This window comes from Nonomuraea sp. NPDC049480 (assembly GCF_044465905.1).
In the GTDB taxonomy this organism is placed as follows: Bacteria; Actinomycetota; Actinomycetes; order Streptosporangiales; family Streptosporangiaceae; genus Nonomuraea.
Genome location: NZ_JBITMD010000002.1, coordinates 679,048 through 793,389 on the forward strand (window position 1 = coordinate 679,048; position 114,342 = coordinate 793,389).

A 114,342-nucleotide genomic window follows, 5' to 3' on the forward strand; every position below is an offset into this window, starting at 1 on the left:
GCTCCACCTTCTCGCCGAGCTGGTCGGCGAACTCGGCGTACGCGTTCCACACCATCTCGGGGCCCGTCAGCCCCAGGCGCACCGTTCCCGCGCGGCGCGAGGCGCCGGGGTCGGACACCTTGAGCACCACCGGCCAGCCGAGGCGCTCTGCGGCGGCCACGGCCTCGTCAGGGGAACGCACCACCTCGGCGGGCCACACCGTCAGGCCGTAACAGGACAGCAGCTCGGTGGCGTCGATCTCAACCGGCGGCCCGGGCTCGGCGAAGCCACTCGCCCCCGTCCGGCCGGGCCCGGCCGGCTCGCCATGCCTCTCATGGGCCGGTCCTGCCGCCGCTCCGGCCCCCGCGCCCGCCCCTTCACCAGGCGACGCCTCACCAGACGACGGCACCTGATCAGAGGACGGCACCTGATCAGAGGGCGACGCCGGCGAAGGGGGCGTGGATGGCGCGGGCGTCGTGCCGGTCGACGGGCTCGGGGTGCTCGGCAGCCCCGCCTCGGCGCCGGACGCGGCAGGCTCGGCGCCGGACGCGGCAGGCTCGGCGGGGTCGGTGCGGGCGGTCGTGAGGGCGGTGCGGACCAGGGTGCGGGCGCGGCCGGTGTCGATGTCCGCGAGCTCCGGCGGCGGCACCGAGGGTTGCGCGCGCCACGTGGCGTACCGGACCACGTGGGCCAGCGCCCGCACCGCCTCCTCAGGAGCCGCGTACGAGGGGATGGACCCGCGCGTGGGCGTCGGCTGGGAGCGGGACGGCGCGGAGCCAGCCACGCGCAGCGCCGGGTACATGCCCAGATGACCGTTGAACGTCGTCAGCACCGGCTTGGGGACGTCCTTCGAGACCCGCAGCAGCTCGGCCGCCACCGCCTCCGTGTCGCCGGGTATGGGCGGCATGTAGATCACCACGGCGGCGTCCACACCGGGCGAGGACAGCTCGCCGGCGAGCGCCGTGCCGAACTCCGAGGCCCCGGCGGCGGGCCCCAGGTTGACCGGCGGGCGGGGTTCGAGCCCGGCGGCGAGGCAGGAGTCGGCGGCGAGCAGCCCGAGCGCGTCGGAGTTGGTCACGAGCGCGACCCTGGGACCGGCCGGCAGCGGCTGGTACGCCAGCAGCTGCCCCACGTCGAACAGCTGGATGAGGTCGTCGACCCTGATCAGCCCGGCCTGCGCGAACAGGGAGCTGATCGCGGAGTCCGGCAGCCCGAGCTCCTCCGCCGAGTGCCCCGACGGGGTGCCGCCGCTCTTGACCACCACGATGGGCTTGCAACGCGCGATGCGCCTGGCCAGGCGGGTGAACTTGCGCGGGTTGCCCAGCGACTCCAGGTAGAGCAGGATCACCTCGGTCGAGTCGTCCTCCTCCCAGTACTGAAGCAGGTCGTTGCCCGACACGTCGGCCCTGTTCCCCGCGGACACGAACGACGAGATGCCCATGCCGCGCTGCGCCACGCGCTGCAGCAGCGCGGTGCCGAGCGCGCCCGACTGGCTGAAGAAGCCGACCTTGCCGCAGCCGGGGACGGTTGCGGCGAGGGTGGCGTTGAGGCGTACGGAGGGGTCGGTGTTGGCGATGCCGAGGCAGTTGGGCCCGACCACGCGCAGGCCGTAGGCGCGGGCGATGCGGGCCAGCTCGCCCTGGCGCTCACGGCCCCGGACGCCGGTCTCGCCGAACCCGGAGGAGACCACGACGAGGCCGTGGACGCCCTTCTCGGCGCACTCCTTGACCACGTCGATCACGCTCTCGGCGGGCACGGCGACCACGGCCAGGTCCACGTCTCCGTCGATGGCGGTCACGCTCGGGTACGCGCGCACGCCCGCCATCGCCCGCACCTCCCGGTGCACCGGGTAGACGGGCCCGGTGAAGTCGGCGGCCAGCAGGTTGCGCAGCACGGTCTGGCCGACCCCGCCGCGCTCGCGGGAGGCGCCGATGACCGCGACGGACCCGGGGGTGAGGAGCCTGGCGATGGACCTGGACTCGGCTCGGTGCTCGCGCGCCGCCGTCACCTCGGCGGAGGTCTCGGTGGGGGTGAGGTCGAGCGTCATGCGTACGACGCCGTCGGCGAACTGGCTCTGGGCCGTGTAGCCGGCCTGGCGCAACAAGCCCGTCATGCGCATGTTGGCCGGCAGCACGTCGGCGACGAAGCGCTCGATGCCCTGCTCGCGGGCGGTGGCGGCCAGGTGCTCCAGGAGCACCGAAGCCACTCCCCTGCCCTGGTGGGCGTCCTCGACGAGGAAGGCCACTTCGGCCTCGCCCGGATCGATGCGGTCGTAGCGGATCACGGCGACCATCTCGGTGCCGATGGTGGCGATCAGGGCGACCCTGTTGACGTAGTCGACGTTGGTGAACCGCTCGACTTCCCGGTCGGACAACCGCGGCCGCGGCCCGAAGAACCGGAAATAGATCGACTCGTCGGACAGTCGCGAGTAGAAAGAACGGAGGCGGTTCGCGTCGGCGGGCTTGATCGGGCGCACATGCGCGGTGCCGCCGTCGGCCAGGACGACGTCGGCCTCCCAGTGGGCCGGATACTGTGCCTCCACAGCATCGAGCGTAAACCCGCATCCCACATGCCAAGACCGGAGCCCCTGTTGGGCAACGCTTGTGCATCGACTCCATCCTGGTGTCATGGGACCGCCCCACGAGCAGCCCGGAAGCTGTTAGTTTTGCCGTTGGCCAGGGTCGTTCTGAAGGCAGCAAGGTGGTGGCATCATGACGCGGGTCGTCGTGGTGGGCGATCTCATGACCGACGCGGTCGCGCGCGCCCGTTATGCGCTCGCCAGGGCGAGTGACACCCCGGCGATCGTGACGATGCACGGTGGCGGCTCAGGGGCCAACATCGCCTCGTGGCTCGCCGTCGAGGGCGCCGAGGTGGCCTTCATCGGCCGCAGGGGCGCCGACATCACCGGACGCAACCGCGACATGGAGTTGATGGGCTACGGCGTCGACGCCCGGCTCGTCATGGATCCCGAGCGGCCCACCGGCACCTGCGTGGTGCTCGTCACGCACAAGGGCGAGCGCACCATGCTCTCCGACCCCGGCGCCAACGCCGCGCTGTCGCCCGAGGACCTGCCGCGCGACCTGTTCACCTCGGGCTCGCACCTCCACCTGTCCGGCTACACGCTGATCAACGAGGGCTCGCGCGACGCCGGCCTCGCGGCGCTCGACATGGCCAGGCGCGGTGGGATGACGATCTCGATCGACTGCGCCTCCTCCGCGCCGCTGGAGCGTACGGGCGCCGAGCCGTTCCTGGAGTGGACCAACGGCGCCAAGCTGCTGTTCGCCAACATCGACCAGGCCAAGGTCCTGACCGGCCGCGACGAGGCGGAGGCCGCCGCCAAGGTGCTGACGGCGTGGTTCCCGCAGGTTGTGATCAAGATGACCGCCGAGGGCGCGTTGTGGTACAGCAACGGCCGCCCCGACCCGGTCCACGTGGCCGCCGAGCCGGTCGACAAGATCGTTGACGGCACGGGCGCGGGGGACGCGTTCTGCGCCGGATTCCTGCCGCCATGGCTGGAGGGCAAGCCGCCGGCCGATGCGCTGGCCTCGGGATGCCGGCTGGCGGCCAAGGCGATCATGCATTTGGGAGCCCGTCCGCCCTTCTAGCGTTATCGTGAGCACAGCCTCATATATCGCGACATAGGGGAGGCGCATGCGGGGCGTGCGTCCGTTACGGCCAGGCGACCCACCGTCGGTCGGCTCCTACAAGGTCACGGGGTTCCTCGGCGAGGGCGGCCAGGGAAGCGTCTACTTGGGCGTCTCCCCCGGCGGCGAGCAGGTCGCCATCAAGCTGCTGCACGCCAGATTCGCCGACGACGAGCACGCGGTGCGCCGCTTCCGCCGGGAGGCCGCGGCGGCGCGGCGGGTGGCGGAGTTCTGCACAGCGCGCGTGCTGGAGGTCGGGACCGTCAACGACCAGCCGTACATCGTGAGCGAGTACGTCGACGGGCCCTCCCTGCAGTACCAGGTCACCCGCGAGGAGCCGGTGCGCGGGCCGTCGCTGATGCGGCTGGCGATCACGACGGCCACGGCGCTGGTCGCCATTCACGGGGCCGGTGTGGTGCACCGGGACTTCAAGCCCAGCAACGTGCTGCTCGGGCCGGACGGACCCCGGGTGATCGACTTCGGGATCGCGCGGGCTCTGGACCTGAGCCAGAGCCTGACGACCAGCATCGTGGGGACGCCGGCGTTCATGGCGCCCGAGCAGTTCCTCGGCGAGGCGCTGCCGGCTGGAGACGTGTTCGCGTGGGCGGGGACGATGGTGTTCGCGGCGACCGGGCGGGGGGCGTTCGGGCTGGGGCCGCTGCCGGTTCTGATGCACCGGATTCTGCACCTTGATCCGGACTTATCCGGTGTGCCGCCGGAGCTGGCTCCTCTCCTGTGGGCCTGCTTGGCCAAGGATCCCCACTACCGCCCGACGGCCGGCCAACTGATCAGCGACCTGATCCGCGCAGGCACGACCCCGCCCACATCGTCCCGCCGGCTCGCGCCCTCGGCCCCGCCGCCCGCCGTTCGCCAGAACGCCCCTCCGCCACCATCCGGCCTTCAGCACAGCGACCCTCCGCCGCCTCCGGCCGCCCTGCGGGAGACGGCACCGCCACCGCCCGTCTCCGCTCGCCCTCTCGGCTCGGGCCCGACCGGACCGCATGGCTCCCCTTCCTCAGAGCCGCAGGCCGGATCACCCGAGCCTTCCACTTCGGGAGCCCACCCCGTGCCCGGCGCCCGGCCCGCCGGCTCCGGGCCGCCGGCCACGCCCTCGGCCCCGGCCACACCTCCGACGGGTCCCGCCGCGCCGGCGACGGACGGCTCTCGGGAAGAGCCTCGGCGGGCGGCACGGGACGCCCAAGGTCAGGCGCCGTATCCGGCAGGCGACTCCCCGGCGGAGGCACACGACACCGCAGACCACCTCCAGGCCGAAGCGCACGACACCGCAGGCGCCCTCCAGGCCGAGGCGTACGACGTGGCGGCCGGCGCCCAAGGCACGGCACCCGACGCGACGAGCGACGTCCGGTCCCAGGCCCATGGTGCGGCGGGGGCCGGCCAGGCGGGTGTGATGCCTGGTGTGGGTGGCGGAGAGCGGGGGGACGGCGGACGGCGCATCCCGTATCCGGAACAGCCCGTGAGCGGACCGCACGCGCCGGCCCATGGCCGTGCCTCGCCGGGATGGCCCATGTCGCCGCGCCGGCTCGGCGTCACGACGGACCCGTCGGGGCGGCGACGGCGGCCCAGGGTGCGCGCGACGGCCGGGGCCGCGGCCGTCACGTTGGCGGTCGGCGTCGTCGTGTGGCTGGTCGCCCAGCTCAGCCCGCCGATCGCGGTGGGCCCGACATCCACGACCGCCCCCATGTCGTCCTTCCCGATCGCCGGGTTCGGCGCGGCCGTGGCCACGGTCGTCAGCCCCTCTGCCAGGGAGGGCGGCACGCTGCGCGTCGTGTCGGCGTTGTCACCGGAGTCCGCCGACCCGGGCGACATGTACCTGCCGGACTCGCTCAACCTGGTCAGGCTCTACGGACGCACGCTGACGATGTTCCGCACGGTGCCGGGCACCGCGGGCACGCAGGTGGTGCCGGACCTGGCCGAGTCTCTGGGGGTGCCGAGTGACGGCGGCCGGACGTGGACGTACAGGCTGCGGGACGGGTTGCGGTACGAGGACGGCACGCTGATCACCGCGCACGACGTGAAACACGCGATCCTGCGCAGCATGGACCCCGATTTCGTCTCCGGGTCGAGCTACTTCGACCTGATGCTGGACCTTCCCTCCGGCTACCAGGGCGCCTACAGGTCGGCGGACGTGAACACGGACTCGGCCATCGAGGTACCCGACGACGAAACGATCATCTTCCACCTCAAGAAGCCGTACGCGGCGTTCGACAACGTCGTCCAGCTGCCGGAGACGATCCCCGTCCCGGCGGCCAAGGACACGCGGGGCGACTACGGCAAGAGCGTGGTCGCGTCCGGGCCGTACAAGCTGGAGAGCGTGACCGACCGCGCGATCGTCCTGGTGCGCAACCAGCAGTGGGACGCGGCGACGGACCCCAACCGCAGGCCGCTCCCCGCGCGCTACGAGGTCGCGTACAGCGTGGAGCAGCGAGAGGCGGAGCGGCGGCTGCGCACCGGCGAGGCCGAGGTCGGCCCCTCCTATCTGCCGGGAGGGATGAGCGGGGTGCTCGGTGACCCGGCGCTCAAGGAGCGGGCGGACGCGCCGGTGACCGGGCTCGTGCACGTCCTGGCGATCAATCCGCAGGTGCCGCCGTTCGACGACGTGGAGTGCCGGCGCGCCGTGGTGCGGGCGCTCGACCTGAACGCCCTGCGCCGCCCCTACGGGACCGACGTGACCGATGTCCCGGTGCCCACGTCGCTGCTGCCGCCGGTGATCGCCGGCCGCCGGCACGCCGACCCGAACCTCAAGCCGGGCGGCGACCGGCAGGCCGCCAAGGATTCACTGGCCGCGTGCGGGCGCGCGTCCGGATTCGCGGCCACGTACCTGTACCGGGACGTCCCCTCTGAGAAGCAGGCGGCGGAGACCGTCAAGGCCGCGCTGGCCGAGGTGGGCATCAAGCTCACCCTGCGGGCGGCTCCCGTCCTGAACTTCCACAAGGATCAGGGCGGCAACCCCGCCTATCTCAAGAAGAACGGGATCGGCCTGATCGCCAAGACCTGGGGGCCGGACTGGCCGGATCCGGACGCGTTCCTGGCGTTGATCGCGGACAGCAGGGAGATCACCGAGGAGTCGTCGATCAACGTGAGCGTCCGCGTCGACGCCATCGACGACCTCATGGATCGGGCCAGGACCGAGCCGGACGCCGCACAGCGGGCCGAGTTGTGGACACAGGTGGAGCGGCGGCTCGCCGAGGAGGCGGTGCTGGTGCCGCTGTCGTGGCATACCCGGTTGCTCCTGCGCGGGAAGCACGCCACCAATGTCCACGTCAGCCCGGTCTACGGCGAGTACGACCTGCTGACGATGGGCGTCGTCAGCTGACGGTCGCCAGGGCCAGCGGCAGCACGGCGGGGGCGCCCGCGTGGCGTATCAGCGCCGCCGCCAGCGTCATCGTCCACCCGGTGTCCACGCGGTCGTCCACGAGCAGCACCGGCCCGCCACAGCTCGCGATGGCCGCGCTCAGGTCCTTGGGCATGGCCAGCGTGCCCCTGATCGCCTGCACCCGCTTGGCGCTGTTGAACTGCTGCCCGGGCGAGCCCGCCCGGTAGCCGAGCTCTCCCAGATAGGACAGCCGCCCGACCTGCGCCAGCCGCTCGGCGAACGAGCGCACCAGCGCCGGCCGCGTCGTGGACGGCACGCTGACCACGGCCACGGGCCGCTCGCGCCAGTCCCACGCCGACAGCACCTGGATCACGGCCTTGAACATGTCGTCGGCCACGGGCCCGTCGTCGCCGTTGAACAGCTCCCGCAGCCGGTTGCCCCACCCGATGTCGGTCAGCCGCCCGAGCGCCCTGCCGGGCTCGGCGCCCAGCTCGGGCTTGATCCGCCCGGACAGGTCGGGCAGGCCGGTCGGCCACTGCCTGCGGGCCTCGATCTCGACGCCGGGCCTGCTCAGCCGCTCGCGGGCGGCTTCGACGGCCTGCGCGCCGATCTCCGGCGAGCGGTGCCGCCCGGTGCAGTTGTCGCACCGGCCGCACGGCTTGGCGGCCTCGTCGTCGAGATGCCTGCGGAGATATTCCTCCCGGCACTCGGTCGTGGTGAGGTAGCCCAGCATGGCCTCCTGCTCGGCCCTGCGTTCGGCGGCGATGCGGGTGTAGCGCTCGGTGTCGTAGGCCCACGGCTCCCCGGTGGCCTCCCAGCCGCCCTTGACCCGGCGTACGGCGCCGTCCACGTCGAGGACCTTGAGCATCATCTCCAGGCGGCTGCGGCTCAGGTCGACGGCGGTCTCGAGGGCCGGGGTCGACATGACGCCGCGCTCCTCGAGTGTCTGGAGAGTGGTGCGGACGACGGGCTCGGGCGGGAAGGCGAGCGAGGCGAAATAGGCCCAGATGTCGCGGTCCTCCGTGCCGGGCAGCAGGATGACCTCGGCCCGCTCCACGCCGCGCCCGGCCCGGCCGACCTGCTGGTAGTAGGCGACCGGCGACTGCGGCGCGCCCACGTGCACGACGAACCCCAGGTCCGGCTTGTCGAACCCCATCCCCAGCGCGCTCGTCGCCACCAGCGCCTTGATCTTGTTGTTGAGCAGCGCATCCTCGGCCGCCAGCCGCTCGGCCGGGTCGGTCTGGCCGGAGTAGGCGGCCACCTCGTGCCCCTGCTCGCGCAGGTAGCCGGCGATCTCGTGGGCGGCGGCCACGGTCAGCGTGTAGACGATGCCGGAGCCGGGCAGCTCGCGCAGCGTCTGGGCCAGCCAGGCCAGCCGCTGCTCGGCCGTGGGCAGGCGGACGACGGACAGGTGCAGGCTCTCGCGCTCCAGCGCCCCGCGCAGCACCAGCGTGTCCTCCCCGTCGGGCCGCAGCTCGGCGGGCAGGCGCATCTGCTCGGCCACGTCGCGGGTGACGCGGGCGTTGGCCGTGGCGGTGGTGGCCAGGACCGGGATGCCCGGCGGCAGGTCCTCGAACAACCTGGCCAGCCTGCGGTAGTCGGGCCTGAAGTCGTGGCCCCAGTCGGAGATGCAGTGTGCCTCGTCGACCACCACGAGCCCGGCGCTCTCGGCCAGCTCGGGCAGCACGTTGTCGCGGAAGTCGGGGTTGTTGAGCCGCTCGGGGCTGACCAGCAGCACGTCCACCATGCCGTCGGCGACCTGGCCGTAGACCTCCTCCCACGCCTCCGGGTTGGCGGAGTTGATCGTGACGGCCCTGATGCCGGCGCGCTCGGCTGCGGCGATCTGGTTGCGCATCAGCGCCAGCAGCGGCGAGACGATGACCGTGGGGCCCTCGCCCAGCTCGCGCAGGAGCGCGGTGGCCACGAAGTAGACGGCCGACTTGCCCCAGCCGGTGCGCTGCACGACGAGCACCCGTCGCCGGTCCACGACCAGCGCCTCGATGGCGGCCCACTGGTCGTCGCGGAGCACGGCGTGCTCGCCGGCCAGCGCGCGGAGTCGTTCCTCGGCCTCTTCGCGGAGCGCGGTGGCATCGGGGGCATCAATCATGCCTCCTTGTTACCAGCTTTCCCGCCTCAAGGCGTCGCCGGCTTTCCCGCCGCGATCGGCGCGCCCTCCTTCCAGCCCCATCCCGTACGGCGCCGCCGAGCGGGCCGCCACCCGCCGCACTACGGCTGAGGGCCTTCCAGGAACACGGCCTCTGACCCCTTCAGTGGCGGGCCGCCGTGACGGAGCGCCCTGTGGGCCGCTCACGTGGTGAACCGCGGGCCGATCAGGCGGGGTCGCTGTGCTCGGGGAAGGCGTTGATCGTGACCCGGTGCATGCGGCGCCGTTCGGTGTAGTCAGCCACCGCGTAGTGCTGCGTCGGCCGGTTGTCCCAGAAGGCCATCGTGCCGGGCCGCCACCGGAGGCGGCACTGGAACTCGGGCGAGCGGATGTGGTCGATCAGCAGCGGCAGCAGCGCCTCGTTCTCGCGGTCCGACAGGCCGACCAGGCGGGTCGTCGAGGAGCGGTTCACGAAGAGGGCCTTCCTGCCCGTCTCCGCGTGCACCCGCACCACCGGGCGCTCGATCGGCGGCCACTTGGCCTGGATCTCGGCCAGATCGAACGGGTGGCCCTTCGCGATCGCCTTCTTCATCGACATCGTGATGTCGTGCACGGCCGTCAGCTCGTCGCACAGCCGCTGCAACGGCGGCGAGAGCCTCTCGTACGCCAGATACGTGTTCGCCCAGCATGTGTCGCCGCCCACGCTGGGCAGCTGGACACAGCGCAGCAGTGAGCCCATCGGCGGGGTGGGCTCGAAGGTGTTGTCGCTGTGCCACTCGTCGGCGCCCTCGCCCTTGGGCGCGGTCTGGTCGAGCACGTGGATGGGGCTGCCGGCGTCCTTCTTGAAGGCCGGGTGATTGAGCGTGCCGAAGTTCAGGGCGAACTGCAGATGCTGCTCGTCGTCGATGTTCTGGTCACGGAAGAACAGCACGAGGTGCTTGAGCCAGCCTTGCCGCAGGGTCGCGACCTCTTCCTGCGACAGCGGCTTGCGGAGATCGACCCCGGTGACCTCGGCGCCGATGTGCTTGGTCACGGGATGGAACTCGATCATGACGCCTCCGGAGACAGCGGGGAACCCACGTTCCGAACGTACGACCCAAGCAATTGCTTGGTCAAGCACCTCGCCGGCTCCACATCCCGGTCGAACAAATCTGCGAGAAGTGGGTGACATCGAGTAGTATCCGGGTCCCGGAGACGACGTCATCGAGAGCACGTGAATACGGACGGCGACCGGCGTCCGGGCGACACGGGCGCCGGACAGGAACAAGGGGAGATAAGGGGATCTGGCTCGTGTCATCATCTCCAGGGGCATACAAGCCGGAACCAACCCCGGTCCCCTGCCTCACACGCCGATCTGGCGCTACTTCGGCGAGCTGACGGATACGGTTACAGCACAAGAACAGAAGGAGGATGCGCTTCCCCCTCGGCGCGACGGCCGAGGCAGCCGCGCAGCACACGATGGCCCGACGTACGACTGCACCCCCGCCTGAGGATTTCGAGGAGCGGATCGTCGATATCGACGTCTCCTCCGAAATGCGCACGAGCTTTCTCGAGTACGCCTACTCGGTGATCTACCAGCGGGCACTGCCCGACGCGCGTGACGGCCTCAAGCCCGTGCAGCGGCGCATCCTCTATTCGATGAGCGAGATGGGCCTGCGTCCCGACCGCGGGCACGTCAAGTCCTCGCGCGTCGTCGGCGACGTCATGGGCAAGCTGCACCCGCACGGCGACTCCGCGATCTACGACGCCCTGGTGCGGCTGGCGCAGCCGTTCTCCATGCGGCTGCCGCTCGTGGACGGCCACGGCAACTTCGGCTCGCCCGACGACCTGCCCGCCGCGATGCGGTACACCGAGGCCAGGCTGGCCCCGGCGGCCATGCTCATGGTCGAGTCGATCGACGAGGAGACGGTCGACTTCAAGCCCAACTACGACGGGCAGGAGACCGAACCGGTCGTCATGCCGTCGGCGTTCCCCAACCTGCTCGTCAACGGCACGAGCGGCATCGCGGTCGGCATGGCGACCAACATGGCGCCGCACAACCTCACCGAGGTCGTGGCCGCCGCCCGGCACCTGATCAAGAAGCCGGACGCGACGCTCGACGAGCTGATGAGGTTCGTGCCGGGTCCGGACCTGCCGACCGGCGGCATGATCATCGGACTGCAGGGCGTGCGGGACGCTTACGAGACCGGGCGTGGCACCTTCCGCATGCGGGCCAAGTGCACCGTCGAGCAGATCACCCCGCGCCGCAAGGGCATCATCGTCACCGAGCTGCCCTACAACGTCGGCCCCGAGCGCGTGGTCACCAAGATCAAGGAGCTGGTGAACGCCAAGAAGCTCCAGGGCATCGCCGACCTCAAAGACCTCACCGACCGGCACAAGGGCCTGATGCTGGTCATCGAGATCAAGAACGGCTTCATCCCCGAAGCCGTCCTGGAGGAGCTCTACCGGCTGACGCCGATGGAGGAGACGTTCGGCATCAACAACGTCGCCCTCGTCGACGGCGAGCCGCGCACGCTCGGGCTGCGCGAGCTGCTCCAGGTCTACGTCGACCACCGGGTGGAGGTCGTGCGCCGCAGGTCGGAGTACCGCCGCCGCAAGCGCGAGGAGCGCCTGCACCTGGTCGACGGCCTGATCATCGCGCTGCTCAACATCGACGAGGTCATCCAGGTCATCCGTGCCTCCGACGACTCCGCGCAGGCGCGGACGCGGTTGATGGACGTGTTCGACCTGACCGAGATCCAGGCCGCGTACATCCTGGACACGCCGCTGCGCCGCCTGACCCGCTACGACAAGCTGGAGCTCGACCGGGAGAAGGAGACGCTGACCGACGAGATCGCCCAGCTGACCGAGATCCTTTCCTCGGAGGCCAGGCTGCGCCAGGTCGTCTCCGGCGAGCTGGCCGACGTGGCCAAGAAGTACGCCACGCCGCGCCGCACCATCCTGCTGGAGTCGGCCGACCTCAGCCGCGCTCCGGTGGTGTCGCTCCAGGTCGCCGACGACCCGTGCCTGGCGCTGCTGTCGTCGACCGGCCTGCTGGCCCGCACCTCCGACGCCACGCCGCTGCCGGGCGAGGGCGAGCGCGCCGCCCATGACGTGCTGGTCTCCGCGGTACGCACGTCCGTACGCGGCGAGGTCGGCGTGGTCACGTCGCTGGGCCGGCTGATCCGCGTCCAGGTCGTGGACCTGCCGACGCTGCCGCCCACGGCCAACCCGCCGTCGCTGTCGGGCGGCCATCCGGTCTCCGAATACGTCTCGCTGCAGCCCGACGAGAGGGTCGTCGGCCTGGGATCGCTCGATCCCGACGGGCCGGGGCTGGCGCTCGGCACGGCGCAAGGCGTGGTCAAACGGGTGGTGCCCGACTACCCGGCCAACCGCGACGACTTCGAAGTGATCACCCTGAAGGACGGCGACACCGTGGTGGGCGCCGTCGAGCTGGAGTCGGAGTCGCACGATCTGGTGTTCATCTCCTCCGATGCGCAGCTGCTGCGTTACCCGGCCTCGGTGGTGCGGCCTCAGGGGCGGCCGGCGGGCGGCATGGCCGGCATCCGGCTGGACGGCGGGTCCCGGGTGATCTGGTTCGGCGTGGTCGATCCCGATCGGCCCGCGCACGTGGTCACGATCGCCGGCTCGTCCACGGCGCTGCCGGGGACGCAGATCGGCGGCGGCAAGGTGTCCGACTACGCCGAGTTCCCGGCCAAGGGGCGGGCGACCGGTGGGGTGCGGGCGCAGCGATTCCTGAAGGGCGAGGACGAGTTGCTGCTGGCGTGGGCGGGTCCCGCGCCGGCCAAGGCGGTGTCGGCGGTGGGCAAGCCGGTGCCGCTGCCGGAGGAGCTGGGACGGCGGGACGGGTCGGGTCTCCGCCTGACCCACACGATCGGCGCCGTCGGCGGAGGCCTCGCCTCTGGCCCGTCGCCTGCGCCGTCACCGCCCGGCGACGAGCAGACGTCCCTCTGACGCGCCGCCCGGGCCTCCGGTTCACCACCGGGGCTCGCTAACCTGGTAGATGGCTGGCCCCGCCGAGCGCGGGGTCAGTCCCTGCACAGGCAGAACGTATGCCCGGCCGGGTCGAGGAACACCCGGAAGCTGTCGTCCGGGCTGGGCTGATGTTCGTGCTTGACGGCGCCGATCTCCAGCGCCCGCTTCTCCGCCTCGTCGAGGTCGTCCACATGAAGATCCAGGTGGAGCTGCTGCGGCCGCTCCGGTCCTGGCCAGGTCGGCCGGCGGAAATCCGGCGCCAGCTGGAACGCCAGGCGCCTGGGCGGCCCGCCGTCGCTCACCACCACCCAGTCGTCCTCGACCGACGTGACAGGCCAGCCGAGCAGCCGCGAGTAGAACTCGGCCAGCCCCTTGGGGTCGGGAGTGTCGAGGACGACGCTACGGAACTCCGCGATGCCGCTCATCTTTCACCTCTGAGACTGTGGAGACTCGTTTGGCCGGTCCGTCCGCGGACGAAAATGGTGCCATGGCTGTCAACTCGTTCATGGTCCCGCTCGGCACTCCCGCGCCCGACTTCGACCTCACCGCCATCAACGGCGGCAGCGTCTCGCTGGGAGATCTCAAGGACTCCCCCGCCACACTCGTGGCCTTCCTCTCCAACCACTGCCCCTACGTGCGGCACCTCGAGAAGGGCCTCGGCGCGCTGGCCGCGGACTACGGCGCCAGACTTTCGATCGTCGCCATCTGCAGCAACGACAGCGTGAACTACCCCGACGACGATCCCACACACCTCGCCGAGCAGGCCGCCAGGGCCGGGTTCACCTTCCCGTACCTGCTGGACGACACCCAGGAGGTGGCCAAGGCGTACAAGGCGGCGTGCACGCCGGACTTCTTCCTGTACGACTCCCGCCTCAAGCTCGTCTACCGGGGTGAGTTCGACGGCTCACGCCCCGGGAGCTCTGTGCCGGTGACCGGCTCGTCCCTGCGGGCGGCCATCAACGCCCTGCTGGAGGGCGACGAGGTGCCCGCGGAGCAGAACCCGTCGCTCGGCTGCAGCATCAAGTGGAAGCCGGGGAACGAACCCGCCTGAAACAGGAGTCTCATCCGCATCGCCTCTCTATGATCACAGGCACGAAAGTCCCGGCACACCCCCTTTGCCGCGGGGTCCCCGCGCCTGTCGACGACGATGCGAAGGAGACCGAGATGGTCCGATGGACTGCGTCACCCGCCCTCGCCGCCGTGGCCCTCCTGGCCGCCGGCTGCGTCAACCCCGGCGCGGGCGGCGCCCAGCCCAGCGGCACGACGTCGGCCACCGGGTCGGCCGCGGCCTCGGGCGGGCGGAAACGCATCGGATTCTTCGGTTTCGCCAAGGCCAACTCGTTCGCGGCCGCCACGTTCGCCGGGGTCGAGGAGTACGCCAAGGCCAACAACGCCACGGCAGAGTTCCTCGACCCCAACTTCGACGCCCAGGCGCAGGTCCAGCAGCTCCAGGACGCGGTGACGGCCAAGCGGTTCGACGTGTTCGTCGTGCAGGCCAACGACGGCGCGGCCGTGGTCCCGGCGATCCGCTCCGCCGTACAGGCCGGGATCTCGGTCGTCGTGCACTTCACCCCGGTCGGCACCCGGTACGACACCGCCGATCCCCAGGTGGACGGCACGATCACGCTGATCGACGTGCCCACGCTGAACGGCGAAGGCCTCGCCAAGCTGGCCGTCCAGGCGTGCCAGAGCAAGAAGCTCGACCCCTGCGAGGTCGGCTACCTGGAGGGACTCAAGGCGCTGCCGCTGGACAACGCCCGCACCCAGGCGGCCGTCGGCGCGCTCAGGTCCGCGCCAGGCATACAGGTGAAGGCCCAGGTCGAGGGCGGCTACACGCAGGAGAGCGGCCGCAAGGCCATGCAGGACGTGCTCCAGAAGGAGCCCGGCATCGACGTGATCATCGGCGCGTCCCAGGCCGTACTCGGAGCCGAGGCGGTGGCCAAGGGCAAGGACATCATGTACGTCGCCAACGGCGCCTCCCGCCAGACCGTCAAGGCCGTCCAGGAGGGGCGCTGGTTCGCCGCGTACTACCTGCCGGTCAAGACCCTCGGCGCGAAGGCCGCCGAGCTGGGCCTGAACAAGGCCCTCGGCAAGCAGGTGCCGCCCACGAACGTCATGACCGACGTCGAGCCCGGCACGAGCATGGGCACCAAGGACGCTCTGGCCCAAGTCACCGGCGAATACGACGAGTAAGGGGTTCCCCGCCCGGAACCCGCCCCCGCCAGGAAGCGCTTCAGAGGACGGATGGCTACGCCCGCACCACGCGTAAGGAGCCCCACGGAAGGAACCCCGATGACCGCCCGCCTGCGCGACTACGGGATCGTCCTGGCCGTGGCCACGCTCGTGGCGGCGCTGTCGCTGTCCACGGACACGTTCCTGACCCCGGGGAACCTCGTCAACCTGCTCGACCAGGCCGTCGTCGTCGGACTGCTCACCTGCGGGATGACGATCTGCGTGATCTGCGGCGTGTTCGACCTGTCGGCGAGCGCGGTGCTCGCGGTCAGCGCCATCGTGGCCGTGGTCGTCACCGAGCGCGCCGGCGTCCCTCTCGGGTACGCGGCCGCGGTCGCGACGGGCGGCCTGCTCGGCACGCTCAACGGCGTGGTCGTGGTGGTGACGCGGGTTCATTCGTTCATCGCCACGCTCGCGCTCAGCATCGTGCACCGCGGCCTGGCGCTCGTGATCACCGGTGGCGCGATCGTCTATCCGGGGCCGGAGCGGCTGGAGAGCTTCCAGTCGCTGAGCTGGCCGACCGTACTCGGCGGCGTCACCGGCTCGTCCCTGTTGCTGCTCGCCGTGGCCGTGGTGACGTCGGCGGCGCTGGCGCGCACGACGTTCGGGCGGCGCGTGTACGCGGTCGGTGGCAATCCCACGGCGGCCTGGCTGTCGGGGATCGGCGTGCGCTCGATCCGCGTCGGGGTGTTCGCCGTCAGCGGGATCTGCGCCGCGCTGGCCGGCCTCGTGCTGGCCGCGCGGGGTGGCTCGGCCCAGTCCGACATGGGGACGCTGCTGGAGCTGACGGCCATCGCGGCGGCCGTGATCGGCGGCACGAGCATCCTCGGCGGGCAGGGCGCGGTCTGGCGCGGAATGGTGGGCGTGCTGATCCTGACGCTCATCGGCAACGGGTTCAACCTGCTCGGCTGGAACGCCACCTACCGGCCGATCGTCGAGGGAACGCTCATCCTCGCGGCCGTGAGTCTCGATTACGCCCTCAGGCACGGAAAAAGATCTACTAGCTCCTTACCGTGACGTTAACATCTGGGCTTAAGCAGTTTGCGGTGCCTAGTCCGAAGGGCCGAGATGAGTAACCCCTCGCGCGTTCCCAAGGGGATCAATCCCAACATCCCTAACGCCGCGCGCATGTACGACTACTACCTCGGCGGCAAGGACAACTTCGCGGCGGATCGGGAGGCGGCCGAGAAGATCATGGCACTGGGGCCGAGCAGGGAGATCTGCCTGGCCAACCGCCGCTTTCTGGGCCGGGCCGTCCGGCACGCCGCGCGGCAGGGCATCCGCCAGTTCCTCGATCTGGGCACCGGCCTGCCCAACCAGAACAACGTCCACGAGGTCGCCCGCCAGGTGCACCGGGACGCCCGCATCGTCTACGCGGACTACGACCCCGTGGTGATCGTGCACGCCCGCGCGCTGCTGGCCGGCACCGACACGAACATCACGATCGTGCAGGCCGACGTGCGCGAGCCTATGACGATCCTCGACGACCCCGAGACCAAGCGGCTGATCGACTTCAGCGAGCCGGTGGGCGTGGTCTTCCTCGGCGTGCTGCACTGCCTGACCGACAGGGAGGACCCGTGGGACGTGGTGGCCACGTTCCGCGAGCGGATGGCGCCGGAGAGCTTCCTGATGATCTCCCACCTCACCGACGACGCCCACCCGGAGGTGGGGATGGCCGCCCGCGAGGTGTACGACAAGGCGGACGCGCCGCTGATCCACCGCAGCCGCGAGGCGGTCGCGCGCATGTTCGACGGCTTCGACGTGATCGAGCCCGGCGTGACGCACGTGGCTGACTGGCGCCCGGACGAACCGTGGGAGACGGAGCTCGCCGGCAGTGAGTGGTGGTACGTGGGCGTGGGCCGCAAGCCGTGACCCCCGCCTTACGCGCCGCCGCCCTTTCCCTGGGCCTCGCCGCTTTTCTCGTCGCCGGATGTTCCAGTTCGCCGGGAGGGCTCGACGGCTGGGAATCCTCGCGCTTCCCCGACGACGGCACTCAGGACGATCCCCTCGCCGACGACGAGGAGTGGCCCGACGAAGCCGAGCCGCGTACGTTCGCGGAGATCTGCGTCAGGAAGAAGACCATGGTGCGCACCGCGTACCGGCCCTGCGACGACGCGGAGAAGGGCCATGCCTGGTTCTACCTGGCCATCGACGCGAAGATCCCGGCGGTGGGCCGGAAGGCGAAGTCCGGCTCGTTCCAGCCGCCTGACGCCGACCTGGTCCGGGTCTCGGACAAGGGTGGCAGCGGGGACACGGTCGCGCTGTCCGACGACGCCGACCGCGTCGAGATCTGCGTACGGACGAGCACGCGGGTCCGTACGGACGACGGGCGCTGCGACGACGGACGCGACGGCTACCAGTGGTACTACATCCCCATTTCTCGCCACATCCCCCGGGTGGGGGCGAGGGCCGAGCGCGGGACGTACCACCCTTCTGACTGGTGGACCCTGTACCGGGCGCGGCCGAAGGGCGGCCAGGGGCGCGCGGCGGCCATCAAGGAGCCCCGCCCGGAGGCCAGCAGGCCCGCCTCGTGGCCGACCCGGAGATGCACCACACCCGACATGCGGCGGCCCTGGATCGCTACCTGCACCTCGATCGGGTAGTGCCGCGAGAGCCGGTTCGCCAAGCCGGCGCAACGTTGATCGGCTCCCGCCGGCCACCGCGCCTGAGGCCCCGGCGCCGCGGGAACGGGTCACCGGCGCGCGCGGACATCAGCCCCTGCCCCAGGTCGCCCGCCCGCCCCGCGAGCAGCCGGCAGGACAGCACGGCCGGCCCGCGAGTGGACCGGCCTATAAGGATTGACCGCGCGACGGGGGCCGGCCGGGTGACGGTCGCCGTTCCGCTTGGCGGCCTCATCGACGACCTCGCGGACTATGGGGTCGCGGAGGTGGAGGCGATGGCGGACGGGAGTGCGAGCAGGAGCTCGTGCGGCTCCCCGCCCGGCCAGTGCCGGATGAACCGAGTGCCCGCCTCCCCCGGATCGAACTCCTCGCACCCGAGCGGCCCGAAGCAGCCCGCCTGGTCCAGCAGCAGGATGAGCGGGTCGTCCTCGGGCAGGCGTGCCGCATAGGCGGCGGTGTCGAGAAGAGCCAGCGCGCATCTGGCGTTGCGGCCGTCGTCATTGGATTCCACGCGGTCGATGCGGCGCCGGGCTTGGGCTCGGAGATACGCGGCGAGCGATTCGGACCTACTCACGACTAACCTTCTTCGATCACGTACATTCGGCTACGACATCATCACGCAAAGTCATGCGCTCGCGTGGGACGTTGGCGAACTCCAGCCAGTCGCCACCCCGAAAGGGATCAACCTTGGGGCGTACGTCATCATCTGTGGCATGAGTGCGTTTGACGACCTGTATGCCGCCAACGCTAGGTTTGCGAAGGACTTCGGAAGCTCTGAGCTCACCGGCCGGGCGGCCCGCGGGCTGGCCGTCGTGACCTGCATGGACTCCCGCATCGACCCGCTGGGCCTGCTCGGCCTGAAGGCGGGCGACGCCAAGATCCTCCGCAACGCGGGGGCCCGCGTGACGGACGACGTGCTGCGGACCCTGGTCCTGGCCGTCTACCTGCTCGGCGTCGAGCGGGTGCTCGTGATGCCGCACACGGACTGCGGCATGGCCAAGGTGACGGACCCGGACGTACACGCCCTCACCAGCGCACGCGGGGTCGACACCCGCAGCCTGGAGTTCCACACGGTCCCCGACCAGAACGAGGCGCTCCGCCACGACCTGACCCGCATCAGGACCAGCCCGTTCCTACCGGCGGACATGCCGGTGGCCGGCGCCATCTACGACGTCCGCACGGGCCTGCTGACCTCTTCTGAGTACTGAGGTCGTCATACGGCGTTCGCGGACGGCCTGAGCCTGGGCTCAGGATTGCCCCTGGACGGCCTCCACAAGCCCCTGAGCGGCCCTTACCCCGCGGGCGGAACCCCGGGCAAGGGCCGAGCCGGGCGCGGGCTCTAGGCGTCGATGTGGTCGCGGTCGACCTCGGCGGCGCTGTTGACGATGAACTCCCGCCGCGGCGCCACCTCGCTCCCCATGAGCAGGTTGAAGATGCCCTCGGCACCCTCGGCGTCCTCGATCCGCACCCGCCGCAGGATCCGGTGGCGCGGGTCCATCGTGGTCTCGGCCAGCTGGTCGGCGTCCATCTCGCCCAGACCCTTGTAGCGCTGCACCGGGTCCTTCCACCGCTTGCCCCGCCGCTCCAGGTCCCGCAGCACCTTCTGCAGCTCGGCGTCGGAGTAGCAGTAGATGTACTTCTCCTTGCCGCGCCCCGGGTTGGTGAGCTCGATGCGGTGCAGCGGCGGCACGGCGGCGAACACCCGCCCGGCCTCCACCATCGGCCGCATGTAACGGTGGAAGAGGGTCAGCAGCAGGCAGCGGATGTGCGCGCCGTCCACGTCGGCGTCGGCCATGAGGATGACCTTGCCGTAGCGGGCGGCCTCGATGTCGAACGAGCGGCCGGAGCCGGCCCCGACGACCTGGATGATGGCGGCGCACTCGGCGTTCTTGAGCATGTCGCTCACCGACGCCTTCTGCACGTTGAGGATCTTGCCGCGGATCGGCAGCAGCGCCTGGAACTCCGAGTCGCGGGCCAGCTTGGCCGTGCCCAGCGCCGAGTCGCCCTCGACGATGAACAGCTCGCTGCGGTCCACGCCTTCGCTGCGGCAGTCCACCAGCTTGGCCGGGAGCGCCGAGCTCTCCAGGGCGCTCTTGCGCCGCTGGTTGTCGCGGTGCTCACGGGCCGCGATGCGGGCCTTGGCGGCGGCGACGATCTTCTCGAGAACGGCCCGCAGCGGCTGCTTGTAGCCGCGCGGCGGATTGGTGAAGATCTCCTTGAGCTCGCGCGAGACCACGTGGGAGACGATGCGGGTGGCCGCCGAGGTGCCGAGCACCTCCTTGGTCTGCCCCTCGAACTGCGGCTCGGGCACCCGGACCGTGACCACCCCGGTCAATCCTTCGGAGATGTCGTCCTTGGTGACGGGGTCGTCGCCGTTCTTCAGCAGGCGGGTCTCACGCAGGAGCTCGTTGATCGTACGCACGAGGCCGCGCTCGAACCCCGTCAGGTGGGTGCCGCCCTTGGGGGTGGCGATCACGTTGACGAACGACCGCACGGTGGACTCGTAGCCCTTGCCCCAGCGGACCGCCACGTCCACGCTCAGCTCGCGCTGGACCTCGGTGGGCGTCATGTGGCCCTGGTCGTCGAGGACCGGCACGGTCTCGTGGAAGTGGCCCACGCCCTGCAGGCGCAGCACGTCGCAGACGGGCTCGTCGCGGGCCAGGAACTCGGTGAACTCGGAGATGCCGCCGTCGAAGCGGAACTCCTCCTCGACGCGCTCCTCGAGCCTGCTGTCGTAGAGGGCCAGGGTCAGCCCGGGCACCAGGAACGCCGTCTGCCGCAGGCGCACGTGGATCTCGTCCAGCGAGACCTCGGCTTCGGGCAGGAAGATCTGCTTGTCGGCCCAGAAACGGACGCGGGTGCCGGTGATCTTGGCGGGGAGCTTGGCGCCGATGCGCAGCCCGGACTTCTTCTTGAACTTCGCGGTGGGCCCGTCGCCGTCGAAGATCCCGGTGACGCCGCGGCGGAAGCTGATCTCGTGGACCAGGCCGTCGCGGTCGACCTCGACGTCGAGCCGCGAGGACAGGGCGTTGACCACGGACGCGCCCACACCGTGCAGACCGCCGGACGCGCCGTAGGAGCCGCCGCCGAACTTTCCGCCGGCGTGCAGCTTGGTATAGACGAGCTCCACGCCCGCCAGGCCGGTCTTGGGCTCGACGTCCACGGGGATGCCCCGGCCGTTGTCGCGGACCTCGATGGAGCCGTCGGGGTAGAGCTCGACCTCGATGCGGTCGCAGTGCCCTGCCAGCGCCTCGTCGACGCCGTTGTCCACGATCTCCCAGAGGCAGTGCATGAGTCCGCGGCTGTCGGTGGACCCGATGTACATCCCCGGGCGCTTGCGTACGGCCTCGAGGCCCTCAAGCACCGACAGGTGACGAGCCGTGTAACCCGCCTCCACTAGCGTCACTCCAGCTCCTCAAGGTCCCTTAGCATCGAACACGTGTGCGTAGCTTACCGTTCTTCCCATACGCACGCGTACAAGCTTGCCATGGCGACACGTTTGCCGTTACCAACGGGCTGATCGTCATTACTTTGGGACACATTCTGCTCTGGGCGTAGAGACGGGGAGGTTGGGAAGCTCCACGTCCGGTTAGATGTTGTTCCAAGTGACTGACGCCAGATCCTCGCTTCGGCGGGGGTGACCCGAAAGGCGATACGTGACTGGAGCTCTCGCCCCCGTTAAGCCGCTGACGGCCCTCGACCGCTGCGACCGCTGCGGCGCCCAGGCCTACATTCGCGCAACCCTGCCTGTAGGCGGGGAGCTGCTGTTCTGCGCCCACCACGGGCGTCAGCACATTGCGGCGCTGCGCGAAAAGGGCGCCGACATCCTGGACGAGTCGGCTCGGCTCAGCAAGACACCAAACATTGCCCCCAACGATGAGCGCTGACCCGGCGCTGGTCGTGATGAGATAACCACATATTGCTTGGCAGGACGGCGACCTCGGGCGTGCCCGGGGTCGCCGTCCTGCGTCCAGCTCCTGTTTCTCGCAAAACATCCCGCTTCGCCGCCAAAGGCACCGTTTGCCCATCCGTGCCCCATACCGGCCCCCGCCCTGCCGCCCGGACCCGCGCGCTGAGCGATCCTCCGCCCGGGGCCGCGCCTCGCGTGTGACCCGCGAAACCCTGTGCACGGCGCCACGATTCCGTCTGTGGCGCCGCGGTCCTGTGCACGCGCCCTGGTCCTGGATGCCGAAGCGCGGTTCCACGCGCGGCGCCCCGGACCCCGCCTCGTGGACGACGAAGGCCGGAATTCATCCGGCCCGGAGTGGCCGGCGGGAGAGCATTCCCAGGTCACCCATAGGGTAGGTGGCTGTGCTGATTCTGTTGCCGCCGTCGGAGGGCAAGGCGCCGGAAGGCAGCGGCCCGCCCGTCGGAGCCCTGTCCTTCCCTGCCCTCGACAGGCCACGCAAGCGGGTGCTGAACGCGCTCATCCGCGCCTCCAAGCGCCGCGACGCCCTCGGCGTGCTCGGACTGACCCCCGGCCTGGCGGGCGAACTGGCCAAGAACACCGCGCTGAAGACCGCTCCCACGCTTCCCGCCGCCGAGCTCTACACCGGCGTCCTCTACGACAATCTCGGCCTGGCGACCCTGGAGGGCGAGGACAGGAGACGCGCGGAGGAGTCGGTCCTGATCTTCTCAGGCCTGTGGGGCGTGGTGCGGATCATCGACCGGATCCCGCCGTACCGCCTCTCGATGAGCGTCAATCTCCCCCCTCTGGGCGGCCTGGCGGCGTTCTGGCGCCCTCAGGTCACCAAGGCGCTGGACGCGATCCCGGGACTGGTGGTGGACCTGCGCTCGGCCACGTACGCGGGCGCGTGGCAGCCGGGCGAGCGCTCGGTGACGGTACGGGTGTTCAGGGACGGCAAGGTCGTCAGCCACATGGCCAAGGCGACCCGCGGCGAGATCGCCCGCGCCCTCCTCCGGCAGGACGCCACCCCGGAGACCCCCGACGAGCTGGCCAAGCTCCTGACCGACCTGGGCTACGCGATCGTGCTCACTCCCCCGCCCCGTCCCGCCCGGCAGTGGACCCTGGACGTGAATCTGACCTGACGGAGATCCGGGCCGGAAAACACCGAGCCCCGCACGGAGGACCGTGCGGGGCTCGCTGACGTGCGTGCTCAGTCCAGGTAGTCGCGAAGCACCTGGGACCGGGACGGGTGGCGCAGCTTGGACATGGTCTTGGACTCGATCTGGCGGATGCGCTCACGGGTCACCCCGTAAACCTTGCCGATCTCGTCCAGCGTCTTGGGCTGCCCGTCGGTGAGACCGAAGCGCATCGAGACGACGCCCGCCTCCCGCTCCGACAACGTGTCGAGAACGGAGTGCAGCTGCTCCTGGAGCAGCGTGAAGCTGACGGCGTCGGCCGGGACGATGGCCTCGGAGTCCTCGATGAGGTCACCGAACTCGCTGTCACCCTCCTCGCCCAGCGGCGTGTGGAGGGAGATGGGCTCGCGGCCGTACTTCTGGACCTCGACGACCTTCTCGGGCGTCATGTCCAGCTCGCGGGCCAGCTCTTCCGGCGTGGGCTCGCGGCCCAGGTCCTGCAGCATCTGCCGCTGGACGCGGGCCAGCTTGTTGATCACTTCGACCATGTGGACCGGGATGCGGATGGTCCGCGCCTGGTCGGCCATGGCACGCGTGATCGCCTGCCGGATCCACCACGTGGCGTAGGTGGAGAACTTGTAGCCCTTGGTGTAGTCGAACTTCTCGACGGCCCTGATCAGACCCAGGTTGCCTTCCTGGATCAGGTCGAGGAACAGCATGCCGCGGCCGGTGTAGCGCTTGGCCAGCGAGACCACGAGCCGGAGGTTGGCCTCCAGCAGGTGGTTCTTCGCCCGGCGGCCGTCCTCGGCAATCCATTCCAGCTCGGCCCGGACATCGACCGGCAGGCCCTCGGTCTCGTCTCCGCCCAGCTGCTCCTCGGCGAACAGCCCGGCCTCGATGCGCTTGGCCAGCTCGACCTCCTGCTCGGCGTTGAGCAGGGGGACCTTGCCGATCTGCTTGAGGTAGTCCTTGACCGGGTCGGCGGTGGCGCCGGCGGCGGCGACCTGCGCGACCGGGGCGTCATCGTCGTCGTCGGACAGGATGAGGACCTCGTCCTCGGTCTTCTCCACCGCGGCGATCTCGGAGGGCTTGGGCCCCTCCTCGGAGTCGTCTTCGGTGTCGCCCTCGGCCTCGGGCTCCACGACGACGATCTCCTCGTCGTCGACCACGATGTCCTCGAGGTCCTCCAGCTCCACGTCGCCGTCGAGCTCGATGTCCTCGTCGTCCCCGTCGCCCCGTGGGGTCTCGGGCGCCTTGGGCTTGGTCTCGGCAGGCCCAGCGCTCTTCGGCTCGGCCTTCTTGGCGGCGGCGGGAGCCGCGGCCTTCTTCGCCGCCGGTGCGGCGGCCTTCTTCGCAGGGGCCGCCTTCTTGGCGGCCGGCTCGGCTTCAGACGCGCCGACGACCGCGGTCACGGTCTCCGGCTGCTGCTCTTTGGCGGCCGCCGCCGTCTTGGTCTTGACGGGGGCGGCGGTGCGGCGCTTTGCTGGACCACGAGACTTCTTCGGCGCAGCCGAATCCGCGGCGGTCACCACCACGGTCACGCCCTCTTTGCTGAGGTTCCGCAAGAACGCGGCGGCGTGCGACATGGGGATGTCCGCCTCCTCGAAGGCCTGACGGACATCCTCAGACTCGAGGAAACCCTGCGAGCGCCCACGCTCGAGCAGTCGCTGAATGACGGGCTCGTTCAGCTCTTGTGGCTTCGAGCGAGTCGAACTTGCAGGCGACACGAACACCTCTCGAACGAACGCGTGGCGACAATGGACCCAGATGCCCGCTGGGGGGCTGTTGCCTCTCTCGGAGATCGGTGAGGCCGTGCGGACCGCGACGGACCTGCACAGCATTCTGGCACGACCCCGCACTCCATACGGCCACCTCCCGGCGGTTGACCTCCACCCTAGGCCGACCCAGACAGTAGTGCGTACGTAAGCGGGGCACTGATACCCGAAAGCAACCGTTATGACTGTTTCATTCAGTCACTCTTCGTGGCTGGCGGGACGTGAATTGCAAGCGCGGTAACGTCATCATCCTGTTCATATCCAGACAGCATCCGGTCAACCAGGAAGTCCAGCAACATATGCGGACTACTTACCACCTCAGGCGGCGCTTCGGTCACAACACTGCAAATCTCTGCCAATCCGGCATCCAGCCCGCGCTTCCTGTTCTCCACGAGTCCGTCGGAGTAGAGCACGGCGGTATGGCCGGGCGGCACCACGAACCGGAACTGCCTGCGGCTGGTCGGCCAGCCTAGCGGAGTGCCGGGCTCGGCGTCGCACAGGATCGCCGTGCCCTGCGGCGAGACCAGCACGGGCGGCGGATGGCCGGCCAGTGCCAGCGTACCCTCGCCCGTGACGGGCTCCACCACCATGTACGCCAGGGTCGTGACCTGCTCTTCCTCTTCGGTGGCCTCGAAGACGCGGTCCAGCCCGGTGAGCACGGCCGCGGGCGGCGGGTTGGTCAGCGCCAGCGCCCGCATGGCGTTGCGGATGCGTCCCATGCCCGCCGCGGCCTTGACGCCCTTGCCCATGACGTCGCCGACGACCGCCGCGACCCGCCCGTCCTGCAGCACGAAGGCGTCGTACCAGTCACCGCCGACCTGCACGTGACGGCTGCCCGAGCGGAAGCGCTGGGCCAGCACCAGGCCCTTGACCACGGGCAGGCGGTCGGGCAGCAGGCTGCGCTGGAGCGTCTCGGCGGTGCGGTGCTCGCGCTCGAACAGCGTGGCCCGCTCGACCGCCAGCGCGCACTGACCGGCCAGCGCCTCCAGGAAGACGCCGTCCTCCTGGGAGATCTTCTGCGGCCGGGTGAAGGAGAATCGGAGCGCTCCCAAAGCCCGTCCGGCGGCCAGCAGCGGCAGCCCGACCCAGGCCCGCTCGTCGCTGTGGGCGAGGTAGTTGGCCAGGACCTCCTCGTCGCCGCCGGCCTCGAGCAGCTGCGCCTTGAGGCTGTCGGGCGACTCGGCGAACATGGGCCTGCGGCTGTTGACGGCCATGGTCATCACACTGGAGCTGGACAGCGGGATCTCCTCGCCGTAGGCGCCGGAGGCCTCCGGGATGCCCTCGCCGTTGATCAGCTTGAGCGCCGCGCGGTCGGTGTCGAGCAGCGCCACGGCCGAGCGGTCGGCGGCCAGGGCGGTGCGGCCCACGTCGATGATGACCTGCACCACCTGCTCGACCGTCAGCGCCTCGGCGAGCTGGGCGGTGGCGCCCTGCAGCCGCGCGGTGCGCAGGGCGGCGGCGCCGAGCTGGTCGGTCAGCCGGCCGCGCATCTCCTCGGCCTCACGCTGCGGCGTGACGTCGGTGTTGGCGCCGACCCACTCCACCACGCGGCCGTGCCTGATGATCGGCACGGCCCGCACCTCGAAGTGGCGATAGCCGCTGGCCCGGGTGCGCACCCGGTAGTTCCACTCGAACATGGTGCGCCCGCGCAGGGCCTCGCGCCACGCCTCCTCGGTCTCCTGGCGCTCCTCGGGGTGGACGACCTCCAGCCAGCCGTTGGCGAGGTATTCCTCCAGGCCCTGACCGGTGATGGCGCGCCACTGCGGGGCGTCCTCGACGACGGCGCCGGTGGGCGAGGTGATCCAGACCAGCTGCGACTGCGCCTCGACCAGCGAGCGGTAGCGCTCCTCGCTGCGCCGCAGCGCCTCCTCGGTCTGGCGGCTCTCGGTCACGTCGAGCCCGACCAGCGTGACGGCCTGCAGCTCGCCCGCCTCGTCGTGGACCGGCGAGAACGACAGCGACCAGTGCCTGGTGTCACCCTCCGCCGACCGCACGCGCACGCGGCCCTCGGTGACCGGCGCGTCGGTCTCGACGACGGCCTGCACGGCGTGGGTGATGATCTGGCTGAGGTCGGGGGCGAGCACCTCGACGGGCTGCCTGCCGAGCATTCGCTCCGCGGGCACGCCGACGACATCGCAGAACACGTCGTTGACCCGCTGAACGCGGCCATCGCCGTCGAAGAACGCGAAGGCGAACTCGGCTTCCGACAGCAAGCCCTGGAAGAGGGCGGAGTCTGAGATGTCCACATCCGACTCCCGGGGACGGGGAACGGAGGTCTCGGCGCTCATGGTCGGCACCTCCGTCGCGTGCCAGGGTCTCCCACGCGGCACATCTCCATAGTCGTGTATCGGCGTAGCACAGGTCCGGGCGACCGGATTCTGCAGTACATCATCGGCGATGGGCATGTGCGGACGGAAGCCCCCGCCGCGGCCCGGTCGCCTCTAAGGTCAACGCATCCTGTCAAAATCGCTCCACGTCGCGCAGCAAGATCAGGTTACAGCGCAGCTATTGGGCCTGGGTCGCGCGCTTGGCCTCCTGCTTGGCGGCACGTACGCGGACCAGGCTCTCGGCGTCGACGACGTCGGCGACCGATCGGTGTGACCCCTCCTCGCCGTAGGCTCCGGCTGCTTCACGCCAGCCTGACGGCTGGACCCCCAACTGCTTCCCCAGCAATGCCAAAAAAATCTGGGCCTTCTGCTTGCCGTATCCCGGAAGGGACATGAGTCGTTTCAGCAACTGTTTGCCATCCGCGGCGTCGGCCCAGATCCTCTCGGGCTGTCCGTCGTAGTGCTCGACCAGATAGGCCGCGAGCTGCTGGACCCTGGCCGCCATAGACTTGGGGTAGCGGTGCACGGCCGGCTTCTCGGCGAGCAGCGCGGCGAACGCCTCAGGATCATACGAGGCTATCTCCGCGGCCGTGAGGTCGTGCCCGAGCCGCTGCGAGATGGTGTATGGCCCGGTGAACGCCCACTCCATGGGGACCTGCTGGTCGAGGAGCATGCCGACGAGCAGGGCGAGCGGGCTCCGGCCGAGGAGCTCGTCCGCCTCGCTCCGCTGGGCGAGCTGGATGCGCATGAAGACAGCTTCGCATGAATGGGCACCGGGTGAAGTGAACACAGGCTCCGCGGAGGCTTGACACTCGCCCGAGAAAAGGTGAAATGAGAGCGCAAGTCGCCCTGCAGACATTCCTGGGGGTTTGCCCCTGGGTCTCCAGAGGAATCTCACATCTATGCTCGCTCTGGCCACACGGTTCCTGCGGGAGCCGGTCAGTCTCAGGCTGGCCGAAGAGTTCCTGACCGTACCCGTGGACACGATCGACCGCTGCGTGGCGGACGTGTGCGCGTGTGCGCAGCATCTGGGCGTCTCCGCGACGCCCGAGATCGTGGAACGGATCGCGCGGGAGCACCTGCTCGCGATCGTCAACTCGGCGCCGCCGCCGCGCGGCGCTCGCTAGCCGCGCGGCGCGCGAAGCGTCCGATAGCGCGGCTCCGGCAATTTCCCCGATAACATCGGGGTTACCAGGCCGAGTTCTCTTCACCGTTTGCGCCTGGAATACGAGAGAGTGAGGGCGTGCGCCGACACCGACGAGATCCCCGGGAGAGCACCCCGCCAGACGACGTGTTCCAGGAGATGGTGCAGGCGGCTCGCGAGTTGCTGGCCGTACGCAGCCCTCTCGACGCGGAGCTGATGGTCTCCGACATGATCGGTGCCTGGTGGGGCAGGCGGGTCAGAGGCGGCGACGTGGAGCAGGTGCTCGGTGAAGGGCTCGTCGACTACGCCGCCAAGACCGGCACGCCGGCCTCCCTGACGCTGCTGATCTGCCTGGCCTATCTGGGCACGGCCCGCCAGGGCGCCAAGGCCGAGGGCGCGGCGCTGGCGATGATGGAGTCGGGGGTGGCCAGGCCCGGCTGGGCCGACAAGGTGGGCGCCGTCAAGCCGGCCGGCTGCTACGTCTCCCGCGACGCCTACGGCGATCAGGACACGGTGATCTGCACCTTCGCCTACCGCTGGAACGAGGCATCCGAGGCGATGGACCGGCACGCGCTGGTCATGGTCGTCGACTACAACATGAGCGGCATGGCGCGCGACGCGTGGGTCTCGTCGGAGGTCGACAAGCTGCTGGAGCAGGCCAGGGCCGAGGCGTCGGGCAACCCGATGCTGCTGTTCGAGGAGATCCAGCCCGAGCAGGCCAGGGCGCTGCTGGAGTCGGCGATGAAGGCCACCGGGGAGCCCAAGACCCCGCCTCCGGTCAGCGACAGCTACAGCGCCTACCACGCCTTCGCCCGCGCCCGGATCAAGGCGCTGCCGCCGGGCCGCAAGCGCCCGGCCCCGCTGCACATCGAGGCCCCCTACAGCCGCGAGCGGCGGGCCATGCTGGCGGCGGAGTTCCTGGCCTCGGACGCGGCCGAGCACCTGTCCGACCCGTCGGCGGCCTCGCGGTGCGCCGACCACATCATCGACTACGGCTGCGAGCAGGACTTCAACCGGCCGATGCGGGTCAGCCCGACCAAGTGCGAGACGTTCCTGCTCGACTGGCTGCCGCGCAAGGTGATGCTGAGCGTGGCCGAGCAGGAGGCGATGCCGCACGTGCTGTCGGCGTGGGTACGCTTCGCCGCGCACCGCACGGGGCTTCCCGAGCAGGGGCTCAAGGCCACGCTGGACGCGGTGTGGGAGGCGATCGGCAAGTTCCCCGAGGCGTACCGTGACCCGACGTCGTTCGGGCTGGACCGCTCCCTCCTGGAGCGGCTGCTGCCGGACGGCGACCTGTCGGCGCTGGCCAGGCGGGTCTTCGCGTTCCCCTATCTGCAGGGCACGCACAACGGGATCGAGCTCGACCGGCTCAACCCGGCCGACGAGGCCGACCGGCGCACGTTGCTCGAGATCGACCACGGCGGCGCGATCGACCAGGAGCACCTGGCCTGGCACGAGGAGATCGCCACCCGGCTGTGGGAGGGCGATCCGCCGCAGCTCTGGGAGGCCGCGCAGCGCCTCCTGGATCTCGGCCACGACCGGCACGACGTGCTCCACGTGCTCATCGAGATCGCCGAGCGGATCGGCGGCGATCCCGACGAGCTGGCCGCCGCCCTCGACGACATCGCCGACATCCCCGACGAGATCTGACCACAAGGCCGTTCTAGAATTTCCTTCTATGTCGATGTACACGCGGCTGGCGGAAGGCCGTTACCTGGCGTCGGAGCACACCCAGGGCCCCTGGGACCCGGCCACCCAGCACATGGGTCCGGTCACCGCCCTGATCGTCCACGAGCTGGCCCGCACCGCACCGCGGCCGGGGCTGGAACCGTCCAGGCTCGTGGTCGACGTGTTCGCGCCGGTGCCGGTGGCCGAGCTGGAAATCGAGACCGACGTGGCCCGCGACGGCAAGCGGGTGCAGTGCCTCACGGCGAGCGTGTCGTCCGGCGGCCGCGAGTACGCCAGGGCGAGCGCCTGGCGCATCCGCGAGGCCGCCACGCCCGCGACGCCGGTCCCCGGCCCGCCCGCCCCCGTGCCGCCGCCCTCGGCGGAGCAGGCGCGCTCCTGGCTGGGCTCGGGCTTCGGGTACGGCAAGGCGCTCGACTGGCGCTTCGTGACCGGCGGGCCCATGGAGATCGGCCCCGCCACGGTGTGGGGGCGGCTCACGATCCCGCTGGTCGAGGGCGAGGAGATGACCCCGCTGGAGCGCCTGGCGGTGTTCGCCGACAGCGGCAACGGCGTCAGCTTCGCCGTCGACTTCGCCACACACGTGTTCGTGAACGTGGACCTGACGATCTCGCTGTTCCGCGCCCCCGAGAGCGAGTGGATCTGCCTGGACGCCGAGACCGTCATCGGCCCGTCCGGCCGTGGACTGACCCGCTCCACCCTGTACGACGAGATCGGCCAGGTGGGCACGGCGACTCAGACGCTGTTCATCGCGCCAAGATGACGGGGAGTTGCCATGATGGTGCCATGGTGATCGACCTCAACGCGGACCTGGGTGAGGGCTTCGGCATCTGGCGCCTCGGCGACGACCTCGCCCTGCTCGACATCGTCACGAGCGCCAACGTGGCCTGCGGCTTCCACGCGGGCGACCCCGTGACGATCAGGCGCACCTGCGCGGCGGCCGTCGACCGGGGCGTCGCGATCGGGGCGCAGGTGTCCTACCGCGACCTGGCCCACTTCGGCCGCAGGGAGATGGACGTCGAGCCGGAGGAGCTGTGCGCGGAAGTGCTCTACCAGCTCGCGGCCGTGGACGGCATCGCCAGGGCGATGGGCGGCCGGGTGTCGTACGTCAAGCCGCACGGCGCGCTCTACAACCGGATCTGCCGCGACGAGGTCCAGGCCGCGGCCGTGATCGACGCGGTGGCCGACTACGATCCCGCGCTGCCGGTGCTCACGTTGCCGGGCTCGGTCGTGCACAAGGTGGCGGCGGCCGAGGGCGTGCCGACCGTGAACGAGGCGTTCGCCGACCGGGCGTACACGCCTGCCGGGACGCTCGTCCCGCGCCGGGAGCCCGGGGCCGTGCTCCATGACCCGGTCGCGGTGGCCGACCGTGCCCTCCAGATGGCCGTGGAAGGCTCTGTGACGGCCGTGGACGGGAGTCCCGTACCGATTTCCGCCCGTTCCATCTGCGTCCACGGAGACACGCCTGACGCCGTCCGGCTGGCTCAGGGGGTGCGGGACGCGTTGCTGGCGGCGGGAGTGGTCCTGCAGGCGTTCGCGTGATCCGGATGGCCGGCGAGCACGGACTGCTCGTGGAGACGGGCTCGCTGGAGTTGTCGCACCGGGTGGACGCGGCGCTGCGGGGCGACCGGCCGGAGGGGGTCGTGGAGATCGTGCCGGGGCCGGAGACGGTCCTCGTGGTGGCTCCGGGGGCGGACCAGGGGCGGCTGCGGGCGCTTCTGGAAGAGGTCGTCGGCCGGGAGCGTGCCAGGACCGCCGCCCGCGCGCCGGCCGAGGAGGCGGCGGTGGTCACGATTCCCGTGGTCTATGACGGGGCGGATCTCGATTCCGTGGCGGCGTTGGCGGGGATCTCCGCGGACGAGGTGATCGCCCGGCATGCGGGGCGCGAGCTGGTGGTGGGCTGGCTGGGGTTCGCGCCGGGGTTCGCCTATCTGACCGGGCTGGATCCGGTGCTGGAGACGCCCCGGCTGAACACGCCGCGGACCTCGGTGCCCGCCGGCTCCGTGGCGATCGCCGGGCCGTACTCCGCGGTCTATCCGACCGCCTCGCCCGGCGGGTGGCGGCTGATCGGGCGCACGTCCGCACGGGTGTGGGACGCGGCGGCCGACCCGCCGTCGCTGTTCCGGCCCGGCATGCGCGTACGGTTCGAGCCGGTGAGGGAGCGCCGCCGTCTGGAGGAGGAGCGTCGGGAGCGAAGCGACCAGAGCGACGGGGGAAGACGGCGGCATCCGGGCGACCGAACCCGCCGAACGGAGTGAGGCCATGAACACGGTGAGGGAGCGCCGCGGTCTGGAGGAGGAGCGTCGGGAGCGAAGCGACCAGAGCGACGGGGGAAGACGGCGGCATCCGGGCGACCGAACCCGCCGGACGGAGTGAGGCCATGAGCGCGATCGAGGTGCTCGCCCCAGGCCCGTACGCGACCGTCCAGGATCTGGGCCGGCCCGGATACGCCCATCTGGGCGTGCCCCGGTCGGGCGCTGCGGACGCCGGAAGCCTGCGGCTGGCCAACAGGCTGGTGGGGAACGCCGAAGGGCTGGCGGGGATCGAGTTCACGTTCGGGATGGCGCGGCTGCGGTTCCTGGCGGGGGCGTGGGTGGCGCTGGCGGGCGCGCCGTTGACCGCGGGGCCGGTCCGGGGGGCGGGCATGGGGGTGCCGTTCTGGGTTCCCGAGGGGGCGGAGCTGTCGCTGGGGGCGCCCGAGCGGGGGCTGCGCACGTACCTGGCGGTGCGTGGCGGGATCGCGGCCGAACCGGTGCTCGGCAGCAGGTCCACCGACTCGCTGTCGGGGCTGGGGCCCGAGCCGTTGCGGGCCGGCGCGGTGCTGCCGGTGGGGCGGCCGGAGGGCGTGATCGCGGTGGACCTGGCGCCGCCGCCGGAGCCGCGGCCCGCCGTGCTGCGGGTGCTGCCGGGGCCGCGCGACGACTGGTTCGTCCACGAGGCGATGGAGGCGATGTGCGCGGCCCCGTACACCGTGAGCCAGGACAGCAACCGCGTGGGCGTGCGCCTGAGCGGACCCGAGCTGGCCCGGGCCAAGGAGGGCGAGCTGCCGAGCGAGGGCATGGTCGCCGGGGCGGTCCAGGTGCCGCCGAGCGGGCAGCCGATCGTGTTCCTCGCCGACCACCCGCCGACCGGCGGCTACCCGGTGATCGGCGTCGTGCGGGCCGCGGACCTGGCGGTCGTCGCCCAGCTCAGGCCGGGCGACGAGGTGCGGTTCACAGTTCGACGCGGCCGGTGACGCAGGTGACGACCGAGCCGCCCACCCAGACGTCCCCCTCGGCGTCGGCGGAGAGGTGGACCCGCCCGGAGCGCCCCAGCGCGGTGCCCTGGCTCGCCACGTAAGGGGCCTTCGCCCGGCCCGTGCGCAGCAGCCACTGGGCCAGGGAGGCGTTCAGGCTGCCCGTCACCGGGTCCTCGGCCGTCGCTCCCTGCAGCGTGAAGAACGCCCGCACCTCGTACGCGCACTCGGCGCCCTCCGGGTACGGCCCGGCCACGCCCACGCCGCACGGGACCGTGCCCGGACGCAGCGCGAGCACCGCGTCGGCGTCGGCGAGCAGCACCGCCACCCACCCGGGCCCGTTGTCGGCCCACTCGACGTCCACGATGTCGCCGCGCCCGATCCCGAGCGCTTCGGCGATGCGCGCCACCAGCGGCTCGTCCACCGGCCCCGAACGCACCAGCGGCGGCGCCTGGAAGGCCAGCGACCCGTCGGCCCTGCGCACCCGCACCAGCCCGGCGCCGCACTCCTGGACGATCTCGCCCTCCCGGAGCGGCACTCCCCCGGCCTCCAGCCAGGCGTGGCAGGAGCCCAGCGTCGGATGCCCGGCGAAGGGCAGCTCCGTGCTCGGGGTGAAGATCCGCACCCGGTAGTCGGCCTCCGGCGTGCCCGGTGGCAGCAGGAAGGTGGTTTCGGACAGGTTCGTCCAGGCGGCGAACCGCTGCATCTCCTCCGTGTTCAGCCCTTCACCGTCCACCACGACGGCGAGCGCGTTGCCGCGGTAAGGGACGTCGGTGAACACGTCAACCTGGGTGAAAGCGCGCATCATATGCCGGAGTCTCCCAGACAGGTCTTTCGCCGTTGACATGCCGCCCCCAGACTGTACGGTGTGGCGGACTTTGATGTTGTGGTCCTGGGTTCCGGACCTGGTGGGCAGAAGGCCGCGATCGCGGCGGCGAAACTCGGCAAGCGCGTCGCGATAGTCGAGAAACGGCACATGATCGGCGGCGTGTGCATCAACACGGGAACGATCCCGTCCAAAACCCTGCGGGAGGCGGTCCTTTACCTCACAGGACTCAACCAGCGCGAGCTGTACGGCGCCAGCTACCGGGTCAAGGAGGAGATCACGGTCGCCGATCTGGGCATGCGCACGCAGCACGTCATCGGCCGGGAGATCCAGGTCATCCGCAGCCAGCTCGCCCGCAATCACGTCACCGTGCTCCACGGCACGGGCCGCTTCCTGGACCCGCACACGATCGGGATCACGGGCGACGACGAGAAGGAAGAGAAGAAGGTCACCGCCGAGAAGGTCGTGATCGCCACCGGCACCTCGCCCGCCCGCCCGGACAGCGTCGAGTTCGACGACAGGACGGTCATCGACTCCGACGCGATCCTGCACCTGGACAGGGTGCCCGAGACGCTCGTCGTGGTGGGGGCCGGGGTCATCGGCATCGAGTACGCCTCCATGTTCGCCGCCCTCGGCACCAAGGTGACAGTGGTGGAACGGCGCGAGCGCATGCTGGAGTTCTGCGACCTGGAGATCGTCGAGGCGCTGAAATACCACCTGCGCGACCTGGCCGTCACCTTCAGGTTCGGCGAGAACGTCGCGGCCGTCGCGCGCCGCCCGGGCGGCGCGCTGACCCTGCTGGAGAGTGGCAAGAAGATCCCCGCCGACTGCGTCATGTACTCGGCGGGCCGTCAGGGCAAGACCACCGAGCTGTGCCTGGAGGCCGCCGGCCTGGCCGCCGACGCGCGGGGCCGGATCAAGGTGGACGAGAACTACGCCACCTCCGTCCCGCACATCTACGCGGTGGGCGACGTGATCGGCTTCCCCGCGCTGGCGGCGACCTCGATGGAGCAGGGGCGGCTGGCCGCCCAGCACGCGTGCGGCGAGCCGGTCGAGGAGCTGGTCGACCTGCCGCCCATCGGCATCTACACGATCCCGGAGATCAGCTTCGTCGGGAAGTCGGAGGACGAACTGACCCGCGACAAGATCCCGTTCGAAGTCGGCATCTCGCGCTACCGGGAGCTGGCCAGGGGGCAGATCATCGGCGACTCGTACGGCATGCTCAAGCTGCTGGTCTCCTCCGAGGACCGGCGGCTGCTCGGCGTGCACGTGTTCGGCACGGGCGCGACCGAGCTGGTGCACATCGGGCAGACCGTCATGGGATGCGGCGGGACGGTGGACTACCTGGTCAACGCGGTGTTCAACTATCCGACGCTGGCGGAGTCGTACAAGGTGGCGGCCCTTGACGCGATGAACAAGATGCGGGTGGTCGCCCGGCTTACGGCGGGAATGTGACCGGCCACCCAAGATAGGAATATTTACCTACGTGCCTAGACGTTCCGGTCGCTACGCTCCTCCGGGGTTCATCAACGGGAGGCGCGCGCGGAGCAAGGCCATGGGGAGGTGGCTGCCGGGGTTCCTGGTCCTGGCGGCCATCTGGGGCAACAGCTTCTTCTTCATCAAGGTCGCGGTGGGGGCGCTGCATCCGCTGCAGGTGTCGTTCGGGCGGATGGCCATCGGGGCCGCCGTCCTGCTCCTCGTGCTCGTGATCTCCCGGCGGCCGCTCCCCCGCGATCCGCGGCTCTGGGGGCACTTCTTCATCGCGTCCGTCGTGCTCACCACGCTTCCCTTCACGCTCTTCGCGTACGGCGAGCAGTACGTCTCGTCCGTGGTGGCCGCGATCTGGAACGCCACGACGCCGCTGTGCACGCTGGCCTTCGCGCTCGCGCTGCGGGCCGAGCGGGTGACGCCCGGCCGGATGGCCGGCCTGGGGCTGGGGTTCGCCGGGGTGATGGTGGTGCTCGGGGTGTGGCAGCCGCTGGACGGCGGGCAGCTGGGCGGGAGCCTGGCCTGCTTCGGGGCGGCGCTGTGTTACGGGGTGGGGGGCGCGTACATGGGGCGGTTCATCACGGGGCGGCGTCCGGAGCCGGCTGTGGTGCTGGCGGCCGGGCAACTGGTCGCCGGGACCGTCCAGCTCGCCGTGGTGACCTTGGTGGCGGGGGTGCCGCTGGTGGACATGGGGGCGCCCGCCGGCGTGTGGTGGAGCCTCGCGGCGCTGGGCGGGCTGGGGACGGGGCTGGCGTACCTGTTGTTGTACTGGGTGCAGGTGCAGGCGGGGGTGACGACGACCTCGACGGTGACGTACCTGTTGCCGGTGTTCGCGGCGGCGTCCGGCGTGGTGGTGCTGGGCGAGACGATCAGCTGGAACCAGCCGGTGGGCGCGCTCGTCATCCTCGTGGCCATCGCCCTGACCCAGGGCGTCCTGACCCGCACCCGCGAACGCGCCACGGTCCCGGCCGCCTGACATCCATCGCCTGGAGCCCCGGTGTCCGGCCCGGGGCCCGGGTCAGATGGCGGCTCCTGCGCCGGATGCGGCGGTGGATGCGGCGGTGGGTGCGGCGGGCCAGGGGCGTGTTCGTGGCCGTGCCGGGTTGAGCGGCCGCTCCTACGTGGCCGCTCAGTCGGTTGGGCGGCGGCCTCGAGGTGGGGGCTTCTTGCGGCCCGCCACCAGCGTGTCGCCGGGCGCCGGTATCGGGTCGTCGGCACGTTTGGACTCGGCGGCCTGGGCGCGTGGCCTGGGGTGCGGGGCCGTGTCCTCCGTCGGTGAGACCGGAGGAGGAGTCTCCTCCGGCGCCTCGGCAGGCGTGTCCGGCTCGCGCAGGGAGGCGATGACGCGGTCCGCCTCGGAGTCGGCGGCGAACTCGCTCGCCGCCTCCGACTCCCTCCGCCGGATCACCACCATGTGATCCACCGACACCCGCCCGGCCCCCACCACGGCGAGCAGGAGCGACGCGGCTCCCAGGAGGATCAACTCGTTCGTGGTGATCGGGTTGAGCGGCGTCGCGACCAGGAACACCGCCAGGGCCTCGGCGAACAGGATGAGCCCGGTGATGGACACCGCCAGGCCGGCGATCAGGAGCGCGCCGCCGATGAGTTCGGAGAGCATTGTGACCGTGGCCCAGGCTTGGGGCGCGGGCGCGCCCTGCTCGAGAAATTTCGCCCCGGTGTTGATCAGACCGTTTTCCAGCTTGGTCCAGCCGTTGGCGAAGAAAATGCCGCCCACTCCGACGCGGGCGACTAAAGCGGCAAGATCACGAAGGACCTGTTTCACGGTAATTGTCTGCCCTAACGGGGACATGGCACACCTCAATCACGGCTGAGCAGCATGGCCACCGCGACGGCGGTCAGGCTCAGCAGAACGACGCTCACGACCACGGTCGTGTGCAGGGCGTTGACGAAAGCCCACCGGGCGGCGTCGAGCAACGCGCCGCCCGCGCTGCCGCCGACCTCGTGCGCGACGTGCGCGGCCGCGGCGAGCGACTGCCTGGCCTTGTCCATGCCGGCCTCGGAGACTCCGTGGACGGCCGGCAGGCCGGGGGCGTAGACGATGGCGGTGATCGTGCCGAGCACGGCCACGCCCAGGCCGGCGCCCAGCTCGTACGCGGTCTCCTCGATGGCCGCGGCGCCGCCGGCCTGCGACTCCGAGGCCGACGTCATGATCGTGTCGGAGGCGGCCAGCAGCGCCACCTGCACCCCGAACCCGATGCCGACGAAGCAGATCGCGAGCATCACGGGGTGCCTCTCCACGCCCCAGCCCAGCGTGGGGGTCAGGGCGAGGGCGACGAGCCCGAGTCCGCCGCTCATCGTGGCGCGCATGCCGATCCGCGGCAGGATGTGGGCCGCGGCGAGCCCGCCGCCGATGGCAGACAGCACGAGGGGCAACATCCTGACCGCGGCGTGCAGCGGGCTGTCGCCGAGCACGAGCTGCAGGTATTGGGCGAGCATGAGCTGCAGCCCCACCAGCGCGAACACGCCGAGCAGCACGCCGACGACGCCGGTGGTGAACTCGCGCCGCCGGAACAGCCCGATCTCCAGCAGCGGCACGCGCAGCCGGGTCTGCCGCCGTACGAACACGATCAGCAGGGCGAGCCCGGCCAGGAACACCAGCACGGACGCCCACAGCGGCATGAGGCTGCCCGAGCCCGCCTCCTTCAGCCCGAACGCCAGCGCCAGGATCCCGAGCACCGACAGCACCGCGCTGGGCGCGTCCCAGGGCAGTCCCTTGCGCACGGCCGACTCGGGCAGCAGGCGTACGGCGGCCGGCAGCAGCACGAGCAGGATCGGCACGTTGATCAGGAAGACCGAGCCCCACCAAATGCCGACGAGCACGCCGCCGACGAGCGGCCCGACCGCCGCCCCGGCCGCCGCGACCGCGCTCCAGACGCCGAGCGCGATGGCCCGCTCGCGCCGGTCGGTGAACACCTGGCGGATGAGCGAGAGCGTGGCCGGCATGATCATGGCGCCGCCGACGCCGAGGAGCGCCCTGGCCAGGATCAGCGTCAGGGGCGACGGGGCGAACGCGGCTGCGGCCGAGGCCACGCCGAACAGCACGAAGCCGCACAGGACCAGCCGTTTGCGCCCGTACCTGTCGCCGAGCGTGCCGAACATGATCAGCAGCGGCGCGACCACCAGCGAGTAGATGTCGATGATCCACAGCAGTTGCACCGCGGAGGGCTCCAGCGCGGCCGTGAGCGCGGGCACCGCGATGTGCAGCACCGTGGCGTCGACGGTGATCAGCAGCAGGCTCAGGCAGAGCAGCACGAGAATGGACCAGCGGTGGTCCTCGGGCCGGCGGCCGGCAGTCCGTACGAGGGGTGCGGCCTGTGTGACGGTCATGGGCCTCCTTGCAGGCCGATCCGTTGACAGGGCCCGCACGTGCTCTTAGGCGTCGGCAGCTCACGAACCGGGGCTGGGCGCCGCTCCTTCCGAGCTCTGGCGCCCCGGCTCGCACGCTCCGGCTTGCGTAGCAGCCTAGGGTACATGAACCGTTGTTGGCGCCCGCTATGCGAGCCCGTGGTTGCCCGTAGAACTCTGGTTGTTTCTCTGGACCGATCGATTGCGGAGTCAGGCCCGGCTCTCAGCCACGGCCCGTCCGGCTTGCCGGACGGGCGCGGCATCGGCAGAGAGTTGCCCCTACCTCTCTAGAGAGATACAGCCATATGTCGGTATCTATCCAACATTCGCCCCTCAGCCGATCATGGATCCCGTGGGGACCGATGAAAGTGGCAGAAAAGGCAACATTCCCGACAGGTCCTCACGTGAGTGGTGTGACGAGGCCCTGACCAGGCTCAACGCCGGCCGCCCCGAGTCCGCCCTGGACGCCGCGCGCCGGGCCGCGGATCTGGATCCGGGGGCGGAGTGGGCCTACCGGCTCATGAGCCTCGCCCACGAGCGCCTGGGGCGCGACGCCGACGCGGTGCCACCGGCAGAGCGGGCGGTGGAGCTGGCCCGCGGCTCCTGGCAGGCCCGCCTGCGGCTGGCCGCGATCCTGCGCCGGACGCCGGGCCGCTGGCGGGAGGCCGTCGAACACGCCGAGCTGGCCAGGAGGTTCGCGCCCGAGGAGGCCGATCCCGAGGTCATGCTGGGTGACCTGGCGCTGTTGCGCGGCGACCACGCCGGCGCCGAGTCCGCCTACCGGGCCGCGCTCGCCGCCGATCCCGGCCATCCGCAGGCCGGGGCGAACCTCGCCCTCGCGCTGCTGCGCTGGGAACGGCGGCGCCCGCATCACGACCCGGCCTGGCCGGTGGACCCGCGCGACACCGGCCGGGCCAGGCGGGCGCTCGAGGTGTGGTCGCGGCAGTCCCGGCTGCTGGTCGCCGTCACCACGGTCGCCGTCGCGGTGTCGGCGCTCTTCTTCGACTGGGGCGTCCAGGCGCAGGTGGGCGGGTTCGCGGTGCTCATCCTGCTGGCGCCGCTCGCGGTGCGGCAGGCGCGGCGGGTGCGGGTCTGGTCGTACGTGCCGGCGATGTTCGTCAAGGATCCCTGGCTGGGCGTGGCCGTCGTGTCGGCGGCGGTGTCGGTGCTCGCGTTCTCCGCGTGGTTGTTGCTGGGAGTCATGCCCGCGCTGCCGTCGTCGTTCGACCCGGTGTGGGCGGGGCTGGCGGGCATCGTCGTGCTGGGCTGGCCGGCGCTGGCGGCCGTGCGCGCGCTTGCGGAGGCGTGGCGTGGCCGCCCGCTGCCGGCGCTGGAGCGGTCGCGCCTGGCCGGCGTCGACCGCACTGCCAGGCGGAATGCCGGCGTCACGCTCTGGATCGTCCTCATCCGGACATGGTCGGTGCTGGTGCCGCTGGTGGGCGGGGCGCTGGCGGTGGAGCCGAGGGCCGCCGTGGCGGCGCTGGCGGTGCCGTACCCGATGGTGCGCGGCTATCTGCGCGCCCGTTACCGCGACGACTCGCTGCTGCTCGCCGCGACGGCACTCGTCGTGTTGTCCGCCGTCGCCTGCGCGGCGGGCGGGCTGCTGGGGACCGCATGGGCGGGGCGGATCGGACCGGACCCGGCGTGGGCATGGCGGATCGGGATCGGCGCGCTCGGCGCGGCGATGGCCGCGTTCGCGGCGCGGGCGCTGCGGGCCTGGTGGCGGGGCGGTCCGGGGCCGTGGCGCGCCTCCCTGGTCATGTGCGACCTGCCGATGGGAGCCGCGCCCTCCGTCGCGCTGCCCGCGGAGGTGCGCCAGACCTTCTCGTACGCCCGCAGCATCGTCCTGTCCTACGGCGACGACCTGGGGCCCAGGGTCGTGGGCGCGGCCGCGTCCGTCACCTCCACCGGCGAGCTGCGGCTGATCGCGGAGACGGAGGCGTGGGAGGCGATCGAGGCCGACCCCCGGGTGGCGGTGTTCGCGGCCGATCCGCTGCAGCGGCGGTTCTGGGTGGAGGTGCGGGGCATCGCGCTGGCCGACTCGGACGTCCTGCGCGTGACTCCCAAGCAAGTGCTTGTCGGCGAATTCCCTGGGCGGCACCAGCGGCGGTGACTAGAGTTTTGTTCTATGAGGATCCTCCGCACTCCTGAGGAGTGTTTCGACGGTCTGCCCGGCTTCCCCTACGAGCCGCGGTACGCCGACGTGGGCGACGGTCTGCGCATGGCGTACGTGGAGGCCGGGCCCACCGACGGCGAGCCGGTCGTGCTGCTGCACGGCGAGCCGAGCTGGTCGTTCCTCTACCGCCACGTCATCCCCGAGCTGGCCGCGGCCGGCCTGCGCGCGATCGCGCCCGACCTCATCGGGTTCGGCCGCTCCGACAAGCCCCCCGAGATCGGCGACCACACCTATGCCCGGCACGTCGAGTGGACCCGCGCCCTGGTGCTCGATGCGCTGCGGCTGAGGCGCATGACCATGGTCGGCCAGGACTGGGGTGGGCTGATCGGGCTGCGGATCGCGGCCGAGCACCCGGAGCGCGTCGCCAGGATCGTCGCGGCCAACACGGGCTTGCCCACGGGTGACATTCCCATGCCCGACGTGTGGCATCGGTTCAAAGAAGCGGTACTGAAGGCACCAGTGCTGGATATCGCCAGATTGGTGCAAGCAGGGTGCAAGAGCGAGCTTTCTCCGGAAGTGCGGGCGGCTTACGACGCGCCGTTCCCCGACGAGTCGTACAAAGCGGGCCCACGCGCCATGCCGGGGCTCGTGCCGATCAGCCCCGACGATCCCGCCGCGCCCGCCAACCGGGCCGCCTGGGAGATTCTCACGACGCTCGACCGGCCCTTCCTGGTGGCGTTCTCCGACGGCGATCCGATCGCTGGGGGTATGGCGCCCATTCTGCTCAAAACGATGGCAGGCACATCCGGCCTGGCACATCCCGTGATCAAGGGCGCCGGGCACTTCCTCCAGGAGGACGCGGGCGCAGAACTCGGGCGTCAGATCGCCGCTTTCGTGACCTCCACCTAGCGTGTCAGGACCGCCCAACAGTCGGTCCGGTGCGGTATAACCGGGGGCGGACCGGGGAGGCGTGATGCGTGAGTCCGGCAGGGCCCAGGCCGCGGGGCGGGCCGCAGCGCGGGATCTGTTCGAGCAGGTGCGAGAGCGTTATTTCCAGATTCCCCCGGCCGTGCGCCGCGTGCTGTACGTGGTCGTGCTCGTCGCCACCATGGGGATCGGCGCGGCGCTCGGCTGGGACCTGCTCAAGACCTTCCCCCTCGTGCTCCTGGCGCTCGCGTTCATCGCGCTGACCATGCGTTTCCCCCGCGCCGCCGCCTCAACGCTGGTGGTCGTGGGCTGGGCCGTGGTGGCGTTGTACATGTTCTCTGCGCTCTACCCACCCGGCTCCACGGCCGTGCACCTGATGATCGGGCTGGCCGTGCTCGTCGCGGCCGCCGCGCACCTCATCCGCTGGGTGACGCCGTGGGTGACCACGCTGGCGGCGCTCGTGCCCGCCGGCATGCTGGGCGCGGCGCTGTCGCCGATATCCCCCAACGTCTCACTCTGGGGCGCGTACGCGGCCGCGCTCTCCGTGCTCGTCCACCGCTTCATGCTCGCGCGCCGCGCCAAGGCGGAGAGCGCCGCGGTCGAGGAGCAGGTCCGGGTCAGGGTGCGCGAAGGCAGGCCGGAGTCGCCGCACGACAGGGGCGGCGCGCCGCCGCAGATCTCCGTCGAGGAGGCGCTCGCCGAGCTGGAGAGCATGGTCGGCCTGGCGCCGGTCAAGGAGCAGGTGCGCTCGATCGCCGCCTCCATCGAGGCGTCCAGGCTGCGGGCCGAGGCCGGCTACACCACCGAGCGGCCCACCCGGCACTTCGTGTTCGCCGGCCCGCCGGGCACCGGCAAGACCAGCGTGGCCCGCGCGCTCGCCAAGATCTTCTACGCGTTCGGCCTGCTGGAGACGCCCTACGTGGTCGAGGCGCAGCGGGCCGACCTGGTGGGCGAGTTCCTGGGCGCGACCGCGATCAAGACCAACGAGCTGGTCGACCGGGCGCTCGGCGGCGTGCTGTTCATCGACGAGGCGTACGGGCTGATCAACTCCGGCGACGGCCAGCCCGACCGGTTCGGCGCCGAGGCCGTGCAGACCCTGCTCAAGCGGGCCGAGGACGACCGCGACCGGCTGATCATCATCCTGGCCGGTTACGAGCAGGAGATGGGCTCGTTCCTGTCCAGCAACCCGGGCCTGGCCAGCAGGTTCGCCACGCGGGTGCGCTTTCCCGGCTACTCCCCCGCCGAACTGGTCGAGGTCACCGATCTGCTCCAGCGGCGCAGGGGCGACAGGATGGAGCCGGAGACCCGGCAGGCGCTCCTCGGCCTCTACGACAACGTGCACCGGCGCGGCCTGGTCGACGAGCTGGGCAACGCCAGGTTCGCGCGCAGCCTGGTCGAGGCCGCCGCGCAGGCCCGCGACGTGCGCGTGGTGGGCGCCGGCGGCACGCCGACCACCCAGGACCTCGTGACCACCACGACGCCCGACGTGACCAAGGCGTTCGATGAGCTGACCGCGCGCTTCCGCGGCTACGTCGCCACGCCCACGCTGGAGGAGGCGCTGGCCGACCTCGACAGGATGGCGGGCCTGGCGCCGGTCAAGCGGCAGGTGCACGCGATCGCCGCCCAGCTCCAGGTGGCGCGGATGCGGCAGGAGCGCGGCCTGCCCACGCCGCCGCAGATGCGGCACTTCGTGTTCGCCGGCCCGCCCGGCACCGGCAAGACCACGGTCGCCAGGGTGCTCGGCCGGATCTTCGCCGCGCTCGGCCTGCTGGCCCGGCCCGACGTGGTCGAGGCGCACCGGGCCGACCTCGTGGGCCAGCACCTCGGCGCGACCGCGATCAAGACCAACGAGCTGGTCGACCGGGCGCTCGGCGGCGTGCTGTTCATCGACGAGGCCTACAGCCTGGTCAACCCCGGCTACCAGGGCGGCGACGCGTTCGGCGCCGAGGCCGTGCAGGCCCTGCTCAAGCGGGCCGAGGACGACCGCGACCGGCTGGTCATCGTGCTGGCCGGCTACCAGCGCGAGATGGACGCGTTCCTGGCCACCAACCCCGGCCTGGCCAGCCGGTTCAACCAGCGCGTGGCCTTCCCCAGCTACTCGCCGCGCGAGCTGACCGAGATCGCGGTGCTGCTCGCGGAGCGGTCCGGCGACACGTTCGACGAGGACGCGCTGCGCAACCTCGACGAGGTGTTCGCCTGGGTGTGCGAGGAGCGGCTGATCGACGGGCTCGGCAACGGCCGCTTCGCCAGGTCGCTGTTCGAGCGCGCCGCCATGCGCCGCGACGTGCGGCTGGCCGCTCACGCCTCGCGCGGCGGATCCGCCAGCTCGGCGGACCTGACCACGATCACCAGCGAGGACGTCGCCGCGGCCGTGGACGAACTTTCCGGCCGCTGACTTCTCCGGCTGCGTGCACCGGGATGCTCACATGGTGTAGCTATATGATTGCATGCCGTGCTCGTCGAAGGGGGGGCGATGGCCGGGTTCCTGGTCCGCAGGCTGCTCGGCCACGCCGTGCTCGTCGTGGTGGCCGCCAGTCTCGCCTACTTGCTGGCGGCCACGGCCCTCGACCCGCGCTCCAACTACGCCGACCGCACGCCCAAGCCGCCGCCCGCCGTGGTCGACGCCCAGCTCGCCGCGCTCAACCTCAACGACAGGACGCCGCTGCTGCAGCGCTACGCCACCTGGGCGGCGGGCGTGCTGCGCGGCGATTTCGGCAAGTCGGTCACGGGAGCCCCGGTCAACGATGATCTCAAGCGTCGCATGGGCGTCACGTTCCGGCTGGTCGTGCTGGGGATGGTGTGCGGGAGCCTGCTCGGGGTGCTCGCCGGGGCGCTCGCGGCCGTCAGGCAGTACGGCTGGTTCGACCGGCTCTCGACCGGACTGTCGTTCGTGGCGCTCGCGACGCCGGTGGTCGTGCTGGCCAACATGCTGATCCTGCTCGCCACCTGGGCCAACGAGAACGTCTTCGGCCGCCAGGTGTTCCTGGTCAGCGGCGAATACAGCGACGGCCTCACCGCCGGATTCTGGGGCCAGGCGGTGGACCGGCTGCAGCACCTCATCCTGCCGACGATCTCGTTGTCGATCGGGCTGATCGCGGTCTTCAGCCGCTACCAGCGCAACATGATGCTCGACGTGCTGGGCGCCGATTTCCTGCGCACCGCCATGGCCAAGGGCCTGAGCAGGCGAAAGGCGCTCGTCAAGCACGCGTTGCGGACCGCGCTGATCCCGATGGCGACCTATTTCGCGTTCGTCTTCGGGGCGCTGCTGACGGGTGCCACGTTCACGGAGAAGATCTTCGGCTGGCACGGGCTGGGCGAGCAGCTGATCAACTCGATCTCCACCAACGACGTCAACACCGTCGCGGCCATCTCCTTCCTGGCGGCCGTCGCGGTGCTGTGCGCCTCCGTCGCCGCCGACCTGCTGCACGCGGCGCTCGACCCGAGGGTGCGGGCCTGATGACGCTGTCCGAGGAAGAACTGGCCGAGGAGTTGTCCGACGGTGTCATGGCCAAGGCCCCGTCGCGGGCGCGGGTGGTCTTCGGGCGGTTCTTCCGCTCCCCGCAGGGGCGGATCGGGTTCGCGGTGCTGGCGCTGATGTTCCTGCTGGCGTTCGTCGGGCCGCTGTTCAGCCGGTGGTCCTACACGGACAAGGACTTCACGGCGTTCCTGCAGCCGCCGTCACTTTCGCACCCCTTTGGAACGCTCCAGACAGGTGCCGACGTCTATGCGCTCACGCTGCGCGGGATGCAGAAGTCGCTGGTCGTGGGCCTGCTCGCGGCCCTGGTGTCCACGGCGCTGGCGGCCGTGGCCGGCGCGTTCGCCGGCTACTTCCTGGGGTGGACCGACCGGGCGCTGATGTGGGCGGCCGACCTGCTGCTCGTGCTGCCCGGGTTCCTCATCCTGGCGATCATGTCGCCGTTGTTCGGCGCCGGTCGCTGGCCGCTGTTCGTGATCATGCTGGCGCTGTTCCTGTGGATGGTGACCTCGAAGGTCATCCGGGGGATGACGATCTCACTGAAGGAGCGGGAGTTCATCCACGCCGCCCGCTACATGGGGGTGCCGCCGGCGCGGATCATCTTCCGCCACGTGATCCCCAACCTGTCGTCGCTGCTGATCGTGGATGCCACGCTCAACGTCAGCGGCGCGATACTCACCGAGACCTCGCTGTCGTATTTCGGGTTCGGCATCCAGCCGCCCGACGTGTCGTTCGGGACGCTCATCGCCGACGGCTCCAAGACGGCCACGTACGCGCCGTGGACGTTCTGGTTCGTGGCCGGGCTGCTGGTCGTCACGGTGCTCGCGGTCAACCTGGTCGGCGACGCATTGCGTGACGCGTTCGATCCGGCGGCGCGTCGATGACCCCGGTGCTGGAGGTCAGCGACCTCACCGTGACGTTCGGCGATGTGCCCGCCGTCCGCGGGGTCGGCTACGCCGTACGCTCCGGCGAGGTCCTGGGCATCGTCGGCGAGTCCGGCTCCGGCAAGTCCGTCACCTCGGCCGCCGTCATGGGGCTGCTGCCGCCCGGGGCGCGCGTCACCGGGTCGGTGCGGCTGCACGGCAAGGAGCTGATCGGGGCTCCGGAGCGGGAGCTGACCGCGTTCCGCGGCAAGACCATCTCGATGGTGTTCCAGGACCCGCTGTCGGCGCTCACACCCGTCTACCGGGTGGGCGACCAGATCGCCGAGGCCGTACGCGTGCACCAGCGAGTCAGCAAGGAGACGGCCCTGGTCAAGGCCATCGAGCTGCTGGAGCTCGTCGGCATCCCGCGTCCGGCCGAACGGGCGCTGGCGTTTCCGCACGAGTTCTCCGGCGGCATGCGGCAGCGCGTGGTGATCGCGATGGCCATCGCCAACGACCCCGACGTGATCATCTGTGACGAGCCGACCACGGCGCTCGACGTCACCATCCAGGCGCAGGTGCTGGAGGTGCTCAAGAAGGCGCAGCGCAAGACCGGCGCGGCGATCATCCTGATCACGCACGACCTCGGGGTGGTGGCCGGGTTCGCCGACCGGGTGCTGGTCATGTACGCCGGTCGCCCGGTCGAGGTGGGCGACGTGGAGGACATCTACTACGGGCCGCGCATGCCGTACACCGTGGGCCTGCTGGGCTCCGTCCCGCGCGTGGACCGGGACGGCCGGCGGCCGCTCGTGCCCATCGAGGGCAATCCGCCCGCGCCCGCGGCGCTGCCGCCGGGGTGCCCGTTCGCGCCGCGCTGCCCGATGAAGATCGACGCGTGCGACGAGCGGGAGCCGCCGCTGTTCGAGGTGGGCGCAGGGCACCGGGCGGCGTGCATCCGCTGGGACGAGGTGCACCCGCACGGCCCGGGCAGGCACGAGGCCGCCAGGCCGCGCGAGCTGCGGGTGCGTGGCGATCGCACGGTGCTGGAGGTCCACGGCCTGGTCAAGGACTATCCCCTGGTGAGGGGGGCGGTGTTCAAGCGCCGCATCGGCACCGTGCACGCGGTGGCCGGGGTGGGCTTCGACATCCGTCAGGGCGAGACGCTCGGGCTGGTCGGCGAGTCCGGCAGCGGCAAGACGACCACGCTGACGCAGATCCTCGAGCTGGCCCCGCCGCAGGCGGGCAGCATCGTCGTGCTCGGCCGCGACACGGCCAGGCTCGGCCGCAGGGAGCGCACCGAGATCAGGCGCGACATGCAGGTGGTCTTCCAGGACCCGATGGCCTCGCTCGACCCGCGCATGACAGTGCACGACATCCTGGCCGAGCCGCTGCGCACCCACGGCTCGGCCAGGATGTCGCCTCCCGGGCGGCGCGTCGCCGAGTTGCTGTCCCTGGTCGGTCTCGACGCCTCGCACGCCGCCCGCTACCCGCAGGACTTCTCCGGAGGGCAGCGGCAGCGCATCGGCATCGCCAGGGCGCTCGCGCTGGAGCCGCGGCTGCTGGTGCTGGACGAGCCGGTCTCGGCCCTCGACGTGTCGATCCAGGCCGGCGTGATCAACCTGCTCGACGCGCTGAAGGCCAGGCTCGGCCTGTCCTACCTGTTCGTGGCGCACGACCTGGCCGTGGTGCGCTACCTCGCCGACCGGGTGGCGGTGATGTATCTCGGCAGGATCGCCGAGATCGGCCAGGTGGACGCCGTCTACGACGCCCCGATGCACCCGTACACGCAGGCCCTGCTGTCGGCGATCCCGCTGCCTGATCCGGCACGCGAGCGCGCGCGGCGGCGCATCCTGCTCGAAGGCGACCTGCCCAGCCCGGCCAACCCTCCGACGGGCTGCCGTTTCCGCACCAGGTGCCCCAAGTTCCGCGCCGAGCTCACCGACGAGGAACGCAGGCTCTGCGTCGACGTCGAGCCCGACGTGCGGCTGCTGGGCGAGGACCAGGGCGCGGCCTGCCACTACGCCGAGAGGCGCGAAGTCGTATAGACCAGGAGGAATGGCTCGATGAAAGCAGCACGACTCGTCGTGGCCGCAGCGGCGTCGCTGTCGCTGGTGAGCTGCGGCGGGGGCACCGGCGGAGGGCCGGTCGACAACGCCGGGGACGACCGTACGATCAAGGCCTTCGACATCAACCCGCAGCCGCGCGACAGGGTCAGGGACGGGGGCACGCTGCGCTGGGGCATCAACGAGTTCCCCGCACAGTGGAACCGCAACCACGTCGACGGCAACCTTGCCATGGCGGCCGTGGTCAGCAACGCGCTGCTGCCGTCGCCGTTCCTGTCCGACGAGAAGGCGGAGATCACGCCCGACCGCGACTACGTGCTGGAGGCGAAGGTCACCGAGCAGCGGCCCAAGCAGGTGGTGACGTACGCCCTGAACCCGAAGGCCCGCTGGTCCGACGGCAAGCCGATCACCTGGGCCGACTACCAGGCGCAGTGGCAGGCGCTGAACGGGCGGGACTCCGGGTACCACATCGCCTCCCCCACGGGTTACCAGGACATCGAGAAGGTGGCGCGGGGGAAGGACGACTTCGAGGTGGTGGTCACGTTCGCGCGGCCGTTCGGCGACTGGCAGTCGCTCTTCGGGCCGCTGATGCCCGCCTCCACGAACCAGACGCCCGAGGCCTTCAACACCTCCTGGCTGAACAAGATCCCCGTGACGGCCGGGCCGTTCAAGTTCGGCGGGTTCGACCAGACGGCCAAGACGATCACGCTCGTGCGGGACGAGTCGTGGTGGGGTGAGCGGGCCAAGCTCGACAAGATCATTTATCGGGCGTCGGAGCAGGACTCGCTGATCGGCGCGTTCAGCAACGGCGAGCTGGACATCATCGACGTGGGGCCGTCCGCGCCCGGCTACGCGCGCGCGAAGGCCACCTCGGGGGCACAGGTACGCCAGGCGGCCGGTCCCGACTTCCGGCACTTCACCTTCAACGGGTCGAGCGAGCTGCTCAGGGACCGGAACGTGCGGCAGGCCATCCAGCTCGGCATCAACCGCCAGGCCATCGCGCAGTCCGACCTGCAGGGGCTGGACTGGCCGATCGCGCTGCTGAACAACCACTTCTTCATGAACACGCAGGAGGGCTACCAGGACAACGCCGGGAACCTGGGGGCGTACAACCCGCAGCGGGCGCGGCAGCTGCTGGACGCGGCCGGATGGAAGCTGAACGGGGCCGTCAGGCAGAAGGACGGCAAGACGCTGGATCTGCGGTTCGTGGTGCCGTCCGGGGTGCAGCTCAGCAAGCAGGAGGGGGAGCTGGCGCAGAGCATGCTCGCGCAGATCGGGGTGAAGCTGACGATCAAGGCGGTGCCGAGCGATGACTTCTTCACCAACTACGTGATTCCGGGGAACTTCGACATCACGCCGTTCGCCTACATCGGCACGCCGTTCCCGGTGTCCAGCAGTTACGGGATCTACGCGAACTCGGCCGATGGGAAGACGTGGAACGCGAACTTCGGGCGTACCGGGTCGAAGGCCATCGACGAGGCGATGAGCCGGGCCGCGCAGAGCCTGGACCCGGCCCGGGCGCGCGCGATCACCAACGCCGCCGATCAGCTGATCTGGGAGGAGGTGAACGTGTTGCCGCTCTACCAGCGGCCGCAGATGGTCGCGGCCAAGGCGACGCTGGCGAACGTGGGGGCGCGCGGCTTCTACGACCTCCGCTACGAGGACATCGGCTTCATGCGCTGACCGCCCGCACAGCAGGCGGAGCCGGCAGGAGGCCGAGCAGCCGGACGCCCGGCCGGCCGAGCCCTGAGCCCAGGAGGCGGGCGGCCGAGCGGCGGGGGAAAGTGTCGGAGGCGGGGTGTAGTAATGGGCGGGTGACGACCAAGCTGACCTGGCCTCAGATCCTTGCGTGGCGGCTGCGCAGGCAGTTCGTGACCGGGGCCGACGCGCCCGACGCCGTGACCGTGGCCCGCAGGCTGTGCGGCGTGCAGACCCAGGTCGCCTCCTCGGCGCAGCTGGCGGTGGCGGTCAGGAGCGCGAAGCCGGACCCCGACGAGATCGTCCGCGCCCTGTGGACCGACCGCACGCTGGTCAAGACGTGGATCATGCGCGGCACCCTGCACCTCGTCCCCGCCGACGAGCTGGCCGGATACTGCGCCACCCTGGCCACGTTACGGTTCTGGGAGAAGGGTTCGTGGCAGCGCGGCCACGGAGTCACCGCCGCCGAGATCGCGGCGATCGTCGAGGCGGTCCCGCAGGCGCTCGGCGAGCACCCGCTGACCCGCGAGGAGCTGGTCGACGCCGTGGTGGCGGTGACCGGCAACGCCCATCTGCGGGAGGCGCTCACGTCAGGCTGGGGCGCCCTGCTCAAGCCGCTGAGCCGCCTGGGCGAGCTCTGTTACGGCCCGCCCCGGGAGGGCATGGTGACGTTCACGGCCCCGCGCACGTGGGTGCCCGGCTGGCCGGCCGGGCTGCCACCGCACGAAGAGGCGGGCGTACGCGTGGCGCGGGCCTTCCTCGGCGCGCACGGGCCGGCGACGCCCGAGATGTTCGACGCCTGGTTGTTCGGCGGCGTGGCCAGGAAGGCGGTGCTGAAGGGCTGGTTCCGCGACCTGGCGCCCGAGCTGACCGAGGTCGAGACCGATGACGGGCTCACCCTGCTGGCGCTGACCGAGCACCTGGACGATCTCGCGACCACCCGCCCGTCGGCCGAGGTCCACCTGCTGCCGGGCTTCGACCAATACATCCTGGCCGCCCCGCGTACGCTCGCCCCGCTCATCCCGCCGCCGCTCAAGCCCAAGGTCAGCCGACAGGCAGGGTGGATCTCCCCCGTGGTCGTCCACGAGGGCCGGGTGGCGGGCGTCTGGGAGGCGAGGAACGGCGAGATCGCCCTCGACCTCGCCGCCCCGGTGCCGCAGGGGCCGCTGGACGAGGCCGTCGCCCGCGTCCGTTCCCTCTTGCCCTGACGCCGAGGCGCCTTAGGAGGAGGTGCCCGCCATCACGCGGTCGACGATGCCCTGAGTGCCCTCCTCGCGGGCGCAGTGCGCGCAGCAGTACCAATGCTCGCCGGCCTGGACGCCGTGCCCGATGACCTTGGTGCCGCAGTGCTCGCACACGGGCGCCATGGCCTCGATCGCGCACTGGAAGCAGTCGAAGGTGTGCACCGCGCCCTGCGCGTGCACCTCGAACGCCATGTCGTAGTCGTTGCCGCAGGTCTCGCAGACAGCCATGGTGATCCCCTTTTGCAGTCGAGTCCGCCCGGGGAATACCCGGTTTCATGGTCCCCTTTCCCCAAGGAACCGCCATATTCAGGATCGCTCCAGCGCGAAGCGGATCACCAGCGGCAGGCCCAGGAGCCCGAGCGCGGCCAGCGCGGCGGGCAGGCCGAGCCACCCGCTCAGCCCCGCCACGAGCAGCGGGCTGACCACGAACCCCGTGTACGAGATGGTGGACACCCCCCACACCAGCGTCCCGCTCGGATCGTCGGCGGCCGAGCGGGACAGCAGGGCCGGCACCAGCGGTCCCAGCGCCAGCCCGGTCACCGCGAACCCCACCATGGAGATCGGCACGCTCCAGCCGAGCCCGGCCACCGCGATGCCCGCGCCGCCGCCCGCCCCCGCCACCAGGTACATCACCCGGAGCGGCACGCGGGGCAGCGCCTGCACGACGATCCGCCCGGCGGTGAGCGCCGCCATGTAGACGGCGGGCGCGGCGCTCGACACCAGCGGCGTGGCGCCGCGATGCTCCTCCAGCAGCAGCACCGACCACTGCTCGACCGAGTTCTCGATGATCAGCACGCAGGCGGCCAGTGTCCCGAGCACGGCGGCGAGCCCCCAGAGGCCGCGCTTGCCGGTCTGGGAGGACGACTCGGCCGCCAAACCACCCATGGGCAGCGACAACAGCGACAGCGACGTGGCCGCCACGATCACCGCGACGGCCACGAGCACGGTGCCGACGCCGTACCCGAGCGACCGCGCCAGCCCGGTGGCCGGGGCCGCCGCGATGACCGCGATCGGGAACGCGGCGTGCACGGCCTGGAAGAGCCTGCGGCCGGTCTCACGCTCGACCCGTCCGGTGGCCAGGTTGAGCGCGATGTCGAGCGCGCCGCTGGCGGCGCCCACGAACAGCAGGGCCGCCGCCAGCTGCCAGGGCGAGCCGACCAGGCCGATGCCCGCCACACTGATCGCGAACGCGGTCGTGGTCACCATCAGGGCCGGTCGTTCCCGCCCGCGCGCCAGCCGCCCGGTGAGGGCCATCGCGGGCAGGGCCCCCACGGGCACGGCGGTCAGCGCCACCCCGAGGTCGCCCGCCGAGATGTCCAGCTCCAGCTTGATGGCGGGCAGCAGGGCGGACCAGGAGCCCCAGAACACGGCCCAGGCCGCGCAGACCGCGATGAGCGGCATCCCACTCCCTTGCAGATACGGTTATGCCACAGTAAAGATCGTTGATGTCCTTATATCCCCTGCCGAAGGGAAAACCGTGCTCACGCGAACGGTCATCGCGGCCGCCCTGGTCGCCGCCGGGATCGCCGCCATCCCCTCTTCCGCCTACGCGGCCTCGGCCCGTTACACGCCCGAGCGCATCTGCGGTCCCGGCTTCCACCGGGTCAAGGACGGGCATCGCGCGATGAAGACGCAGAACGGCGCCGTCCTCGGGCACGTGTACCTCATGTACAGCAAGCGCGCCGGCAAGAACTGCGTGACCGCGATCAAGACCACGTACCTGGGTGTCCGCTCGGTCACCGGCGCCTACCTCGAGGTCAAGGGCGGCGCCAAGTCCGAGGATGAGCAGAAATACCGCTATTACGCCGAGACCGGCCACGTCGACGGGGCCTGGAAGTGCGTGCGGTACGCCGGCTGGACGCGTGACCCGCACACCCGCGCCGAGGCCTGGGGCGGCCGCGAGTCCTGGGGCAACTGCAAGGGCTGAGGCCGGCCCTTCCGGATTTTTCCGCCGCGGCTGTCACATCGGGACGGACTGCCTCGTCCTGTCTCCGTAAGCGAGAACGAGGAGGCTCACATGACCCAGCGGATCAACGTCGCGAAGCAGGTTCCCGAGATCTACCGCCACTTCGCGGCGGTGGAGATGCTCCTGCGCGACAGCGAGCTGCCGGCCGACACGTACGGACTGATCAAGCTGCGCGCCAGCCAGATCAACGGATGCGCCTACTGCGTGGACATGCACAGCCGCGACTTGAAGAAGGCCGGCGAGAGCGACGAGCGCATCTGGATGCTGGCCGCCTGGCGCGAGGCCACGGTCTACACCCCGGCCGAGCGGGCGGCGCTGGCGCTGACGGAGGAGGCGACCAGGCTGCCCGACCGGGAGGCCGTACCGGACGCCGTGTGGCAGCAGGCGCTTGAGCACTACAGCGAGAAGCAGCTCGCGCTGCTGATCGCGGCGATCGCGATGATCAACGCGTGGAACCGGATCGGGGTCACCGCCCGGATGACGCCCGGGACCTGATCAGGAATGCCGGGGTGCCAGGTCGTAGAAATGCGTTGAGCCGGCCCGGCGCCCCGGCTAGGTTGGCGCGCATGGCGGGTGGCAAGTGCCCGGCAAGCCGCCGGTTAGAGCGGCGGCGCACCGTTTGTGAAAGGAGAACGACGCGCTTCGAAAGGGGGAGACCATGAAACGCGTCAGAGTCACGAAGACGGCCAAGCGGCGCACCAGGCCGGCCATGGAGTTGGATTTGCGTTCACCGGCAGGTCGCCGGCTTCCCTACTGACTTGCTCCTTACATCAAACTTACGGGGGTATCTGTAGATAACAGAGATAACAGGAACATCACGGGGGGCTCACGATGAACAGGCTTGTGGTGGTGCCGCCACACGTTGCCAGGCACAAGGTCCGCGACATTTGCTCGGCAGACCGCCGCAGGCCACCCGCCGACCCCAAGGTGATCGACCTGCGGGCCTACTCCGGCAGAAACGTCATCCACTTCCCCAGCGGTCCGGTCCCTGCCGCCTAGACCACTCCGGGACCCGGGCCGGCCTGCGGCCTGGGTCGTCGCGTGTCCGGGGTCAGGAGGCGTAGAGCTTCTTCTCGTACGCCTCTCCGTAGTAGGTCTCCAGCTCCTCCACGGTCTCCTCGACCTTCTGCACCTCTTTGGTGATCCGCGCGTGCGAGGGCAGATCGTCGCCCCAGGTGTCCGGCTTCCACAGCGCAGAGCGCAGGAACGCCTTGGCGCAGTGGAAAAAGATCTGCTCGATCTCCACGATGAGCGCGAGGTGCGGGCGGTGTCCCTTGACGGTCATCTCATCGAAGAACGGGGCCTCGCGGACGAGCCGGGCGCGGCCGTTGATGCGAAGGGTCTCGTTGCGCCCAGGGATCAGGAAGATCAACCCCACATGCGGATTTTTCAGGATGTTGAGGAATCCGTCCGCTCTGCGGTTACCGGGGCGGTCCGGGATGGCGATCGTGGCGTCGTCGATGACGTGGACGAACCCGGCGGGGTCACCCTTGGGCGAGACGTCGCAGTTGCCCTGATCGTCGGAGGTGGCGATCAGGCAGAACGGCGAGGCCGCCAGCCACTGCAGGTCACGCTCATGCAGGCGTACGCGCTCCTTGGTCGCCGCCCTCGACATGACCTCGCCGAGCAGCTCGCGCAACTCAGCTTCGGACCCGATCTCCGCCCAGCTCATGTGATCTCCCTTCGAGGCTGCTCGATAATCTTGTCAGGAATTGGGGCCAACGTCCGGCAGGTTCCACAGAGCGAGACCGGCCTTGCCCTCTCTCAGGTCGCGGCGAACGCCCCGGTGGAACGCGCCGATCGCCTTTGCCGGTGTGACCGCAGATTTACCGAGAGAGGCTTTTTTGCTCGGACATTTCGGGCATGGCGCTGGGTGACCGGACATTTCGGCTCACCCGAGAAGGAGGCGATCATGGCCACCTCGGCGTCACCGTTGGGGCCCGCCTACGACCGCGGTCCCGGCTATTCCGGCTGGCTGGGATTCGCCGGCGCCCTCAGTGTCGTGCTGGGCATCTTCAACATCATCGAAGGCTTCATAGCTCTGTTCAAGACGTACTTCTTCGTCACACCCGGCGGTCAGCTGCTCGTGTGGAACTACACCGCATGGGGCGTGGTCTGGATGGCGATCGGCCTCCTGCAGCTCCTCGTCGGGCTGGGGGTGTTGGCCGGGAAAGGGTGGGCCCGCCTGTCCGGCATCGTCCTCGCCGGGCTCGCGATGATCGGCCACTTCGCCTTCCTGGTGGCCTTCCCGGTCTGGTCCGTCATCTCGATCGCGCTCTGCGCCCTGGTCATGTACGGCCTGATCGCACCGCCCAAGGGAGCGATGGGAGTTCGGGGCTGACACCGCCCCAGGGCCGCGCCCTCACCAGCGGCGGGCCTGCGCCATCGTCCCCAGGTACGAGTCCCGCTCCACCGCGAACCTCACCGGGTCCATTCCCTGCCGCTCGGCCCGCAGGTGGAGCATGGTCAGCTCGGTCGCCGCCTGCTGGTAGTCGCTCATGGCCCGGCCCAGCCCCACTCCCCTGGCCCACTTGCGGGCCGCCTTGCGCGCGGGCAGCGTGCCGAGCATGCGGACGTCGGCGTCGGTGACCAGCCCGGTGTGCTGGTAGCCGGTGAGGTAGACGCTCATCTTGCCGACGAGCTGGCGGCGTTCGACGACGGTCACGACGACGAGCAGGATGAGCGCCGCCATGATCACGAGGTACGCCCCGCCCAGGTAGGCCAGCGACCGCGTGGTCGCGGCGCCGTTCCACAAGCCGTGCAGGAGGACGGCGCCGAGGTAGCCGATCGGGATCGCGGCGAACCTGGCGGCGGTGCGGCGGGTGAGCGCGTAGGCGACACCAATGCCGATCATGGAGGTGTAGATCGGGTGGCCGAGCGGGTCGATCAGCCCACGGATCACGAAGAGCTGGATCGCCCCGCCGGCGCCGTCCTCGCCGTACGCGATGAGGTAGTAACCGACGTTCTCCACGGCGGCGAAGCCCAGGCCGGCCATGGAGGCGTACACGATGCCGTCGGTCAGGCCGTCGATCTCGTGCCTCCTGCGCAGGAGCAGCAGCAGCGCCGAGCCCTTGAGCGCCTCCTCGATCACCGGCGCCAGCACGACGGCGCCGATGTCCTCCACGACCGCGGAGCCGTACCCGGCTCTGAGGAACAACTGCTGGCCGAGCACCGAGAACGCCACGCCCAGCACGATCGCCACCCCGGCGCCCCACGCGAACGCGAACGCCAGGTGCAGCTTCGGCTCGGGCTCCAGGCGGTCGAGCGAGAGGACCGCCGCGAGCAGCACCGGCAGCGGCGCCACGGCCAGCAGGGCGGACAGCCCGAACCCGACGGGACCGCCGGACACCAGCATGACGGCCAGCGCGATCAGCGCCAGGATCCCCGAGACGACCAGCCCGACCAGCAGTGCCTTGCTGGGGCGCTGAGCGAGCATCGGAGCTGTCATCGTCGTCCTCTCTTCCGCCGGTCCGCCCACTATGGGCGTCGCGCATCTACAGGCGCTTAACGGTTACTTGATTCCCGGTAGTACGGATCCGCCACGACGGGCTCGCCCTCCGTGTACGAATACACCTCCCGGCCGGAGATGAACACCCTCAGCGCCCGGCTCATGACGTCCAGCGGGTCTCCGGACCAGATCACCACGTCGCCGTCGAGCCCCGGGCGCAGCGCGCCGACCCGGTCGTCGATGCCCATGATGCGAGCCGGGTTCACGGTGATCGACCGCAGCGCCACGCCCGGGTCCAGCCCTTCCTTGATCGCCAGCGTGGCCTGGTGGACGAGGAAGTGGATCGGCACGACGGGGTGGTCGGTGGTGATGGCGAGCTCGACGCCGGCCCGCGCGAGGATGCCCGGATTGCGCAGTGAGCGCTGCCGCAGCTCCACCTTCGCCCGGCTGGTGAAGAGGGGGCCGATGATCACGGGGACGTTCCTGGCGGCCAGCGTGTCGGCCAGCAGGTGCCCCTCGGTGCCGTGGTTGATCACCACGCGGTAGCCGAACTCGCCGGCCAGCCGCAGCGCGGTGGCGATGTCGTCGGCCCGGTGCGTGTGCTGGCACCACGGCAGCTCGCCGTCCAGCACGCGGACGAGGATCTCGAGGGTGCCGTCGCGGTCGAACGGCTTGCCCTCGTCCGCCGCGGCGGCCCTCCTGGCCTTGTAGTCCTGGGCTTTCATGAACGCGTCGCGGATCACCGCGGCGACGCCCTGGCGGGTGGAGGGGAGCTTCTTCTGGTCGCCGTACACGCGCTTGGGGTTCTCGCCGAGCGCGCTCTTGACGCTCACCGGCTCCCTGATCAGCATCTCCTCCACGGTCCTGCCCCAGCACTTGACCGCGACCGTCTGGCCGCCGATGGGGTTGCCGGAGCCGGGCTTGATCACGACGCTGGTGACGCCGCCGGAGAGCGCGTCGGCGAAGGCCAGGTCGGCCGGGTTGATCGCGTCGAGCGCGCGCAGGCGGGCACCGTTGGGGTCGGTCATCTCGTTGGTGTCGCTGCCGGCCCACCCCTCGGCCTCCTCATGGACGCCCAGATGGCCGTGGGCCTCGACGAAACCGGGCAGCACCCAGCCGCCCGCGGCGTCCACGACGTCGAAGCCCTCGGGGATCTGGACGGCGGCGCCCACCTCGGCGATCCTCCCGTCCACGATGAGCACGGTGCCGCCGTCGATGGGATCGCCATCGACCGGTACGACATATCCGCTGGTAATAGCAAGATTCACGACTCGTAACCTATCGGGCGGCGGGTAGGGGGCCTCGCATGATCGCCGATATGTACGAGCGATGGCTGCTCGAGATGTGGAACGGAACCTTCGAACTCGCCCACGAACTGGTCACCCCCGGCTTCGTCGGCCACTGGCCCGGCATGGACGTCCATGGGCCGGATGGCCTGATCGAGGCGCTCAGGCAGGGACACGAGCCGTTCGACGACGTCACGGTCACGCTGGACGTGGGCCCCATCGTGGACGGAGACCGGGTGGCGGCCCGGTGGACCTTCAGCGGGGCGTACCGGGGCGGTATGCCCGGCGTGGGCGCCGCCCCGGGGACCAAGGTGGCCTTCAGCGGGCACGACATCCTGCGAACCGTGGACGGAAGATTCGCCGAATACTGGGTCATCTCCGATGCTCAGGCACTCAACCGACAGCTCGCGATAGGGTGATACCTCCGCAATCCGGACAGGGGGATGGCAGGTGTCGCAGGAGTACGGGCCGGGCGCGGGCCCAGGACCGCGGTCACTGACCGACGAGGAGCTCTCGCGGCTGCTGGGCCAGCAGCGCTTCGGCGCGCTGGCGACGAACAAGAGCAGCGGCCACCCCCACCTGTCCACCGTCCTGTACACGTGGGACCCGGGGCAGCGCGTGGTGCGGATCTCGACCATCGACGACCGGCTCAAGGTGCGGCAACTGCACAAGGACCCGCTCTCCGCGCTGTACGTGACCAGTGACGACTTCTGGTCCTACGCCGTGGCCGAGGGAGAGGCGGAGCTCTCGCCGGTCACCATCGAGCCCGGCGACGAGGTGGGCATGGAACTGCTCGCCATGCAGGCGGGTCTGGCCGACCCGGCCGACGAGACGGCTTTCCTGCGGCAACTGGTCGCCGACCGGCGGCTGGTGATCAGAATCCGGGTGTCACGGCTGTACGGGACCGCTCTGCCCGCGCCCTCCGCATAGCACGGCGCCGGTTGTAGGCCACCGACGCGATCACGACGAGGACGAGCCCCAGGTCGATGGCGGCCGACCAGCGCATGGCCGCGACGTGGCCGCCGCCGCCGTGCGCGACCGCGAAGAACACCCCGCCGATCACGGCCACCCCGCCCGCGCCCGCGAACTGCTGCGCCGTGCTCAGGACGCCGGAGCCGATCCCGGCCTGGTGCGGCTCGACCTCCACCAGCGCCGCCCCGATGAGCTGCGGCAGAACCAGGCCGTTGCCGGTCCCGACGAGCATGAGCCCGGCCATGACGTACGGCAGGCCCAGCCCGGCCGTGGCCACCAGCAGGCCGAGCCCGGCCGCCGAGACCGTGCCGCCGATCATGACGACGATCAGCCCGTACTTCCTGACCAGGCGCGTTCCGAGCAGCGAGGTGACCGAGAACAGCAGGCCCATCGGCGCGAACGCCAGCCCCGCCTCGAACGCGGTCAGTCCCATCCCGCCCTGCAGCAGCAGCGTCAGCGTGAACATGAACGAGGCGAAGTACGCCGTGAAGGCCACGATCGACCCGACGCCCGCCAGATAGGAGTGGACCTTCAGCAGCGCCAGGTCCAGCACCGGCTGCCCGCCGCGCGTCCCGAGCACCCGCTGCCAGCGCCAGGTCAGCGCGAACACCGGCACGCTCGCCGCCAGGCTCATCCAGGTCCAGGCGGGCCAGCCCAGGCTGTTGCCGAGTCCGAGCGGCACCAGCACCAGCGCCAGCCCGGCGGCCAGGCCCGCCGCTCCCGGCAGGTCAAGGCGCGGCCGGCGGACCGTGTCGACCTCGGGCAGCAGCCACGCGGCCAGCGGCACCACGATCAGGCCGACGGGCAGGTTGATGAGGAAGACGACCCGCCAGCCGAGACCCAGCAGGTCGGCCGTCAGCAGCAGGCCGCCCAGCACCTGGCCGGCGATGGAGCCCAGGCCGCCGACGGCGCCGTACCAGCCGACGGCCCTGCCCCGCTCCTCCGGCGGGTACACGGCCGAGATCGTGGCCAGCACCTGCGGCACCATCACCGCGCCCGCCAGGCCTTGGAGCAGGCGGGCGACGACCAGCTGGGCCGGGTCGACCGCGATCCCGCACAGCAAGGAGGCGACCGTGAACGCGGTCACGCCCCAGATGAACAGCCGCCGGTAGCCGTAGCGGTCGCCCAGCCGGCCTCCGGTGATCATGCCGGCCGCGTACGTGAAGGCGTAGCCGCCCACGATCAGCTCCAGGGCGGCGGGGCCGGTGTGAAGATCGCGTTCGATGGAGGGCGCGGCCACATTGACGACGAAGAAGTCGAACTGGGCCATGAACCATGCCGAGAGGAGGACGACCAACGTACCGGCAGATTTCACGCCATTCAGGCTAGATCTTCACCGTCACGTGATTGTCATGGACCCCGATGACACGCCGGTGTCGATTGCTCATCACCTGGGCACCGCTGGTCTACTCTTCACTCAACTGGCAGTCACGCGGACTTGTCACCGTCGGTTCGCAGGCCTCTCCCTACCGGAGGAGACCCATGTTCCGACGTTTCGTCCTCATCCTCGCCACCGCGCTGTCCACGGTCGCGGCGCCCGCCACCGCGGCCACCGCCGCCCCGGCGGTCGTCGACGTCGCCCACCGGGGCGCGTCCGCGTACGCGCCGGAGAACACGATCGCGGCCTTCGAGCTGGCCGGCCGGCAGCGGGCCGACCTGTTCGAGCTCGACGTCCAGGAGACCGAGGACCACGAGCTGGTCCTGATGCACGACACCACGCTGTCCCGCACCACCGACGCGGAGCGCGTCTTCCCCGGCCTGTCGCCGTGGAGCGTCGGCGACCTCACGCTCGCCCAGATCCGCAAGCTGGACGCCGGCTCGTGGTTCAGCGGCGAGTACGCCGGCGAGCCGGTGCCCACGCTCGGCGAGGCCCTGCGCGCGATGAGCGGCTCCGGCATGGGCCTGCTGCTGGAGGTCAAGAATCCGCAGCTCTACCCGGGCATCGAGGAGCGCATCGCCGACGAGCTGCGCCGCCACCCCGGCTGGCTCGCGACGGGGCGGCTGGCGGTGCAGTCGTTCTCCTGGGCGTCGATGCGGACGTTCCACCGGCTGTTGCCGGACGTGCCGATCGGGCTGCTCGGCACACCGTCCACCGCCGAGCTGCCCGGCCTGGCGAAGTTCGCCGATCAGATCAACCCGCCGTACACCGGGCTCACGGCCGCCTACGTACGCCGCGTCCACGCCCTCGGCATGCGGGTCCTGACCTGGACGGTCGACAACCCGGTCGTGATGCGCCGGATGCTGACGTACCGGGTGGACGGCATCATCACCAACAAGCCCGACATCCTGCACGACGTGCTCGACACCTGATCCCCAGAGCCGGCACGGCAGTGGGGAGCCCGGCCCGAGACCGGACTCCCCACGTTCGGGGGGCTTCGACGGCTACTCGTCCGCGCCGGCCGGAGTGCTGTGGCCCACCGTCCACGGCCGGAGCTTCTCGGGGTTGCGTACCGCCCAGATATGCATGATCCGGTCGCCTGCGACGTCGAACGCCGCCACCGTCGCGGTGACGCCGTCATGCTGAGCCACCAGGCCGGGCTGACCGTTGACCGTGCGCTCCAGGATCGTCAGGTCGGATACCCAGCCGGCGATGTCAACCATGTAGCGGGCGATCCGGTCGCCGCCTTCGATCGGGCGGAGCACGGTGCGGGCCAGGCCGCCACCATCGGCGATCATCGTGGCGTCCGGGGCGAGGAGGCCGATGAGGGCGTCGATGTCCTTGGCCTCCCATGCCTGCTTGAAGTCCCTGACGATGCCGGCCTGCCGGGCCGTCGGAGCCGGGGGAATCTGCGACGCGCGGATGCGGTGGCGGGCCGAGGAGGCCAGCTTGCGACAGGCCGCCGGCGTGCGGCCGACGATCTCGGCCACTTCGGCGAACGAGTAGCGGAAGACGTCGTGCAGGATGAACGCGACGCGCTCGGCCGGGGTCATCGATTCGAGCACGACGAGGAAGGCCATGTTGACCGACTCGTCGAGGGTGACCCGGTCCACCGGGTCGACGGCGAAGCCGCCCGACCGCGCGGTGATCCACTCCGTGCGGTCGGGCAGCGGCTCGGGGATCCATTCGCCCACGTAGGTCTCACGCCGGACCCGTGCCGAACCGAGCAGGTCGAGGCAGATGCGGCTGGCGACCGTCGTCAGCCAGGCGCCGGGAGACTCGATGGCCTCCTGTTGCTTGGGGGACATGGCGTACCAGCGGGCGAACGTCTCCTGTACGACGTCCTCGGCATCGGCCAGGGAACCGAGGAGCCGGTAGGCGAGATTGATCAGCTGCCGCCGCTCGCTCATGATCACGCTCAGGGTCGGATCGGGCCGGCCGTCTCTTGGCCCGGATGGGGTGGTCACGGTGTCGATGGCTCCCTTGTTCGCGGCTGCCCTCACCAGTTCGACGAGACAGCGCCCTGATTGTGAGGTTGACGCGTCGCCTCACATTCCCAGCCGTTGTGTCGTCGGACCACTGAGACCAAGGGAGGGCTCATGTTCATCGCTTATGTCGCGGTCACCATCTTCGCCTCGGTATTGAACGGCAGCGCCGCCGTCGTCTATCTGATCGGCCACGAATTTCCCAAGGCCCAGGCGGACATGAAGCGCTTGCCACGGTCGTGGGTACCGGTGTTGGGCATGTTGCTGGCGGCGGGCTCTTTGGGGCTGCTGGGCGGGTTCGCCGTGCCGATGCTGGGGACACTCGCTGCCTCCGGCCTCGTGCTGTACTTCCTCGGAGCGCTCCTCGCGCACCTGCGAGTAGGTTCCCGCAAGCTCGTGAATTGGGGCGGATTCTTCGCCACCGCGGTGGCCGCACTGGCCGTGAACCTGGGCTACCACTGGGCGTGATCCGTGGAGACCCGTCGCACTGGAGTTCGTGGAGGCCGTCCTCACCCCGAACCCGTCCGGGGAGCGCGTCCCCGACGCCCTCATCGCCAAGCCGATCCCCGGTAGGGTCCCCGGGAAGAATTACAGCAGGTAACGCCCCGGCCGCCCGGCAAAGGGGAACCGACCAGAGTCGGTTCCCCTTTGCCATCCGGCGGTTCGGCCCGAGTCGATCAGGCCGGATGACTCAGCGGATGAAGGTTCGCTCGTTCAGCTGCAGCCGCTGGTGGAGCCGCAGCCCTCGCAGACGTAGCAGCTTCCGGCAGGACGCATCTTGGTGCCGCAGGTCATGCAGAGCGGGGCGTCGGCCGTGAAGCGCTGGTGGCTCTCCAGCGTCAGTTCCTTGGCCGCCGGTCCCAGGTTGGCCGCCTCCTTGGGCTTCTCCTCGATCGGCGCCGACTGGGCCAGCGCCTCCCGGTCCACGGTCTCCTGCAGCGCCGCCGGGTCCTCCCCGCGCTGCTGCGCGGCGCGCTCCGCCGCCGAGAAGATGCCCAGGGCCGCCCGCTCGTCGTACGGCAGGTGGTCGAGGGCCAGCCGGCGGAAGATGTAGTCCATCACCGACGTCGCCATGCGGATGTCCGGGTCGTCCGTCATGCCCGCCGGCTCGAACCGCATGTTCACGAACTTGCTCATGTACGTCTCCAGCGGGACGCCGTACTGGAGTCCTATGGAGATCGCGACGGAGAACGCGTCCATGACGCCCGCCAGGGTCGAGCCCTGCTTGGACATCTTGAGGAACACCTCGCCGAGCCCGTCGTCGGGGTAGGACGAGGCGGTCATGTAGCCCTTGGCGCCGCCCACCGTGAAGCGGGTGGTCATGCTCGGCCGCTGGTTGGGCATGCGCCGCCGGGTCGGCCGGTTGACCTCGATGACCTTGACCTCGGGCTCGGGCTGCTTGGGCTCCTCCTTCTTGGAGCCGTTGCCGGCCGACAGCGGCTGGCCGACCTTGCAGTTGTCGCGGTAGACCGCCAGGGCCTTGAGCCCCAGCTTCCAGCCCTCCAGGTAGACCTGCTCGATGTCGTCGATCGTGGCCGACTCGGGCAGGTTGACCGTCTTGGAGATGGCGCCGGACAGGAACGGCTGGGTGGCCGCCATCATGCGCACGTGCCCCATCGGGGCGATCGCCCGCTCGCCCATCGCGCAGTCGAACACCTCGTAGTGCTCCTTGCGCAGGCCGGGTGCGTCGACGACGTGGCTGTGCTCGGCGATGTACTCGACGATGGCCTCGATCTGCTCCTGCTGGTAGCCGAGCTGCCTGAGCGCCCGCGGGATCGTCTGGTTGACGATCTGCATGGAGCCGCCGCCGACGAGCTTCTTGAACTTGACCAGCGCCAGGTCCGGCTCGATGCCGGTCGTGTCGCAGTCCATCATCAGCCCGATGGTGCCGGTGGGCGCCAGGAGGCTGGCCTGGGCGTTGCGGTAGCCGTTCTTCTCGCCGAGCTTGAGGCACTCCGCCCACTGGCGCGACGCCTCCGCGTGGATCTTGGCGTCCGTCGAGCCGATCGTGCGCAGGTCGTCGTTCGCCGCGGCGTGCTTGCGCATGACGCGCTTGTGCGGCTCGGCGTTCCTGGCATATCCGTCGTACGGGCCCACCACGCCGGCCAGCTCGGCGCTGCGGCGGTAGGACACGCCGGTCATCAGCGACGTGATCGCCCCCGCCACGGCGCGGCCGCCGTCGGAGTCGTAGGCGTGGCCGGTGGCCATCAGCAGCGCGCCCAGGTTGGCGTAGCCGATGCCGAGCTGGCGGTACGCCCGCGTGGTCTCGCCGATCTTCTCGGTCGGGAAGTCGGCGAACGTGATCGAGATGTCCATCGCGGTGATGATCAGCTCGGTCAGCTTGACGAAGTCGGCGACGTTGAAGGAGTTGTCGTCCTTCAGGAACTTCAGCAGGTTGATGCTGGCCAGGTTGCAGGAGGAGTTGTCCAGGTGGACGTACTCGCTGCACGGGTTGCTGGCCGTGATCCGCCCCGTCTCCGGGGTGGTGTGCCAGTCGTTGATCGTGTCGTCGTACTGCACGCCGGGGTCGGCACACTCCCAGGCGGCCTTGGCCATCTTGCGGAACAGGTCCTTGGCGTCGACCGTCTCGATCACCTCGCCGCTGAGGCGGGCGCGCAGGCCGAACTTGTCGCCCTTCTCCACCGCGCGCATGAACTCGTCGGAGACGCGCACGGAGTTGTTGGCGTTCTGGTACTGGACGGAGACGATGTCCTTGCCGCCCAGGTCCATGTCGAAACCGGCGTCGCGCAGCGCGCGGACCTTGTCCTCCTCGCGCGCCTTGGTCTCGATGAACTCCTCGATGTCGGGGTGGTCGACGTCCAGCACGACCATCTTGGCCGCCCGGCGGGTCGCGCCGCCCGACTTGATCGTCCCCGCGGACGCGTCCGCGCCGCGCATGAAGCTGACCGGCCCGCTGGCGGTGCCACCGCTGGACAGCAGCTCCTTCGAAGAACGGATCCTGGACAGGTTGACCCCGGAGCCGGAGCCGCCCTTGAAGATCACGCCCTCTTCTTTGTACCACTCCAGGATCGACTCCATCTGGTCGTCCACGGAGAGGATGAAACAAGCGCTCACTTGCTGCGGCGACTGGGTGCCCACGTTGAACCACACCGGCGAGTTGAAGGCGAACACCTGGTGCGCCAGCGCGTGCTTCAGCTCGTGGTCGAAGATCTCGGCGTCCTCGTCACCGGCGAAGTAGCCGTGCTCGATCCCCGTGCGGGTGTAGACGCCGACGACCCGGTCGATCAGCTGCTTCAGGCTCCACTCGCGCTGCGGGGTGCCCACGGCGCCGCGGAAGTATTTGGTCGTCACGATGTTGGCCGCGTTGACCGACCAGAACTCGGGGAACTCCACGCCCCGCTGCTCAAAGTTGACCGAGCCGTCGCGCCAGTTCGTCATGACGACATCGCGGCGCTCCCACTGGATCTCGTCATATGGGTGCACGCCGGGCTTGGTGAAGATCCGCTTCATCTTCAGCCCCTTGCGCGGACGCTTTCCCCCGCGCGCGACCGAACCGCTGGCCGTCTCCGTCATGACTCCCCCTTCTCCGCCTTCAACTGTGAGATCTCGGCCTCGAAGTCCGCCAGGCTCTCGAAACCGCGATATACCGATGCGAACCGCAGGTAGGCGACCTCGTCCAGCTCCCGCAGCGGGCCCAGAATGGCCAGGCCCACCTCGTTGGAGGGGAGCTCGGCCGCGCCCTTGGCCCTGAGGGCCTCCTCCACCCGCTGCCCGAGCTGCGCCAGCGAATCCTCGCTGACCGGCCTGCCCTGACACGCCCGCCGCACGCCCGCGACGACCTTGTCCCGTGAGAACGGCTCGGTCACCCCGCTGCGCTTGCTCACCATGAGCAGTACGGTCTCCTGAGTGGTGAACCGGCGCCCGCACTCCGGGCAGGTCCGGCGGCGCCTGATGGCCGCGCCGTCGTCCGTGGAGCGACTGTCGATGACCCTGGTGTCAGGGTGGCGACAGAACGGACAGTGCACGCTTCGCCTCCTCGACCTGCGGCCACCACACGGGCTCACATGGGCGAAACCCCCGCATCACGGGACGCTCGCGCGCACTCCACGGCTGACCATGGAGCGGTCACGGAAACACAAGGTGTGGTGAACTACATCGGTGTAACTACTAGATGTTGTGGTCCAACCGTAGAAGCGCGCGACCATGAACGCAAGTTGAGCGAGCCCATCCGGCTGAAGTCGCTGATCAGCCCGCAGTCGTCCCGACCGCCCGGCGTGTCGGCCTTGGCGAGAGGGACGGGAGGCGAGGTCGGCGCCATGTTCGCGTCACATGGATTGCTTTCGCTCACGTGCGTGAACAAACCTCACAAAGGTACCGGAGGACACACCCTCCCCCGCCGGCACACCCCGCCCCGCAGCTCGGCACGGTCACGTTCCCTGCGAGATCATCGCACCACGGCGGCGATGTCCTTCGGGACGTAGAGCCGGGTGCCGGGGTGGATGATCGAGTCCGGCAGGCCGTTCAGCCGCTTGATCTCCTCCACCACGGCCCCCGGATCCTCACCTCCGGAGAGCACGTCGGCGATCCCCCACAGGGTTTCCCCCTGACGAACCTCCACCCAGGGCAGCCCGGCGTGACCGGGCACCACGACCTGCACCGCCGCGTGGCCGGCGGCGCGCGTCCCGAGCCAGAACCCGCCCAGCGACAACAACGCCACCGCCACCACCAGCACGACGCGCCCCCGCCGGGTCAGCCTCACCGGCGGCGCGGAACGGCGGCCGAGCCGTGACATGACCCGCCGCCCCATGCCTCGGCGTCCCCATCGCCGGCCGGCCGCTTTCACCTGTCCCCGCCGCTTGCGGAGCCCGGACCCCGGCGACCCCTCGCCGACCACGAGCCGGGCACGCGCCTTGCCGGTCATCGGAGCCCCGCGCCGCCTGCCGCCCGCGGACCCACCGCGCCCTGCGCCGGCGCCCGGCCCTCTGCCGGTTCCGGGTCCTCCCCTACCCGTACCGGCTCCCGGCCTCTGCCGCCCTTTGCCGCCTTGAACGGCCGGCCACCGCGCACCGCCCGCAGGACCTCCGGGCGCACCATCGGCCGAGTGCCCGCCTCCCCGCCCCCCGGAGCCGCCGTACCCATCCGAACCCCCGAAGCCGCCAGACCTGCCTGAGCCACCAGAACTGCCGGAGCCACCGAATCCCCTGGAGCCGCCCGGGCCTTCCGCTCTGCCCGCAGGGTCGCCGCTCCCGTCCGTCGGCGCCCTCCGCCCGGCCGCCTTCAGCGCTCCGCGCGGCGACGAGGCCGCGCCGGCAGCACCGGGCCTTCGAGCGGCGGCGGTGTCCTCGCGGCCGGAGCGCGTCGGCCCCTTACCTCCCGGCGCCGCGCCCCCGCCGCCCGGAGACGGCGCTCCTTCGCCCCTCGCCGCCATGCGCCCGCCACCCGAAGGCGCCGCCCCCTTGTCCCGCGGGGCCGTTTCGTCCGCATCCGTGTCGGGACGCGGCGGGGGAACGAGCCGGAGATGGGGCCTCCCCCGCCCCCGGGTCCCGCCCCCTCCGGACGAAGATCCTCCACGCCTTTCCACACCGCTCGAACGGAGCCCCAACCTCTTGCCGGAATTTCCACGGGAGCCGACCTCACGCCGCGTATTGTCTCCCCGTCGGTCCTTACCCTGCGTGGCGTCGGCGATGAGTGTGAGTTGTTTGACGTCTTCGCTGGTCGTGTTCGGGTTTGTGGTCGCTCGCATGGATGACCTCCTGCCGTGCGGCCCGAGGAAAAGGCCAAATAAGATCAGCAAATCGAACACGGTGTCGATCGAACTCCCGTACGATGTTGTACACCACACTGGCGACATTTTCGAGGAAGACTCGAACAATTGTTTGAAGATGATCTTCAACAGCGATACGTTCGCTGTGTGCGACATCAAGACCACAGAGCGGGAGGTTCGCCGGTGAGGCGGGCCACCGGGCGAGGAGGAAGAGCATGACCGAGCGGGATGACACCAACGGGGTCAGCGACCTCGCGGTGCGCAGACGCGACTCCCTGGGCCTGACGCCCAGGCAGCGCAAGATCCTCGAAGTGATTCGCGACTCGGTGCAACAGCGCGGCTATCCGCCATCCATGCGGGAAATCGGCGAAGCGGTGCAGCTGACCAGCACGTCCAGCGTGTCACACCAGCTCACGGCGCTGCAGCGGAAGGGCTACCTCAGACGCGACCCCCATCGGCCGCGCGCCCTCGAGGTGCGGTTGCCGGGCGAGCCGGTGCTGTGGGTCGACCCGGACGCGACGAACGAGGAGTCCACGGTCAACCGGCCCACGGCCGCCTACGTCCCACTCGTCGGCCGCATCGCCGCCGGTGGCCCGATCCTGGCCGAGGAGAGCGTGGAGGACGTCTTCGCCCTGCCCAAGCAGCTCGTCGGTGAGGGCACGCTGTTCCTGCTCCAGGTCGCCGGTGACTCGATGATCGAGGCCGCCATCGCCGACGGTGACTGGGTGGTCGTCCGCCAGCAGCCAGTGGCGGAGAGCGGCGACATCGTGGCCGCCATGATCGACGGAGAGGCCACCGTCAAGACCTTCAAGCGCAAGGACGGCCATGTCTGGCTCGTCCCTCACAACCCCAACTACGAGCCCATTCCCGGTGACGAGGCCAGCGTCCTGGGCAAGGTCGTAGCGGTCCTGCGCCGGCTCTAACCGGCCGGCGGCTCGGGCGCGCGTCAAAATCGCCGCGCCGCGTTCCGGCGCGCGCCAAAGATCAAGCACCGACGGGGTACGGCACCACAACGCCAACCCCGCTTGTTGTATGCCATCCCTCGGCACACGGCTCCGGGCCACAACGCGCGACTCGCCCCTCAACAGGCCACCCGGACCTCAACGCCCGCCTCCCCCCTGAGCACCCGGACCTCTACGCCCGCCTCGCCCTGAGCACCCGGACCGTCACACACCCACTCAGCCCTTCGACCGGCCCGCACCCGCCGATCGTCACCCCGCGTCCTCGGGCCACGTCGCCGGCCGCGCCACCGCGCCCTCCAGCAGGCACGCCATCACGTTCTCAGGGCGTCCTCCTCCATGCCCTCGGGCTGGATATCGCCCGCAGCCCGAGGTGGGGCCCGCCGATGGCTCGTGCCGCGCCTGTTTGCGCGCTGTCATTCCACGATGAAGCTGGCGCTGCCCCGGAAGCCGCTCGTGCCGTCGTTCTGCTCCAGCCACACCTGCCCGGCACGATGCCGCAGGAAATAGCCGGGGAAGTTCACCGACTCGAACGAGACCGTGCCCGAGCCGGCGAGACCGCCGCGCCGATGGAAGGCGGCGTCCGCGTTGAACAGACTGGTCCCGTCCCGCTGCTGCACCCACGCCTCATGGTTGCGATGCCGCAGGAAATAGCCGGGGAAGTTGGTCGACTCCAAAGAGACCGTCCCGGACCCCGAGAGCCCCGTGACGATCCTGAACTGGGAGTCCGCCAGCGGGCTGACATCGGCGTCCAGTCGGGCACGGTAGTCGTAGTGCCTGATCGCCGAACCCGGCGTGTCGTACGACATCAGCCGCACCGGCGTCGCCCCGTCGGGCACCGGGATGCCGAAGTCCGGGGTGCCGTCCGCGCGCCAGTACACCTTCTGCACACGCGTCCGCCGGTTCGGATCGTTCAGCGGATCACCTGAGATATCCCGATAGTTGCGGTCGTGATAGACGAGGATGTCGCTCTGCCCGTCCTCCGAGGTGGTGAAGGAGTTGTGACCGGGACCGTACTGGCTGGTCGCGGCGCTGGAGGCGAAGACGGGGTTGGGGTTCTTCGTCCACGATGACGCCTGCAGCGGGTCGGCCGAGGCGGAGGCGGTCAGCAGGCCGAGGCAGTAGTTGGCGTCCGTGGCGCTGGCCGAGTACGTGAGGAAGAGGCGGCCGTTGCGCTGCAGCACCGAGGGCCCCTCGGCCACTTTGTAGCCGCGCGTCTCCCAGGCCAGCGTGGGCACGGTCAGCCTGGTCGTGGCACCGGTGATCGTCCAGGGGTTGGCGCCCATGCGGGCGATGTACAGGTTCGAGTTGGTCGCGATGCCGGGCTCCTGCTGCGCCCAGAGCAGGTAGCGGACGCCGTTGGCGACGAACGTGGTGGCGTCCAGCGAGAAGGTGTCCCAGGGCGTGACGATGCGGCTGCGCTCGGTCCAGCCGCCGGTGAGGGGGTTGGCGCTGGAGCTCTCCAGGACGTACATGCGGATCCGCCACACGTCGTCGGCCCGGCCCGCGGCGACGTACACGTACCATTTCCCGTTGATGAAGTGGATCTCCGGCGCCCAGATGTGCGCGCCCATCTCACCGCTGGCGTGCTTGCGCCAGATGACCGTCTCCGGTGCGCTCGCCAGGCCCTGGATGGTGGTGGCCCGGCGCAGGACGATGCGGTCGTACTCGGGGGCGGTCGCCGTGAAGTAGTAGTAGCCGTCGGTGTGGCGGTAGATGTGCGGATCGGCGCGCTGCGCGGCCAGCGGGTTGGTGTACTGCACGGCGGGCGAGGCGTGGGCGGGGCCCGGCGACAGCAGGTTGGCGATCACGATGAGCAGGGTAAACGCGATGACGCGGAGTGTGGACATCGGCTCGTCCTTCAGGCCAAGGGGGAGGTGACCGTGTACGAGGCGTCGGAGGCGAACACCGAGCCGGGCACCCGCAGGTCCAGCCTCATCTCGTAGTTGTAGTGCCGCAGGTGGCGCCCGGGCAGGTTGTAGGACTCGAACGAGATCGTGCCGCCGCCGGCCAGCCCGGCCCGGCCGCAGAACGTGGCGTCGCCCTTGAAGATCGCCGAGCCGTCGTCGCGTTGCAGGGTCAGTCGCATGTTGTAGTGCCGCAGGTAGTAGCCGGACTGGTTGACCGCCTGGAAGGAGTAGCAGCCTGAGTGGGCCAAGCCCGTCACGACGGCGAACGTGGCGTCCTGGCGGTCGGCGAGCGGGCTGGAGGCGCTGAGCGGGTCCACGTAGGCGAGATAGGCGCGGTGGCGTACGTACCGGTCGGGGAAGTTGGCCGAGCGCAGCGAGCGGTTGCCGGTGGGCACGGCCGTGGTGTCGCCGACGTCCTCGCGCAGCACGGTGAAGTGCCGGGCGGTGCCGGACAGGCCGGACAGCTCGATCTTGGCCCCGAACGAGGTGAGGTTGGAGCTGTCGGCGTAGTAGTAGCGGCCGCCGGTGTAGTTGTCGAAGTAGATCCGCCACCGGCCGTCGGGCAGCCGCGTCAGCGCCGGGCCCTCCAGCCCGGAGCCCCAGCCGGCCCAGTTCCCGGTGCCGGTGAACTGCCACGGGCCGGTGAGCGAGGTGGCGGTGGCGTGCTCGATGTACTTGGTCGTCTCGTTCTTGAGGAAGTTGTGGTACGTGGAGCCGACCTTGACGACGAAGCTGTCGATGTAGTTCGCCGGGATGCCCAGCGGGGCAGGGGCGCTCCAGGCCGACAGCGCGCTGTTGGTGGCGGTGATCCGGTACGGCCGGAACTGTCCCGCCGTGCCCGTCGTGGACGCGGAGTAGATCACGTGGACGCTGCCGTCGGAGTCCCTGAACCACTCGGGCGCCCACGTGCTGCCGGTGGCGCCGTTCAGGCCGACGGTGACGTTGCGGAGGAACGTCCAGTTCACGTAGTCGGCGCTGCGGGCGAAGCCGATCGTGTCGCCGGTCCAGTTGGTGGTGTAGACGAGGTAGTAGTAGCCGTCGGTGTGCCGCAGCACGCTCGGGTCGCGGATCAGGCCCGACGGCGGGGTGTAGGCGTTGGCCCGCACCAGGGTGAAGGCGGTGGCGTTCACCGAGTCGTAGACGTACATGTTGGACTCGCTGCTGTTGGTGAACGCGGTCATCAGGTAGTGCGGCGCCGGCCCGGCGGCGTGGGCCGTGCCCGGCGCGAACACGACGGTCGCGACGGCGACGAGCAGCGCGAGGACGGCGGTCAACGCCCTTCGATGGCCTCGACGTGTACGCATCCAGCGGCCCTCCGCGATGTTAGCGTTAACACCTCACCGCGTCGGGGCTGGCACGGTGAGCGCGTTCGGGCGTATTCGTACCTTGGGCCAGACGGCCCGTCAATCCCCCGTCCGCTCAGCGGGCGGCGTACAGCTTGTGCGCGGCGATGATCGCCTGGTCGGCGAAGGCCAGCACGTCGCTTCGCCGCTCGAACGGGGAGCCGTACAGCGAGCGCCGGGGTGTGCCGAAGTGCTCGCCCAGCCCCGAGAGCAGGCCTCCGAGCGTCGGCGTCGCGGAGTCGTCCTCCCGCAGGCGCAGCGCCTCGTTGATCACCCGGTGCCAGCGCTCCGGGAAGGCCTCCAGCGCATGCCGCCCCGCGCCCGTCTTTGAGGTGACGTCGCCCGTCGCCAGGGTGTAGTGCAGCCGGGAGACGCCCGTGACGATCCACACGGCGGCGTACCCGCCGAGAGCGGCCAGCCCCCACCGGGAGATCGGCCGGGAGGCCCGGGTCACCAGGCGCCGCCAGTAGCGGTCCAGGTTGTCGTCCGTCCAGGCGGCGAGGACGGCTGGATCGCTCCAGACGTCGAGCTCACCCGGCTTGGGTCCCCGGCAGGTCACGCCGTGGCGGGCCAGCGTGTGCCAGGTGATCGGATTGGCGCCGCCGCCGAGGCCGAGCTTGCCGGTGTGGGCCTGGGGGCGTTCACCGAGGTCGGCGGGGTTGTGGTGGAGGTCGTCCCAGGTGAGATAGATACCTTCGAACGGGTGGGCGCCAAGGCGGGTGTGGATGCGTTCCAGTGCCTCGATGGGCGGTTCGGCGGCCGTCACCGCGACGAAGTCCACGTCGCTCGTCTCCGGCCGGTAGTCGTCCAGGGCAGCCGAGCCCTCCAGGTAGAGCCCTTCGACCAGTCCGGGCGCCTCCGCGTCGGCCAAGGACAGGTACGTCTCGACAATCGCGTCGATCTTCGGGTGAGGCGTCATGCCCGCCCAGCCTGCCACAATCAACTTCGCCGCCTCATCACATTGCAAAATCCTAGAATGTCATGGTGAATGACGCATACCGCCCAGAAGACATCAAGGCGCAAAATGATGGATTTAAGTGGGCAAAGGCCGGACCGGGGGTCATTCCGGCCTGGATCGCCGACATGGACCTGCCCACCGCGCCCGAGGTGATCGAGGCGCTGCGGCGGCGCGCCCAAGGCGACCTCGGCTATCCGGCCTGGCTGGACCAGCCCAACGCCGGACCGCTGGCGGAGGCGTTCGCCGAGCGCATGGCGCGCCGGTACGGCTGGTCCCCCGACCCCTCGCTCGTCCGTTCCTTCAACGATCTCAACCAGGCGCTCCAGGTGCTGCTCCACATCTGGACCCGGCCCGGTGACGGGGTCGCCGTGCACACCCCCGCGTACCACCCGTTCCTGACGACGCTGCAGGTCATGGAGCGTCCCCTGCGTCCCATCCAGGCCGAGCCCGATGGCGGCTCGTGGCGCTTCGAGGTGCCGGATCTGTCGGGCTGCCGGGTGCTGCTCCTGGTCAACCCGCACAACCCGACCGGCCGGGTCTTCACCCGCGAGGAGCTGACCGAGCTGGCCGAGCAGGCCGAACGTCACGACCTGCTGGTCATCTCCGACGAGATCCACGCCGACCTGACGTTCGAGCCGCACCGGCACATCCCGTTCGCCACGATCCTCCCCGACCGCACGGTCACGCTCACCTCCGCGACGAAGGCGTTCAACCTGGGCGGCATCCGCGTCTCGGTCGCCCACCTCGGCCACCAGGGCGTGCGCAAGGCCCTGGAGGCACAGCCGCCGTTCGTGTACGGGTCGGCGAACCTGTTCGGGGTCGAGGCGACGGTGGCGGCGTGGCGGCACGGGGACGCCTGGCTGGAGCGTGTGCGCGCGCTGCTCGACCGCAACCGGCACACTCTCGCGGCCCGGCTGCCGGAGACCTTCGGGTACCGGATCCCGGAGGCCACGTATCTGGCGTGGCTGCATGTGGGGCGGGAGGGGATGGCTGAGGTCATCGAACGCGAGGCCAAGGTCCTGCTGACGGACGGCGCCGGCTTCGGGCCCGGTGGGGCCGAATACGTCCGCCTGAACTTCGCCACCACCGAGCCGATCCTCGGCGAGATCCTCGACCGGCTGTCGCGCCTCCACTGACCCCGCCTCCACTGACCCCGCCGCCTGCGGGCCGGCGGCCGCAGGCCGGCGATCCCGGTCGGCGCCGCGGTCGCCGGTGCCCGTCAGGACAGGGGTGGGAGGTCGGGCGGGGTGGCGGGCGGCTGCTCGTCCAGGGCGGCGAGCGCGAGCTCGATCGCCTTCTCCAGCTGCGGGTCCCGCCCCGCCACCCGATCCTGCGGCGTGATCACCACCTCGATGTCCGGATCCACCCCGTGGTTCTCCACCCCCCACCCCGGCCCGTCGAGCCAGAACGAGTACCGTGGCTGGGTGACCCGGGTCCCGTCGACGAGGTGGTACCGGGAGTCGATCCCGATCACCCCGCCCCAGGTCCGCGTCCCCACCAGCGGCCCGATGCCGCGGTTCTTGATGCCCGCGCTCACGATGTCCCCGTCCGAGCCCGCGAACTCGTCGGCGATCGTGACGATCGGCCCCCTGGGCGAGTCCTTCGGATACCGCCGGGACTCGTACCCGCGGGCTCGCACCCATCCGGAGACCTTGCGGGACAACTTCTCCAGGACCAGCTCCGACAGGTGCCCGCCGCCGTTCTCCCGCATGTCCACGATCAGCCCGTCGAAGGCCATCTCGGTACGCAGGTCGCGATGGAACTGCGCCCATCCCCTCGCCACCATGTCCGGCACGTGCAGGTATCCGAGCCGCCCGTCCGACGCCTCCCGCACCAGCGTTCGCCGGTCCTCCACCCAGTCGTGGTAACGCAGCGGCGTCTCGTCCGCGATCGGGCAGACCACGACGCGGCGTGGGTCGCCGCCGGAGTGGGGCCGCACGGTGAGCTCGATGGGCTGGTTCGCGGTGCCCGCCAGGAGCGCGAGCGGCCCGCGTACGGGATCGACCGGACGTCCGCCCACCGCGATGATCGCGTCGCCGGGACGGACGGCGACGCCGGGGGCGAGCAGGGGCGAGCGGGCGGCGTGGTCGGAGGACTCGCCGGGCAGGATGCGCTCGACCCGCCACACGCCGTCGGCGTCCTTGGCCAGGTCGGCGCCGAGCAGTCCCTGGCGGCGGCGGGGGTCTGAGGCGCCGTTGGGGGCGGTGGCGTAGGCATGGGAGGTGCCCAGCTCGCCCTGCGTCTCCCAGAGCAGGTCGATCAGCTCCGAGTGGGCGCCGATGCGCTCGACGAACGGCGCGTACCGGTCGAGGATGGCCTGCCAGTCGACTCCGCCCATGTCCTCGCGCCAGAAGTGGTCGCGCATGAGCCGCCCGGCCTCGTGGAAGCCTTGCCGCCACTCGGCGACCGGGTCGATCTGGACGGTGATCCGGTCCAGATCGATGGTGACGACGTCGTCGCTCTCGGTGGCGGCGCGGGTCTGCAGGCCGTTCTTGCCGTGGGTGACGAGCCTGGTGCCGTCGCCGCTGACCTCGAACGAGCGCACCTCCTTGGCCAGCTCGCTCTTGGCCCGCTTCTTCAGGTCGTAGCGTTCCAGCACCGTCTCGTTGGGCGGCTCGCCGTCCCCGAGCTGACCGCTGATCGGGTGGCGCAGCCAGAGCAGGGCGTCTTTGGCGGTACGGAGATTGTCGTACCGCCCGGCGGGCACCGGCACGGGCACCACCCGAGAGGCGAGCCCGTCAGGGTCCACGTCGGTCCGCGCCAGCGCGTCGTCCTGCTGTTTGTCGTCCTTGTTCGGCTTGTCGTCCTCACCGTTGAAACCCCGCCCCAGCAGCGACGGGTCGAACGGCGAGGGCGTGTCGGCCCGCAGCGGCACGAGGTACGGGCGGCACGCGTAGAGGAAGGACATGTCGAAGACGTGCGTGTCGTACACGGGGTCGAACGTCCGCGCCGACAGGAACGCCAGATACTTGCCGTCTTTGGTGAACACCGGGTCGTAGTCGGCGAACCGCACCGGCGTCACGTCGATCACGGACGTGCCGTCCACCCGTCCCATCCTGATCTGCGACAGCGGGGTGTGATGCGGGTGCTCCCAGGCCAGCCAGCTCGAGTCCGGCGAGAACGCCAGTCCCCTGACGTCCCCCTGCGTGGTCCGGTCGAGCTCCCGGACGCCTCCGGACTCGAGGTCGACGACCAGCAGCCGGCCGTCGTGCGCGGCGACGGCCGCGTGCTTGCCGTCGGGCGCCGCCGCCAGCTCCAGCACCCGTCCGAGCCGCCCGGCCGCCAGCGTACGCACCTCGCCGCCGGGCGTGCCGATCTCCAGCCCGTCCTCGCCGCCGGCGTCCGACACCCAGATGGCGCGCCCGTCGCCGTCGAGGGCGCGCGGCAACCGCACGCGGACGCCGGGCTGGACCCGCAGCGCGCCGGCGGGGCCGTCGCGGTGGGGCACCCAGTGTGCGGTGCCGCGGATCTCGACCGCGCTGGCCCGCCCGGTGGCGTCGGGCGCGTACGAGCCGGGCCGCGTGGGCGCCGGCCGCCTGGCCCGCCCCGGCCGCGGTCCTCCGAGCCGGATGTCGAGCCGGTACGGCTCCGCGTCCAGGCTCTCCAGCAGCCACAGGTCCCCGGCGTGGCTGTAGATCACCCGCTGCCCGTCACCGGTGGCGTGACGGGCGTAGAACTCCTCGTGGGAGCTGTGCTTGCGCACGTCGGAGCCGTCGGGCAGGGCGGAGTAGACGTTGCCGGCCCCGTCGGCGTCGGCCAGGAAGACGAGCCTGTCCCCCACCCAGCTGACGGACCAGTATTGCGCCGTGCTGTCGGCGAACAACCGGGCGAACTCGCCGCTCCCGTCGGCGTCCACCCAGATCTTGCCCGCGGTCCCGCCCCGATAGCGCTTCCACTGCGACGGCTCGCGCCACATCGCCGACACGGTGGCGACCCGCTCGCCGCTGACGGCGACGTCGCTGACCCATCCGTACGGCAGCCGCGTCGCGGGTCCCCCGTCGAGCGGCACCTCGTAGGCCCAGTTCCTGACGCGAAAGCTCTGCCCCGCCGAGCTGATCGCCAGCACGTTTCCGTCCTCGGTCCAGCCGCGCACCGCGGTCGTGCCGCTGCCCCAGTGGGTCAGCCGCTCCCCCTCAGGCCCGTCGATCTCGGCCGCGAACACCTCGGGAGCGCCTTCCCTGCCGCCGGTCCACGCGATGCGGCTGCCGTCGGGCGAGAATCTCGGATCCGACACCGGTACACGGTCGGCGGTGAATCGCCAGGCTCTTCCCCCCGCCAGCGGGGCCAGCCAGACATCGTCGTCGGCGACGAAGGTGACCAGGTCACCGTGCAGATGCGGATATCTCAGGTATGCGCCGTTTGTCACAGCTGCACACTAATGCGCGGCACCAAGCCAGGCCCACGAATTCTCCTCCGGGCGGACGTGCGACGTCCTGGGAACGGTCAAGTCCCGGGTGCATCGTAAAAGTCAGGGAAGGGGGTGAATGCCGATATTTCACCTCACTAGGGGGACCGATGAGGATCTTCACCCGCCCGTACCAGCTCCCGCCCCGCCTGGCCGCCGCCGCCATCATCCTGAACTCCGGAATCGACAAGTCGGGCGCCGACGAGCAGGCCGCCGCCGGGCTGCACGGCATGGCCGCGGGCACGTACCCGTTCCTCGGCCGCATGGATCCGGTGACCTTCACCCGGCTCCTCTCGCGGGCCGAGATCACCCTCGGCACCGCCCTGCTGCTGCCGTTCGTGCCGTCACTGGTGGCCGGGGCCGCGCTGACCGGGTTCGCGGGCGGGCTGCTCGGGCTGTATCTGAAGACGCCGGGGATGCGCCGCGAGGGCAGCCTGCGACCGTCGCAGGAGGGCATCGGCATCTCCAAGGACGTCTGGCTTCTGGGCATCGGCCTGGGGCTGGTACTCGACGAGCTCGGACGCCGATGATCTCCACCTGATCGACACTAATCCGGACAAACACGGGTAGCCCGGACGCATGGTGCAAATCGGCTACACCTTGATGTCCGAACAGACGCCGGCCCGCGAGCTCGTCGACTACGCCTCGGCGGCCGAGCGGGTCGGCTTCGACTACGCGGTCATCTCCGACCACTATTTCCCCTGGATCGAGGAGATGGGGCATTCGCCCTACTGCTGGTCGGTGCTCGGCGCCGCGGCTCAGGTCACCGAGCGGCTACCGCTCATGACGTACGTGACCTGCCCCATCATGCGGTACCACCCGGCCGTGGTGGCGCAGAAGGCCGCCACGATGGGTGTGCTCACCGAGGGCAGGTTCACGCTCGGCCTGGGCTCGGGCGAGAACCTGAACGAGCACGTCGTCGGCGAGGGCTGGCCGCCCCTCGACACCAGGCATCGTATGTTCGCCGAGGCCGTGCAGATCATCAGGCAGCTGTTCGGCGGCGACTACGTCACCTATCAGGGTGAGTTCTTCGACGTGGACTCGGCCAAGCTCTACGACCTGCCGGACGAGCCCGTGCCGATCGGCATCGCGGCCTCGGGCGGCCGCTCGGTGGAGATCGCCGCCGAGCAGGGCGACGTGCTGGTCGTCAACGACCCGATGCCGGACGTCGTACGGCAGTTCAACGAGGCCGGCGGCCAGGGCAAGCCCGTCTACGGCCAGCTCCCCATCGCCTACGACGCCGACCCCGAGGCCGCCAGGCAGCGAGCGCACCACCTGTGGCGCTGGGCGGCCACCGGCGGCTGGAAGGTCATGGCCGAGCTGCCCGGGCCGGGGAACTTCGCCGCCGCGGCCGGCACGGTACGACCCGAGGACGTGGCCCAGAGCGTACCGTGCGGCAACGACGTGGACGCGGTCGTGCAGGCCGTCAAGAAGTTCGCCGACGGCGGTTACACGCACGTGGCGTTGGTCCAGATCGGGCATGACCAGCAGGAGCCGTTCTTCGACTGGGCGGAGAAGGAGCTGCTGCCGGCCCTGCGCGACATCTAGCGCATCCTCGGCCCCGGGCGGGCCGGGGCCGAGACGGACGCTACGGGACGATGTTGACCAGCTTCGGCGCCCGGACGATCACCTTGCGCGGCACCCCCGTCAGGTAGGCGGAGACCTTCTCCGACGCCAGGGCCAGGGCCCTCAGCTCCTCCTCGGAAATGCCGGGCGGGACCTCCAGGCGGTCGCGCACCTTGCCCGCCACCTGCACCACGCAGGTGACCGACTCCTGCACCAGCAGCGCCGGATCGGCGGAAGGCCAGCCGCCGAAGGCGACGGGCCCGGTACGGCCCAGCCGCTCCCAGCCCTCCTCCGCGGTGTACGGGGCCACCAGCGACAGCATGATCGCCAGCGTCTCCGCGGCCTCGCGGACCGCCGGGTCGGCGGGGCCGCAACCCGAGTCGATGGCCTTGCGCGCGGCCGAGGTCAGCTCCATCATCCTGGCCACCGCCACGTTGAAGCGGTAGGAGTCGACCAGCTTGGTGACCTCGTCGATCGTGTGGTGCGTGACCTTGCGCAGCTCGACGTCGCCGCCCTCGAACGGGACGCCGGGCTCGCTGGTCACCTCCGACATCACGCGCAGCGCGCGGGCCAGGAACTTCTGCGACGCGGCCGGCGAGACGTCCGCCCAGTCGATGTCGTCCTCGGGCGGCCCGGCGAACACCATGGTCAGGCGTACGGCGTCGACGCCGAAGTTGTCGATCTGCTGGCCCAGGTCCACGCCGTTGCCCAGGGATTTCGACATGGCCTTGCCACCGTTGATCACCTGGCCCTGGTTCAGCATGCGCTCGAACGGCTCGGTGAAGCCGACCATGCCCATGTCGTGCAGGACCTTGGTGAAGAAACGCGAATACAGCAGATGCAGCACCGCGTGCTCGATGCCGCCGACGTACTGGTCGATCGGGCCCCACTTGCGCACCTGCTCGGGGTCGAACGGGCCCTCGGTGTAGCCCGGCGAGCAGTAGCGCAGGAAGTACCACGACGAGTCGACGAAGGTGTCCATCGTGTCGGTGTCGCGCTGGGCGGCGCCGCCGCACTTGGGGCACTCGACGTTGACCCACTCCGTGGCGCTGGCCAGTGGGGAGACGCCCTTGGGCGCCAGCGCCTCGCCGCGCAGGTCGGGCAGCGTGACGGGCAGCTGCTCGTCGGGGACGGGCACCTCACCGCAGTCGGGGCAGTGGATGATCGGGATCGGCGTGCCCCAGTAGCGCTGCCTGGACAGCAGCCAGTCGCGCAGCCGGAAGTTGATCGTGCCGGTGCCCCTGCCCTGCTTCTCCAGGATCTCGATGATCTTGGCGATGGCCTCGGCCTTGGACAGGCCGTCCAGCGGGCCGGAGTTGACCAGCGTGCCCTCGCCGGGCGTGGCCTCGCCGGTCTCGCCCGGGTCGGCCAGGCCGGTGTGCACGACCACCTTCACCGGCAGGTCGAACTTCAGCGCGAAGTCCAGGTCCCGCTGGTCGTGGGCGGGCACGGCCATGATCGCGCCGTGGCCGTAGTCGGACAGCACGTAGTCGGCCGCCCAGACCGGGATGCGCTCGCCGTTGACCGGGTTGATCGCGTAGCGGCCCAGGAAGACGCCGGACTTCTCCTTGTCGGTGGCCAGCCGCTCGATGTCGCTCAGCCGGGCGACCTCGGCGCGGTAGGCCTCGAACGCGGGCCGCTGCTCGTCGGTGACGATCTCGTCGGCCAGCGCCGCGTCCGCGGCGACCACGAAGAACGTGGCCCCGAACAGCGTGTCGGGCCGCGTGGTGAAGACGTGGACCGGCTCCTCGCGGCCCTCGACCTGGAACAGCACGTCGGCGCCCTCGGAGCGGCCGATCCAGTTGCGCTGCATGGTCAGCAGCCGCTCCGGCCAGCCGGTCAGCTGCTCCATGTCGTCCAGCAGCCGCTGCGCGTAGTCAGTGATCTTGAAGTACCACTGCGTCAGCTCGCGGCGGATGACGTCGGCGCCGCAGCGCTCGCATTTGCCGGCCACGACCTGCTCGTTGGCCAGCACGGTCTGGTCGTTGGGGCACCAGTTGACCAGGCCGCCCTTGCGATAGGCCAGGCCTCGCTCGAAGAAGCGGTTGAACAGCCACTGGTTCCACCGGTAGTAGCCGGGGTCGCTGGTGTGCAGGCGGCGCGACCAGTCGAAGGCGATGGCGTAGCGCTTGAACGAGGTGGCCTGCGTCTCGATGTTGGCGTAGGTCCACTCGGCGGGGTGGGCGTTGCGCTTGATCGCGGCGTTCTCAGCGGGCAGGCCGAAGGAGTCCCAGCCGATCGGATGCAGGACGTTGTAGCCCTTCTGCATCCAGTAGCGCGCGACGACGTCGCCGATGGCGAACACCTCGCCATGGCCCATGTGCAGGTCACCCGACGGGTAGGGGAACATGTCGAGCATGTAGCGCCGCTCTCGGGGGTCGTCGGCGTCTTCGCTCGCCCGGTAGGGCTCCTGCTCCTCCCATCGCTGCAGCCACTTGGCCTGCAGCGCCTGCGGGTCATACTCACTCACGGCTACTGTCCTTTTGGCTTGACTCGGACCCATAAGAAAACCCCTCGTGCACAGAACGAGGGGTAGCCGCGACGGCGAGATCTCAGGGCCGTCGCGGCCCGCTAAGAAGCAGGGTCGCGGAACGCATGTGTCAAGCCTAGCGCACCTCTTCAGTTGAATGCAGGCACTCGATCGAGGTACGCGGGCACAATGGACGCTTCGGGTCCAGCGAGACCTGATGGTGATGTATCCGTTGTGACCTCTTTCGTCCCTCAAGAATACTCTTGTCGCCGTGGTGTACCGAGCTGAGCATGATCCTCCCGGGGACGGCCTGCCTATGCAGGATCCGCCCACGGATCCTCATGGCTTCGCTCGTTTCCCTGCGGAACCATCGGCATCTCCTGGAAAATCCCATGAGATCATGCCTGGAACGTCAAATCCGGATATAAGGGTTGATCCGGACATAACCTCGGGAGGGCCGGCAGCCATGGCAACGGATAACTCCGGACCACACCTGCCGTCGTCCTGGCCGGACGCGCCACGGCGCGACACCCCTGTCCCCTGGTCCGGGTCCACGGCATCAGAGACGCCTTCCGCTCACTCCGGGTCCGGCGGACCCGACGTGCCCGTGTCCTGGCCGGAGACTCCGGGGGCGGCCGGACGCCAGGATCCCTCGCGGCCGGAGCCGCCGCGCGCGGACGCGGGCTGGCCCGAGCCGCCCCGTACGGACCACTCCTGGCCGGAGCCGGCGCCGGCGGACCGCTCCAGACGCGAGCCCTCGCCGGCGGACCGCTCCAGGCCCGATCCCTCGCGCCCGTCCGGTCCCGAGCCCCGTCACGGCTCTCCCATGCCCTCCCAGCGGGACGCGCAACCCGCCTGGCCCGAGGCGGCCCGTCCGGACGCCGGCTGGCCCGAGCCGCCGCGCCAGGACCGGTCGGCGTCGTGGCCTGACACCTCACCGCAGGGCGGCTCGCCCGCATGGCCCGACGCGCCACCACAGGACATCCCCAGGTCGCGGCCGGAGACCCCGCCGCAGGGCGGCCCGTCTTCCTGGCCCGACGCGCCACCCCAGGCCGGCCCGCCGTCACGGCCGGACGCGCCACCCCAGGGCGGCGCGCCGTCCTGGCCGGACGCCTCACCACAGGCCGTGCCGTCGTCCTGGCCTGACGCGCCCTCGCGGTCCGGATCCCCCTCGTGGCCGGACGCGCAACCGCAAACCGGGCCGTCCTCCTGGTCTGACGCCGCGCCGCAGGGCGCCACGCCGTCGTGGCCGGAGGCCTCGCAGCGGGGCGGGCCGACCTCCTGGCCGGAGGCAGCACCCCAGGGCGGACCGGCCTCCTGGCCGGAGGCAGCACCCCAGGGCGGACCGGCCTCCTGGCCGGAGGCAGCACCGCAGAGCACCACCGGGGCGGCCTCCCGGGCCGATTCCCGGGACGGCTCCAGGGCGGATGCGCGGGACGGCTCCCGGGCGGATGCGCGGGACGGCTCCCGAGCCGATTCCCGGAGCGGCTCCCGGGCCGAGCAGCCGCAGGTGCCCGACCCCGTGCCCGCGTGGGCGCAGGCGCCGGCTCCCGCCCCCGGCGCCTGGTCCAACCTCTCCACGCCCGCCGCCTGGCCGCAGGGAGACCAGCGCGGCGGTGCCGACGCGCCGGACCAGCGCGCGGCGGCGTACGACCAGGCCGCCCCGCCCGGTCCCCCGCCGCACGGCCCACCGCCCCCGGCCCACCCCTCCGAGGAGCGGACGATCACGTACGCTCAGCACTCCGAGAACCTGCTCAACGATCGCGCGGTCCCTTCCACACCCATGGATTCCACCCACATCGGCACGCCGCCCACCGAAGACCAGAACAACCACCCCCCGGGCGCCCCGCGCCCCGGCTCCAACCTGAGCCGTGACCCCTCCGACCCCGAGCACCGTTTCGTGACGGCGGGCCAGATCAGCGGCTCCCGCACCCCGCCACCCGAGCGCCAGCAGGAGCTCTGGAACACCGTCTTCGGCGACAACTACCAGGCCATGGGCGACCAGGAGGCCCTGGACGACGACGAGGGCCAGGGCAAGCCCGTCTGGATCTACGCGCTCGGCGGCTCCGTGGTGATCGCGCTGGTCGCGGCGCTGCTGTGGGCGTTCCTCGCGGGACCGCTGGCCGGCGCGGAGCCGACGGACGCCAACCTCGCCGCCGGGAAGCCCACGCAGCCGCAGAAGCCGACCGCCACCAGGACCTCGACCACGATCGGCCCGCTGCCGAAGTACTCCGGCAAGGCCTCTCCCGTGCTCGGCGCACTGGCCGACCCCGCGGCCGGGATCTCGGTCCCGCGCCTGGGCGGCAACTGGCAGGTGGACCAGCGCGCCACGGTCAGGGCCACGTACCAGTTCAACACGCGCCAGTATGTCCAGGTCGCCCCGGAGAAGTACGCCCAGATCCTGTCGGGCCCGCTGCTGACGAAGCTGGCCTCGTACTACGAGCAGGACAACCTGGAGCCGGTCATCAAGCAGGTCGTGCTGAACGCCCGCAAGCGCTTCTTCCCGGCGGACAACAAGGTCCGCAAGATCGCCCAGCAGTCGATCAAGGTGGGCGACCAGACGGGACGGCTGATCGCGTACTCGCTCACGTCGCAGACCGAGAAGGCCACCATCGTCACGATGGCGGTCAACACCGGCCGCAACGTCCCCGCGATCGTCTACATGTCGATCCCGTCGGAGAGCAAGCAGCTCATGCCGGACATCCGCACGGTGATGAACCAGCTGAAACTGACCGCCACGTCCTGACGGCCGGTCAGAAGGCGCACTCCATGTGCTTGATGCCGTTGATGAACATGGAGTGCAGCCGGTCCGGCTTGCCGCCCTCGATGTCCGGCACGCGGCGCAGCAGCTCGCGGAACATCACCGTGATCTCTCGCCTGGCCAGGTGCGCGCCGAGGCAGAAGTGCGGGCCCGGGCCGCCGTAGCCGACGTGCGGGTTGGGGTTGCGGGTGATGTCGAAGCGGTACGGGTCCTCGAAGACGGCCTCGTCCCGGTTCGCGGCCCAGTAGAACAGGACCGCCTTCTCGCCCTTGCGGTAGAGGTTGCCGTTCATCTCGTAGTCCCTGGTGACCTTGCGGCGCATGAAGTTCACCGGGGACGCCAGGCGGACGATCTCCTCCACGGCCCCCTGGGCGTGGCCGTCGATGTCCCGCAGCCACAGGGCGCGCTGGTCGGGGTTGTTGGTGAGCAGGCGCAGGCCGTACGAGATGGCGTTCCTCGTGGTCTCGTTGCCGGCCACCACCAGCAGGATGAAGAAGGATCCCAGCTCCTGCATCGACAGCCGCTCGCCGTCGATGTTGGCGTTGACCAGGGACGACGTCAGGTCGTTCGTGGGGTTGCCGGCGCGGTGGGCGGCGAGGTCCTGCACGAGCTGCTGCAGCTCCATGCCGGCGTTGAGCAGGCGGGCGGCGATCTCGCTGACGTCGGTGCCGCCGTATTCGGCGTCGAAGCCGCCGAGGATCGTGTTGGAGCGCTCGAAGACGAACCGGTAGTCGCGCTCGGGGATGCCCATCATGTCGCAGATGATCTTCAGGGGCAGGCGGGCGGCCACCTCGGTCACGAAGTCGCAGCCGGGCCCCTTGGCCAGGAGGTCGTCCACGATGCCGGCCGCCGCCGCCTCGACGTCCGCCTCGAACTGCTTGATCATCTTGGGCGTGAAGGCGCGGGAGACGATCCTGCGAAGCCGGGCGTGACGGGGGTCGTCCATGTTGATCATGGACCCGAAGTACTCCGCGAACTCCGCCGGCATGTCCGGGATGCCCGTCGCGCCGCCGTCGCCGGAGCAGAAGATCTCCGGGTTGCGGCTGGCCTCCAGGATGTCGGCGTGCTTGACGAGCGCGTAGTAGCCCGGACCCTTGGGGGCGAAGCCGATGTCCATCTCCTCGAAGAAGGCGGGGGTCCCGAGCGCGCGCAGACGGTCGAACGCCTCCTCACGCTGGTCCATGGGCCGGGCCCAGAAGTCACGGTCCGACAGGTCGAAGTCGAGGACGCTCATGAGGCCATCATTGGAAAAAGCAACCACTTACGTCAATGGGTCACACGTACGCCGTACGTACGCAAAAACCTCTGGCCGCGGATTCCCGCAGGCCTCTAGGCTGGGCTCCATGACGTTCTTCTTCCGACGTTAGCGACCCGCCGGCGGGGCGCGGACACACCCACCGCCGGTGATGCGGGACGGCTGAGCGACCGCCGTCCCGGGTCGCGACGTGGGAGAAGGACACGTGCATATTTTTGCCGTGGCCAGGGCGGTGCACGGCATCGAACCCCTGGTCGCCACGGAGATTCGGCGTTCCCGGCTCGGTGTGGTGCGCGGATTGCGCCACCGCGAGGTGTGGTTCGAGGCCACGGACGAGACCGGCCTCCAGGGCTTGCGTACGGCGGACGACGTGCTGCTGGGCGCCGCCGTGGTCGGCGGGGTCGGCCACGACCGCGCGGCGCTGCGCCGGCTGGCCGGGGCGGCGCGCGAACTGGACACCGGCCGCCTGGCCGGCAAGCTGGAAGGCGCAGCCCGGCCGGCCGGTGGGCTGGAGGTGTCGGCGTCCTTCGTGGGGCGCCGCAACTACAGCCGGTTCGAGATCGAGGACGCGGTCGGGACCGAGCTGGCGCGGGCGCTGCGGCTGCCGTACCACTCCAGGAGGGGCGGCGGGCGGCCGCCGGGGGACGCGATGTCGTGGCGGGTCACCATCGAGGGCGACCAGGCCCTCATCGCGCTCCGGCCGGCCGATCGGCCGCTGCACCGCAGGCCGTACAAGACGGCGTCCATCCGGGGCACCCTGCACCCGCCGGTGGCCGCCGCCATGGCGGAGCTGGCGCGTTTGGAGGGGGCGCGGACGGTGCTCGACCCGTGCTGCGGCGCGGGGACCACGCTGATCGAGGCACACGCGCTGCTCCAGGCGTCAGCGGCGCCGCGCCCGCGGCTGCTGGGCTTCGACCACGACCCGTCCGCGCTCGCGGCCGCCGCCGCCAACGCACGCGCCGCCCTGGGCGGAGGCCGCGCGTCGCCCTTCGGGTGGGCCGTGGCCGACGGCGGGCGGATCCCGGTGCCTGACGGCAGCGCCGATCGTGTGCTGGTCAATCCGCCCTGGGGGCGCCAGGTGCCGCCGCGTGGGCTGCTCGCCGGCGACCTCGGCCTGCTGTGGCGGGAGGTGCGGCGGGTGCTGGCCGCCGACGGGCTGGCCGTGGCGCTGGTCCACGAAGGGCTCCCGCGCGGGTTCGCCGTCGAGGAGGCCGTCACGGTGAGCCTGTCCGGACAGCATCCCGTGATCGCGGTGCTCAGGAAGCAAGCGACCGCGGGCGGAAGGTCCGGGGGCGGCCCCCTCAGGAGGCGGGGCCGAGCCAGTCCAGGATGAGCCGGTTGACCTCGGCAGGTCGTTCCAGGTGGAGGAAGTGACCGCCGCCTGCCACCACCTCGGTCCGCGAGCCGGGCGGCAGGTGGCTCGGCGCTTCCTTCGCCAGATCGGCGCTCAGGCAGCCGTCCTGGGCGCCGTGCAGGTAGAGGACGGGCCCGGTGACGCCGGGGTCGACGTCGGGGTAGCGGCCGGAGCGCGGCGTGGTGCCGAGCATGGCGCGGTAGTAGCCGATGGCCGCCCTCAGGTTGGCGGGGTCGCCGATGCTGCGCCGGACGAACTCCAGATCCTCCGCGGCGTCGTAGCCGGGCGACCAGTCGCGCCAGAGGCTCTCGATGAAGCCGGGGCTGGCGGCGGCCGCCTCGGCCAGTGTGGTCTGGAAGAGGAAGATGTAGAACGAGCGCTTGAGCTGCTCGTAGTCGAAGAACGTCCCGGCCAGCGAGCCCGGCGGCGGGACCGCGAGCGTGACGGCGCGGCGGAAGCGGCCCGCGGTGTGGTAGACGGGGAAGGCGCCCCAGTCGTGCCCGACGATCACCGCGTCGGCGTCGCCGCCGAGCTCCTCGTGCAGGGCGCGGACGTCGGCGACGAGGGCGGCGTCCTCGTACGCTCCGTCGGCGGGGACCTCGGTGGGCGCGTAGCCGCGCATGAACGGCGCGACGGCGCGGTAGCCGCGCTCAGCCAGCGCCGGCATCAGGTGGCGCCACGTGTGCGCGGTGTCGGGAAAGCCGTGCAGGCAAAGAGCGAGCGGTCCTTCGCCCACGGTTAGATACGCGAACTCCACCCCATTGGCGTGGATAGTCCTGATCTCCATGACTGCGAAACCTAGCACTCGGCCCCGTCAAAGCAGTACCACTTGCTCGGCGCATCCCGTCAGCAGGCACGCCAGCCCGAACTCGAACTGGTCACTGAAGCTCAGGTCGTCCGCCTCCACCACCCGCCGGTTGAACTGCGGGTAGGCCCCGCTCTCCACCACACCGCGGATGTAAGGGCCGATCGCGGCCCGCCACTCCTGTTCGGACAGCCCCGTACGGCGCTGCGCCTCCTGCTCGGCCAGTTCCTTGGCCACGGCGCCGAGCACGTAGCTGCCGATCGCCCCGATCACCGCGGACGCCCGCGTGATGTCCGGGGTCAGCGCGGCCGCGGCGGTGAGCGCGTGCTCGAAACGCCGCAGCGAGTTGGGGCCCATCGTGGGCCTGCTCGTCATGAGCCTGGCCATCCACGGATGGCGCAGCACCATCGCCCGCTGGTCGCGGGCGACCTCGGCCAGGTCGGCCCGCCAGTCGCCGGTCAGCGGCCCGGGTGCACCCTCGCCCCACACCGCGTCCGCCATCAGGTCCAGCAGCTCGTCGCGGTTTTCCAGGTAGCGGTAGAGCGACGTGGTGCCCGACTTGACCTCGGCCGCCACCCGCCGCATGGACACCGCGTCCAGTCCTTCGGCGTCGGCGACCGCGATGGCCGCGCGCACGATCCGCTCGACGCTGATGGCCTGACGGGCTGAGCGCCGCCGTGTTCCCGGCCCGCCACGGCGTGCACGCCCTCGTGGTCGAGCGGGAGCCGGGTCCCCGCATCCACCCGAGGGCCACCGGCGTCGGCCTGCGCACCGTCGAGCTGCTGCGCGAGGCCGGCCTGGAGGAGGCCGTGAACGAGGTGGCCATCGACATGACCGGCGCCGTCCTCGGCAAGATCACCGTGGACCGGCTCGCGGGCGCCGACCTGGCCGCCCTGGCCGCGACCATGCCCACCCGCGCCCAGGCGTACGACGAGATCTCCTACAGCCCCGCGCGGCTACGCGGCATCTGCCCGCAGAACCGCCTGGACCGGGTGCTCCTGGACGCCGCGCGCGAGCGGGGCGCGAGCGTGGCCTACGACACCGAGGTGGTCTCCCTGGAGCAGGACGCGGACGGGGTGACGGCCGTGGTGTCGGGGCCCGGCACGCTCGGGCCCGAGCTGCACAACATCATGTTCCACGCCGACCTGAGCCACCTGACCGGTCCCTACGGCTTCGCGCTCTGCGAGATCACCGATCCGGAGGCGCCCGGGATGCTGCTCGCCATCGACGGCAAGAGCGAGTGGGTCTTCCACACCGATCGGGATCCCGGCGCGGACGTGATCAGGACCGCGCTCGGCGACCCCGCGCTGGAGGTCGAGATCGTGAGCGTGCTGGGCTGGCGAGCACGCGGGCAGGTCGCCGACCGGTTCTCGGCGGGACGCGTGTTCCTGGCCGGCGACGCGGCGCACGCCGTCCCGCCCACAGGGGCGTTCGGGCTCAACACGGGCGTCGCCGACGCGCACAACCTGGCCTGGAAGCTCGCCCACGTGCTCTCCGGCAGGTCCGCACCCGGCCTGCTGGACACCTACCACGACGAGCGCCGGCCGGTCGCGCTGCTGGCGCTGGAGCAGTCCTTGCTCCGGATGCGGGACCTGCGGCTGCACTTCGACGGCGGCCCGCGGGCGGCCGAGCTCAGGGCGCGGGCGGGCGCGCTGAACGCGCCGATCGTGCACCTCGGCTACCGCTACGGGTCGGCGGTCGAGGACCTGCCCTCGACGGAGGACGTGTCGCTCTGCCTCGACGGGTCGCCGGGCTCGCGGGTGCCGCACCTGTGGGTCGGCGACCGCTCCACGCTCGACCTGGTCGACGGGGGGGTTCTGCGTGTTCGCCGACCGTCCCGTGCCGGGCCTGGACGTGCCGGTGCACGTGATCGACGGCTGGCCGTACGGGACGCTGCTGGTGCGGCCGGACGGGTTCGTGGCCTGGCGCGGGGAGGACGGCTTGGCCGATGCCCTCAGAACGTATATCTCAGGTGCTTGACGCCGTTGATGAAGTTGGACAGCAGGAAGTCGGGCTCCCCCACGGACCTGATGTCCGGCAGGCGGGTGAACAACTCGCGGTACATCACGGTCATCTCCCTGCGCGCCAGGTGGGCGCCCAGGCAGTAGTGCGGCCCGGGGCCGCCGAAGCCGACGTGCGGATTCGGATCGCGGGTGATGTCGAACGCGTCGGGGTCGGTGAAGACGGACTCGTCGCGGTTGGCCGAGTTGTAGAAGAGCAGCACCTTGTCGCCCTTCTTGTACGCGGTGCCGTTCATCTCGTGGTCCCGCGTCAGCGTGCGCCGGAACTGGATCACCGGCGTCGCGTACCGGACGATCTCGTCGCAGGCTCCGACGACGCGACCGTCGAAGTCGCTCAGCAGCAGCTCCCGCTGCTCGGGGTGGTCGGTGAGGAGCTTGAGCCCGTACGCGATCGCGTTGCGGGTGGTCTCGCTGCCCGCCACCACGAGCAGGATGAAGAACGATCCGAGCTCCTGCGAGGTGAGCCGCTCGTCACCGTTGACCAGCAGGCTGACCAGGTCGCCGGTGGGCCGTTTGCGCCGTTCGTCGCCGAGGCGGGCGGCCAGCCGGTTGAGCGAGAAGCCGGCGCGCAGCAGCTGAACCAGCCCGCGGGCGACGTTGAGCCTGCTGAAGTCGGGGGCAAGTCCGGTGTACTCGGGGTCGGCGTTACCGAGGATGATGTTGGTCCGCCGCAGCACCATGTCGTGATATTTCGCGGGGATCCCCATCATGTCGCAGATGACTCGTACGGGCAGCCGGGCCGCCACCTGCGTGACGAAGTCGCCCGGACCCTCCGCGATCGCCTCGTCCACGATCTCCGCGGCGGCCCTGGCCAGGTCCTCCTCCATCTTCGACAGGATGCGCGGCGTGAACGCCCTGGACACGATCCGCCGCAATCTCGCGTGCCGCGGATCGTCCATGTTGATCATGGAGCCGAAGTAGGCGCTCAGCCAGCGCGGCATGTCGGGGATGCTGTTGGCGCACGGCTCGCTGCTGAACACGGCCGCGTTCCTGCTGGCCTCGGCCACGTCGGCGTGGCGGACGAGGGCGTAGTAGCCCGGCCCGCCGCCGACGAACGGCACGTACTGCTCGCGCACGAACACCGGGTGCTCCAGCGCGCGCAGCCGACGGAATGCCTCCATGCGCTCGGCCTGTGGCAACCCCCAGAACGGGATCTGCGACAGGTCCAGGTCCGCGGACAGCGTCATACCCTCATAGATTTGTGCAAGTGGCCACTTACGTCAAGAGCGGCTACTTCCTCTTGATGATCAGATCGGCGCCCTTCTCGCCGATCATGATGGCCGGGGCGTGAGTGTGGCCGCGGTTCAGCGTCGGCATGATCGACGCGTCCACGACGCGCAGCCCCTCGACGCCGCGCACCCGCAGGGACGGGTCCACGACCGAGGTCTCGTCGGCGCCCATCCGGCAGGTGCCGACCGGGTGGTAGAGGGTCTCGCCGCGCTCGCGTACCCACTGGGCGAGCTCCTCATCGCTCTCCGGCGCCCAGTAGGGGGCCATCGGCCCGCCCGCGTACGGCTTCATCGCGGCGGTGGCGAACACCTGCTTGGCCGTCTTCAGCCCGGCCACCAGCCGCTTGACGTCGGCCTCCTCGGCCAGGTAGGCGGGGTCGATCACCACGTCTCTGCCGTTGAGCCCGATCCTGCCGCGGCTCTCCGGCTGCAGCAGCACGACGCCGACGGTGAGCCCGTGGCCGGTCGGCGGGGTGAGGCCGTGGTCGATGAACGGCCCCGGCGCGAAGATCAGCTCGATGTCGGGCGCGGGCTCCTCGGCCGAGGTCCTGATGAAGGCGACCGCCTCGCCCACGTTCGTGGTGAGCATGCCGGAGCGCAGCACGATGTAACGCAGCAGGTTGCCGATCGACTCGGCCTTGGTCAGCGTCACCGGCTGCTTGCACTCGACGTACACGCCGCTCGCGAGGTGGTCCTGGAGGTTCTTGCCGACCTCGGGCAGGTCGTGCACGACCTCGATCCCGGCGTCGCGCAACTCGCCGGCCGCGCCCACGCCGGAGCGCATGAGCAGGTACGGCGACCCGATCGCGCCCGCGGACAGGATGACCTCCTTCCTGGCCTTGACCTGGATGCCGCCGCTGTGCTCGATGCCGATCGCGCGCCTGCCGTCGAACATCACCCGGTCGACGGTGACCCCGGTGATCACGGCGAGGTTGGGCCGGCCGGCCGCCGGGCGCAGGTAGGCGTCGGCCGAGCTCCACCTGCGGCCCCGGTTCTGGGTCACAGGGGTCGGGCTGTAGCCCTCGTTGGAGCGGCCGTTCAGCTCGCCGAGCCGTTCGAGGCCCAGCTCCTCGCACGCCTTGAGGAAGGCCACGGTGGTGACGTTGGGGCTGCGCAGCTCGGAGACGTACAGCGGGCCGGAGGTGCCGTAGACGTGGCCGTGATTGCTGCCGACGCGGTGCTCGGCCCTGGTGAAGTACGGCAGGACGTCGTCGTACGACCAGCCGGGGACCTCCCACTGGTCGTAGTCGAGCCCGCAGCCGCGCACCCACATCTGGGCGTTGAGCGAGGACGAGCCGCCGATGACCCGGCCGCGGGGCCAATAGAGCTCCCTGCCCGACATCTCGCCCTGCTTGGCGGTGGTGTAGTTCCAGTCGTAGTCGGTCTTGAACAGCTTCGCGAAGCCCGCGGGCATGCGGATCTCCAGCTTGTCGTCCTGCCCGCCCGCCTCGACCAGCGCCACCGACACGTTCGGGTCCGCCGACAGCCGGTTGGCCAGCACGCACCCCGCGGATCCCGCGCCGACGATCACATAGTCGTACTCCATGACCACTTGCTTACTCCACGTGGCCGGGCCCGTCCATATCCACTTGTGACCTCTGTTACCTACCAGTCGGTTTGGGGATGCTGCTTAGATGGCGCCAAGGTGGCTCAGAGGGAGGAAGGCGTCATGCTCAATCTGTCGATCGTCCTGGAGGACAGCGCCAGGAACAACCCGGACGGCACGGCCATCGTCTTCGGCGACATGCGGCTGCCGTACTCCATGATCGACACCATTGCCAACCAGGTGGCGAACCTGCTGGTGGCCCGCGGCATCGGCAAGGGGGACAAGGTCGCGCTGGCGTGCCCGAACCTGCCGTACTTCCCGTTCGTCTACTTCGGCATCCTCAAGGCCGGGGCGACCGTGGTGCCGCTGAACGTGCTGCTCCAGTCGCGTGAGATCGCCTACCATCTGGACGACAGCGACGCCAAGGCGCTGTTCTGCTTCGAGGGCACGCCCGAGCTGCCGCTGGGCGAGCGCGGCAAGGCGGGCTTCGAGGCGGCCTCGGGCTGCGAGCACTTCTTCGTGCTGCCGGCCACCCCGCTCGCGACCGAGTCCGAGCACGGCGAGTCCATTTGGGCGGCGCTCGGCGGGATGGCGAGCACGTTCGAGACCGTGCAGACCGCGCCCGACGACACGGCGGTGATCCTCTACACCTCGGGCACCACCGGCCAGCCCAAGGGAGCCGAGCTCAGCCACCAGAACATGCTGATGAACGCCATGGTCGGCGACAAGATGTTCCCCCGGAGCGAGGACGGCGGCGACACCTATCTGGCGGTGCTGCCGCTGTTCCACTCCTTCGGCCAGAGCGTCGTCATGAACACCGGCTTCCTGCGCGGCGCGACGGTCGTGCTGCTGCCGCGCTTCGACCCCGGCGACGCGCTCGCGCTCATGGTCAAGGAGAACGTGACGTTCTTCGCCGGGGTGCCCACGATGTACTGGGGCATGCTCACCAAGATCCACGCCGAGGGCGCGGAGGCGCCCCGCTCGCTGCGCGTCGCGGTGGCGGGCGGCGCGTCCTCGCCGGTGGAGGTGCTCAAGGACTTCGAGAAGACCTTCGGGATCAGCATCCTCGAGGGGTACGGGCTGTCGGAGACCTCGCCGGTGGCCAGCTTCAACCAGCACGGCCGTCCGACCAAGCCCGGCACGATCGGCACCCCGATCTGGGGCGTGGAGATGAAGCTGATCGACGGCGACTGGAAGACCGTCGAGGGCGAGGGGCCCGGCGAGATCGCCATCCGCGGGCACAACGTCATGAAGGGTTACTACGGCCGTGCCGAGGCGACGGCCGAGGTCATGAGGGACGGCTGGTTCCGCACCGGCGACATCGCCACGCGTGACGCCGACGGCTACTACTCCATCATCGACCGCGCCAAGGACATGATCATCCGTGGCGGGTTCAACGTCTACCCGCGCGAGCTCGAAGAGGTCCTGCTGACCCACGAGGCCGTGTCGCTGGCCGCCGTGGTGGGGGTTCCGCACGAGTCCCTCGGCGAGGAGATCAAGGCGTACGTCATCCGGACGCCGGGCGCGACGATCACCGAGGACGAGCTGATCGCCTGGGCCAAGGGCACCATGGCGGCCTACAAGTACCCCAGGATCGTCGAGTTCCGCGACAGCCTGCCGATGACGGCCACGGGCAAGATCCTCAAGCGCGAGCTGCGGTAACCGCTTCCGGAGGCGCGGGCGGCCTAGACTGCCGATCATGACGCGGCCCCTCGCCCTCTTCGACCTGGACAACACGCTGATCGACCGGCTGGCCGCGTTCGAGCGCTGGGCCGCCGAGTTCGCCGCGGAGCGAGGGCTCGGCCCGGCGGCGGTGGAGTGGCTGGTGGAGACGGACGCGGACGGGTCGATGCCCATGGACGTGTTCTTCGGCCTGGTCCGCGAGCGGTTCGAGCCGGCCGAGCCGGCGGCGGAACTCTGGCGGGCTTACCGGGCGCGACTGCCGCACCTGGTCACCTGCCGGGCCGAAGTGCTGGACGGGCTCGATCGGCTGCGGGCGGCCGGATGGGCGGTCGGGATCGTGACGAACGGGATGACCGACAACCAGACCGGCAAGATCCGGCGAACCGGACTTGCCGAGCGGGTGGACGGGTGGGCGATCTCCGGCGCCGAAGGCGTGCGCAAGCCCGACGTGCGGCTGTTCGAGATCGGGGCAGGACGGTGCGGCACATCGCTGGCCGGGGGCGGATGGATGGTCGGCGACGATCCGGACAAGGACGTCGCGGGCGGGCGGGACGCCGGCCTGCGCACGATCTGGATCGACCGCGGGGTGGCCGCCGCGGACGGGGCCGACCACGTCGTGACCGACGTCCTGACCGCCATGGAGCTCATCATCGAGATGAAGCCGGGCGGCCGGGAGCGATAGCGTCGTCGGCATGCGAGATCGGCCGGAGGACTTCGACGAAGGACTGCTGCGGCCCGCGCTGCGGGACTGGGGCATCGACGCGGAGACGCTCGACTACGCGCCGGTGGGGTTCGGGGACTATCACTGGGTCGCGGACGAGCGGTGGTTCGTCACCGTCGCGGACGTGCGGCAAAGGTCGTACGACGAGCTCCTGAGGGCCATGGAGACGGCGGCGGCGCTGCGTGAGGAGGCGGGACTCGGCTTCGTCGTCGCGCCGCTGCGCGCGGCCGACGGCACGACGCTGCGGCGGCTCGACCGCCGCCGCTACGCCATGAGCGTGTTCCCCTTCGAGAGCGGCGCCGCCGGGCAGTGGGGCGAGGACCTGGCGCCCGAGGAGCGCGGCCTGCTCATCGACCTGCTGGCCGAGCTGCACCGGACGCCGCCGCCGCTCTCGGCCCCGCTGCGGCCGGTGGAGCCGGCGGGCCGGGCCTGGCTGGAGGACGCCATCCGGGAGACGAACCGGACGTGGCTGGGCGGCCCGTACGCCGAGCCCGCCAGAGCCCTGATCGCCGATCACGCCGGGCCGCTGCGCCACCGTCTGGAGGAGCTCGACCGGATGGCGGAGAAGAGCGGCGAGCCCGTCGTCACGCACGGCGAGCCGCATCCCGGCAACCTGCTGCGGGCGGGAGCGGGGCTGCTGCTGGTCGACTGGGACACGGTCGGGCTGGCCGTCCCGGAGCGCGATCTCTGGCTGGTCGCCAGGGACCCCGCCGACCTGGCCCGATACGCCGACGCCGGCGGCCGCATCCCGGATCCGGCGGCCCTGGAGCTCTACCGGCTGCGGTGGGCGCTGGACGACGTGGCCGAGTTCGTGGCCTGGTTCCGGTCGCCGCACGGCCGCACGGCCGACGCCGAGCAGGCCTGGAACGGCCTCACGGGCACGCTGGAAGCGCTGGCGCGGTAGGAACGGGGGCGGACGGGTGACGGCCGGGCAACACAGCACACATGACCTCGACCTTCAGGACGAGATCGTGATCAAGCGGTACCGGTCGTGGGACAGGCGCGAGCCGCACCGCGAATGGACCGCGCTGACCCTGCTCGCCGAGCACGCGCCCGGCCTCGCCCCCGAGCCGATCACGGCCGACCTCGACGCCGCCCCGCCCACCGTCGTCATGAGCCGCCTCCCGGGCGTCCCGCTGCGCGGCCTGCGCACCGGCCCGGCGCATGTCCACGCGATGGCCGCCGCCCTCACCCGCCTTCACCGGGCCGTCCCGGCCGCGAGCCTGCCCGAGCCGGCCGCGTGGACCCCGGCCGGAGCCGTGGCGTACGCGCGTGGCTGGGCCGCCAAGCGACCCGATCTGGGCGAGGACCCGCGGGCCGCGAAGGCCTTCGCCGCCGGTGCGGCCTGGCTGGCCGGCCCGGACGCCGACCGGCTCGCCGTCAACCCCTTCCCGCCCGTGCTCGGCCAGATCGACGGCAACCATGCCAACTTCCTGTGGGACGACGACACCGCCCAGGTGCGCATCCTGGACTGGGAGGACTCCGGGAGCAGCGACCGCGCCTTCGAGCTGGCCGAGGTCGCCGAGCACATCTCCCGCATGGACGGCCACCTCGACGGCGACGGGTTCCTGGCCTGCCTTGACCTGACGGTCATGGAAGCCGCACGCGTGCGGGATTTCCGGCGGCTGCTCGCGTTCAACTGGTTCGTCATGCTCAGCCCAGACGGGCCGTTCGCCACCCGCAACCCGCTCGGAACCTTCGAACGGCAGGCCGAGCGCGTGCTCGCACTGCTCGGCGCCGGCCGCTGACAAGTTCGCCACGGGAGCGAGCTGATTGTAATCTTGTGGTAACGCTATGCAATCGAGCCAGGCAAGAGGAGGTCGCGTGGGCCGGCACGAGAAGCCCCACACACACCCCAAGGACCAGCCGGACGAGCCCAAGGAGGGCTCCACCGCGAACCAGCATCAGGAGAGCCGCGGCAAGCACGCCGCGCCCCCCAAGGACAAGAAGTAGCTCACGGCGCGGCGGTGAACAGGTAGTTGCGCCGGCGCGGGCTCACGCGATCCGTTCTGGCCCAGCGGCGTCCGTGCCAGAGGTGCATGCGGTAGCCCCGTTCGATCAGCGAGCCCGCCACCTCGGCGGAGGTCCTGCCGTATTTGTCGAGGTGGCGGTCCTCGATCTCCAGCAGCAACGTGGGCCGGTGCTGCTCGATCGTCCATTCCGCCCCCCTCAGCACCTCCGCCTCGAACCCCTCCACGTCCACCTTCATGAAGTCCACCCGCGGGATCTCCCGCAGCTCGCACACCCGATCGACGGTGTACACCGGCACGTCCAGCGTCTTGGCGGCGGTGAACCGGCCCGGGTGCTTCAGCCCCTCCTGCAGGTGGGCCCAGCCGTGGATCGGCAGCCCGAACCGGTAGGGCAGCCGCAGCCGCTGATATCCGGTCGACGACCCGAGCGCCGCGTTGGTCACCTGTATGTTGCGCGCGCCGGACGCGCGCCGTCCCGCCTCCAGGATCCGGTACGGCACCGGCAGCGGCTCGAACCCGTGCACCTGGCCGGCCGGTCCGGCGAGCCGGGACAGCGGATACGTGTACATCCCGTAGGCGGCCCCGACGTCGAAGCAGACCGCTCCCGGCCGGACGAGCCCGGCCAGCCCGAGGAGCTCGGACTCGCTGATCGACATCCTGGCTCCCGCCCGCAGCGCCGCCGCCGCGGCTCTCACTCTGATCATGCCGGTGACGGTACGGAAGGGGTACGGGCCGGCGAATCCCCCTCAGGAGCGCGGTCGCGGGCTCCGGCGTGCCACCGGAGGGGGATTGCCGGGAACGACCAGGCCGCTCTCGTAGGCGAGCACCACCGCCTGCGCCCGATCGCGCAGGCCCAGCTTGGCGAAGATCCGCCCCACGTGCGACTTCACCGTCTCCCCGGCGATCGTCAGCTCCTCGGCGATCTCGGTGTTGGCCAGCCCGGACGCCACCAGCCTGAGCACGTCCAGCTCGCGGGCGGTCAGCGCGTTCAGCCGCAGCGCCTCCCGTTCGTCGACGGGCCGCCTGGTGGCGAACTCCTCGATGAGCCGGCGCGTGACCGAGGGGGCGAGCAGGGCGTCACCGGCGGCGACGACGCGTACGGCGGTGATGAGGTCGGCCGGGGGCGCGTCCTTGAGCAGGAAGCCGCTGGCTCCGCCGCGCAGGGCGGCATAGACGTAGTCGTCGATGTCGAAGGTGGTGAGCATCAGCACCTTCGGCTCACGGCCCGCCCCGGTAATGCGGCGGGTGGCCTCCAGGCCGTCGAGGTTGGGCATGCGGACGTCCATGAGCACGACGTCCGGCCGCAGGTCGCGAGCCGCCGCGACCGCCTCCAGGCCGTCGGCGGCCTCCCCCACGACCTGGAGGTCGGGCTGCGCGGCGAGCAGCGCCGCGAACCCGGCCCTGATCATCGCCTGGTCGTCGGCGACCACCACGGTGATCATTCGTCCTCTCCCTTCGGCGGCTCCGGGGAGCGTCCGCCGTCTCCGGCCGGTGTCCGTGCGGGGGCCTGTTCGCCTTTGTCGCCCATGGGGAGCCTCGCGTGCACCGTGAAGCCTCCCCCGTCATTCGCCGCCGCCGTCAGCGCGCCGCCCACCGCCGCCACGCGCTCCCGCATTCCGATCAGCCCGAGTCCCGCCCCCGGTTGCGCCGCGCCGGCCGGCTGGGCCGGTCGCTCGTTCGCCACCTCCACCGTCACGGCGTCGCCGTCGGTCCGGACGGAGACGGTGGTGCGGGCGCCGGGCGCGTGGCGTACGACGTTGCTCAGCGCCTCCTGGACGATCCGGTAGACGGTGACGGACTCGGCGGGCGAGAGCGGCGGCGCCGGTTCGGTGACCATGAGTTCGACGGGCACGCCCGCCCGCCGTACCGACTCCACCAGCCTGCCGAGATCGCCCAGCCCCGGCTGCGGCGCGGTGCGCGGCGCCTCGCCGGAGCCGCGTAACGCGCCGAGCAGGTGCCGCATGTCGTGCAGGGACTCGCGGGCGGCCGCGTTGATGGCCGCGAACTCCCCCGCGACCGCCTCGCTCACCCCGCCCTCGATCCGGTACGGGGCGCTGGCGGCCTGCACGGCGATCACCGACATGTGATGGGCCACCACGTCGTGCAGCTCCCTGGCGATCCGCGCCCGCTCCTCCAGGAGTCGCCGCCGCCCGAACTCCTCGGCGACCTGTAAGGTGGCCAGCCGCCGCAGCCGCCTGGTGTGCCCGAGAATCACGGCGACCAGCAGGGACAGCGTCCAGGCCAGCAGGCCTCTGGCCAGCCTGGACGGCTCCACGTCCTGCGGCAGGCTGATGGCGATCCCGGCCGCGAGCGTGACGGCGAAGGCGACGATCGTCACGCGCCGGGTCGACGACAGCGCCAGCGTGTACATGACGGGGAGCTGGGCCAGCGTCTGGTTGAGGAGCCACGGCTGTGGGGGGATCGGACTGTCCAGCGCCATCCCCAGCCCGTTGAGGAGAGGTACGGCCGCCACCATGGCGCACCACGCGGGCACGGGCCGGTACCACGCCCAGAGCACGGGTCCGGCGAGCAGGACGGCCGCTGGAATGGCGAACTGCCCTAACATGGCGCTGACGGTGAGGGCCGGCGAGTTGAAGATCAGGAGCGCCGCTGACAGCGCGGCGAACGGCCACCGGCGGAGCATCGGCTGATCGGTCCCCGGCGCTTTGGGCACCCGGACGCCGAACGCATCACGAAGCACCCCCATGAACCCACCTTATGGGGTATCACCGATCAAGGTCGCCGCCGATCTTCTGGACAGGAAGCGGCATGTCACCGAACGAATATTCGCGGATGCAGAGCGCGAGAAAATGGAACTTGCGTAAACTGCAAGCTATGTTTCAGGTTATGAAACAGCCGCCGTCCAGCCTGCTTCCCCTGTTGCGCTCCCCCTTCCAAGGAGAACTACTGGCCTGGCTCTTCTTGCATCCAGACGTCGAGTATGCGCAGGTCGAGCTTGCCAAGCGGTTCGGTGTCTCACCATCCTCCGTGACGCGCGAAGTGGATCGTCTGGGGGCGGCGGGCCTGGTGGTCACCCGGCGAACCGGGAACATGCGGATGGTTCGCGCGGACACGGATGTGGCCGTGGCTCGCCCCCTCACCGAGTTGCTGGCCTTGACCTACGGGCCCACGGCGGTGTTGGGCGAACAATTGTCCGGAGTGGACGGCATCGAGGATGCCTACATCTACGGCTCCTGGGCCGCGCGGTATTCGGGTGAACCAGGCCGGGTGCCGAACGACGTGGACGTCCTGGTCATCGGCTCCGCCGATGAAGACGATCTGTACGACGCCGCCAGGTCTGCGGAGCGGCAGCTCGGCAGAGAGGTGAGCATCCGCCGCCTGAGCCGTGACGAATGGGAGTCCTCACAGGGCGATCCGTTCCTCGAAACGGTCAAGACCCGCCCGTTGGTACGCCTCAAGATCGATGAGGGGAAGAGATGAGATGGGAGCAGGGGCGTGCCGCGATCGAGGGCATGCTGAGCCGGGGTGAGATCGAGAAGGTGGCGGCCAGTCGTTCCCAGGCAGAGGAACTGCTCGACCAGGCCTCGAAGCACATCGCAACGGCTCGTCTTGCGATGGAGTCTGATCCGATCGGCTCCTACCAGTTGTTGTACGACGCGGCGAGGAAGGCGTTGTGCGCCATTCTGGAGAATCAAGGCCTTCGGGCGACCAGCCGGGGTGGGCACATCGCGGTGTACGAAGCGGTGAACGCGCAGCTCGATCCGCCTTTGGGGAAGACCCTGCGGTCGTTCGATCGGATGCGGCGTCGCCGCAATGAGGCGGAGTATCCGCGGCTCGGCTCGCCGCGGTTCGGCGCGGACGATGTTCGCGCCGACATACCGAAGGTCGAGGCGATCAGGGAGATCGCGGGCAAGGTGATCGATTCGATGCGGCCCTTTTGACGGGACCTTACGAGACCCCGGAGGGGTGAGAGGGCCGGCGGGCCCTCTCACCCCTCCGGGCCGGGATCACGGCCAGTCGAGCGCCGGGCGGAGGGGGACGCCGGAGGCGCCCTGCTGGTCCAGTTTGACGCCCAGGACCTGGTGGAGCTGGACCTTGTTGCGTTCGAAGCCGACGATGCAACCCGCCATGTACAGGGCCCACACCCGGGCCGTGCCCATGCCGACCTCCTGGACCGCGTCCTCCCAGTTGGCGTCCAGGTTGTCGCACCAGTGCCTCAGGGTCTTCGCGTAGTGCTCCCGCAGGTTCTCCTCATGGCGGATCTCGAAGCCCAAGTCCTCCATCTGCCTGACCAGGTAGCCCACCGACTCGAGCTCCCCGTCGGGGAAGACGTACTTGTTGATGAAGCCGCCCTTGTTGAACGTCTTCTCCTTGCCGGTCGGGCGGGTGATGCAGTGGTTCAGGAGCCGGCCGCCGGGCTTCAGCTTGCTGTACAGGAACGCGAAGTACGAGCGGACGTTGGCCTTGCCGATGTGCTCGGTGAGGCCGATGGAGCTCACCGCGTCGAAGTCCGTCTCCGGCACGTCCCGGTAGTCCATGTGGCGGACCTCGGCCAGGTCCTGCAGACCGGCGTCGGCGATGGCCTTCTGGGCCCACTCCGCCTGCTGCTTGCTGAGGGTCACACCGAGCACCTTGACGCCGTAGTGCTCAGCGGCGTGCATGGCCATGCCGCCCCAGCCGCAACCCACGTCCAGCAGGCGCATGCCGGGCTTGAGGCCCAGCTTGCGGGCCACCAGGTCGAACTTGGCGTACTGGGCCTCCTCCAGCGTCGCCTCCTCGGTGGGGAAGACGGCGCACGTGTACGCCATCGACGGCCCGAGCACCCACTCGTAGAAGCGGTTGGAGACGTCGTAGTGGTGGTGGATGGCCTCGGCGTCGCGCTGCTTGGCGTGGCGGGAGCCCAGCCGGGCCAGCGTGCTCTGCCGCATCTCCTGAGGGGGCGGCGGCACACGCATCAGCAGCGGCTTCATGCCCAAGGAGCGGACGGCGGCGATCTTCTCGGAGGTCGTCAGGTCGTTGGTCGTGATGTTCCACATGCGGTCGAGCAGGGTGTACAAGTCTCCGTGCACGTCGATGTGACCGGAGATGTACGCCCTGGCCAGGCCCAGTTCCCCCGGGGCCTGGGCCAGGTACGCGACCGCGATCGGCGTCTTGACCTCGAGGGCGAGGTCAGCCCCGTCCGGTCCTGCCTTGGTTCCGTCGTAGGCCATGAACGCGACGTTCGCGTCCGTGCCGACGATCTTCTCAAAGATGCTCGCGAGAGCCATCGACTCACCTTCCCCGCACACACTTGTCATACAGATCAAGCAAGCGACCGTTCGGGTCGTATTCCCGCTTGATCGGCCAGTAGGCGTCGCCGTTGTACAGCTTCCAGAACTGCTCACGGGCGTAGAAGGACGTCGAATAAAGCGACTTGTGACCGTCGAGATCGTGCACGGTGTTCTCGATCAGCCGGTTGTAGTAACCGTCGAACTGCCCCCGTGGCAGTGGCACCATTCCCCAGAACCCGAAGTTGACGTACAGCTTGCCGGGCTCCAGCGGGTAGAGCGGCCAGCGGGAAGAGGCCCGCAGCGGGCACATCCACACCGGCGTCATGCCGACCTTGTCGTGGAAGAACTCCAGGAACTCCGCGCCCCGCTCGACCGGCGTCTCGACGTCCTGGATGACCGACTCCTGGACGGGCTGGTCGCGCCAGCGGTCGATGCGCGCGGTCACCCCGTACTTGCGGTCGAGGGCGACCAGGCGGCGGTAGACGTCGGAGCGCATCCAGCGGCGCGGCATGAGCGAGCGGACCACGGGCTGCTGCACCCCGAAGGCCCGGGAGCACCAGAACCAGTCGGTGTCCCAGCGCCACAGGTAGTCGCGGATCGTCAGCCAGTCGCGCTTGCGCTGCCTGATCGACTGGTAGTAGATGCGCATGCCGGTGTAGTCGGAGGCGTAGGGCGCGCGGTCGGCGAAGCGGCCGACCGTGAGGTACATCTCGCCGGGGGCGAAGAAGACCCCGTCCACGAAGTCGACGTTCTCGCCGTCGTGCACCATGCTGTCGCAGATCTCCTGCATGGCGAGCATGCACTTGGCGGCGTCGGTGAACTTGACGTGCGTGAGGTGGACGTACGGCTGGACCTTGCGCAGCTTGATCCGGATGCGGAGCGCGTAGCCGAGCGTGCCGTAGGAGTTGGGGAAGGCACGGAAGAGGTCGCGGTGCTCGTTGTCGTCGCGGGCCACGACGACGCGGCCGTCGCCGGTGAGGATCTCGAGCTCCTCGACCGACTCGTGCGGCAGCCCGTCCCTGAAGCTGGTGGACTCGATGCCGAGCCCGGTGACGGCGCCGCCCAGCGTGATGGTCTTGAGCTGTGGCACGACGTACGGCATGAGACCGTGCGGGAGCGTGGCGTCGACCAGCTGCTCGTACGTGGTCATGCCCTGGACCTCGGCCGTCATGGCCTCGGGGTCGACGCTGATGACCTCGCCGAGATCCCTGGCCGAGAGCTTGGCCGTCTTCGCGGAGTCGCGGAACCTGAACAGGTTGGACGTCGACTTGGCGAGCCGGGGCGCGGCGTCGCCCGGGATCTCCGCGTACGACTGCCGGATCTGCTCTACTGCCCGTTGGTGAGCCGACATCGTCGTCGTCACGAAAGCACCCCCTAGAGCCGGTAGAGATCGTCCGTAAGAAGGTATCTCCCACAGGCGACCTCGAACAGACCGGGGTCTGTTAAAGACACGAAAACTGTTCATCGTGCCAGGTGAAATGCCTATGTGGTAGGCGATTCCGTAAACTTCCTCCGCACGGTGGGCGCTACTCCGTTGAGCACCCCGTCCACCTCGCGGCCCTCGACGGCGGCGGTCAGATTGTCGAGGGTCGCGCTGAGCAGACGGCCCGTGGCCTCCGGGGTGACACCGGCGACGTGCGGGGACAACAGGACGTTGGGCAGCTCGCGCAGCGGGTCGTCGGCGGGCAGCGGCTCGACGTCGAACACGTCCAGTGCCGCCCCCGCCAACTGCCCGTTGCGCAGGGCCTCCACCAGGGCCTTCTGGTTCACGACGCCGCCGCGTGCGGCGTTCACCAGCAGGGCGCCCTGCTTCATGCGGGCCGGATCGATCAGGTCCCGGGTCTCGTCCGACAGCGCGATGACGACGACCACGACGTCGCTGTCCGACAGCAGCGCGGAGAGGTCCTCGAAGGCGGGGTCCTCGCGAGGCGTGCGGGTCCAGAACGACACCTGGCAGCCGAGCGCGCGGAACATCTCCATGCACATGGCGCCGATGGGACCGTAGCCGACGACGCCGACGCGTCGGCCGCGCAGCTCGTGCGGCTGCAGGCCCTGCTGGGGCCATTCGCCGGCGCGTACGGCGGCGTCGGCCGCGGCGAGCTTGCGCGACAGCGACAGCGTGGCGGCCAGGCACCACTCCGAGACCGCGACGGCGCTCACGCCCGGCGTGTTGGCCAGCGGCACCCCGGCGGCGGCCAGCGCGTCGAGATCATGGCCGTCCACGCCCACGGAGGGCTGCTGCACGAACGCCAGCCGGGGCGCGGCGGCGACCGCCTCGGCGTCCAGCGCGAGCGTGGCCGTCCAGTCGCCCAGCACGATCTCGGCCTCCGGCAGCGCCGCCAGCAGCGCGTCCCGGTCGCGGGCGGCGGGCACACGGACGTCCACCCGGTCGCCGAGCGGGGCGAGCAGGCGGCGCAGCAGCTCCTCGGGGAGCGGGGGCAGGGCGAGCAGGTTCCAGGGGCTCATGCCCCCACAGTAAAGCTGTTGATCACCTGCCGCATAAGCCCCCTGCTGCGCAGCCACTGGTTCTCGGTGACGGTCCAGGACAGGATGTACGCGGTGTCGCCGATCGCCACCGCCCGGCGTACCTCGCGGTAGCGGGTGCCGGCGGTGACCCACCGTGCGTCGCCCTGCGCGCCCGCCGTCCAGGAGAACTCCCACTCCACGGCCTTGACGCCCTGGTGCGTGACGGTACGGCGGCCGCGGTTGACCACGCTCTCGGCGGTCTGCCGCAGGCTGTCCTCCTCGCTGCGCAGGAGCTCGTTCGGGTCGAGGTTGGAGTAGACGGCCGCGACACCGAGATGGGCGTTACCGTCCCGCCGCGTCCACTCGGTGTAGGCATCCTGGCGCGCGCCCTTCCAGCCGACCGGCCGCAGGATCGACCAGCCGTCACGTGATTTCCACACCCGCACGGCCGGCGCCGCCCGCTTCACGCTGGGCGTCGGGGTGGGGGTCGCGGTCGGCTCCGGCGTCGGGGTGGCGCTCGGCGTGAGCGGACCGGTGGCCGCGGCGGGCTGGGCGGTCGCGCGTGGCGCGCCTTCGGCGGGGGAGGCGAACTTGAAGTAACCGACCGCGCCGGCCGCGACCACCACGACCGCCGCCGCGGCCATCGCGAGCAGCGCCCGGCCCCGGCCGCCACCCTTCCGCTCGGGAACGTCGCGGTCCTCGGAGGCGGGCCTGGCCGCGGCTATGGCGGCCAGCAGCCGGTCGGCCTCCTCGGCGTCCACCCGCTCCTCGGGCTCCTTGCGCAGCAGGCCGCGCAGGACGGGGTGCATGATCGGCGGGATGCGCCGGTAGTCGGGCTCATCGGTGAGCAGCGCGTTGAGCGTGGCCATGGGGTCGCCGCGCTCGAACGGCGAGCGCCCCACCATGCACGCGTACAGCGTGGCGCCCAGCGACCACAGGTCGGAGGCCGGTCCGGCGTCGGCGGCGCGGACCCGTTCGGGGGCCAGGAAGCTGGGCGAGCCGGTGACCATGCCGGTGCTGGTGAGCGAGGCGTCGCCCTCGACGGTGGCGATGCCGAAGTCGGTGAGCACGGCGCGGCCGTCGTCGGTCATGAGGATGTTGCTGGGCTTGACGTCCCGGTGCAGGATCCCGGCCGCGTGGGCGGCCTTCAGCGCCGACAGCACCTGCCTGCCGACGTCCGCCGCCTCGCGCACGGGCAGGGCGCCGGTGCTGAGCACGACCTCCTCGACCGTCGGGAAGCGCAGCAGCTCCATGACGATCCAGGGGCGCCCGCCCTCCTCGACGACGTCGTAGATGCCGACGACGGACGGGTGGTTGAGTTTGGCGGCCGTACGGGCCTCGCGGACGGTGCGCATGAGATGGCGTTCCTGGTCGCCAGGAGACAGCCCGTCCGGCAGCACCACTTCCTTGATGGCGACCTGCCGGTTGAGCAGCGTGTCCCGGCCTTCCCAGACCACGCCCATCCCCCCGCGGCCCAGCTCGCGCACTAACTCGTAGCGCCTGGCGATGAGCCGGTTGCTATCCGAAACCATGTCCGTCCCCTGTAGACCACCACGAACAACGGGCAAGTTTCCCATACCTGCCAGGACTTCGAGTGAAGGTCGCTTGCCACAGATCACCGAAGGTTGTTCTACTGTCGGTATGTCTGAAGTTCGCCGGGGCCCGCTGGCCGGAGTACGCGTGCTGGAGCTGGCCGGGCTGGCTCCCGGCCCGTTCGCGGGGATGATGCTCGCCGATCACGGCGCCGAGGTGCTGCGCGTCGACCGGGTCAAGGCCGTCTCCGACCGGCCGCGCACGGATGTCATGGACCGGGGCAAGCGCACGATCGGGCTGGATCTGAAGGCGCCCGAGGGCGTGGCGGCGTTCAAGGAGCTGGCGCGGCACGCCGACGTGGTGATCGAAGTGTTCCGGCCGGGCGTGGCCGAACGGCTCGGCATCGGGCCCGATGACCTGCACGCGGTGAACGAGCGGCTGGTCTACGGCCGGATGACCGGCTGGGGGCAGGACGGGCCGCTGGCGTCCACGGCCGGGCACGACATCGACTACATCGCGATCTCCGGGATCCTGTCGCAGCTGGGCCGCGAGGGTGACAAGCCGACGCCGCCGATCAACATTTTGGGCGACTTCGCCGGGGGCGGGCTCATGCTCGCGTACGGCGTGCTGCTGGCCCTGTTCGAACGGGAACGTACCGGGAAGGGCCGGGTGATCGACGCGGCCATGGTGGACGGGGCGGCGATCCTGTTCGCGATGTTCTACCACGGCGTGCAGAGCGGCTTCTGGGGGCCGCGCGGCACGAACCTGCTGGACACGGGCGCCCCGCACTACGACACGTACGAGACCGCCGACGGCGGGTACGTGGCGGTGGGGTCGCTGGAGCCGCAGTTCTGGGAGGCGATGGTGACCCTGATGGGCCTCACGGACCTGCCGGACAGGAACGACCGGGCCCAGTGGCCCGCGCTGAAGGCCCGCCTGGCCGAGGAGTTCAAGACCAGGACGCGGGCCGAGTGGGAGGCCTTGTTCGAGGGCTCGGACGCGTGCGTCTCTCCCGTCCTGTCCATGTCCGAGGCCGCCGCCCACCCGCACAACGTCGCCAGGGGCGGCTTCGCCGAGGTCGGCGGCGTCACCCAGCCTGTGCCCGCGCCCCGCCTGCTGGGCGTGCCCGCCCAGGACCTCTCCCCCGCCACCCGCCTGAGCGACCTGTCCGGATGGGGCCTGTCGCAGGAGGAAGCGGACAAGCTGCGGAGCCAAGGGGTGCTCGCATGATCGACTTACTCGACGGCGACATGTACGCCGGCGACCCGGCCCCCGTCTACGCCTGGCTGCGCGAGCACGCCCCCGCCTACCACGACGAGGCCAACGGCCTGTGGGGCATTTCCCGCCACGCCGACATCTCGGCCATCGAGCGCGACCCCAAGCTGTGGACCAGCACCGTCGGCTACCGCCCTCAGCTGCCGTCCGAGCCGTCGATGATCGGCATGGACGATCCCGAGCACGCCGAGCGCCGCCGCATCGTCTACCGCCGCTTCACGCCCCGCTATGTGCACGCACGCTACGCCGCCCGGGTCCGCGAGGTCGTCTCCGAGCAACTCGACCGTGCGCTGGAGCAGGGAACGGTGGACGCGGTGGCGGAGCTGGCCGCGCCGCTGCCGGCCCGCATGATCGGATGGCTGCTCGGGTTCCCCGACGAGGACTGGCCGCGGCTCAAGCACTGGTCGGAGACCACGATCGTGGCCGGCGGCGGCCTGCGGTACGTCACGCACGAGGCCGCGGTCGCGGCCGGCGAGTTCGGCCAGGCCGTACTGGACCTGGCCGCCGAGCGCCGCGCGGGAGCGCCGGCGGCGCATGGCGACCGCGACGACCTGCTGTCGCTGTGGTGCGCCAGCCCCGCCTACGACGACGAGCACCTCGCGAACGAGGCGCTGCTGCTGCTCGACGGCGGCGCCGAGACCACCAGGACCGTCATCGCCACGGCGATCGACGCGCTGATCCGCCACCCGGAGCAGTGGCGGCTGCTGCGCGAGGACCCGGAGTCGATGGAGGGGGCGATCGAGGAGTTCATCCGGTGGACGACGCCGATACTCAACATGTGCCGGGCGGCCACCCGCGACACCTGGCTGCACGGGCAGCAGATCGCGAAGGGGCAGCAGGTCCTGCTCATGTACGGGTCGGCGAACCGGGACCCCGAGGTGTTCGCCGACCCCGGCGTGTTCGACGTGACGCGGAAGCCGGGCGGGCACATCGCCTTCGGCCTGGGCACCCACTTCTGCCTGGGCGCGGCGCTGGCCCGGCTGGAGCTGCGGATCTTCTTCGAGGAGTGGGTCGCGCGGGTGCGGGACGCGACCTGGGCCGACGACCTCGGCCCGCGGATCCTGCCCAACGCCTTCGTCAGGGGCGTGACGTCGTTCCCCATCGAGCTCCGGCCGCGCTGAAGCGCGTCAGCGCGCCCTGGCGACGGCGTGGGTCGAGTAGTCCTTCAGCACGATCGAGTCGTGCAGGCGCATGCCCCTGCTGCTGATCTTGGCGGCGGCCCTGGTCAGGCCCGCGGGCAGGTGGTCGATCAGCCACACCATGCCGGCCAGCGCCCGCAGCTCGAAGGGCGTGCCGGGGACGATCCGCCTGGCCGCGTTGATCGCGAACGTGCGGCTGCGCCGCACGTAGTCGCCGATCTCGGCCTCGTACGCGGGGTACGCCCGCGTGTGGTCGCCGCCGTACGCGGCCAGCTCCCCCGCCAGGATGTACGCCCCCACGACGGCCAGGCTCGTGCTGCCGCCGACGGCGGGCCCCGGGCAGTGTCCCGCGTCGCCCACGAGCGTCACCCGGCCGCGTGACCAGTTGTCCAGGCGCAGCTGGGTGATCGAGTCGAAGTAGAAGGCGGGCGTGCGGTCCAGCTCCGCCAGGAGCCTCGGCACCTCCCAGCCCACTCCCTCGAAGCGCTCGCGGAGGAGCTCCTTCTGCCGGGCGACATCCCGGTAGTGGTAGTCGAGCTGCTCCGGCGTCCTGAACAGGAACACCGCGCGGGCGTCGTCCATGTGCGGGGCGACCATGGCGGCCATCCTGCCCACCCCCGCGATGCCCTCCATGCGGCCGTCGAGGCCCAGGTGGTCGGGCACCGAGACGACGGCCAGGTAGGCGCCGATCCAGGTGGAGAACTCCGACTCGGGACCGAAGATCAGGCGGCGCACGTTGGAGTGGAGGCCGTCCGCGCCGATCACCAGGTCGAAGCGGTCCTCCCGGCCGCTGTCGAACGTCACCTCGCCGTCGTCGGAGATCGAGGCGATCGAGTCGCCGAAGACGTACTCGACGTCGTCGCAGGTGGCGTCGTGGAAGATCTCGCTCAGGTCGTCGCGCATGATCTCGACGTGGCGGTCCGAGACGGCCGTCAGGACGCGGCGGAGCTCCAGCTCGATCGGCTTGTCGTGGCCCTCCCTGTACATGGTCAGGTGTTCGACGCCGGTCTTCTCGGCCAGGACCCGGTCCAGGGCGCCCATTTGCTCGACGATGTCCATGGCGGGCCTGAACAGGTCGACCGCGTGGCCGCCCGTCTTGCGGAGCGCCGGGGCGCGCTCCACGACGGTGACGGCGAAGCCGTACCGGTTGAGCCAGTACGCGAGAGCCGGTCCCGCGACGCTCGCGCCCGAGATGAGGATCCTCATGCCAGATCTCCTTACTTAACGGAAGGTAAGTTGAGTCCAGCGTACGCCCTTACTTAACGGAAGGTAAGGGGTATTCTCGACGCATGTCCAGTGACACCAGATCTCGCATCCAGGCCGTGGCCCGTGAGCTGTTCCTCCAGCAAGGGGTGCAGAACACGAGCCTGCGCCAGATCTCGGAACGACTGGGCATCACCAAGCCCGCGCTCTACTACCACTTCGCCTCGCGCGATGACCTGGTGCGCAGCATCGTCCAGCCGCTGATCGAGGACGTCGAGCGGTTCGTGGCCACACGTGAGCCGGGAGGCGAGGCGCGCCGGCTGCTCGAGGACTACTTCGAGCTGATCTGGCGGCACCGAGACGTGACCGTCATGATCGTTCGGGAGCTGCACACGCTGGGCTACATGGACCTGGGCCAGCGCATGTTCGACTGGCGGCGCCGGCTCATCGAGCTGCTCCTCGGCCCCGGAATCACGCAGGAGCAGCGCATCCGGGCGACGGTGGCGCTGGGCGGGATGTCCGACTGCACGGTCGAATACGCCCACCTGGCCGCGGAGGAGGTCAAGCCGACGGCCGTCGATGCGGCGGCCGCCGCGCTCGGACTTCCTCAGACCGCGATGTAGAGGTCGACGCCCCCCGGGTGGTGCACCTCGAGATCCGTGGTGAACGCGCGCGACGGGGTGCCGCCCGACTCGGTGTGCTTCCACACCTGCTGCCACATCTCGACGAGCGCCTGCGGCATCGGGCCGCGGGCCTCAAGCTTCAGCGCCGGCCCGCCCGGCACGCGTACGGCCACCATGCCCTCGGGCAGCCGCGGCACCGTGCGCACGCCGGTGCCGACGATCTGCGTGTAGGCGCCGTTGTGGTCGCTCTCGTAGTCGATCAGCACCGCGTAGAGGTTCTCGTCGACGCGGCCGGGCACGTGCGCGAAGGCCCCCGGCGCGCCCGCCCGCTGCCACAGCAGGGGCAGCCTGGCCCGCGCCGGGTCCATCTCATCGGCGTTGGTGGTGCGTACGACGAGACCGACCACAGTCAGCTCGGGTCTTTCGATGACGTCCACAGACCCTCCCTCCCCAAAGTGTCCCGGCCGATCATAAGCCCCCGGGAAACGGGGAAACTCCTTGTTGACTTGTCACCACATAAGATGGACAAACGTGAAATTTCTTAACGGCCTCGACCCCCATCACGATCTGACCTACAGCGACGTGTTCATGGTCCCGTCGCGCTCCTCGGTCACCTCCCGGCTCGCCGTCGACCTCTCGACCAACGACGGCACCGGCACCACCATCCCCCTCGTCGTGGCCAACATGACCGCGGTCGCGGGCCGCCGCATGGCCGAGACCGTGGCCCGGCGGGGCGGCATCGCCGTGATTCCGCAGGATATACCGCTGGACGTCGTGGCGAACGTCGTCGACTGGGTCAAGAAACGCGATCTCGTCCACGACACCCCGCTGACGCTCACCCCGCACGACACCGTCGGCGAGGCGCTGCACCTGCTCCCCAAGCGGGCGCACGGCGCGATCATCGTCGTGGACTGGGAGAACCGTCCCGTCGGCGTCGTCACCGAGGCCGACTGCCAGGGCGTCGACATGTTCACGCAGCTGTCCCACGTCATGTCGAGCGAGCTGCTGACGCTGCCCGCCGGGCTGGACCCGCGGTCCGCGTTCGACCGGCTGCACGAGGGCCGTCACCGGCTGGCGCCCATCGTGGACGGCAGCGGGCGGCTGGTCGGCATCCTCACCCGTACGGGGGCGCTGCGCGCCACCCTCTACCAGCCCGCGGTCGACGCCGAGGGCCGGCTGCGCGTCGCGGCGGCCGTCGGCGTCAACGGCGACGTGGCCGCCAAGACCAAGGAACTGCTGGAGGCCGGGATCGACTGCCTGGTCGTGGACACCGCGCACGGCCACCAGGAGAAGATGATCTCGGCGTTGCAGGCCGTCAGGGCCCTCGCCCCGGGCGTGCCCGTGGCGGCGGGCAACGTGGTGACGGCGGCCGGCGTACGCGACCTGGTCGACGCCGGGGCCGACATCCTCAAGGTCGGGGTGGGGCCGGGCGCCATGTGCACCACGCGGATGATGACCGGCGTGGGGCGGCCGCAGTTCTCGGCCGTGCTCGAGTGCTCCGCCGAGGCGCGCCGCCTGGGGCGGCACGTGTGGGCGGACGGGGGCGTGCGGCATCCGCGCGACGTGGCGCTGGCACTGGCCGCCGGGGCCTCGAACGTGATGATCGGCTCCTGGTTCGCGGGCACGTACGAGTCGCCCGGCGACACCCACACGGACGCGGACGGGCGCAAGTACAAGGAGAACTACGGCATGGCCTCCGCGCGGGCCGTGCGGCTCAGGACGGCCGAGGACTCGGCGTTCGAGCGGGCCAGGAAGGCGCTGTTCGAGGAAGGCATCTCGACGTCCCGGATGTACCTGGATCCGAAGCGGCCCAGCGTGGAGGACCAGATCGACGCGATCGTGGCGGGGTTGCGGTCGGCGTGCACGTACGCGGGGGCGTCAAACCTGGAGGAGTTCCACGCGCAGGCCGTCATCGGGATCCAGGGCTCGTCCGGGTATGCCGAAGGGATGCCACTGCACCAGAGCTGGTGATCCGAGGTGCGCCGCCAGGCGGCAGGGCCGATGATCGAGCTCACTTGCGCCGCCACGCCGTGCGGCCGGTGGGGCGGCTCAGGTGCGCCGCCAGCCGCCGGCCGCGTTGATCCCGCCGTCCACGTGCACCGTCGCCCCCGTGACGAAACCGGCCAGATCGCTGGCCAGGAACACGGCCGCGGCCGCCGCTTCCTCGGGGGCGCCGAGACGGCCGAGCGGCGGGACGCGTACCGGCTCGTACGGCAGCGGGCGGGCCAGCATGCGCTCGCGCACACCCTCCTCGCCCTCCGTCCGGAGCGCGTCGGGGGCGATCGCGTTCACCCTGATGCCCCTCGGCGCCAGCTCCAGTGCCAGTGACTTCGTGAGGCTCTCCAGGGCGGCCTTCATCGCCGCGTACACGGCGAACCCGGGCGCCGCCTGATGGGCCTCGCTCGACGTCACGTTGATGATCGAGGACCCGGGCGGCATCATCGGCAGCAGCCACCGGATCATGCCGGTGACCTGCGTGAAGTTCTCCTCGATGAGCGTACGCTCGCCGCGCGGCGAGGTGTCCTCGAACGCGGCGTGGAAGGTGCCGCCCGCGTTGTTGACCAGCACGTCGACGCGGCCCCAGCGCTCGCGTACGGCCTCGGCGAACACCTCCACCGCCACCGGATCGCGCACGTCGAGCGTCATCGCCAGCTCGGCGTGCGCCTTGTCGCGGTCGCAGACGGCGACGTGGGCCCCGAACGCGGCGAAGGCCTCGGCGATCGCCAGCCCGATGCCGCGGGCCGCGCCGGTGACGACGGCCACGCGGCCGGTGAGCAGGATCGCGTCGGGTGTCAGGGCGGCCATGAACGATGACGATATCCCGACGGCATAGAGTTCTCGGGTCCATATCTCATCGCCGACAATCGCAATTGGAGCATTTCGTGGCACTCGAAAAGCCCGAGATCGACTTCCCCGAGGGCAACCCGCCCGCCGACCTGGAGATCGTCGACCTGGTGCAGGGCGACGGCCCGGAGGCCAAGCCCGGCCAGAACGTCCGCGTCCACTACGTGGGCGTGTCCTTCTCGACCGGGGAGGAGTTCGACGCGTCATGGAACCGTGGCGAGGCGTTCGAGTTCCCTCTCGGCGGGGGACGCGTCATCGCGGGCTGGGACCAGGGCGTCGCCGGCATGAAGGTCGGCGGCCGGCGCAAGCTCGTCATCCCGCCGCACCTCGGTTACGGCAGCCGCGGCGCGGGCCGCGCCATCAAGCCGAACGAGACGCTCATCTTCGTCGTCGACCTGCTCGGCGTCAGCTGACGAACGTCGTGTCCGTCAGCTGACGAGCACCGCCTCCGTCAGCTGACGGACCCACCTCCCCGCCGTCGCCGACGGTGCACCACGACCGGCGGCGGGCGGCCGTTTCGCCTGAGCCGGCGGGCGCCTCGCCCGCTGGGTCGGCGGGCCCCTGCTCACCGGCCGTCGCGGGGAACCGGAAAGATCGCGTATCCGGAATCGGGCAGGCGGGACGGCAGATCGGGCACGACGACAGTGTCGTTATCGAGTAGGGAATGTCGGCGGCGTGAGGCACGATAGGCGTGTGCTTCTGATCGACGTGGTCCGGGTTTCCGAGGCGGTGACGCGCACGTCCGCCAGGCTAGGCAAGATCGCCCATTTGGCGGAGCTGCTGGGCCGGGTCGGCCCCGACGAGGCGGAGATCGCGATCTCCTACCTTTCGGGCGAGCTCCCGCAACGCCAGGTGGGCGTGGGCTGGCGCACGCTGGAGGACGTCCCTCAGCCCAGACTGGCCGCCACCGCCACGCTGACCACGGTCGACGAGCTGCTGACCAGGATCAAGTCCGTGTCCGGCCAAGGCTCGCAGGCGGCGCGCAAGGCCCTGGTGGCCGAGTTGTTCGCCGGCCTGACGAGCCAGGAGCAGCAGTTCATACGCCGCTTGCTGCACGGCGAGCTGCGGCAGGGCGCGCTCGACGGCGTCATGATCGAGGCGGTGGCCAAGGCGTCCGGCGCGCCGTCGGCGGACGTGCGGCGCGCGC

At 70.6% G+C, this 114,342-nt stretch carries 97 protein-coding genes and 1 pseudogene (2 of these 98 cut by a window edge); 56 read left to right on the forward strand and 42 right to left on the reverse strand.

All coding sequences use genetic code 11. From position 1 onward, the window contains the following. Positions 1-2,521: the 5' portion of a GNAT family N-acetyltransferase gene (locus tag ACIBX3_RS08555; protein WP_397114561.1), read on the reverse strand. The gene continues 419 nt to the left of window position 1, outside the view; 2,521 of the gene's 2,940 nt are visible here — the first part of the coding sequence; its start codon is at positions 2,519-2,521; the stop codon falls past the left edge of the window. Positions 2,522-2,690: 169 nt separating this feature from the next. On the opposite strand from ACIBX3_RS08555, the gene ACIBX3_RS08560 reads away from it, so the two are divergent. Both ACIBX3_RS08560 and ACIBX3_RS08565 read left to right on the forward strand, forming a co-directional pair. Next, the gene (locus ACIBX3_RS08560; protein WP_397114563.1) at positions 2,691-3,584 is read left to right on the forward strand and encodes a carbohydrate kinase family protein; all 894 of its coding nucleotides are present in this window, start codon (positions 2,691-2,693) and stop codon (positions 3,582-3,584) included. A 46-nt stretch (positions 3,585-3,630) separates the two neighbouring features. Continuing rightward, complete coding sequence (locus ACIBX3_RS08565) at positions 3,631-6,957, forward strand: ABC transporter substrate-binding protein (protein ID WP_397114565.1); 3,327 nt, start codon at positions 3,631-3,633, stop codon at positions 6,955-6,957. On the opposite strand, the gene ACIBX3_RS08570 is transcribed toward ACIBX3_RS08565, so the two are convergent. Both ACIBX3_RS08570 and ACIBX3_RS08575 read right to left on the reverse strand, forming a co-directional pair. Beyond that, positions 6,950-9,064, reverse strand: coding sequence for a RecQ family ATP-dependent DNA helicase (locus ACIBX3_RS08570; RefSeq protein ID WP_397114567.1), 2,115 nt, complete (start codon positions 9,062-9,064; stop codon positions 6,950-6,952). The genes ACIBX3_RS08565 and ACIBX3_RS08570 overlap by 8 nt on opposite strands. A gap of 223 nt (positions 9,065-9,287) precedes the next feature. After that, complete coding sequence (locus ACIBX3_RS08575; protein WP_397114569.1) at positions 9,288-10,112, reverse strand: TauD/TfdA dioxygenase family protein; 825 nt, start codon at positions 10,110-10,112, stop codon at positions 9,288-9,290. Positions 10,113-10,519: 407 nt separating this feature from the next. On the opposite strand from ACIBX3_RS08575, the gene ACIBX3_RS08580 reads away from it, so the two are divergent. After that, complete coding sequence (locus ACIBX3_RS08580; protein WP_397115018.1) at positions 10,520-13,015, forward strand: DNA topoisomerase (ATP-hydrolyzing) subunit A; 2,496 nt, start codon at positions 10,520-10,522, stop codon at positions 13,013-13,015. A gap of 74 nt (positions 13,016-13,089) precedes the next feature. Here the strand turns inward: ACIBX3_RS08580 and ACIBX3_RS08585 are convergent, their stop codons facing one another. Beyond that, complete coding sequence (locus ACIBX3_RS08585; RefSeq protein WP_397114571.1) at positions 13,090-13,461, reverse strand: VOC family protein; 372 nt, start codon at positions 13,459-13,461, stop codon at positions 13,090-13,092. Between the two features lie 62 nt (positions 13,462-13,523). Between ACIBX3_RS08585 and ACIBX3_RS08590 the strand changes: the two genes are divergently transcribed. The 5 genes from ACIBX3_RS08590 (at position 13,524) to ACIBX3_RS08610 (ending at position 17,871) form a co-directional block, all read left to right on the forward strand. Continuing rightward, the gene (locus ACIBX3_RS08590; protein WP_397114573.1) at positions 13,524-14,087 is read left to right on the forward strand and encodes a thioredoxin family protein; all 564 of its coding nucleotides are present in this window, start codon (positions 13,524-13,526) and stop codon (positions 14,085-14,087) included. A gap of 113 nt (positions 14,088-14,200) precedes the next feature. Beyond that, positions 14,201-15,229, forward strand: coding sequence for a sugar ABC transporter substrate-binding protein (locus tag ACIBX3_RS08595; RefSeq protein ID WP_397114575.1), 1,029 nt, complete (start codon positions 14,201-14,203; stop codon positions 15,227-15,229). Positions 15,230-15,328: 99 nt separating this feature from the next. Continuing rightward, a complete protein-coding gene (locus ACIBX3_RS08600) occupies positions 15,329-16,285 on the forward strand; it encodes an ABC transporter permease (RefSeq protein ID WP_397114577.1) in 957 nt (318 codons plus the stop codon). Between the two features lie 51 nt (positions 16,286-16,336). After that, the gene (locus ACIBX3_RS08605; protein WP_397114579.1) at positions 16,337-17,140 is read left to right on the forward strand and encodes an SAM-dependent methyltransferase; all 804 of its coding nucleotides are present in this window, start codon (positions 16,337-16,339) and stop codon (positions 17,138-17,140) included. Beyond that, entirely contained in the window at positions 17,137-17,871 is a 735-nt protein-coding gene (locus tag ACIBX3_RS08610) for a hypothetical protein (protein WP_397114581.1), read from the forward strand. Before ACIBX3_RS08605 ends, ACIBX3_RS08610 begins: the two co-directional genes overlap by 4 nt. A gap of 268 nt (positions 17,872-18,139) precedes the next feature. Here ACIBX3_RS08610 and ACIBX3_RS08615 read toward each other — a convergent pair whose 3' ends face one another. Beyond that, positions 18,140-18,463: a hypothetical protein gene (locus ACIBX3_RS08615; protein ID WP_397114583.1), complete on the reverse strand. Its 324-nt coding sequence runs from the start codon at positions 18,461-18,463 to the stop codon at positions 18,140-18,142. Between the two features lie 139 nt (positions 18,464-18,602). On the opposite strand from ACIBX3_RS08615, the gene ACIBX3_RS08620 reads away from it, so the two are divergent. Further along, complete coding sequence (locus ACIBX3_RS08620; protein WP_397114585.1) at positions 18,603-19,097, forward strand: beta-class carbonic anhydrase; 495 nt, start codon at positions 18,603-18,605, stop codon at positions 19,095-19,097. A gap of 131 nt (positions 19,098-19,228) precedes the next feature. Here ACIBX3_RS08620 and ACIBX3_RS08625 read toward each other — a convergent pair whose 3' ends face one another. After that, entirely contained in the window at positions 19,229-21,295 is a 2,067-nt protein-coding gene (locus ACIBX3_RS08625; RefSeq protein ID WP_397114587.1) for a type IIA DNA topoisomerase subunit B, read from the reverse strand. 250 nt (positions 21,296-21,545) lie between these two features. Between ACIBX3_RS08625 and ACIBX3_RS08630 the strand changes: the two genes are divergently transcribed. Then, entirely contained in the window at positions 21,546-21,776 is a 231-nt protein-coding gene (locus ACIBX3_RS08630; protein WP_397114589.1) for a hypothetical protein, read from the forward strand. Between the two features lie 424 nt (positions 21,777-22,200). Further along, positions 22,201-22,938, forward strand: coding sequence for a YaaA family protein (locus ACIBX3_RS08635; RefSeq protein ID WP_397114591.1), 738 nt, complete (start codon positions 22,201-22,203; stop codon positions 22,936-22,938). Between the two features lie 68 nt (positions 22,939-23,006). Here the strand turns inward: ACIBX3_RS08635 and ACIBX3_RS08640 are convergent, their stop codons facing one another. The 3 genes from ACIBX3_RS08640 to ACIBX3_RS08650 form a co-directional block, all read right to left on the reverse strand. Continuing rightward, positions 23,007-24,659, reverse strand: coding sequence for an RNA polymerase sigma factor (locus tag ACIBX3_RS08640; RefSeq protein WP_397114593.1), 1,653 nt, complete (start codon positions 24,657-24,659; stop codon positions 23,007-23,009). Positions 24,660-24,901: 242 nt separating this feature from the next. Further along, positions 24,902-26,995, reverse strand: a complete 2,094-nt coding sequence (locus ACIBX3_RS08645; RefSeq protein ID WP_397114595.1) for a SpoIIE family protein phosphatase — start codon at positions 26,993-26,995, stop codon at positions 24,902-24,904. Positions 26,996-27,212: 217 nt separating this feature from the next. Further along, a complete protein-coding gene (locus tag ACIBX3_RS08650) occupies positions 27,213-27,782 on the reverse strand; it encodes an HhH-GPD-type base excision DNA repair protein (RefSeq protein WP_397114597.1) in 570 nt (189 codons plus the stop codon). A gap of 154 nt (positions 27,783-27,936) precedes the next feature. On the opposite strand from ACIBX3_RS08650, the gene ACIBX3_RS08655 reads away from it, so the two are divergent. From ACIBX3_RS08655 to ACIBX3_RS08680, 6 genes are all read left to right on the forward strand, one after another. Then, positions 27,937-28,161, forward strand: a complete 225-nt coding sequence (locus ACIBX3_RS08655) for a hypothetical protein (protein WP_397114599.1) — start codon at positions 27,937-27,939, stop codon at positions 28,159-28,161. 176 nt (positions 28,162-28,337) lie between these two features. Continuing rightward, positions 28,338-29,828, forward strand: coding sequence for a hypothetical protein (locus ACIBX3_RS08660; RefSeq protein WP_397115020.1), 1,491 nt, complete (start codon positions 28,338-28,340; stop codon positions 29,826-29,828). A 28-nt stretch (positions 29,829-29,856) separates the two neighbouring features. Next, positions 29,857-30,627: a thioesterase family protein gene (locus ACIBX3_RS08665; protein ID WP_397114601.1), complete on the forward strand. Its 771-nt coding sequence runs from the start codon at positions 29,857-29,859 to the stop codon at positions 30,625-30,627. A gap of 23 nt (positions 30,628-30,650) precedes the next feature. Further along, complete coding sequence (locus tag ACIBX3_RS08670) at positions 30,651-31,406, forward strand: LamB/YcsF family protein (RefSeq protein WP_397114603.1); 756 nt, start codon at positions 30,651-30,653, stop codon at positions 31,404-31,406. Between the two features lie 5 nt (positions 31,407-31,411). After that, on the forward strand, positions 31,412-32,122 hold the full coding sequence (locus tag ACIBX3_RS08675) for an allophanate hydrolase subunit 1 (RefSeq protein WP_397115022.1): 711 nt from the start codon (positions 31,412-31,414) through the stop codon (positions 32,120-32,122). Between the two features lie 122 nt (positions 32,123-32,244). Next, positions 32,245-33,099, forward strand: a complete 855-nt coding sequence (locus ACIBX3_RS08680) for a biotin-dependent carboxyltransferase family protein (protein ID WP_397114605.1) — start codon at positions 32,245-32,247, stop codon at positions 33,097-33,099. Here ACIBX3_RS08680 and ACIBX3_RS08685 read toward each other — a convergent pair. Then, complete coding sequence (locus ACIBX3_RS08685; RefSeq protein WP_397114607.1) at positions 33,077-33,907, reverse strand: PhzF family phenazine biosynthesis protein; 831 nt, start codon at positions 33,905-33,907, stop codon at positions 33,077-33,079. The genes ACIBX3_RS08680 and ACIBX3_RS08685 overlap by 23 nt on opposite strands. Before the next feature lie 60 nt (positions 33,908-33,967). Between ACIBX3_RS08685 and sthA the strand changes: the two genes are divergently transcribed. Next, positions 33,968-35,380, forward strand: a complete 1,413-nt coding sequence (gene sthA, locus ACIBX3_RS08690) for a Si-specific NAD(P)(+) transhydrogenase (protein WP_397114609.1) — start codon at positions 33,968-33,970, stop codon at positions 35,378-35,380. 100 nt (positions 35,381-35,480) lie between these two features. After that, a complete protein-coding gene (locus ACIBX3_RS08695; protein WP_397114611.1) occupies positions 35,481-36,389 on the forward strand; it encodes a DMT family transporter in 909 nt (302 codons plus the stop codon). 153 nt (positions 36,390-36,542) lie between these two features. Here ACIBX3_RS08695 and ACIBX3_RS08700 read toward each other — a convergent pair whose 3' ends face one another. Beyond that, a complete protein-coding gene (locus ACIBX3_RS08700; protein ID WP_397114613.1) occupies positions 36,543-37,196 on the reverse strand; it encodes a DoxX family membrane protein in 654 nt (217 codons plus the stop codon). 35 nt (positions 37,197-37,231) lie between these two features. Continuing rightward, on the reverse strand, positions 37,232-38,761 hold the full coding sequence (locus ACIBX3_RS08705) for an MFS transporter (protein ID WP_397114615.1): 1,530 nt from the start codon (positions 38,759-38,761) through the stop codon (positions 37,232-37,234). 361 nt (positions 38,762-39,122) lie between these two features. On the opposite strand from ACIBX3_RS08705, the gene ACIBX3_RS08710 reads away from it, so the two are divergent. From ACIBX3_RS08710 to ACIBX3_RS08745, 8 genes are all read left to right on the forward strand, one after another. Then, entirely contained in the window at positions 39,123-40,892 is a 1,770-nt protein-coding gene (locus ACIBX3_RS08710; protein ID WP_397114617.1) for a hypothetical protein, read from the forward strand. A gap of 15 nt (positions 40,893-40,907) precedes the next feature. Further along, positions 40,908-41,804, forward strand: a complete 897-nt coding sequence (locus ACIBX3_RS08715) for a haloalkane dehalogenase (protein WP_397114619.1) — start codon at positions 40,908-40,910, stop codon at positions 41,802-41,804. Positions 41,805-41,868: 64 nt separating this feature from the next. After that, a complete protein-coding gene (locus ACIBX3_RS08720; protein ID WP_397114621.1) occupies positions 41,869-44,217 on the forward strand; it encodes an AAA family ATPase in 2,349 nt (782 codons plus the stop codon). Positions 44,218-44,295: 78 nt separating this feature from the next. Continuing rightward, positions 44,296-45,279, forward strand: a complete 984-nt coding sequence (locus ACIBX3_RS08725) for an ABC transporter permease (protein ID WP_397115024.1) — start codon at positions 44,296-44,298, stop codon at positions 45,277-45,279. Further along, a complete protein-coding gene (locus tag ACIBX3_RS08730) occupies positions 45,279-46,181 on the forward strand; it encodes an ABC transporter permease (protein ID WP_397114623.1) in 903 nt (300 codons plus the stop codon). The genes ACIBX3_RS08725 and ACIBX3_RS08730 overlap by 1 nt, the downstream gene beginning before the upstream one ends. Then, positions 46,178-48,205, forward strand: coding sequence for a dipeptide ABC transporter ATP-binding protein (locus ACIBX3_RS08735; RefSeq protein ID WP_397114625.1), 2,028 nt, complete (start codon positions 46,178-46,180; stop codon positions 48,203-48,205). The genes ACIBX3_RS08730 and ACIBX3_RS08735 overlap by 4 nt, the downstream gene beginning before the upstream one ends. 18 nt (positions 48,206-48,223) lie before the next feature. After that, positions 48,224-49,906, forward strand: a complete 1,683-nt coding sequence (locus ACIBX3_RS08740) for an ABC transporter family substrate-binding protein (protein ID WP_397114627.1) — start codon at positions 48,224-48,226, stop codon at positions 49,904-49,906. A 131-nt stretch (positions 49,907-50,037) separates the two neighbouring features. Then, positions 50,038-51,129, forward strand: coding sequence for a DNA glycosylase AlkZ-like family protein (locus ACIBX3_RS08745; RefSeq protein ID WP_397114629.1), 1,092 nt, complete (start codon positions 50,038-50,040; stop codon positions 51,127-51,129). Positions 51,130-51,141: 12 nt separating this feature from the next. On the opposite strand, the gene ACIBX3_RS08750 is transcribed toward ACIBX3_RS08745, so the two are convergent. Both ACIBX3_RS08750 and ACIBX3_RS08755 read right to left on the reverse strand, forming a co-directional pair. Further along, positions 51,142-51,393, reverse strand: a complete 252-nt coding sequence (locus ACIBX3_RS08750) for a hypothetical protein (protein WP_397114631.1) — start codon at positions 51,391-51,393, stop codon at positions 51,142-51,144. 78 nt (positions 51,394-51,471) lie between these two features. Then, positions 51,472-52,566 carry an MFS transporter gene (locus tag ACIBX3_RS08755; RefSeq protein WP_397114633.1) on the reverse strand — a complete coding sequence of 365 codons (1,095 nt, stop codon included), beginning with the start codon at positions 52,564-52,566 and terminating at the stop codon, positions 51,472-51,474. Between the two features lie 76 nt (positions 52,567-52,642). Between ACIBX3_RS08755 and ACIBX3_RS08760 the strand changes: the two genes are divergently transcribed. The 3 genes from ACIBX3_RS08760 to ACIBX3_RS08770 all read left to right on the forward strand — a co-directional run bounded on the left by ACIBX3_RS08760 (position 52,643) and on the right by ACIBX3_RS08770 (position 54,130). After that, the gene (locus ACIBX3_RS08760) at positions 52,643-53,092 is read left to right on the forward strand and encodes a hypothetical protein (RefSeq protein WP_397114635.1); all 450 of its coding nucleotides are present in this window, start codon (positions 52,643-52,645) and stop codon (positions 53,090-53,092) included. 90 nt (positions 53,093-53,182) lie between these two features. After that, positions 53,183-53,626: a carboxymuconolactone decarboxylase family protein gene (locus ACIBX3_RS08765; protein ID WP_397114637.1), complete on the forward strand. Its 444-nt coding sequence runs from the start codon at positions 53,183-53,185 to the stop codon at positions 53,624-53,626. A 336-nt stretch (positions 53,627-53,962) separates the two neighbouring features. Then, positions 53,963-54,130, forward strand: coding sequence for a hypothetical protein (locus ACIBX3_RS08770; RefSeq protein WP_397114639.1), 168 nt, complete (start codon positions 53,963-53,965; stop codon positions 54,128-54,130). Between the two features lie 52 nt (positions 54,131-54,182). Here ACIBX3_RS08770 and ACIBX3_RS08775 read toward each other — a convergent pair whose 3' ends face one another. After that, positions 54,183-54,803: a pyridoxamine 5'-phosphate oxidase family protein gene (locus ACIBX3_RS08775; protein ID WP_397114641.1), complete on the reverse strand. Its 621-nt coding sequence runs from the start codon at positions 54,801-54,803 to the stop codon at positions 54,183-54,185. Positions 54,804-55,043: 240 nt separating this feature from the next. Here ACIBX3_RS08775 and ACIBX3_RS08780 point away from each other — a divergent pair, with 240 nt between their 5' ends. Beyond that, complete coding sequence (locus ACIBX3_RS08780; protein ID WP_397114643.1) at positions 55,044-55,472, forward strand: hypothetical protein; 429 nt, start codon at positions 55,044-55,046, stop codon at positions 55,470-55,472. Between the two features lie 21 nt (positions 55,473-55,493). Here the strand turns inward: ACIBX3_RS08780 and ACIBX3_RS08785 are convergent, their stop codons facing one another. Together ACIBX3_RS08785 and ACIBX3_RS08790 are read right to left on the reverse strand one after the other, a co-directional pair. Beyond that, positions 55,494-56,579: a PrsW family intramembrane metalloprotease gene (locus ACIBX3_RS08785; protein ID WP_397114645.1), complete on the reverse strand. Its 1,086-nt coding sequence runs from the start codon at positions 56,577-56,579 to the stop codon at positions 55,494-55,496. 56 nt (positions 56,580-56,635) lie between these two features. After that, positions 56,636-57,847: an amidohydrolase gene (locus ACIBX3_RS08790; RefSeq protein WP_397114647.1), complete on the reverse strand. Its 1,212-nt coding sequence runs from the start codon at positions 57,845-57,847 to the stop codon at positions 56,636-56,638. A gap of 50 nt (positions 57,848-57,897) precedes the next feature. Here ACIBX3_RS08790 and ACIBX3_RS08795 point away from each other — a divergent pair, with 50 nt between their 5' ends. Both ACIBX3_RS08795 and ACIBX3_RS08800 read left to right on the forward strand, forming a co-directional pair. Then, positions 57,898-58,284 carry an ester cyclase gene (locus ACIBX3_RS08795; protein WP_397114649.1) on the forward strand — a complete coding sequence of 129 codons (387 nt, stop codon included), beginning with the start codon at positions 57,898-57,900 and terminating at the stop codon, positions 58,282-58,284. Positions 58,285-58,315: 31 nt separating this feature from the next. Next, entirely contained in the window at positions 58,316-58,795 is a 480-nt protein-coding gene (locus ACIBX3_RS08800) for a pyridoxamine 5'-phosphate oxidase family protein (protein ID WP_397114651.1), read from the forward strand. Here the strand turns inward: ACIBX3_RS08800 and ACIBX3_RS08805 are convergent. Further along, positions 58,740-60,152 (reverse strand): MFS transporter, encoded by a 1,413-nt coding sequence (locus ACIBX3_RS08805; RefSeq protein WP_397114652.1) that lies wholly within the window; start codon positions 60,150-60,152, stop codon positions 58,740-58,742. The two genes, ACIBX3_RS08800 and ACIBX3_RS08805, sit on opposite strands and share 56 nt — an antisense overlap. Before the next feature lie 167 nt (positions 60,153-60,319). Between ACIBX3_RS08805 and ACIBX3_RS08810 the strand changes: the two genes are divergently transcribed. Further along, positions 60,320-61,147: a glycerophosphodiester phosphodiesterase gene (locus ACIBX3_RS08810; protein WP_397114654.1), complete on the forward strand. Its 828-nt coding sequence runs from the start codon at positions 60,320-60,322 to the stop codon at positions 61,145-61,147. Positions 61,148-61,219: 72 nt separating this feature from the next. Here the strand turns inward: ACIBX3_RS08810 and sigJ are convergent, their stop codons facing one another. Beyond that, positions 61,220-62,218, reverse strand: a complete 999-nt coding sequence (gene sigJ, locus ACIBX3_RS08815) for an RNA polymerase sigma factor SigJ (protein ID WP_397114656.1) — start codon at positions 62,216-62,218, stop codon at positions 61,220-61,222. Positions 62,219-62,314: 96 nt separating this feature from the next. Here sigJ and ACIBX3_RS08820 point away from each other — a divergent pair, with 96 nt between their 5' ends. After that, positions 62,315-62,668, forward strand: a complete 354-nt coding sequence (locus ACIBX3_RS08820) for a DoxX family protein (protein ID WP_397114658.1) — start codon at positions 62,315-62,317, stop codon at positions 62,666-62,668. Positions 62,669-62,914: 246 nt separating this feature from the next. On the opposite strand, the gene ACIBX3_RS08825 is transcribed toward ACIBX3_RS08820, so the two are convergent. From ACIBX3_RS08825 to ACIBX3_RS08835, 3 genes are all read right to left on the reverse strand, one after another. Next, positions 62,915-65,734, reverse strand: coding sequence for a vitamin B12-dependent ribonucleotide reductase (locus tag ACIBX3_RS08825; RefSeq protein ID WP_397114659.1), 2,820 nt, complete (start codon positions 65,732-65,734; stop codon positions 62,915-62,917). Beyond that, the gene (gene nrdR / locus ACIBX3_RS08830; protein WP_397114661.1) at positions 65,731-66,186 is read right to left on the reverse strand and encodes a transcriptional regulator NrdR; all 456 of its coding nucleotides are present in this window, start codon (positions 66,184-66,186) and stop codon (positions 65,731-65,733) included. Before nrdR ends, ACIBX3_RS08825 begins: the two co-directional genes overlap by 4 nt. Positions 66,187-66,605: 419 nt before the next feature. Next, positions 66,606-67,082, reverse strand: a complete 477-nt coding sequence (locus tag ACIBX3_RS08835; RefSeq protein WP_397114663.1) for a LysM peptidoglycan-binding domain-containing protein — start codon at positions 67,080-67,082, stop codon at positions 66,606-66,608. Between the two features lie 1,058 nt (positions 67,083-68,140). On the opposite strand from ACIBX3_RS08835, the gene lexA reads away from it, so the two are divergent. Next, positions 68,141-68,848: a transcriptional repressor LexA gene (gene lexA, locus ACIBX3_RS08840; RefSeq protein WP_397114664.1), complete on the forward strand. Its 708-nt coding sequence runs from the start codon at positions 68,141-68,143 to the stop codon at positions 68,846-68,848. Positions 68,849-69,300: 452 nt separating this feature from the next. On the opposite strand, the gene ACIBX3_RS08845 is transcribed toward lexA, so the two are convergent. From ACIBX3_RS08845 to ACIBX3_RS08855, 3 genes are all read right to left on the reverse strand, one after another. Then, positions 69,301-70,734, reverse strand: coding sequence for a family 43 glycosylhydrolase (locus ACIBX3_RS08845; protein WP_397114666.1), 1,434 nt, complete (start codon positions 70,732-70,734; stop codon positions 69,301-69,303). An 11-nt stretch (positions 70,735-70,745) separates the two neighbouring features. Then, a complete protein-coding gene (locus ACIBX3_RS08850) occupies positions 70,746-72,068 on the reverse strand; it encodes a glycoside hydrolase family 43 protein (RefSeq protein ID WP_397114668.1) in 1,323 nt (440 codons plus the stop codon). 145 nt (positions 72,069-72,213) lie between these two features. Beyond that, positions 72,214-73,056: an aminoglycoside adenylyltransferase domain-containing protein gene (locus tag ACIBX3_RS08855; protein WP_397114670.1), complete on the reverse strand. Its 843-nt coding sequence runs from the start codon at positions 73,054-73,056 to the stop codon at positions 72,214-72,216. 164 nt (positions 73,057-73,220) lie between these two features. Between ACIBX3_RS08855 and ACIBX3_RS08860 the strand changes: the two genes are divergently transcribed. Further along, complete coding sequence (locus ACIBX3_RS08860) at positions 73,221-74,231, forward strand: MalY/PatB family protein (protein ID WP_397114672.1); 1,011 nt, start codon at positions 73,221-73,223, stop codon at positions 74,229-74,231. 83 nt (positions 74,232-74,314) lie between these two features. Here the strand turns inward: ACIBX3_RS08860 and ACIBX3_RS08865 are convergent, their stop codons facing one another. Continuing rightward, positions 74,315-77,461 (reverse strand): PDZ domain-containing protein, encoded by a 3,147-nt coding sequence (locus ACIBX3_RS08865; protein ID WP_397114674.1) that lies wholly within the window; start codon positions 77,459-77,461, stop codon positions 74,315-74,317. Between the two features lie 149 nt (positions 77,462-77,610). Here ACIBX3_RS08865 and ACIBX3_RS08870 point away from each other — a divergent pair, with 149 nt between their 5' ends. Both ACIBX3_RS08870 and ACIBX3_RS08875 read left to right on the forward strand, forming a co-directional pair. Continuing rightward, positions 77,611-78,030, forward strand: coding sequence for a hypothetical protein (locus tag ACIBX3_RS08870; protein ID WP_397114676.1), 420 nt, complete (start codon positions 77,611-77,613; stop codon positions 78,028-78,030). 49 nt (positions 78,031-78,079) lie between these two features. Next, entirely contained in the window at positions 78,080-79,048 is a 969-nt protein-coding gene (locus ACIBX3_RS08875; protein ID WP_397114677.1) for a TIGR03557 family F420-dependent LLM class oxidoreductase, read from the forward strand. A 40-nt stretch (positions 79,049-79,088) separates the two neighbouring features. Here ACIBX3_RS08875 and leuS read toward each other — a convergent pair whose 3' ends face one another. Beyond that, positions 79,089-81,569, reverse strand: a complete 2,481-nt coding sequence (gene leuS, locus ACIBX3_RS08880; RefSeq protein ID WP_397114679.1) for a leucine--tRNA ligase — start codon at positions 81,567-81,569, stop codon at positions 79,089-79,091. 793 nt (positions 81,570-82,362) lie between these two features. On the opposite strand from leuS, the gene ACIBX3_RS08885 reads away from it, so the two are divergent. Further along, positions 82,363-84,282 (forward strand): hypothetical protein, encoded by a 1,920-nt coding sequence (locus ACIBX3_RS08885; RefSeq protein ID WP_397114681.1) that lies wholly within the window; start codon positions 82,363-82,365, stop codon positions 84,280-84,282. Between the two features lie 7 nt (positions 84,283-84,289). On the opposite strand, the gene ACIBX3_RS08890 is transcribed toward ACIBX3_RS08885, so the two are convergent. Continuing rightward, positions 84,290-85,531: a cytochrome P450 gene (locus tag ACIBX3_RS08890; RefSeq protein ID WP_397114683.1), complete on the reverse strand. Its 1,242-nt coding sequence runs from the start codon at positions 85,529-85,531 to the stop codon at positions 84,290-84,292. A 226-nt stretch (positions 85,532-85,757) separates the two neighbouring features. On the opposite strand from ACIBX3_RS08890, the gene ACIBX3_RS08895 reads away from it, so the two are divergent. Continuing rightward, positions 85,758-86,885, forward strand: coding sequence for a TRM11 family SAM-dependent methyltransferase (locus ACIBX3_RS08895; RefSeq protein WP_397114685.1), 1,128 nt, complete (start codon positions 85,758-85,760; stop codon positions 86,883-86,885). On the opposite strand, the gene ACIBX3_RS08900 is transcribed toward ACIBX3_RS08895, so the two are convergent. Next, complete coding sequence (locus ACIBX3_RS08900; RefSeq protein WP_397114687.1) at positions 86,854-87,693, reverse strand: alpha/beta fold hydrolase; 840 nt, start codon at positions 87,691-87,693, stop codon at positions 86,854-86,856. The genes ACIBX3_RS08895 and ACIBX3_RS08900 overlap by 32 nt on opposite strands. Before the next feature lie 27 nt (positions 87,694-87,720). Continuing rightward, the gene (locus ACIBX3_RS08905; protein ID WP_397114689.1) at positions 87,721-88,347 is read right to left on the reverse strand and encodes a TetR/AcrR family transcriptional regulator C-terminal domain-containing protein; all 627 of its coding nucleotides are present in this window, start codon (positions 88,345-88,347) and stop codon (positions 87,721-87,723) included. A 29-nt stretch (positions 88,348-88,376) separates the two neighbouring features. On the opposite strand from ACIBX3_RS08905, the pseudogene ACIBX3_RS08910 reads away from it, so the two are divergent. Then, positions 88,377-89,267: pseudogene (locus tag ACIBX3_RS08910) on the forward strand (FAD-dependent monooxygenase); the annotation flags it as partial. A 361-nt stretch (positions 89,268-89,628) separates the two neighbouring features. Next, positions 89,629-89,691 (forward strand): hypothetical protein, encoded by a 63-nt coding sequence (locus ACIBX3_RS08915; RefSeq protein WP_397115026.1) that lies wholly within the window; start codon positions 89,629-89,631, stop codon positions 89,689-89,691. Here ACIBX3_RS08915 and ACIBX3_RS08920 read toward each other — a convergent pair. Then, positions 89,666-90,919, reverse strand: coding sequence for a cytochrome P450 (locus ACIBX3_RS08920; protein ID WP_397114691.1), 1,254 nt, complete (start codon positions 90,917-90,919; stop codon positions 89,666-89,668). The two genes, ACIBX3_RS08915 and ACIBX3_RS08920, sit on opposite strands and share 26 nt — an antisense overlap. A 43-nt stretch (positions 90,920-90,962) precedes the next feature. After that, positions 90,963-92,507 (reverse strand): GMC family oxidoreductase, encoded by a 1,545-nt coding sequence (locus tag ACIBX3_RS08925; RefSeq protein ID WP_397114693.1) that lies wholly within the window; start codon positions 92,505-92,507, stop codon positions 90,963-90,965. A 123-nt stretch (positions 92,508-92,630) separates the two neighbouring features. Between ACIBX3_RS08925 and ACIBX3_RS08930 the strand changes: the two genes are divergently transcribed. The 5 genes from ACIBX3_RS08930 to ACIBX3_RS08950 all read left to right on the forward strand — a co-directional run bounded on the left by ACIBX3_RS08930 (position 92,631) and on the right by ACIBX3_RS08950 (position 96,864). Further along, complete coding sequence (locus tag ACIBX3_RS08930; protein ID WP_397114695.1) at positions 92,631-94,169, forward strand: long-chain fatty acid--CoA ligase; 1,539 nt, start codon at positions 92,631-92,633, stop codon at positions 94,167-94,169. Positions 94,170-94,206: 37 nt separating this feature from the next. Beyond that, complete coding sequence (locus ACIBX3_RS08935) at positions 94,207-94,872, forward strand: HAD family hydrolase (protein WP_397114697.1); 666 nt, start codon at positions 94,207-94,209, stop codon at positions 94,870-94,872. Positions 94,873-94,882: 10 nt separating this feature from the next. Then, positions 94,883-95,815 carry a phosphotransferase gene (locus ACIBX3_RS08940; protein WP_397114699.1) on the forward strand — a complete coding sequence of 311 codons (933 nt, stop codon included), beginning with the start codon at positions 94,883-94,885 and terminating at the stop codon, positions 95,813-95,815. A gap of 67 nt (positions 95,816-95,882) precedes the next feature. Continuing rightward, positions 95,883-96,659, forward strand: coding sequence for a phosphotransferase family protein (locus tag ACIBX3_RS08945; RefSeq protein WP_397114701.1), 777 nt, complete (start codon positions 95,883-95,885; stop codon positions 96,657-96,659). 76 nt (positions 96,660-96,735) lie between these two features. Further along, on the forward strand, positions 96,736-96,864 hold the full coding sequence (locus ACIBX3_RS08950; protein ID WP_397114703.1) for a hypothetical protein: 129 nt from the start codon (positions 96,736-96,738) through the stop codon (positions 96,862-96,864). Between the two features lies 1 nt (position 96,865). Here the strand turns inward: ACIBX3_RS08950 and ACIBX3_RS08955 are convergent, their stop codons facing one another. The 3 genes from ACIBX3_RS08955 to ACIBX3_RS08965 are packed head-to-tail and all read right to left on the reverse strand — an operon-like array spanning position 96,866 to position 99,588. Next, positions 96,866-97,585 carry an FkbM family methyltransferase gene (locus ACIBX3_RS08955; RefSeq protein WP_397114705.1) on the reverse strand — a complete coding sequence of 240 codons (720 nt, stop codon included), beginning with the start codon at positions 97,583-97,585 and terminating at the stop codon, positions 96,866-96,868. 42 nt (positions 97,586-97,627) lie between these two features. Further along, positions 97,628-98,323 carry a response regulator gene (locus ACIBX3_RS08960; protein WP_397114707.1) on the reverse strand — a complete coding sequence of 232 codons (696 nt, stop codon included), beginning with the start codon at positions 98,321-98,323 and terminating at the stop codon, positions 97,628-97,630. Next, on the reverse strand, positions 98,320-99,588 hold the full coding sequence (locus ACIBX3_RS08965) for a sensor histidine kinase (protein ID WP_397114709.1): 1,269 nt from the start codon (positions 99,586-99,588) through the stop codon (positions 98,320-98,322). The genes ACIBX3_RS08960 and ACIBX3_RS08965 overlap by 4 nt, the downstream gene beginning before the upstream one ends. A gap of 62 nt (positions 99,589-99,650) precedes the next feature. On the opposite strand from ACIBX3_RS08965, the gene ACIBX3_RS08970 reads away from it, so the two are divergent. Both ACIBX3_RS08970 and ACIBX3_RS08975 read left to right on the forward strand, forming a co-directional pair. Then, positions 99,651-100,322, forward strand: a complete 672-nt coding sequence (locus ACIBX3_RS08970; RefSeq protein ID WP_397114711.1) for a hypothetical protein — start codon at positions 99,651-99,653, stop codon at positions 100,320-100,322. Then, positions 100,319-100,783 (forward strand): HEPN domain-containing protein, encoded by a 465-nt coding sequence (locus tag ACIBX3_RS08975; RefSeq protein WP_397114713.1) that lies wholly within the window; start codon positions 100,319-100,321, stop codon positions 100,781-100,783. Before ACIBX3_RS08970 ends, ACIBX3_RS08975 begins: the two co-directional genes overlap by 4 nt. 66 nt (positions 100,784-100,849) lie before the next feature. Here the strand turns inward: ACIBX3_RS08975 and ACIBX3_RS08980 are convergent, their stop codons facing one another. The 4 genes from ACIBX3_RS08980 to ACIBX3_RS08995 all read right to left on the reverse strand — a co-directional run bounded on the left by ACIBX3_RS08980 (position 100,850) and on the right by ACIBX3_RS08995 (position 106,110). Beyond that, complete coding sequence (locus ACIBX3_RS08980) at positions 100,850-102,109, reverse strand: class I SAM-dependent methyltransferase (protein ID WP_397114715.1); 1,260 nt, start codon at positions 102,107-102,109, stop codon at positions 100,850-100,852. Between the two features lie 4 nt (positions 102,110-102,113). Continuing rightward, positions 102,114-103,463, reverse strand: coding sequence for an FAD-binding oxidoreductase (locus tag ACIBX3_RS08985; protein ID WP_397115028.1), 1,350 nt, complete (start codon positions 103,461-103,463; stop codon positions 102,114-102,116). Positions 103,464-103,594: 131 nt separating this feature from the next. Then, on the reverse strand, positions 103,595-104,578 hold the full coding sequence (locus tag ACIBX3_RS08990) for an NAD(P)-dependent oxidoreductase (RefSeq protein WP_397114717.1): 984 nt from the start codon (positions 104,576-104,578) through the stop codon (positions 103,595-103,597). Then, positions 104,575-106,110: a serine/threonine-protein kinase gene (locus ACIBX3_RS08995; protein WP_397114719.1), complete on the reverse strand. Its 1,536-nt coding sequence runs from the start codon at positions 106,108-106,110 to the stop codon at positions 104,575-104,577. Before ACIBX3_RS08995 ends, ACIBX3_RS08990 begins: the two co-directional genes overlap by 4 nt. A 109-nt stretch (positions 106,111-106,219) precedes the next feature. On the opposite strand from ACIBX3_RS08995, the gene ACIBX3_RS09000 reads away from it, so the two are divergent. Next, positions 106,220-107,341 (forward strand): CaiB/BaiF CoA transferase family protein, encoded by a 1,122-nt coding sequence (locus ACIBX3_RS09000; protein WP_397114721.1) that lies wholly within the window; start codon positions 106,220-106,222, stop codon positions 107,339-107,341. Beyond that, positions 107,338-108,507 (forward strand): cytochrome P450, encoded by a 1,170-nt coding sequence (locus tag ACIBX3_RS09005; RefSeq protein WP_397114723.1) that lies wholly within the window; start codon positions 107,338-107,340, stop codon positions 108,505-108,507. The genes ACIBX3_RS09000 and ACIBX3_RS09005 overlap by 4 nt, the downstream gene beginning before the upstream one ends. Before the next feature lie 6 nt (positions 108,508-108,513). Here the strand turns inward: ACIBX3_RS09005 and ACIBX3_RS09010 are convergent, their stop codons facing one another. Next, positions 108,514-109,731 (reverse strand): FAD-dependent monooxygenase, encoded by a 1,218-nt coding sequence (locus tag ACIBX3_RS09010; RefSeq protein WP_397114725.1) that lies wholly within the window; start codon positions 109,729-109,731, stop codon positions 108,514-108,516. A gap of 83 nt (positions 109,732-109,814) precedes the next feature. On the opposite strand from ACIBX3_RS09010, the gene ACIBX3_RS09015 reads away from it, so the two are divergent. Next, the gene (locus ACIBX3_RS09015; RefSeq protein WP_397114727.1) at positions 109,815-110,351 is read left to right on the forward strand and encodes a TetR/AcrR family transcriptional regulator; all 537 of its coding nucleotides are present in this window, start codon (positions 109,815-109,817) and stop codon (positions 110,349-110,351) included. Here the strand turns inward: ACIBX3_RS09015 and ACIBX3_RS09020 are convergent. Continuing rightward, positions 110,336-110,788 (reverse strand): GyrI-like domain-containing protein, encoded by a 453-nt coding sequence (locus ACIBX3_RS09020; RefSeq protein WP_397114729.1) that lies wholly within the window; start codon positions 110,786-110,788, stop codon positions 110,336-110,338. The genes ACIBX3_RS09015 and ACIBX3_RS09020 overlap by 16 nt on opposite strands. Positions 110,789-110,882: 94 nt before the next feature. Between ACIBX3_RS09020 and ACIBX3_RS09025 the strand changes: the two genes are divergently transcribed. Continuing rightward, the gene (locus ACIBX3_RS09025) at positions 110,883-112,322 is read left to right on the forward strand and encodes a GuaB1 family IMP dehydrogenase-related protein (RefSeq protein WP_397114731.1); all 1,440 of its coding nucleotides are present in this window, start codon (positions 110,883-110,885) and stop codon (positions 112,320-112,322) included. Between the two features lie 78 nt (positions 112,323-112,400). Here the strand turns inward: ACIBX3_RS09025 and ACIBX3_RS09030 are convergent, their stop codons facing one another. Further along, positions 112,401-113,156, reverse strand: a complete 756-nt coding sequence (locus tag ACIBX3_RS09030; protein WP_397114733.1) for an SDR family NAD(P)-dependent oxidoreductase — start codon at positions 113,154-113,156, stop codon at positions 112,401-112,403. Positions 113,157-113,233: 77 nt separating this feature from the next. On the opposite strand from ACIBX3_RS09030, the gene ACIBX3_RS09035 reads away from it, so the two are divergent. Then, positions 113,234-113,608: an FKBP-type peptidyl-prolyl cis-trans isomerase gene (locus ACIBX3_RS09035; protein ID WP_397114735.1), complete on the forward strand. Its 375-nt coding sequence runs from the start codon at positions 113,234-113,236 to the stop codon at positions 113,606-113,608. Positions 113,609-113,888: 280 nt separating this feature from the next. Beyond that, positions 113,889-114,342 carry the 5' end (the start) of an ATP-dependent DNA ligase gene (locus tag ACIBX3_RS09040; protein WP_397114737.1) on the forward strand. The gene runs 1,070 nt beyond the window's last position, so the window shows 454 of its 1,524 coding nt (coding positions 1-454); it begins with the start codon at positions 113,889-113,891; its stop codon lies beyond the right edge, outside the window.

Coding starts and splice junctions, on each gene's coding strand:
- ACIBX3_RS08765 (WP_397114637.1), top strand. CDS start 53,183: ATGACCCAGCGGATCAACGTCGCGAAGCAGGTTCCCGAGATCTACCGC.
- ACIBX3_RS08785 (WP_397114645.1), bottom strand. CDS start 56,579: ATGACAGCTCCGATGCTCGCTCAGCGCCCCAGCAAGGCACTGCTGGTC.
- ACIBX3_RS08620 (WP_397114585.1), top strand. CDS start 18,603: ATGAGTGCGTTTGACGACCTGTATGCCGCCAACGCTAGGTTTGCGAAG.
- ACIBX3_RS08860 (WP_397114672.1), top strand. CDS start 73,221: ATGGACCTGCCCACCGCGCCCGAGGTGATCGAGGCGCTGCGGCGGCGC.
- lexA (WP_397114664.1), top strand. CDS start 68,141: ATGACCGAGCGGGATGACACCAACGGGGTCAGCGACCTCGCGGTGCGC.
- ACIBX3_RS08835 (WP_397114663.1), bottom strand. CDS start 67,082: ATGACCGGCAAGGCGCGTGCCCGGCTCGTGGTCGGCGAGGGGTCGCCG.
- ACIBX3_RS08820 (WP_397114658.1), top strand. CDS start 62,315: ATGTTCATCGCTTATGTCGCGGTCACCATCTTCGCCTCGGTATTGAAC.
- ACIBX3_RS08680 (WP_397114605.1), top strand. CDS start 32,245: ATGAGCGCGATCGAGGTGCTCGCCCCAGGCCCGTACGCGACCGTCCAG.
- ACIBX3_RS08970 (WP_397114711.1), top strand. CDS start 99,651: ATGTCACCGAACGAATATTCGCGGATGCAGAGCGCGAGAAAATGGAAC.
- ACIBX3_RS08750 (WP_397114631.1), bottom strand. CDS start 51,393: ATGGCTGTCTGCGAGACCTGCGGCAACGACTACGACATGGCGTTCGAG.
- ACIBX3_RS08955 (WP_397114705.1), bottom strand. CDS start 97,585: ATGATCAGAGTGAGAGCCGCGGCGGCGGCGCTGCGGGCGGGAGCCAGG.
- ACIBX3_RS08585 (WP_397114571.1), bottom strand. CDS start 13,461: ATGAGCGGCATCGCGGAGTTCCGTAGCGTCGTCCTCGACACTCCCGAC.
- ACIBX3_RS08770 (WP_397114639.1), top strand. CDS start 53,963: ATGAACAGGCTTGTGGTGGTGCCGCCACACGTTGCCAGGCACAAGGTC.
- ACIBX3_RS08965 (WP_397114709.1), bottom strand. CDS start 99,588: ATGGGGGTGCTTCGTGATGCGTTCGGCGTCCGGGTGCCCAAAGCGCCG.
- ACIBX3_RS08855 (WP_397114670.1), bottom strand. CDS start 73,056: ATGACGCCTCACCCGAAGATCGACGCGATTGTCGAGACGTACCTGTCC.
- ACIBX3_RS08985 (WP_397115028.1), bottom strand. CDS start 103,463: ATGTCGGCTCACCAACGGGCAGTAGAGCAGATCCGGCAGTCGTACGCG.
- ACIBX3_RS08960 (WP_397114707.1), bottom strand. CDS start 98,323: ATGATCACCGTGGTGGTCGCCGACGACCAGGCGATGATCAGGGCCGGG.
- ACIBX3_RS08930 (WP_397114695.1), top strand. CDS start 92,631: ATGCTCAATCTGTCGATCGTCCTGGAGGACAGCGCCAGGAACAACCCG.
- ACIBX3_RS08695 (WP_397114611.1), top strand. CDS start 35,481: ATGGGGAGGTGGCTGCCGGGGTTCCTGGTCCTGGCGGCCATCTGGGGC.
- ACIBX3_RS08975 (WP_397114713.1), top strand. CDS start 100,319: ATGAGATGGGAGCAGGGGCGTGCCGCGATCGAGGGCATGCTGAGCCGG.
- ACIBX3_RS08590 (WP_397114573.1), top strand. CDS start 13,524: ATGGCTGTCAACTCGTTCATGGTCCCGCTCGGCACTCCCGCGCCCGAC.
- ACIBX3_RS08725 (WP_397115024.1), top strand. CDS start 44,296: ATGGCCGGGTTCCTGGTCCGCAGGCTGCTCGGCCACGCCGTGCTCGTC.
- ACIBX3_RS08870 (WP_397114676.1), top strand. CDS start 77,611: ATGAGGATCTTCACCCGCCCGTACCAGCTCCCGCCCCGCCTGGCCGCC.
- ACIBX3_RS08885 (WP_397114681.1), top strand. CDS start 82,363: ATGCCCTCCCAGCGGGACGCGCAACCCGCCTGGCCCGAGGCGGCCCGT.
- ACIBX3_RS08710 (WP_397114617.1), top strand. CDS start 39,123: ATGGATCCCGTGGGGACCGATGAAAGTGGCAGAAAAGGCAACATTCCC.
- ACIBX3_RS08810 (WP_397114654.1), top strand. CDS start 60,320: ATGTTCCGACGTTTCGTCCTCATCCTCGCCACCGCGCTGTCCACGGTC.
- ACIBX3_RS08780 (WP_397114643.1), top strand. CDS start 55,044: ATGGCCACCTCGGCGTCACCGTTGGGGCCCGCCTACGACCGCGGTCCC.
- ACIBX3_RS08940 (WP_397114699.1), top strand. CDS start 94,883: ATGCGAGATCGGCCGGAGGACTTCGACGAAGGACTGCTGCGGCCCGCG.
- ACIBX3_RS08720 (WP_397114621.1), top strand. CDS start 41,869: ATGCGTGAGTCCGGCAGGGCCCAGGCCGCGGGGCGGGCCGCAGCGCGG.
- ACIBX3_RS08605 (WP_397114579.1), top strand. CDS start 16,337: ATGAGTAACCCCTCGCGCGTTCCCAAGGGGATCAATCCCAACATCCCT.
- ACIBX3_RS08935 (WP_397114697.1), top strand. CDS start 94,207: ATGACGCGGCCCCTCGCCCTCTTCGACCTGGACAACACGCTGATCGAC.
- ACIBX3_RS08655 (WP_397114599.1), top strand. CDS start 27,937: ATGCTCGCTCTGGCCACACGGTTCCTGCGGGAGCCGGTCAGTCTCAGG.
- ACIBX3_RS08650 (WP_397114597.1), bottom strand. CDS start 27,782: ATGCGCATCCAGCTCGCCCAGCGGAGCGAGGCGGACGAGCTCCTCGGC.
- ACIBX3_RS08580 (WP_397115018.1), top strand. CDS start 10,520: ATGGCCCGACGTACGACTGCACCCCCGCCTGAGGATTTCGAGGAGCGG.
- ACIBX3_RS08920 (WP_397114691.1), bottom strand. CDS start 90,919: ATGACGCTGTCCGCGGACCTGGACCTGTCGCAGATCCCGTTCTGGGGG.
- ACIBX3_RS08570 (WP_397114567.1), bottom strand. CDS start 9,064: ATGATTGATGCCCCCGATGCCACCGCGCTCCGCGAAGAGGCCGAGGAA.
- ACIBX3_RS08735 (WP_397114625.1), top strand. CDS start 46,178: ATGACCCCGGTGCTGGAGGTCAGCGACCTCACCGTGACGTTCGGCGAT.
- ACIBX3_RS08980 (WP_397114715.1), bottom strand. CDS start 102,109: ATGGCTCTCGCGAGCATCTTTGAGAAGATCGTCGGCACGGACGCGAAC.
- ACIBX3_RS08990 (WP_397114717.1), bottom strand. CDS start 104,578: ATGAGCCCCTGGAACCTGCTCGCCCTGCCCCCGCTCCCCGAGGAGCTG.
- ACIBX3_RS09010 (WP_397114725.1), bottom strand. CDS start 109,731: ATGAGGATCCTCATCTCGGGCGCGAGCGTCGCGGGACCGGCTCTCGCG.
- ACIBX3_RS08560 (WP_397114563.1), top strand. CDS start 2,691: ATGACGCGGGTCGTCGTGGTGGGCGATCTCATGACCGACGCGGTCGCG.
- ACIBX3_RS08875 (WP_397114677.1), top strand. CDS start 78,080: ATGGTGCAAATCGGCTACACCTTGATGTCCGAACAGACGCCGGCCCGC.
- ACIBX3_RS08890 (WP_397114683.1), bottom strand. CDS start 85,531: ATGAGCGTCCTCGACTTCGACCTGTCGGACCGTGACTTCTGGGCCCGG.
- ACIBX3_RS09030 (WP_397114733.1), bottom strand. CDS start 113,156: ATGGCCGCCCTGACACCCGACGCGATCCTGCTCACCGGCCGCGTGGCC.
- leuS (WP_397114679.1), bottom strand. CDS start 81,569: ATGGGTCCGAGTCAAGCCAAAAGGACAGTAGCCGTGAGTGAGTATGAC.
- ACIBX3_RS09000 (WP_397114721.1), top strand. CDS start 106,220: ATGTCTGAAGTTCGCCGGGGCCCGCTGGCCGGAGTACGCGTGCTGGAG.
- ACIBX3_RS08825 (WP_397114659.1), bottom strand. CDS start 65,734: ATGACGGAGACGGCCAGCGGTTCGGTCGCGCGCGGGGGAAAGCGTCCG.
- ACIBX3_RS08670 (WP_397114603.1), top strand. CDS start 30,651: ATGGTGATCGACCTCAACGCGGACCTGGGTGAGGGCTTCGGCATCTGG.
- ACIBX3_RS08600 (WP_397114577.1), top strand. CDS start 15,329: ATGACCGCCCGCCTGCGCGACTACGGGATCGTCCTGGCCGTGGCCACG.
- ACIBX3_RS08665 (WP_397114601.1), top strand. CDS start 29,857: ATGTCGATGTACACGCGGCTGGCGGAAGGCCGTTACCTGGCGTCGGAG.
- ACIBX3_RS08730 (WP_397114623.1), top strand. CDS start 45,279: ATGACGCTGTCCGAGGAAGAACTGGCCGAGGAGTTGTCCGACGGTGTC.
- ACIBX3_RS08565 (WP_397114565.1), top strand. CDS start 3,631: ATGCGGGGCGTGCGTCCGTTACGGCCAGGCGACCCACCGTCGGTCGGC.
- ACIBX3_RS08740 (WP_397114627.1), top strand. CDS start 48,224: ATGAAAGCAGCACGACTCGTCGTGGCCGCAGCGGCGTCGCTGTCGCTG.
- ACIBX3_RS09015 (WP_397114727.1), top strand. CDS start 109,815: ATGTCCAGTGACACCAGATCTCGCATCCAGGCCGTGGCCCGTGAGCTG.
- ACIBX3_RS08775 (WP_397114641.1), bottom strand. CDS start 54,803: ATGAGCTGGGCGGAGATCGGGTCCGAAGCTGAGTTGCGCGAGCTGCTC.
- ACIBX3_RS08595 (WP_397114575.1), top strand. CDS start 14,201: ATGGTCCGATGGACTGCGTCACCCGCCCTCGCCGCCGTGGCCCTCCTG.
- ACIBX3_RS08705 (WP_397114615.1), bottom strand. CDS start 38,761: ATGACCGTCACACAGGCCGCACCCCTCGTACGGACTGCCGGCCGCCGG.
- ACIBX3_RS08845 (WP_397114666.1), bottom strand. CDS start 70,734: ATGTCCACACTCCGCGTCATCGCGTTTACCCTGCTCATCGTGATCGCC.
- ACIBX3_RS08925 (WP_397114693.1), bottom strand. CDS start 92,507: ATGGAGTACGACTATGTGATCGTCGGCGCGGGATCCGCGGGGTGCGTG.
- ACIBX3_RS08900 (WP_397114687.1), bottom strand. CDS start 87,693: ATGGAGATCAGGACTATCCACGCCAATGGGGTGGAGTTCGCGTATCTA.
- ACIBX3_RS08575 (WP_397114569.1), bottom strand. CDS start 10,112: ATGATCGAGTTCCATCCCGTGACCAAGCACATCGGCGCCGAGGTCACC.
- ACIBX3_RS08795 (WP_397114649.1), top strand. CDS start 57,898: ATGTACGAGCGATGGCTGCTCGAGATGTGGAACGGAACCTTCGAACTC.
- ACIBX3_RS08685 (WP_397114607.1), bottom strand. CDS start 33,907: ATGATGCGCGCTTTCACCCAGGTTGACGTGTTCACCGACGTCCCTTAC.
- ACIBX3_RS08755 (WP_397114633.1), bottom strand. CDS start 52,566: ATGCCGCTCATCGCGGTCTGCGCGGCCTGGGCCGTGTTCTGGGGCTCC.
- ACIBX3_RS08660 (WP_397115020.1), top strand. CDS start 28,338: ATGGTGCAGGCGGCTCGCGAGTTGCTGGCCGTACGCAGCCCTCTCGAC.
- ACIBX3_RS09005 (WP_397114723.1), top strand. CDS start 107,338: ATGATCGACTTACTCGACGGCGACATGTACGCCGGCGACCCGGCCCCC.
- ACIBX3_RS08715 (WP_397114619.1), top strand. CDS start 40,908: ATGAGGATCCTCCGCACTCCTGAGGAGTGTTTCGACGGTCTGCCCGGC.
- ACIBX3_RS08675 (WP_397115022.1), top strand. CDS start 31,412: ATGGCCGGCGAGCACGGACTGCTCGTGGAGACGGGCTCGCTGGAGTTG.
- ACIBX3_RS08995 (WP_397114719.1), bottom strand. CDS start 106,110: ATGGTTTCGGATAGCAACCGGCTCATCGCCAGGCGCTACGAGTTAGTG.
- ACIBX3_RS08645 (WP_397114595.1), bottom strand. CDS start 26,995: ATGAGCGCCGAGACCTCCGTTCCCCGTCCCCGGGAGTCGGATGTGGAC.